This is a genomic window from Actinomadura spongiicola (genome assembly GCF_003432485.1).
In the GTDB taxonomy this organism is placed as follows: Bacteria; Actinomycetota; Actinomycetes; order Streptosporangiales; family Streptosporangiaceae; genus Spirillospora; species Spirillospora spongiicola.
The window spans coordinates 170,552-284,440 of the sequence record NZ_QVNQ01000001.1 but is presented as its reverse complement, the minus strand read 5'-3'; the positions used below and the strand labels follow the sequence as shown (position 1 = coordinate 284,440).

103 protein-coding genes, 2 tRNA genes, 1 other RNA gene and 6 pseudogenes (2 of these 112 only partly in view) are annotated in these 113,889 nt (G+C 69.4%); 63 read left to right on the top strand and 49 right to left on the bottom strand.

The features are described 5' to 3' along the window. Together D0T12_RS01380 and D0T12_RS01375 are read right to left on the bottom strand one after the other, a co-directional pair. Positions 1-1,156, bottom strand: the beginning of a protein-coding gene (locus D0T12_RS01380) for a DUF6049 family protein (protein WP_117397395.1). It extends 1,211 nt beyond the left edge of the window; only the first 1,156 of its 2,367 coding nucleotides appear in the window; the start codon lies at positions 1,154-1,156; the stop codon falls past the left edge of the window. A 174-nt stretch (positions 1,157-1,330) separates the two neighbouring features. Next, complete coding sequence (locus tag D0T12_RS01375; protein ID WP_117397394.1) at positions 1,331-1,864, bottom strand: YbaK/EbsC family protein; 534 nt, start codon at positions 1,862-1,864, stop codon at positions 1,331-1,333. A gap of 378 nt (positions 1,865-2,242) precedes the next feature. Here D0T12_RS01375 and D0T12_RS01370 point away from each other — a divergent pair, with 378 nt between their 5' ends. Then, positions 2,243-3,706: a CCA tRNA nucleotidyltransferase gene (locus D0T12_RS01370; protein ID WP_117397393.1), complete on the top strand. Its 1,464-nt coding sequence runs from the start codon at positions 2,243-2,245 to the stop codon at positions 3,704-3,706. Next, on the top strand, positions 3,703-5,016 hold the full coding sequence (locus D0T12_RS01365; protein ID WP_199487229.1) for an adenosylmethionine--8-amino-7-oxononanoate transaminase: 1,314 nt from the start codon (positions 3,703-3,705) through the stop codon (positions 5,014-5,016). The genes D0T12_RS01370 and D0T12_RS01365 overlap by 4 nt, the downstream gene beginning before the upstream one ends. Before the next feature lie 255 nt (positions 5,017-5,271). On the opposite strand, the gene D0T12_RS01360 is transcribed toward D0T12_RS01365, so the two are convergent. The 4 genes from D0T12_RS01360 to D0T12_RS01345 form a co-directional block, all read right to left on the bottom strand. Further along, positions 5,272-6,618, bottom strand: coding sequence for an MFS transporter (locus tag D0T12_RS01360; RefSeq protein WP_117397392.1), 1,347 nt, complete (start codon positions 6,616-6,618; stop codon positions 5,272-5,274). Between the two features lie 37 nt (positions 6,619-6,655). Further along, the gene (locus tag D0T12_RS01355) at positions 6,656-8,425 is read right to left on the bottom strand and encodes an ABC transporter substrate-binding protein (protein WP_233525788.1); all 1,770 of its coding nucleotides are present in this window, start codon (positions 8,423-8,425) and stop codon (positions 6,656-6,658) included. Positions 8,426-8,644: 219 nt separating this feature from the next. After that, complete coding sequence (locus tag D0T12_RS01350; RefSeq protein WP_117397391.1) at positions 8,645-9,724, bottom strand: inositol-3-phosphate synthase; 1,080 nt, start codon at positions 9,722-9,724, stop codon at positions 8,645-8,647. A 96-nt stretch (positions 9,725-9,820) separates the two neighbouring features. Beyond that, on the bottom strand, positions 9,821-10,441 hold the full coding sequence (locus D0T12_RS01345) for a PadR family transcriptional regulator (protein ID WP_117397390.1): 621 nt from the start codon (positions 10,439-10,441) through the stop codon (positions 9,821-9,823). Between the two features lie 48 nt (positions 10,442-10,489). Here D0T12_RS01345 and D0T12_RS37265 point away from each other — a divergent pair, with 48 nt between their 5' ends. From D0T12_RS37265 to D0T12_RS01320, 4 genes are all read left to right on the top strand, one after another. Continuing rightward, the gene (locus tag D0T12_RS37265) at positions 10,490-10,852 is read left to right on the top strand and encodes a DUF5318 family protein (RefSeq protein ID WP_117397389.1); all 363 of its coding nucleotides are present in this window, start codon (positions 10,490-10,492) and stop codon (positions 10,850-10,852) included. Between the two features lie 1,601 nt (positions 10,853-12,453). Continuing rightward, a complete protein-coding gene (locus D0T12_RS01335) occupies positions 12,454-15,027 on the top strand; it encodes a transglycosylase domain-containing protein (protein ID WP_117397388.1) in 2,574 nt (857 codons plus the stop codon). A gap of 811 nt (positions 15,028-15,838) precedes the next feature. Then, positions 15,839-18,037 (top strand): transglycosylase domain-containing protein, encoded by a 2,199-nt coding sequence (locus tag D0T12_RS01325; protein ID WP_233525787.1) that lies wholly within the window; start codon positions 15,839-15,841, stop codon positions 18,035-18,037. 261 nt (positions 18,038-18,298) lie between these two features. Then, positions 18,299-19,663: a glycosyltransferase family 87 protein gene (locus D0T12_RS01320; RefSeq protein ID WP_233525786.1), complete on the top strand. Its 1,365-nt coding sequence runs from the start codon at positions 18,299-18,301 to the stop codon at positions 19,661-19,663. Here D0T12_RS01320 and D0T12_RS01315 read toward each other — a convergent pair. The 4 genes from D0T12_RS01315 to D0T12_RS01300 form a co-directional block, all read right to left on the bottom strand. Next, complete coding sequence (locus D0T12_RS01315) at positions 19,660-20,598, bottom strand: MerR family transcriptional regulator (RefSeq protein ID WP_233525785.1); 939 nt, start codon at positions 20,596-20,598, stop codon at positions 19,660-19,662. The genes D0T12_RS01320 and D0T12_RS01315 overlap by 4 nt on opposite strands. A 111-nt stretch (positions 20,599-20,709) precedes the next feature. Continuing rightward, a complete protein-coding gene (locus tag D0T12_RS01310; protein WP_117397385.1) occupies positions 20,710-21,099 on the bottom strand; it encodes a DUF4190 domain-containing protein in 390 nt (129 codons plus the stop codon). Positions 21,100-21,267: 168 nt separating this feature from the next. Further along, complete coding sequence (locus tag D0T12_RS01305) at positions 21,268-22,035, bottom strand: deoxyribonuclease IV (RefSeq protein ID WP_117397384.1); 768 nt, start codon at positions 22,033-22,035, stop codon at positions 21,268-21,270. 83 nt (positions 22,036-22,118) lie between these two features. Further along, positions 22,119-22,418 carry a hypothetical protein gene (locus D0T12_RS01300; RefSeq protein ID WP_117397383.1) on the bottom strand — a complete coding sequence of 100 codons (300 nt, stop codon included), beginning with the start codon at positions 22,416-22,418 and terminating at the stop codon, positions 22,119-22,121. Between the two features lie 228 nt (positions 22,419-22,646). Here D0T12_RS01300 and D0T12_RS35735 point away from each other — a divergent pair, with 228 nt between their 5' ends. The 6 genes from D0T12_RS35735 (at position 22,647) to D0T12_RS01275 (ending at position 26,524) form a co-directional block, all read left to right on the top strand. Next, positions 22,647-22,811 carry a hypothetical protein gene (locus D0T12_RS35735; protein ID WP_199487228.1) on the top strand — a complete coding sequence of 55 codons (165 nt, stop codon included), beginning with the start codon at positions 22,647-22,649 and terminating at the stop codon, positions 22,809-22,811. Positions 22,812-23,655: 844 nt separating this feature from the next. Continuing rightward, positions 23,656-23,946 (top strand): 30S ribosomal protein S6, encoded by a 291-nt coding sequence (gene rpsF / locus D0T12_RS01295; protein WP_117397382.1) that lies wholly within the window; start codon positions 23,656-23,658, stop codon positions 23,944-23,946. Between the two features lie 37 nt (positions 23,947-23,983). Then, on the top strand, positions 23,984-24,574 hold the full coding sequence (locus D0T12_RS01290) for a single-stranded DNA-binding protein (RefSeq protein ID WP_117397381.1): 591 nt from the start codon (positions 23,984-23,986) through the stop codon (positions 24,572-24,574). Positions 24,575-24,697: 123 nt separating this feature from the next. Then, the gene (gene rpsR, locus D0T12_RS01285; RefSeq protein WP_019631633.1) at positions 24,698-24,934 is read left to right on the top strand and encodes a 30S ribosomal protein S18; all 237 of its coding nucleotides are present in this window, start codon (positions 24,698-24,700) and stop codon (positions 24,932-24,934) included. Between the two features lie 16 nt (positions 24,935-24,950). Next, positions 24,951-25,397 (top strand): 50S ribosomal protein L9, encoded by a 447-nt coding sequence (gene rplI, locus D0T12_RS01280; RefSeq protein ID WP_117397380.1) that lies wholly within the window; start codon positions 24,951-24,953, stop codon positions 25,395-25,397. A 287-nt stretch (positions 25,398-25,684) separates the two neighbouring features. Then, entirely contained in the window at positions 25,685-26,524 is an 840-nt protein-coding gene (locus D0T12_RS01275; RefSeq protein WP_233525784.1) for a peptidoglycan recognition protein family protein, read from the top strand. A 34-nt stretch (positions 26,525-26,558) separates the two neighbouring features. Here D0T12_RS01275 and D0T12_RS01270 read toward each other — a convergent pair whose 3' ends face one another. Both D0T12_RS01270 and D0T12_RS01265 read right to left on the bottom strand, forming a co-directional pair. Beyond that, the gene (locus tag D0T12_RS01270) at positions 26,559-26,747 is read right to left on the bottom strand and encodes a hypothetical protein (protein ID WP_117397984.1); all 189 of its coding nucleotides are present in this window, start codon (positions 26,745-26,747) and stop codon (positions 26,559-26,561) included. A 76-nt stretch (positions 26,748-26,823) separates the two neighbouring features. Then, on the bottom strand, positions 26,824-28,155 hold the full coding sequence (locus D0T12_RS01265; protein ID WP_117397379.1) for an MATE family efflux transporter: 1,332 nt from the start codon (positions 28,153-28,155) through the stop codon (positions 26,824-26,826). A gap of 339 nt (positions 28,156-28,494) precedes the next feature. Here D0T12_RS01265 and dnaB point away from each other — a divergent pair, with 339 nt between their 5' ends. The 4 genes from dnaB (at position 28,495) to D0T12_RS01245 (ending at position 37,015) form a co-directional block, all read left to right on the top strand. After that, positions 28,495-31,425 (top strand): replicative DNA helicase, encoded by a 2,931-nt coding sequence (dnaB, locus tag D0T12_RS01260; RefSeq protein ID WP_117397983.1) that lies wholly within the window; start codon positions 28,495-28,497, stop codon positions 31,423-31,425. Between the two features lie 37 nt (positions 31,426-31,462). Then, positions 31,463-31,891, top strand: a complete 429-nt coding sequence (locus D0T12_RS01255) for an MmcQ/YjbR family DNA-binding protein (RefSeq protein ID WP_117397378.1) — start codon at positions 31,463-31,465, stop codon at positions 31,889-31,891. 492 nt (positions 31,892-32,383) lie between these two features. After that, complete coding sequence (locus tag D0T12_RS01250) at positions 32,384-33,256, top strand: NmrA family NAD(P)-binding protein (protein WP_117397377.1); 873 nt, start codon at positions 32,384-32,386, stop codon at positions 33,254-33,256. Between the two features lie 1,134 nt (positions 33,257-34,390). Continuing rightward, a complete protein-coding gene (locus D0T12_RS01245; RefSeq protein WP_117397376.1) occupies positions 34,391-37,015 on the top strand; it encodes a M14 family metallopeptidase in 2,625 nt (874 codons plus the stop codon). Between the two features lie 84 nt (positions 37,016-37,099). Here the strand turns inward: D0T12_RS01245 and D0T12_RS01240 are convergent, their stop codons facing one another. Next, entirely contained in the window at positions 37,100-37,987 is an 888-nt protein-coding gene (locus D0T12_RS01240) for a metallophosphoesterase family protein (protein ID WP_117397375.1), read from the bottom strand. Between the two features lie 657 nt (positions 37,988-38,644). Here D0T12_RS01240 and rox point away from each other — a divergent pair. Further along, positions 38,645-40,111 carry a rifampin monooxygenase gene (gene rox, locus D0T12_RS01235; protein ID WP_117397374.1) on the top strand — a complete coding sequence of 489 codons (1,467 nt, stop codon included), beginning with the start codon at positions 38,645-38,647 and terminating at the stop codon, positions 40,109-40,111. A gap of 55 nt (positions 40,112-40,166) precedes the next feature. On the opposite strand, the pseudogene D0T12_RS37260 reads toward rox, so the two are convergent. Next, positions 40,167-40,268 (bottom strand): annotated as a pseudogene (locus D0T12_RS37260) (effector-associated constant component EACC1); the annotation flags it as partial. Positions 40,269-40,671: 403 nt separating this feature from the next. Here D0T12_RS37260 and D0T12_RS01230 point away from each other — a divergent pair. Further along, positions 40,672-41,841, top strand: coding sequence for a DUF418 domain-containing protein (locus D0T12_RS01230; RefSeq protein WP_199487227.1), 1,170 nt, complete (start codon positions 40,672-40,674; stop codon positions 41,839-41,841). An 18-nt stretch (positions 41,842-41,859) separates the two neighbouring features. Here D0T12_RS01230 and D0T12_RS01225 read toward each other — a convergent pair whose 3' ends face one another. Further along, positions 41,860-42,636 (bottom strand): alpha/beta fold hydrolase, encoded by a 777-nt coding sequence (locus tag D0T12_RS01225; protein WP_117397372.1) that lies wholly within the window; start codon positions 42,634-42,636, stop codon positions 41,860-41,862. Between the two features lie 103 nt (positions 42,637-42,739). Here D0T12_RS01225 and D0T12_RS01220 point away from each other — a divergent pair, with 103 nt between their 5' ends. After that, positions 42,740-43,594 (top strand): helix-turn-helix transcriptional regulator, encoded by an 855-nt coding sequence (locus D0T12_RS01220; protein ID WP_117397982.1) that lies wholly within the window; start codon positions 42,740-42,742, stop codon positions 43,592-43,594. 4 nt (positions 43,595-43,598) lie between these two features. On the opposite strand, the gene D0T12_RS01215 is transcribed toward D0T12_RS01220, so the two are convergent. The 3 genes from D0T12_RS01215 to D0T12_RS01205 are packed head-to-tail and all read right to left on the bottom strand — an operon-like array spanning position 43,599 to position 46,316. Next, positions 43,599-44,717: a methyltransferase gene (locus tag D0T12_RS01215; RefSeq protein WP_117397371.1), complete on the bottom strand. Its 1,119-nt coding sequence runs from the start codon at positions 44,715-44,717 to the stop codon at positions 43,599-43,601. 17 nt (positions 44,718-44,734) lie between these two features. Then, on the bottom strand, positions 44,735-45,616 hold the full coding sequence (locus D0T12_RS01210) for a helix-turn-helix transcriptional regulator (protein WP_117397370.1): 882 nt from the start codon (positions 45,614-45,616) through the stop codon (positions 44,735-44,737). Between the two features lie 10 nt (positions 45,617-45,626). After that, the gene (locus tag D0T12_RS01205; protein WP_199487226.1) at positions 45,627-46,316 is read right to left on the bottom strand and encodes a DUF4097 family beta strand repeat-containing protein; all 690 of its coding nucleotides are present in this window, start codon (positions 46,314-46,316) and stop codon (positions 45,627-45,629) included. A gap of 224 nt (positions 46,317-46,540) precedes the next feature. Here D0T12_RS01205 and D0T12_RS01200 point away from each other — a divergent pair, with 224 nt between their 5' ends. The 5 genes from D0T12_RS01200 (at position 46,541) to dnaN (ending at position 52,021) form a co-directional block, all read left to right on the top strand. Continuing rightward, the gene (locus D0T12_RS01200; RefSeq protein ID WP_117397368.1) at positions 46,541-47,935 is read left to right on the top strand and encodes an MFS transporter; all 1,395 of its coding nucleotides are present in this window, start codon (positions 46,541-46,543) and stop codon (positions 47,933-47,935) included. Positions 47,936-47,946: 11 nt separating this feature from the next. Then, positions 47,947-48,708: an SDR family NAD(P)-dependent oxidoreductase gene (locus D0T12_RS01195; RefSeq protein WP_117397367.1), complete on the top strand. Its 762-nt coding sequence runs from the start codon at positions 47,947-47,949 to the stop codon at positions 48,706-48,708. Between the two features lie 80 nt (positions 48,709-48,788). Continuing rightward, on the top strand, positions 48,789-50,261 hold the full coding sequence (locus D0T12_RS01190; RefSeq protein WP_117397981.1) for an AlkA N-terminal domain-containing protein: 1,473 nt from the start codon (positions 48,789-48,791) through the stop codon (positions 50,259-50,261). A gap of 19 nt (positions 50,262-50,280) precedes the next feature. Then, complete coding sequence (locus D0T12_RS01185) at positions 50,281-50,790, top strand: methylated-DNA--[protein]-cysteine S-methyltransferase (RefSeq protein WP_117397366.1); 510 nt, start codon at positions 50,281-50,283, stop codon at positions 50,788-50,790. An 82-nt stretch (positions 50,791-50,872) separates the two neighbouring features. After that, complete coding sequence (dnaN, locus tag D0T12_RS01180) at positions 50,873-52,021, top strand: DNA polymerase III subunit beta (protein ID WP_117397365.1); 1,149 nt, start codon at positions 50,873-50,875, stop codon at positions 52,019-52,021. Positions 52,022-52,420: 399 nt separating this feature from the next. On the opposite strand, the gene D0T12_RS01175 is transcribed toward dnaN, so the two are convergent. Next, a complete protein-coding gene (locus tag D0T12_RS01175; RefSeq protein WP_117397364.1) occupies positions 52,421-52,984 on the bottom strand; it encodes a helix-turn-helix domain-containing protein in 564 nt (187 codons plus the stop codon). 103 nt (positions 52,985-53,087) lie between these two features. Between D0T12_RS01175 and D0T12_RS01170 the strand changes: the two genes are divergently transcribed. Continuing rightward, entirely contained in the window at positions 53,088-53,753 is a 666-nt protein-coding gene (locus tag D0T12_RS01170; protein ID WP_117397363.1) for a B3/B4 domain-containing protein, read from the top strand. After that, the gene (locus tag D0T12_RS01165; RefSeq protein WP_233525783.1) at positions 53,750-54,634 is read left to right on the top strand and encodes a DMT family transporter; all 885 of its coding nucleotides are present in this window, start codon (positions 53,750-53,752) and stop codon (positions 54,632-54,634) included. The genes D0T12_RS01170 and D0T12_RS01165 overlap by 4 nt, the downstream gene beginning before the upstream one ends. Before the next feature lie 49 nt (positions 54,635-54,683). On the opposite strand, the gene D0T12_RS01160 is transcribed toward D0T12_RS01165, so the two are convergent. The 5 genes from D0T12_RS01160 to D0T12_RS01140 all read right to left on the bottom strand — a co-directional run bounded on the left by D0T12_RS01160 (position 54,684) and on the right by D0T12_RS01140 (position 56,990). After that, positions 54,684-54,768: transfer RNA gene (locus D0T12_RS01160), tRNA-Ser, on the bottom strand. Between the two features lie 10 nt (positions 54,769-54,778). After that, a complete protein-coding gene (gene tadA, locus D0T12_RS01155; protein WP_117397980.1) occupies positions 54,779-55,216 on the bottom strand; it encodes a tRNA adenosine(34) deaminase TadA in 438 nt (145 codons plus the stop codon). A gap of 64 nt (positions 55,217-55,280) precedes the next feature. Continuing rightward, positions 55,281-55,718, bottom strand: a complete 438-nt coding sequence (locus tag D0T12_RS01150; protein WP_117397361.1) for a tRNA adenosine deaminase-associated protein — start codon at positions 55,716-55,718, stop codon at positions 55,281-55,283. Between the two features lie 154 nt (positions 55,719-55,872). Further along, a complete protein-coding gene (locus tag D0T12_RS01145) occupies positions 55,873-56,358 on the bottom strand; it encodes a tRNA adenosine deaminase-associated protein (protein ID WP_117397360.1) in 486 nt (161 codons plus the stop codon). Positions 56,359-56,540: 182 nt separating this feature from the next. After that, positions 56,541-56,990: a hypothetical protein gene (locus D0T12_RS01140; RefSeq protein ID WP_147339332.1), complete on the bottom strand. Its 450-nt coding sequence runs from the start codon at positions 56,988-56,990 to the stop codon at positions 56,541-56,543. An 84-nt stretch (positions 56,991-57,074) separates the two neighbouring features. Here D0T12_RS01140 and upp point away from each other — a divergent pair, with 84 nt between their 5' ends. From upp to D0T12_RS01105, 7 genes and pseudogenes are all read left to right on the top strand, one after another. Next, positions 57,075-57,713: a uracil phosphoribosyltransferase gene (upp, locus tag D0T12_RS01135; RefSeq protein ID WP_117397358.1), complete on the top strand. Its 639-nt coding sequence runs from the start codon at positions 57,075-57,077 to the stop codon at positions 57,711-57,713. A 219-nt stretch (positions 57,714-57,932) separates the two neighbouring features. Then, positions 57,933-58,193, top strand: coding sequence for a hypothetical protein (locus D0T12_RS01130; RefSeq protein ID WP_117397357.1), 261 nt, complete (start codon positions 57,933-57,935; stop codon positions 58,191-58,193). Positions 58,194-58,265: 72 nt separating this feature from the next. Further along, positions 58,266-58,424: a hypothetical protein gene (locus tag D0T12_RS35730; RefSeq protein WP_199487295.1), complete on the top strand. Its 159-nt coding sequence runs from the start codon at positions 58,266-58,268 to the stop codon at positions 58,422-58,424. A gap of 7 nt (positions 58,425-58,431) precedes the next feature. Beyond that, positions 58,432-58,929: pseudogene (locus D0T12_RS01120) on the top strand (PH domain-containing protein); the annotation flags it as partial. A gap of 564 nt (positions 58,930-59,493) precedes the next feature. Beyond that, on the top strand, positions 59,494-60,936 hold the full coding sequence (locus D0T12_RS01115; RefSeq protein ID WP_117397354.1) for a helix-turn-helix transcriptional regulator: 1,443 nt from the start codon (positions 59,494-59,496) through the stop codon (positions 60,934-60,936). A 106-nt stretch (positions 60,937-61,042) separates the two neighbouring features. Continuing rightward, complete coding sequence (locus D0T12_RS01110) at positions 61,043-61,729, top strand: FadR/GntR family transcriptional regulator (protein WP_117397353.1); 687 nt, start codon at positions 61,043-61,045, stop codon at positions 61,727-61,729. 183 nt (positions 61,730-61,912) lie between these two features. Next, positions 61,913-63,178, top strand: coding sequence for a CynX/NimT family MFS transporter (locus D0T12_RS01105; RefSeq protein ID WP_233525782.1), 1,266 nt, complete (start codon positions 61,913-61,915; stop codon positions 63,176-63,178). A gap of 3 nt (positions 63,179-63,181) precedes the next feature. Here D0T12_RS01105 and D0T12_RS01100 read toward each other — a convergent pair whose 3' ends face one another. Together D0T12_RS01100 and D0T12_RS01095 are read right to left on the bottom strand one after the other, a co-directional pair. Beyond that, positions 63,182-63,490 (bottom strand): type II toxin-antitoxin system VapB family antitoxin, encoded by a 309-nt coding sequence (locus D0T12_RS01100; protein WP_117397351.1) that lies wholly within the window; start codon positions 63,488-63,490, stop codon positions 63,182-63,184. Positions 63,491-63,708: 218 nt separating this feature from the next. Next, entirely contained in the window at positions 63,709-64,515 is an 807-nt protein-coding gene (locus D0T12_RS01095) for a GntR family transcriptional regulator (protein WP_117397350.1), read from the bottom strand. Positions 64,516-65,330: 815 nt separating this feature from the next. On the opposite strand from D0T12_RS01095, the gene D0T12_RS01090 reads away from it, so the two are divergent. The 6 genes and pseudogenes from D0T12_RS01090 to D0T12_RS36295 all read left to right on the top strand — a co-directional run. Continuing rightward, positions 65,331-66,530, top strand: coding sequence for a WD40 repeat domain-containing protein (locus D0T12_RS01090; RefSeq protein ID WP_158581363.1), 1,200 nt, complete (start codon positions 65,331-65,333; stop codon positions 66,528-66,530). 19 nt (positions 66,531-66,549) lie between these two features. After that, positions 66,550-67,506, top strand: coding sequence for a hypothetical protein (locus D0T12_RS01085; protein ID WP_147339331.1), 957 nt, complete (start codon positions 66,550-66,552; stop codon positions 67,504-67,506). Between the two features lie 10 nt (positions 67,507-67,516). Continuing rightward, positions 67,517-68,050 (top strand): annotated as a pseudogene (locus D0T12_RS37255) (NERD domain-containing protein); the annotation flags it as partial. A 16-nt stretch (positions 68,051-68,066) separates the two neighbouring features. After that, positions 68,067-68,303, top strand: a complete 237-nt coding sequence (locus D0T12_RS36950; RefSeq protein ID WP_158581362.1) for a Rossmann-fold NAD(P)-binding domain-containing protein — start codon at positions 68,067-68,069, stop codon at positions 68,301-68,303. A 133-nt stretch (positions 68,304-68,436) separates the two neighbouring features. Next, the gene (locus D0T12_RS01070; RefSeq protein WP_158581361.1) at positions 68,437-69,132 is read left to right on the top strand and encodes a GAP family protein; all 696 of its coding nucleotides are present in this window, start codon (positions 68,437-68,439) and stop codon (positions 69,130-69,132) included. Positions 69,133-69,151: 19 nt separating this feature from the next. Beyond that, positions 69,152-69,376: pseudogene (locus D0T12_RS36295) on the top strand (SDR family NAD(P)-dependent oxidoreductase); the annotation flags it as partial. Positions 69,377-69,437: 61 nt separating this feature from the next. On the opposite strand, the pseudogene D0T12_RS36290 reads toward D0T12_RS36295, so the two are convergent. Next, positions 69,438-69,494: pseudogene (locus D0T12_RS36290) on the bottom strand (hypothetical protein); the annotation flags it as partial. On the opposite strand from D0T12_RS36290, the pseudogene D0T12_RS37250 reads away from it, so the two are divergent. Beyond that, positions 69,484-69,666: pseudogene (locus tag D0T12_RS37250) on the top strand (hypothetical protein); the annotation flags it as partial. The pseudogenes D0T12_RS36290 and D0T12_RS37250 sit on opposite strands and share 11 nt — an antisense overlap. A 100-nt stretch (positions 69,667-69,766) precedes the next feature. Here D0T12_RS37250 and D0T12_RS01055 read toward each other — a convergent pair. Further along, positions 69,767-69,851: transfer RNA gene (locus D0T12_RS01055), tRNA-Ser, on the bottom strand. Between the two features lie 10 nt (positions 69,852-69,861). Continuing rightward, on the bottom strand, positions 69,862-70,206 hold the full coding sequence (locus D0T12_RS01050; protein ID WP_117397344.1) for a DUF952 domain-containing protein: 345 nt from the start codon (positions 70,204-70,206) through the stop codon (positions 69,862-69,864). Between the two features lie 60 nt (positions 70,207-70,266). Between D0T12_RS01050 and ffs the strand changes: the two genes are divergently transcribed. Continuing rightward, positions 70,267-70,362, top strand: an RNA gene (ffs, locus tag D0T12_RS01045) — signal recognition particle sRNA small type. Between the two features lie 53 nt (positions 70,363-70,415). Next, positions 70,416-72,758: a DNA polymerase III subunit gamma and tau gene (locus D0T12_RS01040; protein WP_117397343.1), complete on the top strand. Its 2,343-nt coding sequence runs from the start codon at positions 70,416-70,418 to the stop codon at positions 72,756-72,758. Between the two features lie 309 nt (positions 72,759-73,067). On the opposite strand, the gene D0T12_RS01035 is transcribed toward D0T12_RS01040, so the two are convergent. The 3 genes from D0T12_RS01035 to D0T12_RS01025 are packed head-to-tail and all read right to left on the bottom strand — an operon-like array spanning position 73,068 to position 74,159. Continuing rightward, positions 73,068-73,430, bottom strand: a complete 363-nt coding sequence (locus D0T12_RS01035; RefSeq protein WP_147339330.1) for a hypothetical protein — start codon at positions 73,428-73,430, stop codon at positions 73,068-73,070. A 31-nt stretch (positions 73,431-73,461) separates the two neighbouring features. Then, the gene (locus D0T12_RS01030) at positions 73,462-73,920 is read right to left on the bottom strand and encodes an ATP-binding protein (RefSeq protein WP_117397341.1); all 459 of its coding nucleotides are present in this window, start codon (positions 73,918-73,920) and stop codon (positions 73,462-73,464) included. Next, entirely contained in the window at positions 73,920-74,159 is a 240-nt protein-coding gene (locus D0T12_RS01025) for a hypothetical protein (RefSeq protein WP_117397340.1), read from the bottom strand. Before D0T12_RS01025 ends, D0T12_RS01030 begins: the two co-directional genes overlap by 1 nt. A 643-nt stretch (positions 74,160-74,802) precedes the next feature. On the opposite strand from D0T12_RS01025, the gene D0T12_RS01015 reads away from it, so the two are divergent. Genes D0T12_RS01015 through D0T12_RS01005 form a run of 3 tightly spaced genes read left to right on the top strand, consistent with a single transcriptional unit; the run spans position 74,803 to position 76,029 of the window. After that, the gene (locus tag D0T12_RS01015) at positions 74,803-75,606 is read left to right on the top strand and encodes a DUF5753 domain-containing protein (RefSeq protein WP_147339329.1); all 804 of its coding nucleotides are present in this window, start codon (positions 74,803-74,805) and stop codon (positions 75,604-75,606) included. Next, the gene (locus tag D0T12_RS01010) at positions 75,603-75,800 is read left to right on the top strand and encodes a DUF397 domain-containing protein (protein WP_233525781.1); all 198 of its coding nucleotides are present in this window, start codon (positions 75,603-75,605) and stop codon (positions 75,798-75,800) included. Before D0T12_RS01015 ends, D0T12_RS01010 begins: the two co-directional genes overlap by 4 nt. A 28-nt stretch (positions 75,801-75,828) precedes the next feature. Continuing rightward, a complete protein-coding gene (locus tag D0T12_RS01005) occupies positions 75,829-76,029 on the top strand; it encodes a DUF397 domain-containing protein (protein WP_117397336.1) in 201 nt (66 codons plus the stop codon). Positions 76,030-77,346: 1,317 nt separating this feature from the next. On the opposite strand, the gene hisS is transcribed toward D0T12_RS01005, so the two are convergent. Then, positions 77,347-78,669, bottom strand: a complete 1,323-nt coding sequence (gene hisS, locus D0T12_RS00995) for a histidine--tRNA ligase (RefSeq protein ID WP_117397335.1) — start codon at positions 78,667-78,669, stop codon at positions 77,347-77,349. Positions 78,670-79,076: 407 nt separating this feature from the next. Here hisS and D0T12_RS00990 point away from each other — a divergent pair, with 407 nt between their 5' ends. Together D0T12_RS00990 and D0T12_RS00985 are read left to right on the top strand one after the other, a co-directional pair. Then, positions 79,077-79,370, top strand: coding sequence for a hypothetical protein (locus tag D0T12_RS00990; RefSeq protein WP_199487225.1), 294 nt, complete (start codon positions 79,077-79,079; stop codon positions 79,368-79,370). Positions 79,371-80,181: 811 nt separating this feature from the next. Continuing rightward, entirely contained in the window at positions 80,182-80,718 is a 537-nt protein-coding gene (locus D0T12_RS00985) for an RICIN domain-containing protein (protein ID WP_117397334.1), read from the top strand. Between the two features lie 416 nt (positions 80,719-81,134). On the opposite strand, the gene D0T12_RS00980 is transcribed toward D0T12_RS00985, so the two are convergent. Beyond that, complete coding sequence (locus D0T12_RS00980) at positions 81,135-82,034, bottom strand: hypothetical protein (protein ID WP_199487224.1); 900 nt, start codon at positions 82,032-82,034, stop codon at positions 81,135-81,137. Between the two features lie 475 nt (positions 82,035-82,509). Between D0T12_RS00980 and D0T12_RS00975 the strand changes: the two genes are divergently transcribed. From D0T12_RS00975 to D0T12_RS00965, 3 genes are read left to right on the top strand one after another with little or no spacing between them, the layout of a single operon-like run. Then, a complete protein-coding gene (locus tag D0T12_RS00975) occupies positions 82,510-82,911 on the top strand; it encodes a YbaB/EbfC family nucleoid-associated protein (protein WP_117397333.1) in 402 nt (133 codons plus the stop codon). A 30-nt stretch (positions 82,912-82,941) separates the two neighbouring features. Then, positions 82,942-83,541, top strand: coding sequence for a recombination mediator RecR (gene recR, locus D0T12_RS00970; RefSeq protein WP_117397332.1), 600 nt, complete (start codon positions 82,942-82,944; stop codon positions 83,539-83,541). Beyond that, a complete protein-coding gene (locus D0T12_RS00965; protein WP_117397331.1) occupies positions 83,534-84,082 on the top strand; it encodes a DUF5063 domain-containing protein in 549 nt (182 codons plus the stop codon). Before recR ends, D0T12_RS00965 begins: the two co-directional genes overlap by 8 nt. 142 nt (positions 84,083-84,224) lie before the next feature. On the opposite strand, the gene D0T12_RS00960 is transcribed toward D0T12_RS00965, so the two are convergent. Beyond that, positions 84,225-85,157 (bottom strand): pyridoxamine 5'-phosphate oxidase family protein, encoded by a 933-nt coding sequence (locus D0T12_RS00960; RefSeq protein ID WP_147339328.1) that lies wholly within the window; start codon positions 85,155-85,157, stop codon positions 84,225-84,227. A gap of 216 nt (positions 85,158-85,373) precedes the next feature. Here D0T12_RS00960 and D0T12_RS00955 point away from each other — a divergent pair, with 216 nt between their 5' ends. After that, complete coding sequence (locus D0T12_RS00955; RefSeq protein WP_117397329.1) at positions 85,374-86,180, top strand: transporter substrate-binding domain-containing protein; 807 nt, start codon at positions 85,374-85,376, stop codon at positions 86,178-86,180. Positions 86,181-86,541: 361 nt separating this feature from the next. On the opposite strand, the gene D0T12_RS35185 is transcribed toward D0T12_RS00955, so the two are convergent. After that, positions 86,542-87,261 carry a hypothetical protein gene (locus tag D0T12_RS35185; protein ID WP_158581360.1) on the bottom strand — a complete coding sequence of 240 codons (720 nt, stop codon included), beginning with the start codon at positions 87,259-87,261 and terminating at the stop codon, positions 86,542-86,544. Further along, a complete protein-coding gene (locus D0T12_RS00945) occupies positions 87,258-87,896 on the bottom strand; it encodes an RNA polymerase sigma factor (RefSeq protein WP_233525780.1) in 639 nt (212 codons plus the stop codon). The genes D0T12_RS35185 and D0T12_RS00945 overlap by 4 nt, the downstream gene beginning before the upstream one ends. A gap of 137 nt (positions 87,897-88,033) precedes the next feature. Between D0T12_RS00945 and D0T12_RS00940 the strand changes: the two genes are divergently transcribed. The 3 genes from D0T12_RS00940 to D0T12_RS00930 all read left to right on the top strand — a co-directional run bounded on the left by D0T12_RS00940 (position 88,034) and on the right by D0T12_RS00930 (position 91,562). Next, entirely contained in the window at positions 88,034-88,540 is a 507-nt protein-coding gene (locus D0T12_RS00940) for a hypothetical protein (RefSeq protein WP_147339327.1), read from the top strand. Beyond that, complete coding sequence (locus tag D0T12_RS00935) at positions 88,537-90,774, top strand: bifunctional polysaccharide deacetylase/glycosyltransferase family 2 protein (protein ID WP_233525779.1); 2,238 nt, start codon at positions 88,537-88,539, stop codon at positions 90,772-90,774. The genes D0T12_RS00940 and D0T12_RS00935 overlap by 4 nt, the downstream gene beginning before the upstream one ends. Before the next feature lie 182 nt (positions 90,775-90,956). Further along, complete coding sequence (locus D0T12_RS00930) at positions 90,957-91,562, top strand: TenA family protein (protein WP_117397325.1); 606 nt, start codon at positions 90,957-90,959, stop codon at positions 91,560-91,562. A 160-nt stretch (positions 91,563-91,722) separates the two neighbouring features. Here the strand turns inward: D0T12_RS00930 and D0T12_RS00925 are convergent, their stop codons facing one another. Further along, a complete protein-coding gene (locus tag D0T12_RS00925) occupies positions 91,723-92,877 on the bottom strand; it encodes an alkene reductase (protein WP_117397324.1) in 1,155 nt (384 codons plus the stop codon). Positions 92,878-92,969: 92 nt separating this feature from the next. Here D0T12_RS00925 and D0T12_RS00920 point away from each other — a divergent pair, with 92 nt between their 5' ends. Continuing rightward, positions 92,970-93,413 carry a MarR family winged helix-turn-helix transcriptional regulator gene (locus D0T12_RS00920; RefSeq protein ID WP_117397323.1) on the top strand — a complete coding sequence of 148 codons (444 nt, stop codon included), beginning with the start codon at positions 92,970-92,972 and terminating at the stop codon, positions 93,411-93,413. Between the two features lie 179 nt (positions 93,414-93,592). Here D0T12_RS00920 and D0T12_RS00915 read toward each other — a convergent pair whose 3' ends face one another. The 3 genes from D0T12_RS00915 to D0T12_RS00895 all read right to left on the bottom strand — a co-directional run bounded on the left by D0T12_RS00915 (position 93,593) and on the right by D0T12_RS00895 (position 97,172). Beyond that, the gene (locus tag D0T12_RS00915; protein WP_117397322.1) at positions 93,593-95,893 is read right to left on the bottom strand and encodes a heavy metal translocating P-type ATPase; all 2,301 of its coding nucleotides are present in this window, start codon (positions 95,891-95,893) and stop codon (positions 93,593-93,595) included. A gap of 23 nt (positions 95,894-95,916) precedes the next feature. Beyond that, a complete protein-coding gene (locus D0T12_RS35720) occupies positions 95,917-96,900 on the bottom strand; it encodes a hypothetical protein (RefSeq protein WP_199487221.1) in 984 nt (327 codons plus the stop codon). Positions 96,901-96,965: 65 nt separating this feature from the next. Beyond that, positions 96,966-97,172, bottom strand: coding sequence for a heavy-metal-associated domain-containing protein (locus D0T12_RS00895; RefSeq protein WP_117397319.1), 207 nt, complete (start codon positions 97,170-97,172; stop codon positions 96,966-96,968). 538 nt (positions 97,173-97,710) lie between these two features. Between D0T12_RS00895 and D0T12_RS00890 the strand changes: the two genes are divergently transcribed. Continuing rightward, positions 97,711-98,574 (top strand): Fpg/Nei family DNA glycosylase, encoded by an 864-nt coding sequence (locus D0T12_RS00890; protein WP_117397318.1) that lies wholly within the window; start codon positions 97,711-97,713, stop codon positions 98,572-98,574. A 354-nt stretch (positions 98,575-98,928) separates the two neighbouring features. On the opposite strand, the gene D0T12_RS00885 is transcribed toward D0T12_RS00890, so the two are convergent. Further along, positions 98,929-99,390, bottom strand: a complete 462-nt coding sequence (locus tag D0T12_RS00885; RefSeq protein WP_117397317.1) for an SSI family serine proteinase inhibitor — start codon at positions 99,388-99,390, stop codon at positions 98,929-98,931. Between the two features lie 49 nt (positions 99,391-99,439). Here D0T12_RS00885 and D0T12_RS00880 point away from each other — a divergent pair, with 49 nt between their 5' ends. The 4 genes from D0T12_RS00880 to D0T12_RS00865 all read left to right on the top strand — a co-directional run bounded on the left by D0T12_RS00880 (position 99,440) and on the right by D0T12_RS00865 (position 104,672). Next, entirely contained in the window at positions 99,440-99,772 is a 333-nt protein-coding gene (locus tag D0T12_RS00880; RefSeq protein ID WP_407642035.1) for a rhodanese-like domain-containing protein, read from the top strand. 504 nt (positions 99,773-100,276) lie between these two features. Next, positions 100,277-101,608, top strand: coding sequence for a purine-cytosine permease family protein (locus D0T12_RS00875; protein ID WP_117397316.1), 1,332 nt, complete (start codon positions 100,277-100,279; stop codon positions 101,606-101,608). A gap of 77 nt (positions 101,609-101,685) precedes the next feature. After that, positions 101,686-103,704 carry a sensor histidine kinase gene (locus tag D0T12_RS00870; protein ID WP_233525778.1) on the top strand — a complete coding sequence of 673 codons (2,019 nt, stop codon included), beginning with the start codon at positions 101,686-101,688 and terminating at the stop codon, positions 103,702-103,704. Positions 103,705-104,126: 422 nt separating this feature from the next. Continuing rightward, entirely contained in the window at positions 104,127-104,672 is a 546-nt protein-coding gene (locus D0T12_RS00865; RefSeq protein WP_199487220.1) for an ATP-binding protein, read from the top strand. Between the two features lie 711 nt (positions 104,673-105,383). On the opposite strand, the gene D0T12_RS00860 is transcribed toward D0T12_RS00865, so the two are convergent. Beyond that, complete coding sequence (locus D0T12_RS00860) at positions 105,384-105,839, bottom strand: MarR family winged helix-turn-helix transcriptional regulator (protein ID WP_117397315.1); 456 nt, start codon at positions 105,837-105,839, stop codon at positions 105,384-105,386. 87 nt (positions 105,840-105,926) lie between these two features. Between D0T12_RS00860 and D0T12_RS00855 the strand changes: the two genes are divergently transcribed. Together D0T12_RS00855 and D0T12_RS00850 are read left to right on the top strand one after the other, a co-directional pair. Further along, positions 105,927-106,787, top strand: coding sequence for an alpha/beta fold hydrolase (locus tag D0T12_RS00855; protein ID WP_117397314.1), 861 nt, complete (start codon positions 105,927-105,929; stop codon positions 106,785-106,787). 1 nt (position 106,788) lies between these two features. Beyond that, complete coding sequence (locus D0T12_RS00850) at positions 106,789-107,631, top strand: DMT family transporter (RefSeq protein WP_117397313.1); 843 nt, start codon at positions 106,789-106,791, stop codon at positions 107,629-107,631. Between the two features lie 5 nt (positions 107,632-107,636). On the opposite strand, the gene D0T12_RS00845 is transcribed toward D0T12_RS00850, so the two are convergent. The 6 genes from D0T12_RS00845 to D0T12_RS00820 form a co-directional block, all read right to left on the bottom strand. Then, positions 107,637-108,455, bottom strand: a complete 819-nt coding sequence (locus D0T12_RS00845) for a glycerophosphodiester phosphodiesterase family protein (RefSeq protein WP_233525777.1) — start codon at positions 108,453-108,455, stop codon at positions 107,637-107,639. A 2-nt stretch (positions 108,456-108,457) separates the two neighbouring features. After that, entirely contained in the window at positions 108,458-109,741 is a 1,284-nt protein-coding gene (locus D0T12_RS00840; protein WP_117397312.1) for an adenylosuccinate synthase, read from the bottom strand. 960 nt (positions 109,742-110,701) lie between these two features. After that, the gene (locus D0T12_RS00835) at positions 110,702-111,124 is read right to left on the bottom strand and encodes a DUF3151 domain-containing protein (RefSeq protein WP_117397311.1); all 423 of its coding nucleotides are present in this window, start codon (positions 111,122-111,124) and stop codon (positions 110,702-110,704) included. A gap of 47 nt (positions 111,125-111,171) precedes the next feature. Continuing rightward, on the bottom strand, positions 111,172-111,663 hold the full coding sequence (locus D0T12_RS00830) for a GNAT family N-acetyltransferase (RefSeq protein ID WP_117397310.1): 492 nt from the start codon (positions 111,661-111,663) through the stop codon (positions 111,172-111,174). Positions 111,664-111,710: 47 nt separating this feature from the next. Next, on the bottom strand, positions 111,711-112,160 hold the full coding sequence (locus D0T12_RS00825) for a winged helix-turn-helix transcriptional regulator (protein ID WP_117397309.1): 450 nt from the start codon (positions 112,158-112,160) through the stop codon (positions 111,711-111,713). Positions 112,161-112,200: 40 nt separating this feature from the next. Further along, the gene (locus D0T12_RS00820; protein ID WP_117397308.1) at positions 112,201-112,692 is read right to left on the bottom strand and encodes a SigE family RNA polymerase sigma factor; all 492 of its coding nucleotides are present in this window, start codon (positions 112,690-112,692) and stop codon (positions 112,201-112,203) included. Between the two features lie 261 nt (positions 112,693-112,953). On the opposite strand from D0T12_RS00820, the gene D0T12_RS00815 reads away from it, so the two are divergent. Then, positions 112,954-113,889: the 5' portion of a hypothetical protein gene (locus D0T12_RS00815; RefSeq protein ID WP_199487219.1), read on the top strand. The gene runs 153 nt beyond the window's last position; the window shows 936 of its 1,089 coding nt (coding positions 1-936); its start codon is at positions 112,954-112,956; its stop codon lies off the right edge, out of view.

The following is a 113,889-nucleotide window of genomic DNA, read 5'->3' as shown; positions in this document are numbered from 1 at the left end:
CGTTCGTCTGGACGGTCGTGGTGGCGTTCGGCATCTCCCCCGTCTGCGGGTTCTGGAACTGCGAGCTGCTCATCAGGAACGTCCCGCCGTCCTTGAGGGCGTGCTGGGCGAGTTGTCCGAGCGTTCCGCCGCCCGCCATGCCGTAGGGCGGCCACGCGACACGCACGTCCGGTGCCCGTCCGAGCGCCTTCGTCGCGACGTCGGTGTTCTTCTCGGCGAACGCGTCGGAGATGTCGCCCCACATCTTGTGCCGGACGAGGGCGACGACGTCGGGGTCGCCGTACGGGACGGTGAAGTAGGGGTCGTCCTTGGACGCGGTGTTCAGCGCCGCCAGCCAGGACGACGCGACCGTGCTCTTCTCCCTACCGGTGCGTTTTCCGTTGAACGGCTTCACGCTGTAGTCGCCGGACGCCATCGTCCGAACGTCGTCCAGGAGCGCCGGGTCGATCGCCCACGTGATCGGCGTGTCGCTCGCGCCGGCCGCGCGGACGAGCTTCGAGAGTCGCCCGCCCGGCGACATGTCCTTGGTGAGCTGGTCGTCGAAGAAGGTCTGGTCGCTGGTGCGGTGCATGCGGTCGATCAGCGGCCAGACCCAACCGACCGTCACCGGTTTGGAGAGGTTGTTCTTCGGCATGAACGTCAGGAAGGTCGTCATGCCGCCGACGACCTGTTGCGCGGAGTTGAGTACCTCCACGCCGACCGGGTAGACGCCGGGCGCGCCTCCCGGAGGTCGCAGCCGCAGGGCCTGGGTGCTGGTCCTGAACGTCCAACGCTGCTCCGCGCCGGGGTCCTTCGCGCCGGGGAGTTGCTGTTGCGGACCGATGTTGGGCAGCTGGCCTGGTTGGCCGGACGCGAGCTGGTCGAGCTGGCTGCGGCTGGTGACGGGTTGCGCGCTGTAGCGCAGCCGGAGGGTGAGGCCGGGGAGCTGTTCGTCCGTCCGGTTCCTGGCCAGCCCGGCGATCTCGATCCGGGAGTTCTCGCGGACGGGTTTCGGAGTGAGCCTGGTGAGCGCGAGCCCCACGGGCGTGCGCTCCCGCGCCTGCGCCGGAGCCTGCGCGGTCTTCGCGGCGGCGGGGGCGGCCAGAGTCGCGGGTGCCGCCATGGCGAGGCAGGACAGCAGGGCGGCCAGCGCGACCGCGCGCCTGACCCTCCTCACGCCGTATCCGACCGGCAGCCGCCCGAGGCCGTGCCCGCCCCGGAACGGCGGGCGTCGATGTCCCCCACCACGGCCCCGATGGTAGTCCGCCGCGGGGCTCTGTCAGACCGTCCGGTCCACCTGTGGCATGGATCGGTATCGCTCGACCGCCGCCCCACTGTGATCCCGGTGAGTTCAGACGACCGTGTGTCGTGGTTCGGTTCGTGTGGCGAGGGACGAGCCACGGAAGAGAACGGACGGTTCCGCGTGACAGAGCCCGTACAGGGTGCGCCCTCGAATGCCGAGTGCCGTCGACGCCTCGCCGGTGGCCGTGTAGACGACCTTGTCCGCTGGGTGACCGTCCACCAAGCGCTGGTCGATGAGGAGCGGCATGTCGTCCGGCAGGAGGAGAGGGCAGACGAGTCCGGCCGCGTATTCGGTGACGGCGTTGACGACGTCGGCGCGGGCCGGGTGGACGGCGTCGGCGCCGACAACCCGTCGCACCGCGTCCGTGGACGGTCGTTCGCCCGCCGGGACGATCACTCCGGTCAGGAACGCCCTGTCCCGACCGTCGCAGGCGTAGACGCGTGTCACCAGGCAACGGTCGGCGGGTAGGCCGAGCGCCTTGGGGAGCTCGTCGGCGTGAACCAGCGCGACGGGAAGTCGCACGATCTCGTGCAGCGCCTCCAGTTCGAGCAGCGCGCGGTGGATGGCGAGGGCGTCCTTCATGTTGGCTCCATCCCGCGGGGGTTCCTCCCGCTCACCCCCGGACCTGAGTTGTCCCGACACCCCGTGCTCCACAAGTCGTGGAATATCCCCATATGCCCGAGACGTCTGGCTTAACCCAGCGCGTGTAGTGCGTGAAGCCCTCCCGATGCGCCTGCGCCGCAGGTGCGGCGGACCGTGGCCCTTCGAGATCCCGCTACCGTTGTGCGTGCGGGGGGCTCATCGGAGGTCGCCCCGGCGTTCACCGCAGTGCCCAGAACGTAACTCGGGGATCGTCACATGTGAAGAGCCTCGGGCCTCGGCCCCGCAAGGACTCCCGTGCGGCATCCGCTGATCACCGGAAAGTCTTTTGTCAGCCCGTCTACCAAGGAAATACGCTCGATGGCCGTGCCCAACCAGAACGTGACCCCGGAGGCCTCGCGGCGCACCGCGATCGCCGAGCTGCTACGCCGTATCGCGCCCGTCGCCGACGACCTCGGCGTCAGGTTCGCGGCGGCCGGTCACGAACTGTCGCTGGTCGGCGGCCCCGTCCGGGACGCGTTGCTGCGCCGTCCGACCAAGGACGTCGACCTGACCACCGACGCGCCCCCCGAACGCACCCTGGAGCTCATTCGGGGCTGGGCGGACGCGCACTGGACGATCGGCATCGAGTTCGGCACGGTCGGCCTCCGCAAGGACGGCGTCGAGCTGGAGATCACGACGTATCGCAGCGAGTCCTACGACCCGAAGTCCCGCAAGCCCAGCGTGTCGTACGGGACGTCCCTGGTGGAGGACCTGCGCCGCCGCGACTTCGCGGTGAACGCGATGGCGGCGCGGCTGCCCGGCCACGAGTTCGTCGACCCGTTCGGCGGTCTCGTCGACCTGCAACGCAAGGTGCTCCGGACCCCCGGCCGCCCCGAGGACTCGTTCAACGACGACCCGCTGCGGATGCTGCGCGCCGCCCGGTTCGCGTCCCAGCTCGGCTTCACGGTCGCGCCGGACGTCGTCCAGGCGATGACGGACATGGCCGAACGCATCGAGATCGTCTCCGCGGAACGGGTCCGGGACGAGCTGTCAAAACTGATCTGCGGCCGGTACCCACGGGAGGGCCTCGCGCTGCTCGTCGACACGGGCCTCGCCGCGTACGTCCTGCCCGAACTGCCGAAGCTGCGGCTGGAGATCGACGAGCACCACCGGCACAAGGACGTGTACGAGCACTCGCTGATCGTCCTGGAACAGGCGATCGCCCAGGAGAAGGAGGGGCCCGACCTCGTCCTGCGGCTCGCGGCGCTCCTGCACGACATCGGCAAGCCGCGCACCCGCCGGTTCGAACCGGGCGGACGGGTGTCGTTCCACCACCACGAGGTCGTCGGCGCGAAGATGGCCAACAAGCGGCTGTCGGCGCTGCGCTACTCGAAGGACGTCATCGCCGACGTGTCCCGGCTGGTCGAGCTGCACCTGCGCTTCCACGGTTACGGCACCGGCGAATGGACGGACTCGGCCGTCCGCCGCTACGTCCGGGACGCGGGCCCGCTGCTGTCGCGGCTGCACAAGCTCACCCGCGCCGACTGCACGACCCGCAACAAGCGGAAGGCCGACCGCCTTCGCCGCACCTACGACGACCTCGAACGCCGGATCGAGCGGCTCGCGCAGGAAGAGGAACTGGCGTCCATCCGCCCGGAGATCGACGGGAACGAGATCCAGGAGATCCTCGGCATCACCCCGGGCCCGCTCGTCGGGAAGGCGTACCGCTTCCTCCTCGACCTGCGCCTCGACCGCGGCGTCATCGGCAAGGACGCGGCCGCGGACGAACTACGCCGCTGGGCCGCCAAGGAGGGCATCCTCCCCGGCGAGGCGGCCGAATGATCCCGTTGCAGCTCGGTCGGATGAGCCCCCGGGAGACCGAGCGGCTGCTGGAGTTCGACCGTGAGCATGTCTGGCATCCGTACTCGCCGATGCCCGCGTCCGCTCCCGTCCAGCCGGTGGTGTCGGCGGACGGGGTCAGGTTGACGCTCGCCGACGGCACCGAGCTGATCGACGGGATGTCGTCGTGGTGGGCGGCCGTGCACGGCTACAACCACCCGAAGCTGAACGCGGCCGTGACCGGGCAGCTCGGAAAGATGGCGCACGTCATGTTCGGCGGGCTCACCCACCCGCCCGCCGTCCGGCTCGCGGAGCGGCTGGTCGAGATCACGCCGGAGCCCCTGACGAAGGTGTTCTTCGCCGACTCCGGATCCGTCGCGGTCGAGGTCGCGATCAAGATGACGTTGCAGTACTGGCGGTCGCAGGGGAGGCCCGAGCGGCGGCGGCTGCTGACCGTCCGCGGCGGCTACCACGGTGACACGTTCGGTGACATGGCCGTGTGCGACCCGGTGAACGGCATGCATCACCTGTTCACCGACGTCCTCAGCCAGCACGTGTTCGCGCCCCAGCCGCCGCTCGGATACTCCGCCGAACCCGACACCGGGTACCTGGACGAGCTGTCGCGCCTCGCCGCCGAGCACGCGGACGAACTCGCCGGAATCATCGTCGAGCCGATCGTGCAGGGCGCCGGCGGCATGCGGTTCTACGCCCCGGAGTACCTGAGCGCGCTTCGCGACATCGCCGACGAGCACGGGCTTCTCCTGGTGCTGGACGAGATCGCCACCGGCTTCGGCCGGACGGGTGAGCTGTGGGGCTGCGACCACGCCGAGGTCGTCCCCGACATCATGTGCCTCGGCAAGGCCATGACCGGCGGCTACATGACCATGGCCGCCACGCTGTGCACGGACCGCGTCGCCCACGGCATCACCTCCGGCGAGGCCGGTGTCCTCATGCACGGCCCCACGTACATGGCCAACCCGCTGGCGGCGGCGGTCGCGTCGGCGTCCATCGACCTGCTGATGTCCCGCGACTGGCGGGACGAGGTGGACACCATCGAGGCGATCCTGACCACCGAGCTGCTCGGCGCCGCGGACCTGCCCGGGGTGGCGGACGTCCGCGTACTGGGCGCGATCGGCGTGGTCGAGGCGCGCGAACCGGTGGACGTCCCGTCCGTCCAGGAGATCGCCATGGCGCACGGGGTATGGCTCCGCCCCTTCGGCAAGCTGATCTACACCATGCCCCCGTACATCTGCACGGACGACGAAGTCCACCACATCGCCACCGCCGTCACCGCCATAGCCGAATCCCTCTGACCCAGAGCGCCCGCCACAGTGCGAGCGCGTTACCTGGTTGAGGAGGCGACGCCGAAGGCGAGCCTCCTCAACCAGATCGCGAAGCGATGCCGCGCTCGCCGATCACGGTCAGGGTTGCGAGCCGTCAGGCGAGTGGCCCTGAGCGGGATTTCGTCAGCACAGCCGCGCTCGCCGATCACGGTCAGGGTTGCGAGCCGTCAGGCGAGTGGCCCTGAGCGGGATTTCGTCAGCACAGCCGCGCTCGCCCGATCACGGTCAGGGTTGCGAGCCGTCAGGCGAGTGGCCCTGAGCGGGATTGAAGGAGTACAGCCGGGCGCGGGAGGTCGCGGTTCGGTAGGCGACGGCGCCTGCGGCGTAGGCGGCGGTTACGGCGAGGAGGGTGATCTCGGCGCGGCCGTCTGAGGGGAGCCAGGTCGCGGCGGCTGCCGCCGCGGCGGCGAACATGGCGTTGAACAGCATGTCGTAGACGGCGAAGACCCGGCCCCGGTAGGCGTCGTCGATGGTTTCCTGCAATGTCGTGTCGACGCACAGTTTCACGCCCTGCGACGCGACACCCAGGACGAATCCGGCGGCGGCCCAGGAGCGTTCGGTGAACGGCAGTCCGAGGCCGAGCAGGCTCAACGCCGCCGCGGTGAGCAGCCACGAGACCCACGCCTGCTTGCTGATCCGCCGCACCACCGGCGGAGTGATGAGCGCGGCGGTGAAGTAGCCGGCGCCGGTCAGGCCGAGCATGACCGCGAACGTTTCCAGGCCCGCGTCGGGGTCGTCCGCGAAGTGGTTGCGGCACAGCAGCAACGTCATGATCAGGATGACGCCGTACAGGAACCGGTGGAACGCGATCGCGCCGAGTGCCAGGGCGGCCTGCGGTCGCTGCGCGAGGTGCCGGGCTCCGTCGACCAGGCCGTCCACGACGCCGCCCAGGGCCTCCGTGATCCGCGGCGCGTTCGGGCGGGTGTCGGGGACGACGGCGTCCTCGGACGGGTGCGGGCCCAACAGTTGCCGGGGCAGTCTCGTCGCGATGATTCCGGCGACGAGGAACATCCCGGCCGCCGACACGAGGATCAGCGCCGTGCCGCCGTCGCCGGCGCCGAAGACGCGGCGCAGGAGGTAACCGATGCCGCCGCCGACGAACGCGATGACCGTCCCGGACGTCACCGAGAACGCGTTCGCCGTCACCAGATGGTCGCGCCGCACCACATGCGGGAGCGCCGCGGAGAGCGCGGCGAGGAAGAAGCGGTTCACGCCGAGGACGACGAGTACGCCGACGAAGAGGGCCGGTCCGTCCCGCCCGGCCGCCGCCACCCCCGCGACGAGCAGGACGAGGACGGCCCGCAGCACGGGTGTCCACACCAGGATCTGCCGCCGCCGCCACCGGTCGATGAACACCCCGGCGAACGGGCCGAGCGCCGAGTACGGCAGCAACGTCACGGCGAACGCGGCCGCGGCCTTCGCAGCCGTCGTCTGCCGTTCGGGCGAGAAGAAGACGTACCCCGCCAGCGCCACCTGGAAGACGCCGTCGGTCAGCTGCGAGGCCAGCCGTGTCCCGTAAAGCCGCCGGAAGTCCCGACCGCGCAGGATCGCCGGCAGTTCAGCTGCCTTCACCTGATCACTTTATGCGCTCCGGCGACGGGCGCTCCGATCAGTCCAGCCAGAGGCGGGTGTAGTCGTAGCCGGCGGTGGTGGGGAGGAAGTGGGTGCCGTGGACGCGGGCCGAGCGGTACAGCGTGTGGGATCGGTTGAGCAGCGGCACGATCGCGGCGTCCTGCATGATCTTCTGGTCGGCCCGCTGCCAGTGGACGGCGGCGCGGGACGGGTCGGGCGCGGTCAGGGCCGCGTCGATCAGGGCGTTGACCTGGGGGTTGTTGTAGCCGCCGTAGTTGGTGGAGTTCTGGCCGTAGCCGCGTCCGTCAAAGAGCGGCTGGATGATGGAGCGGCCGTTGTTGCCGTACCAGTCGGGCGTCCAGCCGGGGGCGGCGATGTCCCATTCGCCCGCGCGGGCCTTCGCGGGGGTGGCGATGGTGTCGGCGTAGAAGGAGCCGCTGGAGTCGGCCGTGAGCACGGTCTTCACACCGCAGGAGTCCAGATTCTCCGCGATGGACTGGGCGATCAGCTTGTGGACGCTGTTGGTGCGGTACGGGAACTTCAGCGTGAGACTCGGATGCCCCGTCCGGCCCAGTAGCTGGCGACACTTCGTGGAATTGCCGGATTCGGCGGGCGTCGGGTAGTGGTCGGCGGGCGCGTATCCGGAGTTGCCCGGTGGGATGACCGTGTGCAGGGGCCTCGCCACCGACGGGCCGCCGACGATCTTGACGAGGGCGCTGCGGTCGATGGCGTACTCCAGCGCCTGTCTGACCTCGCGTCTGCCGAGGGCGCCGCCGTTGTTGGGGCTGCGCGTGTTGAACACCAGGTAGGGGCTGTTGTTCGGCGTCTCCATGATCGCGAAGCGGGGGTCGTCGCGCAGGCCCGGGATCGCGGACGTCGGAACGGGCTGGTCCCAGGCGAGGTCGGCGACGCCCTGCTCGATCTGTTGCTGGACGGTCTCCGGCGAGTCCTGCCCGAGGGTGATCCGGATCTTCTCGACATGCCGTTCGCGGAGCGGGTCGCCGTCGGGCCGCCAGGCGGGGTTGCGGGTGAGCAGGTACGACAGGCCCGGCCGGTAGTCGGTGATCTGGTACGGGCCGTTGGAGATCGTGTGCCGCCGGAACTCCGGCCCGTCCGGTATGTACCGGTCGTACTCCTGGGGCGCGGCGGCGGTGGACGGCAGCGAGAGCAGATGGAGGAAGTCGCTGGCGGGACGCTTCAACGCGAACACGAGCGTCGTGTCGTTCTCGGCGCGGACCCCTTCGATGTCGTGGTCGCGCTGGTAGGCGGCCATCGCCGCGGCGTCGCGGGGGTTGACCGTGCCGAAGCCGCGGCAGAACTCGTCCATGCCCCTGAGTGTGGAGATGAAGTACCCCTTGCCGGCGGACGGCGACGCCGGGTTGCACAGCCGTTCGAAGCCGCGGACGAAGTCGTGCGCGGTCACCGGCCGGGGCGGCTTCGTGTTCCACCGGACGCCATCGCGCAACGTCACCGTGTAGACGCGGTGGTCCTTGCTGACGTCGCCGTTCTCCCGCGTCGGGATCCGGGCGGCCACGTCGGGCCGTACGGGGATCGTCTCCTGGAGGTCGTTGGCGGCACGCGTCCCGAACAGTGTCCGCGCGAACGTGCGGACGAGCCCGTACGCGCCGACGCTGGCGGCCGACGTGGGGTCGAGGTGTTCGACGTCGGACGAGCCGACGATCCGCAGCATGCCGCCGTCGCGGGGCCGTCCGGCGGCGGACGCGTCGTCGCCTCCCCCGGCGCACGCGGCCAGCCCGAACGCGAGACCGGTCAGCCCCAGCATCACCTTGATCATCTCGCGTGCCATCACGCTCTCACCTCACGACTTCGGGACGTGGCGAGCAGTAACCCGTGGTGTCACAGTAGGGCCAGAGCGTGACAAAGGACTGGTACATCACCGTTTCTCTGCGCAAGTAAGGACGCCCTGACAGTGGTTGTCCACTGCCAGGGCGTCCCTTGAGAACTCCGTGACGAGGCTTACGGCGCGCCTCGGTTGCGCGCGCCGACCTCCCGCTCGGCGTCCGGTCTAGCGGTCGATCTCGCCGCGGATGAACTTCTCCACGGCCTCCTGCGCCTGGTCGTCGTTGTACTGCTCCGGCGGCGACTTCATGAAGTAGGAGGACGCCGACAGGATCGGTCCGCCGATACCCCGGTCCTTGGCGATCTTCGCGGCGCGCACCGCGTCGATGATCACACCGGCGGAGTTCGGGGAGTCCCAGACCTCCAGCTTGTACTCCAGGTTGAGGGGCGTGTCGCCGAACGACTTGCCCTCCAGCCGGACGTAGGCCCACTTGCGGTCGTCCAGCCACGGCACGTGGTCGGACGGGCCGATGTGCACGTCCGCCTTCGCCATCTCGTGCGGGATCTGCGACGTCACCGACTGCGTCTTGGAGATCTTCTTCGACTGGAGGCGCTTGCGCTCCAGCATGTTCATGAAGTCCATGTTGCCGCCGAAGTTGAGCTGGTACGTGCGCAGCAGCTCAACGCCGCGGTCCTCGAACAGCCGGGCCATCACCCGGTGCGTGATGGTCGCGCCGACCTGCGACTTGATGTCGTCGCCGACGATCGGGACGCCCGCGTCGGTGAACTTCCGGGCCCACTCGGGGTCGCTGGCGATGAACACCGGCAGCGCGTTCACGAACGCGACCTTGGCGTCGAGGGCGCACTGGGCGTAGAAGCGGTCGGCCTCCTCCGAGCCCACCGGCAGGTACGACACGAGGACGTCCACCTCGGCGTCCTTCAGCGCCTGCACCACGTCGACCGGCTCGGCGTCGGACTCGTCGACCATGTTCAGGTAGTACTCGCCGAGGCCGTCGAACGTGTGGCCGCGCTGGACGGTCACGCCGGTCGGCGGGACGTCGGCGAACTTGATCGTGTTGTTCTCGCTGGCGTGGATGGCCTCGGACAGGTCCATCCCGACCTTCTTGGCGTCCACGTCGAACGCCGCGACGAACTCGACGTCGCCCACGTGGTAGTCGCCGAACTGCACGTGCATCAGGCCGGGGACTCGCGTATCGGGGGCCGCGTCCTTGTAGAACTCGACACCCTGGACGAGCGAAGAGGCGCAGTTGCCCACACCCACGATGGCCACGCGCACCGAACCCATCCGGTTGCTCCTTCTCTTTGCGATTGCGATCCTCGCCCGCCCGGAGGGCGACCGCCACCTTCGCGGTGGGGTTCGCCTGTCCGGGGTGGGCCGCCCTCAGCGGCCTCTGTCCCGAGGCTTGTCCTGTTTGCTTTGGTCGTTTCTGGCTTGCTGTTCCTGCTCGGCCCGCTCACGCCCGATGAGCTCGTTGAGCCATCTGACCTCGCGTTCGACCGACTCCAGCCCGTGGTTCTGCAGTTCCAGCGTGTAGGAGTCGACTCGCTCGCGGGTCCGCGCCAGGGCGGCGCGGACGCTCTCCAGGCGTTCCTCCAGCCGGCTGCGCCGACCTTCGAGGATTCGCAGCCGGACGTCGGCGCGGGTGTAGGAGAAGAAGGCGAAGTGCACGCCGAACCCCTCGTCCTCCCACGCCGCCGGACCGGCCTCGGTGAGGAGCTGCTGGAGGCGCTCCTTGCCGTCCGCGGTGAGCTTGTAAACGATCTTCGACCGGCGGCTCTGCAGTGCCAGCGCCGTGTTCGGCTCCTCCGGCCGGTCCTCGATGATCAGCCCGTTGGCGAGGAGCTGCTTGAGGCACGGGTAGAGGGATCCGTACGAGAAGGCGCGGAACATGCCCAGCAGGGTGTTGAGTCGCTTGCGCAGCTCGTACCCGTGCATCGGGGACTCGTGCAGCAGGCCGAGCACGGCGAGCTCCAGCACGCCCGCGCCCTTCCTGGCCGCCATCGTCCCACCCCCGTAGAGCCGGATGTCTCGATCCGATGTATCGAGTGAATGTATCGACTCGATACATCGCCAAGATACGTAGTCCGGCCCGCCCTGGCAAGTGGCGATCTGTTCGTCCGGCCGTCCGGGGGCTCACCCTGCGGGTATGCGGGCGTCGGGCGACCTTCGGATCGAAGCTGGTCGCCGAGTACGCGCTCGCGAAGCGCGGACGCGTGTCGAGTCGCCGGGGTCTACGGGGACGAGCCGGACCGCCGCGCCGGACGCGGGGAGGCCACCGCCGAACTCGCCTGGTCGGACCGCAAAAACGGAGAATTCAGGGTGTATGTGACGGAAGTATGCCAAAGTTGCGCATGGAAGCATCTGGCCAAGTCGTATGTCCTCGGCTGCGGGGTGCAGGACCCCGAGCGGTAGACCAGTGAGGAGGAACCACCGGCCGTAGCGTCCGGCCGGGGCGTTGACCAGCCGGTACACACCTTCGCCGTGCACATGCTCCCCCCGCTCACCAGCCCGCACAGTACGCTCTTCGGACGGCGCACGAGCCGCCCTGAGCCGGTGGGTGACCCCGGCCCTCGGCAGCAACCGTTGTCCCCTGTTGATGAGGTCGCGTGAGTAATCCAAGCCAGCCCCGACCGGAACCCGGGTCGCAGAGGCCGGGCGGGCAGCACAACCCCCGTCCCGGCGATTCTGGCGAGCCCGGACAGCCGGATGCCCCCCGCGAGCACAGTGCGCCCGGGCAGCAGGACCAGCCACCGAACTTCATGGGCGACCCCGGCTCCCCTCCGACGGCCCCCACCCCCGCCGTCCCGCCCGCGCCACCGAACTCTCCGATGGGCGCGACCCCGCCGCCGGGGACGCCCCTTCCCCCCGGACCGCCGAGCGGCCACGGCATCCCGAGCGCGCTGAACTCCTCCTCGCCGGGCGGAGCACCAAACTCCCCGGACGAGCCGGACCCGGCCGACGTACTGGGCATGCCCAGATTCTCGAACCAGCCGAGCGGCACGAACACACCGACCGGCCCCACCGAACCTGGCGCCGAAGCGCCAATGAGCGCGACCCCGCCGAGCACCGGCAGCACACCGTCTTTCGGTACGCCGAACGTTTCTCCCAACGGGCCGGGCGCCACCGAAGCGCCGATGGGTTCTGTTCCGCCGAGCGGCAGCACGCCGTCTTTTGGTACGCCGGGTGTGCCTCCCACTGGGCCGGGTGCTGGCGAAGCGCCGATGGGCTCGGTCCCGGCGGGCAGTAGCAGCACGCCGGGTTTCGGAACGCCGGGTGTGTCTCCCAGCGGACCGAGTGGTCCCAGCCTTGGCCCCGCCGAACCGGGCGCCGCCGACGCGCCGATGGGCGCGATGCCGCCGAGCGGCGGCAGCACGCCGTCTTTTGGTACGCCGGGTGTGCCTCCCACTGGGCCGGGTGCTGGCGAAGCGCCGATGGGCTCGGTCCCGCCGGGCAGTAGCAGTACGCCGGGTTTCGGTATGCCGAACGTTTCTCCCAACGGGCCGGGCGCCGCCGAAGCGCCGCCGAGCGGCGGCAGCACGCCGGGTTTCGGAACGCCGGGTGTGCCTCCCAGCGCACCGAGCGGCCCCGCCGAAGCGCCGATGGGCTCGGTTCCACCGGGGAGTGGTAACACGCCGACTTTCGGTACACCGGCTTTCGGTACGCCGAGTGTGCCTGCCGGGCCGGGTGGACCCGGTGCCTTCGATGCGCCCCAACCGCCACTGTCTCCCAGTGTGTCCGGTGGAGGCGGCACGCCGCAGGGGCCCATGGGACCAGGTGGTTTTGAGTCCGGTGGGGCTTATCCGCCGGGCGGGCCGATGGGCTCGCCTCCGCTCGGCGGCCCTGGCCTGCCGAACGGCGGTACGCCTGGCCCCGGCGCGCCCTTTGGCTCCGCGTTGGGCAACGCCTCCGGACCCGCCGGGCCCGGGGCGCCTCCCCAGGGTGTCGGTCCTGGTCCTGGGGTCCCGGGTGGGCCGGGGGCGCCAGTGCCCGGTGGGACGCCGGGTGCGTTCGGTATGGGTCGAGCGGTCGGCGGGACGGGGCGGCACGCCGCCGGTGGCGCGGCATTCGGGACGGCCGGGAACGGCGTCCGCGAGAAGCTCGGCGGGCTCGGGAAGGTCGGGCAGGATCTCGGATCGAAGGTCACCGCCAGATTCCGTGGCCGTGGCACCCGCGCCGCCAATCGCTCCGGCGGTCCCGGAGTGCCCGGAGGCCCCGGAGGCCCCGGCGGGCCTGGAGGTCCCGGAGGGCCTGGAGGGACGCCGCCCGGGACGGGTAAGCGCCCGCCGAAGACGTTCATCGATCACCTGCGTTCCCGGGGGACGGGATGGCGCAAGTACCTGCCGTCCTGGAAGGTCGTGGCCGGTGTCTGCGGCCTCGGGATCGCGGCGTTCGTCACGCTGATCTGGGTCGCCTACGCCAACACGCCGACACCCGCCGAACCCACGGTGGCCGGCGTCGAGGACCAGGCCTCGATCTTCTACTACACCGACGGCAGCGAGATCGGACGGATCGGCAAGAAACGGCAGAGCGTCGAGCTGAACAAGGTGCCGCCGATCGTCCAGGACGCCGTGCTGGCCGCGGAGAACCGCAGCTTCCGCACCGACCCCGGCTTCTCGGTCAAGGGAACGACACGGGCCGTGTGGAAGAACCTGACCGGCGGGTCGGGCGGTGGGTCCACGATCACGCAGCAGCTCGCGAAGAACTACTACTCCGACCCGAACAACCGGACCGTCAACCGGAAGTTCAAGGAACTGTTCATCTCGCTGAAGCTGGAAGAGCGTTACACCAAGGACGAGATCCTCAAGCTGTACCTGAACACCATCTACTTCGGTCGCGACACGTACGGCATCCAGGCGGCGTCCCGCGAGTACTTCGGGACGGACGTGTGGAAGCTCAAGCCCGACCAGGCCGCGTTCCTCGGCGGCATCATCCAGAATCCCAACCGTGACCCGGGTGACAAGGAAAACCAGGCGTGGGTGACCGGGAGGTACCAGTACACGCTCAAGGGCATGGTCTCGATGGGCAAGCTAAGCCAGGCCGAGGCCGACAAGTACATGAACAAGCTGCCCGCGATCAAGGAGGCGGGCACCGGTAACCAGCTTTACGGCGGGCAGCGCGGCTACATGTTGATGCGGGCCAAGGAGGAGCTTCGCAGGCAGGGCATCGACAACAAGGAGCTGACGACCAAGGGCCTGCGCGTCTACACGACGTTCGACCGCAAGCGGATGGCGATGGCCAAGCGGGCGGCGGAGAAGACCGTCCCGCAGGTCAATCCGAAGAAGCTGGCGCAGAAGAAGATCCGCGTCGGGCTGGTCTCGGTGAACAGCGCGAACGGTGAGGTCATCGCGTTCTACGGCGGCCCCGACTACCTGGACCAGGCGTTCGACAACGTGTGGCAGGGGAGGGCGCAGGCCGGGTCGGCGATGAAGCCGTACGTGCTGGCGACGGCTCTGAAGCAGAACTACAGCCTCAAGAGCATGGTGGAGGGCCGGTCGAGGATCCCGATCAACTCCGAGGGCAACGTCGTCCCGGAGGGCGACGCGTCGGGGGTGAGGGTGCCGAACAGCCATGAGGTGGCCCCGGCGGTCAACCTCATCACGGCGACGGAGGAGTCGGTGAACACCGCGTTCATCCAGCTGATGGGCAAGGTGGGCATCGAGGAGGTCATCAAGACCGAGACCGACGCCGGCATCGCGGCCGATCTCCTGAAGCCGCACGCCTGCTGCCTGAACCTGGCGCTGGGCGTCAACGACATCCGTCCGATCGAGCAGGCGGCGGGCTACGCCGTGTTCGCGAACGGCGGCATGTACCACCAGCCGCACGTGATCCGGCTGGTCAAGCAGACCGACAACAAGACGGTGCGGCTCAAGCCGAAGTACGTCAAGCGCAAGGTGTTCAGCCCGCGGGTCGCGGCGGACGCCACCTACGCGATGCGCCAGGTCGTCCTGGGCGGCACCGCGACGGCGGCGCGGCTACCGGACGGACGCCAGGCCGCCGGCAAGACCGGGACGACCGACCGCAACGTCGCGACATGGTTCGTCGGGTACGTGCCGCAGGTCTCCACCGCGGTGACGCTGTACAACGACGCGGTGGGGCCGGACAAGAAGAAGAAGTCGGTGATCCTGCCGGGGATCGGACAGGTCGAGGGCGGCACGATTCCCGCCCGCATCTGGCGGTCCTACATGTCCGACGCGTTGCGCGGCATCGACGCCAAGCAGTTCCCGCCGCCCGTGTGGGGCGGAATCACCCAGACGTGGGCGAAGCCCCCGGAGGAGAAGAAGCCGAAGAAGCCGCCGTGGTGCGACGGGCCGCTGGGTCAGTACGACCCGCGCTGCCGGGACGACGGCGACGGACCCGGCCCCGGCGGTCCCGGCGGGGGCGGCAGGCCGCCGTGCCAGTCGCCGTTCCCCGACCCCACCTGCGACCCGAACCGGCCGCCGAGCAACCCGCCGCCGCGGTGGTGGTGCAACATGCACCAGGGCCACCCCGCCTGCCGGTTCCGGCGGGACGGAGACGGCCGCGGTCTCAACCGGCCGAACGCCGCGAACGTCATTCCATTGATGCCGCCGGGAAGGCCCCCGGAATGAACCGGGGGGCCGTCCCGTCCGAACAATTCCACCGACTCGCCTCGTGCCGACGAGGCGAGACGAATACAACACATGTCCGAACACCCGTACGACTTAATGCGTGGCCGCACGTCAGCGGGCGAGACCATGCCCGCGAGGTGGCCGGAAGCCCTACCAGGCTTGCATCCCCGGCCCCCGCGCCGCCGGGCGCGCAGTACTCTCTGACGACGCACAGCCGTACCCCAGTTGATGAGGACGCGTGAGTAACCGAAGCCCATACGGACCGGAATTCGGAGATGGCCCCGACCGGAGGGGGGCCCGCCGCTCCGGCGGTGGGGGATCACCGTCCGGTGCGCCGCGGGGCGGAGCGTCCGGCGACCCCGGCCGGACCCCGCGCCCCGGCGGCGGTAGGTCGGGCGGACGTGGCGGGCCCGCACGGATGGGCGGCGGCGGCCGGCGTCGCGGCACGCCCGCGGCGATGCGTCAGGGGCCGAGCGCTCCGCCGGCCCGTCCGGGACGTCCGGGCCGCCCGCAAGGCGCACCCGGCGGACCTCCCGGCCCGCCCATGGGCCCCGGTGGACCCGGTGGACCCGGTGGACCCGGTGGACCCGGTGGACCCGGTGGACCCGGCGGGCCCGGTGGCCCCAGGGGTCCCGGCGGTCCGGGTGGACCTGGTGGTCCGGGTGGTCCGGGTGGGCCGGGTGGGCCGCATGGTCCCGGCGGTCCGGGGCGACGCGGCGGTCCCGGGGAGGGCGGAGACCCCGGCTTCTGGGGCGAGAGCGACCGGCGCCCGGACGGCGGCAAGGAGAAGAAGACCGGCTGGCGGCGGTACGTGCCGTCCTGGAAGGTCGTCGTCGCCGTCATCAGCGTGCTGATCCTCGGCATGGCGGCGCTGGTCATCGTCGCGTACGCGAACACCCCGATCCCGACGGAGAAGCAGCAGGACGCCCTCCGGCAGGAGTCGGTGATCACGTTCTCGGACGGGTCGCCGCTCGCCCGCATCGGCACCCACCGCGAGGACATTCCGCTCAGCAAGGTCCCGAAGCACGTGCAGGACGCGGTCCTGGCCGCGGAGCACCGCGGCTTCTGGCATGAGCCGGGCATCTCCCCGACCGGTATCGCGGGCGCGTTCTACCGGGCGGTCGTCGGCGGTGAGGTCGCGGGCGCCTCGACGATCACCCAGCAGATGGCGCGGAACTACTACGCGGGCCTCAGCCGTGACCGGACGGCCAGCCGTAAGATCAAGGAGATCCTGATCTCCATCCGCCTCGGCCGGGAGATGGACAAGGCGAAGATCCTTGAGCTGTACCTGAACACGGTCCCGTTCGGGCGCCGGTCGTACGGCATCCAGGCGGCGTCCCGCGCCTACTTCCACAAGCCCATCACCGAGGTCAACGTGTCCGAGGCGGCGATGCTCGCCGCGCTGATCCAGCGGCCGTCGTACTTCAAGACCTTCGGCCCGGCGTCCCACCCGGCCAAGCAGGCGCTGATCAACCGCTGGAACTACGTCCTCGACGGCATGGTCGAGGAGGGCTGGCTCGACTCGGGCAAGCGCGCCGCGGCGCAGTTCCCGCAGACCCAGGAGAACTGGAGCGACGTCCCCGAGGACCCGAACACCGGCTACCTGCAGGACCGCGTGATCGCCGAGCTGAACAGGCTCGGCATCGACGACCAGATGCTGGAAACCGGCGGGCTGCGGATCAAGACGACGTTCAACAAGGATCTGCAGAACTACATGAACAAGGCCGTCAAGCAGATCCACAAGGAGAACGGGCTCAACTCGGAGATCAAGTTCGGGCTCGCCGCGATCGACCCGAAGACGGGCGGGGTCATCGCGGCGTACGGCGGCCCCGACTACCGCAGGCAGCAGTTCGACAACTCCTTCCAGGGAGAGGTGCAGCCCGGTTCGTCGTTCAAGCCGATCGTGCTGGCCACCGCGCTCGACCAGGGCATCAGCCTCCAGACGATGATGGACGGCTCCTACAAGCGGACGATCAACGGCGCGACGTTCACCAACGACAACCGGTCGGAGAACGGCGTCTACTCGCTCAAGCAGATGACGGCGATGTCCATCAACACGTCGTACGTCGAGTTGGGGCAGCGGGTCCAGCTCACCAAGGTCATCGAGATGGCCAAGAAGATGGGCATCCCGGAGAAGACGGAGAACCTCGACCCCTCGTACACCTCGCTGCCGCTCGGTGTCATCGACGCGAGCCCCGTCACCATGGCGTCCGTCTACTCGACGTTCGCCGCGGAGGGCAAGCACCGGGACGCGCACGTCATCGCCGAGATCAGCACCAACAAGGGCGGCCCGGTCACGAACAAGGAGGGCAAGCTTCTGGAGAAGCTGCCCTGGGAGAAGCCCCGGGCGGTCTTCTCGGCGGGTGTCGCCCGGGACGCCACGTCCGCGATGCGGGCGGTCGTCACCTCCGGTACCGGCCAGCGCGCGAGCCTCGGCGCCCGCCCGGTGGCGGGCAAGACCGGTACGACGGACGAGAACAAGTCCGCCTGGTTCGTCGGCTACACCCCGGAGCTCGTGACGGCGTCGGCGATGTGGCGGCAGGACAAGGCCGGAAACCGCAAGTCGCTGATCGGAGTCGGTAACTACGACCAGGTTTACGGTGGTACCGTCCCGGCCGACCTGTTCAAGCGGTTCATGCTGAAGGCCCTGGAGGGCAAGCAGATCACGCAGTTCGGTCCGCCCGCCAATGTCGGCCAGCTCGCCCCATGGTCGAAGGCGGAGCCGAAGCCGACCACGACCGCGTCGCCGAAGCCGACGGAGACGCCGAGGTGTGAGCGGGACAGGCCGGGGCCGGGATGTCAGTCGCAGACGCCGACTCCGCCGACCTCGCCGACGCCGCCGTCGCCGGGTGAGGTGCCGTGCGACCGGTTCGGCATGCCGCTCGGCTGCAATCCGGACCTTCCCCCGAAGGGCGACAAGAGCTGGTGGTGCGCGCAACCGGCCCACCAGAACCATCCCGAGTGCCGCGACACGGAACCGCCGGACCCGAACGACCCGAACGGCAACTAGCACGGCCGGGACATCTCGTCCCGACGTGCCAGTGCGGAACGGCCCGGAGCCTGTGGCAGGCTCCGGGCCGTTCCGTGTGGTCCGTCCGAGGAGGCCTACGTGCCCGGTACGGTTCGTGGGCGTGCGGGCGGGGGTGGGTGTGATGGACCAATAGTCTTGCTGTCCATGGCGTCGCCTTCTAAGAGGCTCAGGAAGTCCGTTGCCGGAAACGACAGTGACGACGGGAACGATCGTCCGGGCAGGTTCGCTCGGCTGATTCCGGTGCTGACCGGTCTCACGGCCCTGGTGGGTTTGCTGGGCTGGCTGCAGAAGCAGCCGTGCGCGTCATCGAACTTCGACTTCATCAAGACGACGACGAACGGCTGCTACACCGACATCTATCCGCTGTACTACGTGCGCGGGTTGAACGACGGCAAAGTCCCGTACTTCGACTCGTTCAGCGGTTCCGACACCATCCACTACGTCGAATACCCGGTCCTCAGCGGTGGCTTCATGCAGCTGGTGGCGTGGCTGGTGAAACCGTTCGGTGTGGACGGGCGCGGCATGGCGTTCTTCAACGTGACCGTGCTGTTCCTGATCGTCCTCGCGATCGGGGCCGTCCTCGCCACCGCGTACGCGGCGGGACGGCGTTCGCTGCGGACCGGTCTGATGGTGGCGCTGTCACCGGCCTTGCTCCTCACCGCGTACATCAACTGGGACTTGCTGGCGGTGGCGTTGACCGCGCTCGCCCTGGCGGCGTGGTCGGCGCGCCGTCCGACGCTCGCGGGTGCGCTGCTGGGGTTCGCGATCGCGGCGAAGTTCTATCCACTGCTGTTCCTCGGACCACTGGTTCTGCTGTGCGTGCGCGCCGGGCAATGGCGTGCCATGGGACGGATGCTCGGCGGTACCGCTGCCGCGTGGCTGCTCGTCAACCTGCCCGTGATGATTTTCGCGTGGGACGGTTGGAGGGAGTTCTACTCCTTCAGCCAGAAACGCGGCGTCGACTGGGGCTCCATCTTCTTCTACCTGCAAGACCATGGGCTGGAGAAGGCCACGTCCGACACCGAAACGCTCAATCTGCTCGGCACGGGGACTTTCCTCGTCCTGGCGGCCGGTATCGCGGTTCTCGCGTTCGTGGCACCGACTCGGCCTCGGCTGCCACAACTGATGTTCCTTGTGCTGGTCGCGTTCATGCTGCCGAACAAGGTCTGGTCGCCGCAGTACGTGTTGTGGCTGCTGCCGCTCGCGGTCCTGGCCCGTCCGAAGCTTCCCGCGTTCGTGGTGTGGCAGGTCGGCGAGATCGCCTACTTCTTCGGAATCTGGTGGTTCCTGCTGTCGGTGTCCGCGCAGACACCGGGCCAGGACCTCTCGGGCACGATGTCGGCGGTGCTGAGCCTGGACGCCCCGGACGGTGGGATCAGCGAGGACGTCTACCATCTGGCGCTGTTCGCGCGGTTCGTGACCGTCCTGGCGCTGGCCGCGCTGGTGGTGTGGGACGTGCTGCGTCCGTCCGGCGACCTCGTTCGGGCGGACGGAGCGGACGACCCGTCCGGCGGCGTCCTCGACGGGGCGGACGACGTGATCGCGCTGAGCCGGTGGAGACGTCGGCGCGGCTTCCACCACGCCGACGTCCCGTTGGCGACCTAGCGGCGCAACGCGTCGATGAACCACTCGAACATCGGTGTGACCGGCGGCTGCGCGGGCCAGCCGTTGATGGTGGCGAGAAGGTGCCAGTAGCGTTCCGCCCGCACGTCGGTGCCGACGTCCAGACGTTCCAGCAGCTCCCGCCTGAACTCGGCGGTGTCGCTGCTCCCGGACGAGGCCGCGTAGGCCGCGACCAGCTCGTCGACGATGGGCCGCGCCGCCTCCGAGTCGGGCGCGATGCCGTCCGCGATGGCGGCGCCCACCTTCTCCGCCGTCAACTCCGCGAGGACGTGCGCGTCGTTCGGGCCGGTGCCCCGGGCGCGGTCCGCCGCCTGGAACTCGGCCATCCGCCGCACCGACGCGCGGAAATCGGGGTCGCCGACCAGTTCGGCGAGCTCCACCCACGCGTCGACCTGCTCCGGCTCGGGATCGTCGGGCAGCTCCGGCAGCCCGGACCGCATCCTCGCCACGAACTCGGGGTCGACGTCGAGCCCGGCGAACGACTCGTCGATGAAGTCGGTGATGATGCGCCGGCGCTCCTCGTCGGACAGCCGGGCCAGCTTGTTCATCAGTTCGATCTCCTCTGGACTGGATCCGCGTTTGGCGATCGCCCGCAGCACGGCCCGGCGCAGCCTGAGCGTCCGGATCTGCACGTCCATGGCCTCCGCGTGCGTCGCCGCGACCTCCCCGACGCCGATCTCGCGGTCCAGCACACGCCGGACCGTTCCGAGATCGATGCCGAGGTCGCGCAGCGTCCGCACCAGGTCGAGGCGCGCGACGGCAGCCGCGTCGTACAGCCGGTAACCGGCCGCGGTACGGCAGGCCGGCGGCACCACGCCCTCGTCGGAGTAGAACCGGATCGTCCGCACCGAGAGGCCGGTGCGGCGTGCCAGATCCCCGATCGTGTAAAGGGTGTCGCCGTCCATGCCGTCCACCATGAGGGCTCCAGTGACTAGAGACTCAACTGCTCAGAGGCTCAACCCACGGCACCATCATGAAACGGCGGCGGAAATGTCCAGAAGAAGAAGAGCCCGCCCGACGAGGGCGGTCTAGTAGGTGGGGTCCTGAGAGAGGCTCCACCACGCCGCCCCGTAGATCCCCACGATGACGATCCAGTAGAGCAGTCCGATCACGAAGAAGAGGTAACCGAGGATCAGTCCGGTCACGGCCATGCCGTTGCCGCCCTCGCCCGTCCGCTTGATCTGGCTCTGCGCGACGTGCCCGAAGATGACGGCGCCGATCGAGAAGACCAGCACACCGCAGGACAGCACACCCACGATGCCCAGCACCATCGAGGCGATGGCCATGCCGTTGTTGCGCGGGGGGACCGGCGGGCCCGAACCGTAGTAGTGGTGCTGGACGGACTGGGGCTGGGAGTACTGCTGGGCGTACGGATCCTGCGACCCGTAACCGTAGGGGTCGTACGGAGGCTGTGCCATAAAGTTCCCGATCGGTTCGCGCGCCCGCCGCCGAAGAGAACGCGCGTGCGCTGAGAGACTGGGTTCCGAATTATGTCAGTGTGAGGCGACCTTCGGCTTGTGTCGTCTTCATGGTGTTACGTGGCATTAGATGTTCTGTCGCACGCGCGGGTTCCCGTCGCACCGCCATTAGAGCCGCGAACGCAGCCACGCGATGTCGTCGGCCTGGCCGTCGGCGGGCGTCTCCACCACGACCGGAGCGTCGGCGGCCCTGACCACGGCCAGGATCGCCTCCGGGTCGATGGTGCCACTGCCCAGATTGGCGTGCCGGTCGGCGCCCGACCCGAACGAGTCCCGACTGTCGTTGCAGTGCACCAGATCGATACGGCCGGTGATCGCCTTGATCCGGTCGACGGCGTCCACGAGTTCCTCCCCCGCCGCGTGCGCGTGACAGGTGTCCAGACAGAATCCGAGCTTGGACTCCAGCCCCGCGACCCCGGACAGCACCTCCCACAGCCGAGCGATCCGGTCGAACTTGCGCGCCATCGCGTTCCCGCCGCCCGCCGTGTTCTCGATATAGACCGGCACCGGGCATTCGACCCGCTCGAACACTTTGCGCCAGTTCTCGAACCCCAACTCGGGATCGTCGTCCTTCAGCACGTGCCCACCATGGACGATCAGCGCCTTCGCGCCGATCGACGCGGCCGCCTCCAACTGCTGGGTGAGGTTCTTGCGACTCGGAATGCGAATCCTGTTGTTGGACGTCGCCACGTTGATCGTGTACGGGGCGTGGATGTAGACGTCCACGCCGGAACCCGCCAGTGCCTCGACACCCTCCGGCAGGACGGGCTTCTTCCAGCCCTGCGGGTCGCCGAGGAAGAACTGGACGACGTCGGCGCCGACCGCGCGGCCGTTGTCCAGCGGGTTGGTCTGATCGACGTGGGCTCCGATGCGCATGACCCGAGCCTAACCCCGTCCTCCGACAACACCGGGCCCTCTCACCGCACCGGTGAAGCGTCGACGGGACGCGGGCACGTGAATCAGATCGAGAAGCCGCCGTTGCTCAGCGCGAAGGCGGTCCCCATGAACGAGGCCACCATGCCGATGACGTTCAGCCAGCGCTCGTTCGTCGTCGCGGAGATCATCTGCGAGTACAGGGCGAGCGGAAGCCCGATCACCCCCGCCACCGCACCGGGGAGGTGGGTCGCCGGGATCCAGCCCATGATCAGTGCGGCGAGCCCGATCGTGACCGCGGCGACGGCGAGGACGTCCTGGTAACGGTGGGGCTCGGCCTCGGGGACGGCCGCCTGCCGCTCCGTGCGTGTTGCCTCCTGTGGCATCGGGATCCTCCTCCAGGTCAGGTCTCCCGCGCGAGGGGGCGCACAGCGCACGCGGGGACCGGACGGACCATGCCAGTTAAGGGGTTCCCAACCGGGCCGGGGATCAACCGGCGGGGGCGGGCGGAAAATGTCGGCGGCAGGCGGTACTGTCGAACATGGATTCGAAAAACGCCGGCTCGGTTCGGACCTCCCGAGGGGAAGCGGGAGGGGAGCAGGAGGTGCACCATCGTGACGAACGCGCAGTTGGGGCTGATCGGTGACGCGGAGCTCGTGGAGGAGTTGTCGCTGCTGACGACCCAGACCGCCCGTATGCGCGCCCGCATGGCCGACATCATGGCGGAGCTGGAACGGCGACGCTGCGCGCGTCCCGTCCAGCCCAAGGCGAGGCGGTGACGGCGCCCCCCGCCCGACACGGCCACGTCGATGACGGCACCCGCCCACCCCGATGAGGCGCCACCGGCCGACGCTCCGCCCTTACCGATCGCGCCCGTGGGCGGAAGCGTCGCCGGAGGTCGGCGCGGCGCCCGGTCCAGGCTGGTCGCGCCGCGGTCGCGGGCCCCGTGCGACGCGGCCTGGGAAGCCGCCGCCCGGCATGGCCGCACCTGACGACACCGCGCGATCGGGCGGCACCCTGCGCCCGCAACCGGCGTCGGTAAGCGGCGTCCTCCATGTGCGGGCGTGGACGGTGCCGTAGTAGACGGTGGCCGTCGAGCCGGAGGACGGTCCCTGCGTGAGGGTGCGGGCGGCAACCGCAATAGTCGAGGCAGGCGAGGAAGGGAGACTGAGGAAGGGAGACTGTCGCCTTGTGCGGGCGAGCGCGAACGGGAGGTGCGAGTCGTCGATCGCGGCGGCCCGGATCTCGGCGAACGCCGCGACCGCTCGCAGGCCGCGGAGGACCGGCTCGAGCGGCCGACCGGTCGGCGGCGATGGGACGACCGCGGCCGGTCGGCGTGACCGTCCCCTGTGTGCGGGCACAGGGGGTGCCGGAGGTGGGGAAGTCGGTTGGGGCGTTCGGCGTCGTGGGGGTGCCGGGGAGGGTGCGGGGGGTCGGGTTTCGGTTCGTTTGGCCGCTGAGCTTTGGGAACCGGCTCGTATGGTGCCGACAGTTGGTAGCCTGTATCGGTCTCGTGGCCGGTGCGTCCGGCGATCCGGAGTCCGGTGCCGCCGCGAGGGACGCAACAGCCCTCCTGTCACGGAGAGACCGTGACCGCATCAGTCCAGAGGAGGTAGGGACAGCATGCGTCGTTACGAACTCATGACCATTCTCGACCCCGCCATCGACGAGCGCACGGCCACCACCGCGCTCGACCCGTTCCTTAAGGTCGTCAAGGACGGCGGCGGCAGCGTCGAGAAGGTCGACGTCTGGGGCCGCAGGCGCCTGGCGTACGACATCCAGAAGAAGTCCGAAGGCATCTACGCGGTGATCGACCTGTCGGCCGAGCCTGCCACGGTCAAGGAGCTCGACCGGCAGCTCAACCTGAGCGAGTCGATCCTCCGCACGAAGGTCATCCGCCCCGAGGTCCACTGAGCCAGGCTCAGCCCTCACAGCAGCCGGAGCGAGCCCCATGGCAGGCGACACCGTAATCACGATCGTCGGGAACCTCGTCGAGGACCCGAATCTGCGTTTCACCTCGAGCGGCCAGGCGGTCGCGTCCTTCCGCATCGCCTCGACCCCGCGGTTCTTCGACCGCCAGTCGGGTGACTGGAAGGACGGCGAGGCCCTGTTCCTGACCTGCAACGTCTGGCGGCAGGCCGCCGAGAACGTGGCGGAGAGCCTGCAGCGCGGCATGCGGGTGATCGTGCAGGGCCGACTCAAGCAGCGGTCGTACGAGACCCGCGAAGGTGAGAAGCGCACCGTCTTCGAGGTGGAGGTCGACGAGGTCGGCCCCTCGCTGCGCAGCGCCACCGCCAAGGTCAACAAGACCCAGCGGCAGGGCGGCGGCGGTGGCGGCTTCGGCGGCGGTGGCGGCGGAGGCCAGGGCGGTGGCGGCGGCTTCGGCGGCGGCGGCCAGCAGGGCGGCGGTTTCGGCGGCGGAGGCGGCGGCCAGCAAGGCGGCGGCTTCGGTCAGCAGGGCGGGGGCGGTGCCCCCGCCGACGACCCCTGGGCCACCAGCGGCAGCGGCGGCGGAGGCTTCTCCGACGACCCGCCGTTCTAGCCGCGTCCGGCCTTCGGCCGATCGACCGCCCGGATCGTCGAATCTCGTCGTTCCGGCGTGACCAGCAAGACCATGTACACGTCCATTCCCGCGTGAGCGGGGCTCTCCCAAAGGAGCACCACGATGGCGAAGCCACCTCCCCGCAAACCGAAGAAGAAGGTTTGCGTTTTCTGCCAGGAGAAGATCTCCTACGTCGACTACAAGGACACCGGGCTGCTGCGGAAGTTCATCTCCGACCGCGGCAAGATCCGCGCCCGGCGGGTGACCGGTAACTGCACCCAGCACCAGCGGGACGTCGCCACGGCGATCAAGAACGCCCGCGAGATGGCGCTGCTGCCGTACACCAGCACCGCGCGCTGAGGCGGGAGGGAAGATCATGAAGCTCATCCTGACCCAGCAGGTCTCCGGGCTCGGCGAGCCCGGTGACGTCATCGACGTCCGCAACGGCTACGGCCGCAACTACCTCGTCCCCCGCGGGTTCGCCATCCGGTGGACCAGGGGCGCCGAGAAGGAGATCGAGTCGATCAAGAAGGCGCGTTCGGCCCGCGAGATCGCGACGGTCGAGCACGCCAAGGAGGTCGCCGAGCAGCTCAAGGCCGTGCGGGTGCGGCTGCGCACCCGGACCGGCAGCGGAGGCCGCCTGTTCGGTGCCGTGACGGCCGCCGACATCGCCGAGGCGGTCCGCGCGGCGGGCGGCCCCGACCTGGACCGTCGCCGCATCGAGATCGGCAACCCGATCAAGACCGTCGGCGACCACCGGGTCAGTGTGCGCCTGCACACCGAGGTCACCGCCACGATCGACATCAACGTCAGCGAGGCCTGACCGGCATAGCACGAAGAACGGCCCCCGCGCCCGGGGTTCCTTTTCGGCGATCGGCCCTTCCGGGATCGTCGCAACGCCATCGTCCCGACGAGGTGCGACAGGCGTTCGTGATCACGGTTCGTCCGAATTCGTCCAGGGGTCCCACGCCTTTCATGGCGGCGCGGGGGGCCGTTGTGCTTTCTCGGTGTTTCATGTGAAACGTCCCTGAACCGCCCGGTGTTTGAAGTGTCGGTAACTGTCTAACTACGTTCCGTAACTAGTTCATCGCGGGATGAAGGGGGACGGTGTTGAACGCGCATTCGGAGGAGGACACGGACGGCCGGGGACGCAACGGCTCATCGGTGACGCGCCGAGCGATGATCGGCGGTGTGGTAGGGGCGGGGCTGCTGGAGATGCTGTCCATAGCGGCCCCCGGCCACAATGGGGCCATGGCGGATGATCTTCCGGGGGGCGGCCCGAACGAGCATTCCGGAGCGGGCGACATCGCCCCGTTCACGGCGGACGCCCCGCGCGTGTACACCCGCGCGCAATGGCAGGCGCGCCCACCGCGCCGTCCCGCCCGGGTGATCAACCGTCGTCCCGACCGCATCATCGTCCACCACACGGCCACGCCGAACGCCAAAGACCGTTCGCTCACCCACGCCTTCGCGCTGTCCCGGTACATCCAGGACTTCCACATGAACAAGAACGGCTGGGACGACACCGGTCAGCAGCTCACCATCAGCCGCGGCGGCATCGTGATGGAGGGCCGCAACAAGAGCCTCCAGGCCGTCGAGGCCGGTGACCTCGCCGTCGGCGCGCAGGTGCTGCACCACAACGAGCACACCATCGGGATCGAGAACGAGGGCACCTACATGAAGAACGGGGTGCCGCGGGGCCTGTGGACGTCCCTGGTGGAGGTGTGCGTCTGGCTGTGCCAGGCGTACTCGTTGGAACCGGCCGGTGCCATCGTCGGGCACCGCGACTACAACAACACCAGCTGCCCGGGTGACGTCCTGTACGCCCGCCTGCCCGAACTCCGACGGACGGTGGCGGAGCGCCTGAACTCGTCCCCGGCAGCCGGTAACGCCCTCGCGGCTCCCGGCCCCGTCCTGCCCATCCTTCCGCGACTGGACGGCTTTCCCTGAGCGCGCCGGTGGGGTCGGGCGCGCGTGTGGCCGATCAGGTCTCGGGGGTCGTGTAGCGGGTGCGGCGGCGGGCGATCTCCGGGTCGATGCCCTCGACGAGCGACCAGATGCCCGCGACCCGCTCCACCAGCGTTTCCGGGGGCAGACCGGTCAGGCCCTCCGCCGCCAGGTCGTCGATCGCCTGGGTCAGCCGGGCCATCCGCTCGCCGTGTGTGGAACACATGTTCGAATAGTAGCGAGTGTGACGGCCGGTGCGGGTGCGCATCGCGGAAATCGACGCAGATCGGCGCGGGTGTCGGTCAGCGGACGGCGCCCGTGACCAACCAGCGGTCGCCACGTGCGCGGAGTCCCAGTGTGAGCATCCGGGTGAGCATCCAGAGCCCGATCGCCGCCCACAGCCCGATCAGGCCCGTGTCCGCCCGGTGGAGGACGATGGCCGCGGGCAGGAACACGATCGTCGCGAGCAACGACGTCACCGCGAGGTACGCGCCGTCGCCCGCGCCGATCAGGATCCCGTCCAGGACGAAGACCACTCCGGCGACCGGTTGCTGCAACGCCACCAGGAGCAGCGAGGCCAGGAGCAGGTCGCGGACGCCGCCGTCCGTGGTGAACAGGCCGGGCAGCCACGGCCGCACGGCGAGGATCGCCAGGCCGAACACCACGCCGCAGCCGACGCCCCACCACACCATCCGGCGCGTGACGGCGCGGGTGCCCGGAACGTCGGACGCGCCCAGATAGCGTCCGGTGATCGCCTGCCCGGCGATGGCGATGGCGTCGAGGGCGAACGCCAGCAGCGTCCACACCTGGAACCCGACCTGGTAGGCGGCGATCTCCTCGTCCCCCATGCGGGCCGCGATCGACGTCCCGACGAGAAGGACGACGCGGAGCGCCGCCGTCCGGACCACCAGCGCCAAGCCCGCCGTGGCCGACGTCCGTATCCCCGCCAGATCGGGACGAACCAGGGAGCCGTGCCGCCGCGCCGCCCGCAGCACCACGGCGACGTAGACGGCGGCGCTGCCGGTCTGGGCGAGCACCGTGCCCCACGCAGAGCCCGCGATCCCCCAGTCCAGGACGAGCACGAACACCACGTTGAGCAGCAGGTTCAGGGAGAAGCCCCCGATAGAGACGGCGAGGGGAGTGCGGGTGTCCTGGAGTCCGCGCAGCACACCCGTCCCGGCGAGGACCACGAGCATGGACGGGATCCCGAAGAGACTCACCCGCAGGTAGGTCTCGGCGTACGGGGCGACGGCGGCGGACGCGCCGAACGCGTCGACGATCGTGGGAACGAGCGGCCAGCCGACCACGATCAGCGCGGTCCCGAGGGCGAGCGCGAGCCACATGCCGTCGATGCCCTGCCGGACTGCCGCCCGCATGTCCCCGGCGCCGACCTGCCGGGCGACCCCGGCCGTCGTTCCGTACGCGAGGAAGACGCACAGGTAGACGAGCGTGCTGAGGGCCTGGCCCGCGACGCCGAGCCCGCCGAGCGGCGCGGTGCCGAGCCGCCCGACGATCGCCGCGTCCGACAGCAGGAACAGGGGCTCGGCGACGAGCGCGCCGAAGGCGGGCACGGCGAGACGCAGGATCTCGCGGTCATGTGCGGTCGCGAGCCGCCGCCGGGGGGTCGTCGTCACCGCGCCGAGGCTACCAGCCTGTAATTTTCCTAATAATTTCAGGCCTTACATGGCGCCGGATCGCCGACTTTTCTTCACACACACCCGGTGGACGAAGTTCCCGCAGGTCATCCAGGGTGGCGCAAGGACTTTCCGCAGAACGTCCACAGAGTTGTCCACAGGTCGTGCACAACCCGACCGGCGTGTCTGCACAGGCTGTCCACAGCGTTGTCCACAGGCTGCTTTGCTCGGGGCCGCGTCGGCTCGGGAGAATGTCGGACGCTTCCGGTAGACGTGTGATGGACGGTCGGCGAGGGGCGGACGGGGCCGCCGGCGACCGAGACGAAGGGGGTGCGGACGGTGAGCGTGGCCGAGATTGGACCTCCCGATGCCGAGTTCGAGCGCACCCCACCGCACGACATCTCCGCGGAACAGGGCGTCCTCGGCGGCATGCTGCTCTCCCAGGACGCCATCGCCGAAGTCGTCGAGATGCTGCGCACCCCCGACTTCTACCGTCCGGCGCACCAGATCGTCTACGACACGATCCTCGACCTGTACGGCCGCGGCGACCCGGCGGACGCCGTCACCGTCGCCGGCGAACTGACCAAGAACGGCGAGATCGGCCGCATCGGCGGCGCCCCCTACCTGCACACCCTGATCTCCCTGGTGCCCACCGCGGCCAACGCCGGGTACTACGCCAAGATCGTCCATGAGCGGGCGATCCTGCGGCGGCTGGTGGAGACCGGCACCCGCATCGTCCAGATGGGCTACGCCGCCGACGGGGCGGACGCCGACGAGGTCCTCGACCGCGCCCAGGCCGAGGTCTTCGCGATCGCCGAGAAGCGCGCCGGAGAGGACTACGTCGCCCTCAGCGAGATCATGCCCGGCGCCCTGGACGAGATCGAGGCCATCGGCAGCCGCGGCGGCCAGATGGTCGGCTGCCCCACCGGCTTCGCCGACCTCGACGCCCTCACCAACGGCCTCCACCCCGGCCAGATGATCGTGGTCGCCGCCCGACCCGCCATGGGAAAGGCGACAAGTCTGGACACGCCCCTTCCCACCCCGTCCGGGTGGACCACCATGGGCGAGGTCTCCGTCGGCGACTACCTGATCGGAGCCGACGGCAGACCGACCCGTGTCGTCGCCGCGACCGAGGTCATGCACGGCCGTCCCTGCTACGAGATCGAATTCTCGGACGGCGAGGTGATCGTCGCCGACGCCCAGCACCAGTGGCGCACCACGACCCGCGCCGACCGTCGCCAACACGCCGAAACCCGGGCGACCCCCACCACGATCAACCGTGTCCGATCGGCCATGGGCGCCGACGACCCCCCTCATTCGCCTCGCCAGGCGATGGCCGAGGCCGGCTCGGAGTTGGGAGACGCTTCACACGCGGTCAACCGGCACCTCGGCAATGGCGCCAAGGTCGACGCGGTCACCAAAACAAGAGCGACCCATGGCCGGTTCGTAGCCGCGATCGACCGCGGCCAATGGGCGAACGATACTGACGGGCAGTCTCAAGGGGTCGTCTCGTATCGCCAGGCGGGGGCCGAGGTCGGCTCGGAGTTGAGACACGCTTCGCCCGCGGTCACCCAGCACCTCGGCGATGGCATCGAGATCGACGCGAGTACCAAGACCGGGGCGAGCCATGGCCGGTCCGTCACCGCGATCGACCGTGGCCTGTGGGCGGCTCCAGAGGTCGTCTTGTATCGCCAGGCGGCGTCCGGGGCCGGTTCGGAGCTCGGAAGCGCATCGCACGCGGTCACCTGGCGATCGGGCGCTCGCGGTCTGGCGAGCATCGCGCCGCGCCAGGTTCGCCACGAACGCACGAGTCCCTACCGAGCGGCGCGTCCGAAGAACTCCGCGACCCCGGCGCGGCACCGGCCGATCAAGACCACCGAAGAGATCGCCGCGACCGTACGTTGCGACGATCGCCCGAACCATGCCGTTGAGGTGGCCGCCCCCTTCCAGCTTCCGAAAGCAGACCTTCCCATCGAGCCCTACGTGCTCGGAGCATGGCTCGGGAACGGCCGCAGCTGCGAAGACGGCGTCACATGCTTCGACGAGGAGATCCTGCAAGAGATCAAGGCGGCCGGACAACCCGTCAGGCGGCACCCCACTTCAGGCCGGTTCGACCTCCCAGGGCTCCCGCACAAGATCCAAAAAGCGGGCCTGTGGCAGAACAAGCACATCCCGGTTCCGTATCTGCGGGCGTCCGAAGAGCAGCGGCGGGCGTTGCTGGCGGGAATGCTCGACACCGCCGGACACGTGTCAGAGACCGGGCAGGTGCAGCTCGCGTTGGTCGACAAGCGGCTGGCCGAGGGCGCCCACGAGCTGATTCTGAGCCTCGGCCACCGCGCGACGATCGAGAAGGTCGACGGACAGACGCCCGAGACCTCGACCCTCCACCGGATCGATTTCACACCCGCCGAGACGGTGTTCCGGTTGCCGCGCAAGGCGGCGCGGCAGCGCAAGAGCGTCCACCCCACGACGCGGGTGCGGTACATCGTTGGCGTCCGGCCGGTCGAGAGCGTGCCGGTCCGGTGCGTCCAGGTCGACAACGCCGACCACATGTATCTGGCCGGACGTTCCTGCATCCCGACGCACAACTCCACCCTCGCGCTCGACTTCGCCCGCGCCGCGTCCATCAAACACGGTCTGACCTCGGCGTTCTTCAGCCTGGAGATGGGGCGCAACGAGATCACCATGCGGCTGCTGTCCGCGGAGGCGCGGGTGGCACTGCACGCGATGAGGTCCGGCACCATGCAGGACGAGGACTGGACGCGCCTCGCCCGGCGGATGAGCGAGGTCGCCGAGGCCCCGCTGTTCATCGACGATTCGCCGAACATGTCGATGATGGAGATCCGCGCCAAGTGCCGAAGGCTCAAACAACAGCACGACCTGCGCCTCGTCATCGTCGACTATCTGCAACTGATGACCTCGGGCAAGCGGGTCGAAAGCCGTCAGGTCGAGGTGTCGGAGTTCTCCCGCTCGCTGAAACTTCTCGCGAAGGAGCTGGGCGTTCCGGTCATCGCTTTGTCGCAGCTCAACCGAGGTCCCGAGCAGCGGACGGACAAGAAACCCATGGTCTCCGACCTCCGCGAGTCGGGATCGATCGAGCAGGACGCGGACATGGTGATCCTCCTGCATCGCGAGGACGCCTACGAGAAGGAGTCGCCACGCGCCGGGGAGGCCGACCTGATCGTGGCCAAGCACCGTAACGGCCCCACCGCGACCGTCACCGTCGCCTTCCAGGGTCACTACAGCCGCTTCGTCGACATGGCCCAGTAGCCGAATCGCCCCGACGACAGGACGTTACGCTGGGGGAATGGTGGCAGGGAAGCGCCGCGCCAAAGTCGAGGACGTACACGCCCTGGCCATGGGGATGCCTCATGTCACCGTCGAGCACGGCAAGAGCGGCAACCCCGTCTACCAGGTCGGCGGGAAGTCTTTCGTGTTCTTCCGCACTCCTCGTCCCGACGCGGTGGATCCCGACACCGGTGAGCGCTACCCCGACGTGATCGTGTTCTGGGTGCCCTCCGAGTCGGACAAACTGGCGCTCGTCCAAGACGAGAAATCACCGTTCTTCACGACACCCCACTTCGACGGCCACCGCTCGGTACTCCTCCGGGCAAGCCGCATCGGCGAACTCACACTGGAAGAGCTGACCGAGGTCGTCCAGGACGCATGGCTATCCCAGGCGTCGCGGAGACGAACAGACGCCTGGCTCCAAGAGCACCCGATCTCAACGCCCTGACAGGCGTCATCATGCGCGGGGAAGCTCCAACGGTGGCTGCCCAAGGCGTGATGCGAAGCGAGGGCGGCAACTGTCAACGCCGATCCTTAGGGCGCGAGGCACCCAACCTGAAGACACTGACGGCGGCCGTCCAGAACGCGAGCAGACGCTTCGAAAGCATCCGGTTTCAAGTTCCATACGGATCCTCCGCAGCATGCGAAGCCTTCTCTCCTGGCTGCGCCGGAGCCGTGCTGTGGAGTGAAGGTGGGCACTTGTCAATGCCGATCCAGGGTGCGAGGCGCCGACCTGGGAGAGCTGCCGGAGATCGTCCAGAACGCCTGGTGGCCGCAGGCGAGTTGAGGCGTGGTTTCGCGGGCCCGACGGTGGCGTCGTTGTGGGACGGGGATGCTCCGGGGTGGGCGTGGCGGAGCCGTGGTGCGGAGCGCGGACGAAAAGTGTCGGTGCCGGTTTCTAGGGTGCGAGGTGACTGGCACTGAGACAGGGGGCACTGAGATGACCATTGTGGTCACCACACCGACCGGACACGTGGGGTCGCGGGTGGTTCGGTTGTTGTTGCAGGCGGGTGTTCGTCCGCGGGTACTGGTCCGCGACCCGGCGCGGCTGGACGCGGCCACCCGTGAGCGCGTGGACGTTTGGCGCGGCGACATGACCGATGCCGCGTTCGTTCGGAAGGCGACGTCCGGCGCGCGGACGGTCTTCTGGGTCGACCCGACCCCGCACACGTCCGAGGACCCGATCGGAACCTCGGAGCGGACGGCCTCCGCCCTGGTCGACGCCGCCCGAGCAGGGGACGTCCCCCGCGTGGTCCTCTTGAGCAGCGTAGGGGCCGAGAAGCGTCACGGCGTCGGCCACATCGACGGGCTGGCGCGGATCGAGGAGCGGCTCGACGCTACCGGCGCCGACACGCTTCACTTGCGTTGCGGCTATTTCTTCACCAACCTCCTCATGGACTTGGACGGCCTGGCCGCGGGCATGTTGACCACGTCCTTCCGGCCCGACAGACCGATGGCGTGGGTCGATCCACGTGACGTCGGTGACGTCGTCGCCGCGCGGCTGCTCAACGACTCGTGGACGGGCCGTGTCGTGCAGGGCGTCCACGGGCCCGAGGACCTCACGTTCGAGCAGGTGGCGGAAACGCTGACCGAGGTACTGGGCAAGCCGATCCGGCTGAACGTCGTCAGCGACGACGATGTTCGTACCGCGCTGCGTTCGGCCGGGCTGCCGCCGGGCGCCGTGGAGGGCATCGCCGGGATGGCCGCCGGTACGCGCGACCTGGTCCCCGAGCAGCCGCGCGACGTGGTCACCACGACCCCCACTCCGCTCGCGGCCTGGGCCTACACCCACCTACGTCCACTGCTTGCTTAGGACGTGCCTCATAATGCCGCCAGCGAGCTCGACGCGTTGCCCTCCCAACGTCCGCATCCCATCGTCGGATCGGAGGTAGTCGGGCGCCGGCACGTCGCTGAAGCCACTTGAAACGGCCTAGGATCCCGCTGGGTTCGCCTGACGTGATTGACGGCTATGGCGTGCCGGCTACGCGCCACCCGGTCTTTGAGCAGCTGCGCGATGTGGTGACCACGACCCCCACCCCGTTCGCGGCCTGGGGTTCACCCATCTTCTGCCGCTTGCCGGGGGCATGTCTCATGTGCCGTCAGAGCGCTCGTCGCCGGACGGCTCATGTTGCAAACCGCCCGCGCCCTGTCTTTGGACTTGATGTACCTGGATGTCCGCGCGGGGTTCAGGGCCACCTGTGACACGGCTTGGGGATCCTGGTGTGTTCGCCGAGCGCACCGGATGGCAGGGTGTGCCGGTTACCTGCGACCTGGTTCTTGAGCAGCTGCGCGATGTGGTGACCACGCCCCTACTCCGTTCGCGGCCTGGGGTTCATCCGCCTTCGTCCGCTGCTGGTTTGGGTGTGCCTCAGGCGCGGTCGGAGCGCTCGCATGGACCGCTTGCCGTAGCTAGGCGGTTAGCGAGCTCGATGTCGCTTCGCAATCGTCCGCGTGCCGTTGTCGGATCGGGGGAGTCGGACGCCTGCGCGTGGCTGAGGACCAGTTCAGACACGGTCTGGAATCCTGTTTCCTTCGTCGGGCGTGGCGGATGGCAGGGCGTGCCGGTTACGGGCGGCCTGGTCTTGAGTAGTTGGAGTGGCGACCAAGGCGCCGATGGCTACAACACGCCTTCATCTGCGCGGCTAGAGCCTCTTGTGGGCGGCGAGGGTTGCCCATGCCTCGCCGCTGCCGCGGGGTGGACGCCCTGCTTTCGCTGAGCGGTTGGCGGCCGGGGCCTCGGCGGGGAGGGTCGTTCGGGCGGTTGAGCATGGTGTGGAGGGCTTGGGTGGGGCCGACAGGTGGGGGGCGGGGTCCGGACATTGGTGGTCGAAGTGCGGAATGGTCGCGGTCAGGAGTGATCAAGGTCTTGACTGATCGACAAAGCCGATTCACGCTTGGCGCAACTGACCGGTCAGTGTCCCCTCCCCCACGTTCATCAGGAGACCGGATGCTGTCGCGGGTTTCATCCCGCGCGGCGGCCGCCCTGGTGGCCCTCGTCGTGCTCGTCGGCGTGCCTGTGCACGCCGACGCGTTCGGCGCGGGCGCCTCGGTGAGACGTACCGCGCAGGCCAAGAACATCCCAGCGCCCGAGAACTTCTTCGGGTTCGCCATGGGCACGACCGGAAAACTCGCCGGATTCGACAAGATCAAGCAGTATCTCCGATTGATCGCAGACAAGTCCGACCGGGTGAACTACCAGGTCGTCGACAGAACAACGATGGGCAACGACTACCCGGTGTTGTTCGTGAGCTCGCCTCGGAACCTGCGCAACCTCAAGCAGATCGTCCGGGACAACCAGCGGCTCGCGGACCCGCGCGGGATCTCCGAGCAGGAGGCCCGCCGACTGTCCGAGCGGAGCAAGCCCGTCTACCTCATCGAGGGCACGCTGCACTCCACGGAGGTGGGTAACACGCAGGCGCTGATGGACATCGTCCACCGGTTCGCCACCGAGGACTCCGACTACACCGAGACCGTGCTCGACAACGCGGTTCTGCTGGTAATCCCATCCGCTAACCCGGACGGTCAGCATCTCGTTGTCGACCACTTCAACAAGACCGCGGGCACCGCTTACAACCGCGTCTACCCGGACCTGTACCACCGGTATGTCGGGCACGACAACAACCGTGACTGGTTCATGTTCACGCAGCGGGAGTCCCGCACTCGTGTGTTGTTGGAGCAGACGTACCGTCCGGTCGTCGCGCATTACATGCACCAGGCCGGTACTACGGGGCCACGGTTGTGGACGCCTCCGTACGATGAGCCGCTCGGCAGTGGCGTCGACCCGATCACCCTCCAGTCGGCGACCTTGCAGGGTCAGCATGCGGCGCGTGCGTTGACCGCCGAGGGTAAGAAGGGTGTCGGCACCGACGACGCGTACGGCATCTTCTGGAACGCCGACGTGATGGGGTTCTCCACGTTCCTCGGCACGTCGCTGTTCCTGACCGAGATCGCCAGCGCCAGGGACCTCGCGTACCCGTTCACCTCGTCCGACGGCAAGCCGCTCGGTTCGCAGAACCGGACGATGCGGATGCTCCAGCCGTACGACAAGGACACCTGGACGCTGGAGCAGATCGTCGCGTATGGCAAGACGGCCGCCTACGCGGGGATCGAGAATGTCGCGAAGAACCCTGAGTCTTGGTTGTTCAACAATCTCTACCAGACCGCCCGTAATGGGGTGGCTCTCCCGGACGTCGAGCCGGGCACCCCGCAGGCGTATGTGGTTCCGGCCGGGCAGCGCGACCCGTTCGCGGTGCTGGAGATGATGCGGATCTTCGAGTTCGGGCGTGTGGAGATCGATCAGGCCACGGCCCCGTTCACGGCGGGCGGCAAGACCTATGCGGCGGGTTCGTACGTGCTGCGCACCCGGCAGCCGCTCGGTCGCTGGATCAACCAGCTCCTCGAAATCGACAAATATCCGGAAACTGCGGCACGTAAGTGCGGGCAATGTCCGCTGATCATGCCGTACAGCGAGACGACCGACAACGTCGCGTTGCTGCTCGGCGTGGACGTCGACCCGATCAAGGAGCAGGTCAAGGCGTCGGTGCGGCGCGTCCAGCAGGTGCGGCCGGAGCAGGTGCGGATGCCGGAGTCGCCGCGCGGCGCCTACCTGGTCGGGCCGGAGTCGTACGGCGTCGCGCACGTGCTGTCCCGGCTCCAGAGGGCGAACGTGCCGACGTTCCGGTCGTCCGAGGAGTTCAAGGCCGCCGACCGGACGTTCGCGCCGGGGACGGTCGTGGTCCCGGCGACCTCGCAGGCCCGGCAGGTGCTCCAGCGCGTCTCGGCGGACACCGGCCTGCAGGTCTACGGGACGGACAAGGCACCCGAGGTCGACGGCTTCACCCTCAAGCCCGGCACCAAGGTCGGGTTGATCCGCGGGGCGAACAACATGCCCGGAGGCTGGATGACGTGGATGTTGGACCACTACGGCATCGACTACAAGGTGGTCTCCGCCGATGACTACGCCGATCTGGCCGGGAAGTACGACACGATCGTTCTGGCCGACGGGGTGTCCAAGAACACCATCGTGACCGGCCTGGACCCGGCGAAGAACCCGCCGGAGTTCCGGTGGGCGCGCGGGGTCGGCGAGGAGGGCTGGGGCAGGCTTGCTGACTACGTCTCCGCGGGCGGCAACCTCGTCGCGATCGGCAGCGCGTCGGAGACCGCGCGGCAACTTCTCGATCTGCCGGTCGAGAACGCGGCTTCGTCCCAGCTCAGCGCGCCGGGTTCGCTGCTGCGCGCGTCGTACGACCCGGAGGTCCCGGCGGCCTGGGGGATGCCGAAGTCGGGCGCGGTCTGGTTCAACCGGGACGCGGCTTACAAGGTCACCGGCGACGCGCGGGTCGCGTCCCGGTACCCCGGTGACGGTGACCTGCTGGTCAGCGGCTACGCGCAGGGGACGGCGACGCTGCACGGGCTGGCCAATGTGGTGTCGTTCGAGGTCGGGAAGGGGCACGCGACCATCGCGGGCAGCGAGATCACGTTCCGGAGTTGGCCGCGGCAGACCTGGCCGATCGTCGTCAACTCGATCTATCAGGGTCCGTCCAAGCCGACGAAGTCCGGTGTGACGGAGTAAGGAAGGTAGGGCTGCGTCGATCGCGGCCGGTGACCCTTCCGGGGGCGCCGGCCGCGATCCACGACGGGCCTGGCGCGTGCCCGCTCAGGATGGTGCGTCGGGTATCGCGTCGATCAGCGCGGTCAGGTCGGGGTGGTCGCCCTGGACGTCGGTGAGCCAGGGGTCGTGGATGTACTCGAAGTCGTAGGTTCCGGTGTCGAGGAGGCCGATGCTGCCCGCCGCGACCTGTTGCCGGGGGTTGATCGGCTCGGGGTGCCTCCGGTGGGCCTTGGGCGGGACGAGTTGGGCGAGGGCGTAGGAGGTCGTCGTTCCGTACCGGCGTGGCCCGTTCTCATGGTGGTAGTGGCCACCGACGTGCAGGCGGGGTCGCAGGTGTTCGATGAGGCGGGTCAACCTCGCTGATCCCTGGACGGTGTCGCGGTAGGTCGACATGCCGTAGGGGCCGTCATGGGTGACCAAAATGTCCACGCTGCCGGGTTCGGTGTGGAGGAGGCGGTTGTAGGCGGAGTCTTCGTAGTCCGTGGGGCCCGGGAGTTCGATCTTTCCGAGGAACGCCGTGCGCTGCCCCGCGACCTCGGTGACGTGTCCGCAGGCGACATGGTGGTAGGCGCCCAACGGGTCGACCGGTGTCACTGGGACGGCACGGGTCTGGTGGAGGTCGGCGAGCCATTCGTGATCCTCGTGGTTGCCGCTGAGGAACAGGATCGGGGGGATGTTCGCGAGCGCCAGCTGGACGCCCTCGGCCAGGCCGGGTGAGGGGTCGAGGAGGTCGAAGAAGGCGCCCTGAGCCGGATGGTCGACTCGGAATCGGCGGCTCGCGTCGTCCCACCGGTCGGGGCTGGGAAACGCGCCGAGATCTCCGACCTGAATGACGGCGTCAAGCCGGATTCCCCGATGGCGGGACAGTGCAACGGCGGCGCCCAATGCGTGCAGCACGCACCCATGGACATCGCCGACGAACGCTATTTTCATTGTTTCCTTGCTCGATTCTGTTGAAGGTCTTCAAGTGGTTCAGGTGGGCCGATCCAGGGGACGAGCCGTCCGACGCGGCGTTTCCCGGTCTGGTCGCCGGTGAACCGCGGGCACGCCCGCAGGAGAAGCCTGGACCGGCGTCGGCGCTGGTCGGATGCCGAGCGGCCAGGGTCGGCAGAGGCGCCGCGGCGATCGTGGCTTGCCCGGGACAGGTGCCAGGACGCGCGGTGATTCGGCGCGGGTGATCAGCGGCCATGGTCTTGTGCGCTTGTCGGTGGGCGGCGGCCGGAGTGACACGAAAGCACAATCGGGCCGCTGGTGGGCTCGCACCGAAATCTTTGAGGGTTGCTTGGGGACGATAGGCGCAGACTAATCGCTGCGAGTCTCTGCGTCGTCTCATGTCCCTCAAATGTCCGGTCGAAGTCCGCTTGGTGGTGGGGCGCAGGCACGGAGTAGGGCGGTGGGCCGCTCTCTCACAAGTCACCGACCCCCCAGAGACGACGATGGCAAGGACGCGATTCACGCTCCTTGCCATTTTCAATATATAGCGCACCGGGGGACTTGTGGCAAGACCCTGGTGGTGATGCAGAATCGTCGGCCGACGCCCGAAAGGCCCGCGGAAATCAGGGTCCGCGGAGGGCTCGTTTGGGGGGTTTCATGATCGACGTCATCGTCATCGGGGGCGGACCGACCGGCATGATGCTGGCGGCCGAACTGCGGCTGCACGGCGTGCACGTGGTCGTCCTGGAGAAGGACGCCGAGCCGACCGGAATAGCTCGCTCACTCGGCCTGCACGTGCGCAGCATCGAGGTCATGGACCAGCGTGGTCTCCTGGACCGCTTCCTCGCGCACGGCCAGAAGTATCCGCTTCACGGTCACTTCGCCGGTATCGACAAGCCGCGGCCCGACCGGATGGACACCGCGCATTCCTACATCCTCGGCATCCCGCAGCCCGTCACCGACCGGTTGCTGGCCGAGCGCGCGTCCGAGCTGGGCGCCGATGTCCGGCGCGGTCGCGAACTGGTCGGGCTGAGCCAGGAGGACGACGGGGTGACCGCCGAACTGGCGGACGGCACGCGGCTGCGCGCCCGCCACCTCGTCGGCTGCGACGGTGGCCGCAGCACGGTGCGCAGACTTCTCGGCGTCGCGTTTCCGGGCGAGTCCGCCGGCACCGAGTGGCTGGTCGGCGAGATGGAGGTGACCGAGGATCCGGCGACGATCGCCGCCGTCGTCGCGGACGTCCGTAAGACCCACCGTGGGTTCGGCGCCGGACCGCTCGGCGACGGGGCCTTCCGCGTCGTCGTGCCCGCCGCCGGGGTGACCGACGATCCCGCCGTCCCGCCGACTCTTGAGGAGCTGAAACGGCAGCTCCGGGTGTTCGCCGACACCGACTTCGGTGCGCACTCCCCGCGCTGGCTGTCCCGCTTCGGTGACGCGACCCGGCTGGCCGAGCGTTACCGGGTCGGCCGGGTGCTGCTGGCCGGTGACGCGGCGCACGTCCACCCGCCGCTCGGCGGGCAGGGGCTCAACCTCGGCGTCCAGGACGCGTTCAACCTCGGCTGGAAACTGGCCGCCGAGGTCGCCGGGTGGGCTCCCGAAGGGCTGCTGGACAGCTACCACATCGAACGGCACCCGGTGGCCGCCGACGTGCTGAACAACACCCGCGCGCAGTCGGAGCTGCTGTCTCTGAGGCCGGGCGCCCAGGCCGTGCGCGGGCTGATCGCCGAGCTGATGGACTTCGAGGACGTGAACCGGTACCTCATCGAGAAGATCACCGCGATCGGTGTCCGCTACGACTTCGGCGACGGCCACGAACTGCTCGGACGACGCCTGCGGGACGTGGAACTGAAACGCGCCCGCCTCTACGACCTGACGCGCGAAGGCCGGGGCCTGCTCCTCGACCAGACCGGCCGCCTCTCCGTCGCCGGTTGGACGGACCGCGTCGACCACGTCCACGACGTGAGCGAGGAACTGGACGTCCCCGCCGTGCTCCTCCGCCCGGACGGCCACGTGGCGTGGGTCGGCGACGACCAGCAGGACCTCCTCGACCACCTGCCCAGATGGTTCGGCCACCCCGCCGCTGACCAGGTGCCCGCGTCCGGTCAGGTACCTCCCAAGCGGTAGTGCTGGGCCGGCAGGTGCCGACGACCAGCGCCCGCGAACCCGGGGAGTCGAGTGCGACATGGCCGCGCAGCTCGTCCTCCGCCACCAGCCACGCCCGCAATGAACGGAGTTCGTCAGCGCCGTTTCCGGCCTCTGCGATTGATACGGTCACTTCCATTCGTCCGCACTCCCGAAATGAAAGGTGTGGCGTTGCCCGTCCGATCGGATGGGCTGCTGCGGCGAACTGATCACGGAATAGGTTCAGGAAGACCTTGGCCCCTCCTGGTTCACGTGCCCCGAGGGAGCGTTATTCGGGCGGTCCTCTGTTTGGGAAACGGTCGGCCGGACGTCCGGATACGATCGCGGGTGGGCAGTTCCCCGCTCGTCGAGCCATGGAGGGGAAATGAAACCGAGTCGCCCAGGACGGTTATCGCACCTTGCGACTGCGGCTCAACGGCGCGGCGCTGGTTTGGGCGCGTCCTCGACGCTGCGGGCGGACGCCTGACATGGAAGCCGTCGGGCCCGAGGCGGAGCGGAGTGGTGGGAGTGGGGCGCCCGTTCGGACGAAGCCGTCCGCGGGCGTGTCTCAGGCCACGGCGCACCGCGAAAGGCTGATCGGGCTGGATCTGGCCCGAGGGGTCGCAGTGCTCGGGATGTTCACCGCCCACATCGGCCCGGAACCGGAGGACGGCGGCGCGGTGCTCCAGGTCGCGCACGGCCGGTCCGCCGCGCTGTTCGCGCTGCTGGCCGGGGTGGCACTGGTGATCATCAGTGGTCGGCGGCGACCCAGGACCGGGCGCGAAGGTCGGCAGGCGGCGGTGAAGGTGGCGATCCGCGCGGTGGTGCTGCTCGTCCTGGGGACGGCGGTGGCGATGATCCCGTCACCGGTGGACGTGATTCTCGCCTACTACGGGCTCTACTTTCTGCTGGCGCTGCCCTTGCTGCGGTTGTCCGCCACGATGCTGGCGGTCCTGGCCGCCGGGCTGGCCGTGGTGGGCCCGCTGGTTTCGTTCGGTGTGCGAGGTCTCTTGGACGACGGCTCCTGGGTCGTCTCCAGGGGACGAGCCGTCAACGCTCACGACCCCATCGAATGGTTGAGCCACGAGGGAGTGATCGATCTCCTCCTCACCGGGGCCTACCCGGCGATGACCTGGATGCCGTACGTGCTCGCCGGGATGGCCCTGGGACGGCTGGACCTGAAGGCCGCCCGGGTCCGCCGCCGGTTGGCCGTCCTCGGCCCGGCCCTCGCCCTGGTCGGGTACGGGTCGTCCTGGCTGGTTCTGCGCGTGTTCGCGGGGATCCGCGCGGACATCGAGGGCTCCGGTTGGTACGACGCGGACCCATCGGCCTGGTGGGCGGGGCCGGAGACCGGCACCGTCGACCCGCACACGCCCGCGTTGCTGCTGGTCGCCGCGCCGCACAGCGGGACTCCCTTCGAGGTCGTCGCCAACATCGGCGTGGCGATCACCGTCGTGGTGTGCGCCGTGACGGTCGCCGACCTCCGTCCGCGGGCGCCCCGGCCGCTGCGTCCGGTGATCGCCGTGGGGACCATGTCGCTGTCGTGCTACGTCGGCCACATCCTCGCGCTCGCGGCCCTGGACACCGAGGCGACTCCGTCCCGACTGTCCGACCTGGTCGTCTTCGTCGTCGCGGCCCTGGCACTGGCCGTGATGTGGACCCGTCGCTTCCGCCGCGGCCCCCTGGAGTTTCTGCTCAACACCGCTACGAAACCCGCCCGACACGTTAGATGAAGCCGCCGGAAATCCGTGTTACGGACGGGCGAGGAAGTCGTGGACGAGTTTCAGGAAGTCGGCGGGGCGTTCCGCCATCGTGACGTGGCCGGTGTCGAGTTCGGTGTATTCGCTGCCCGTGATGGCGCCGGCGAATTCGCGGTGGTTCTCCACGGGGATCAACTGGTCGCGGGTGCAGCCGATGACCAGCGTGGGCGCCTCGATCCGCGGGAGCAGTGACCGGACGTCCACCCGCCGGACGAGGTCGAGCTGCCGCAACCGGCCGTGGACGGGACTCATGAACCAGCGCGTCTGCTCGGCCAGGTCGTGCCCGATCTCGTTGAGGTACCGGGGGGTGAACGAGGTGAGGGTTCCGAGACGTCCGAAACCCTCAGGGTTGTCGGTGAGGGCCAACCAGGCGGTGATCAACTGCTGGAGGTACTCGTCCTCGGCATGGACGAACCCGGCGACGGGGAGCAGCCGCCGGACGAGGTCCGGCCGCAGGGCCGCGACGGCGGCGGCCGTGGGGGCGCCGAGCGAGAAGCCGACCACGTCGGCGGGACCGGCCCCGGCGTGTTCGATCACGGCGATGACCTGCTCGGCGAGAGTCTCGATGGTGAGCGGCGCGCCGTCGTCCTCGGCCGCGTCGCTGCCGGACAGGTCGGGCAGGAGCACCGTGTTGCGGTCGGTGAGCTGGGGAAGGAGCTCGTCCCACATGGCCGCGCCGGAGCCCACGCCGTGGACCAGGACGAGGGCGGGTCCCGAACCCTCCGCACGGTAGGTGATCTGGGCGTTTCCAACGGTAAGTTGCGTCATGTCCCCAACGGTGCCGGGCCGGGTCGGTGATGAGGAGCGGACCGTTTTGGCTAGGACAAACGATCCCAGGCTGAGCCGCCGCGTATCGCCGACCATGGGAGGCATGGAGATGGACCGCCGCGAACTCGCCGATTTCCTCCGCCGCTCCCGGGAGCGGCTACGGCCGCACGAGGTCGGGTTGGCGGCGGGGCCGCGGCGCCGTACGCCCGGGTTGCGCCGCGAGGAGGTGTCGCAGCTCGCGGGCATGTCCGCCGACTACTACATGCGCCTTGAGCAGGCGCGGAGCCCGCAGCCGTCCGTCCAGATGCTCGGTGCCCTGGCCCGCGCGCTCCGGTTGACCTCGGACGAGCGCGATCATCTGTACGTGCTCGCCGGGCATCGTCCGCCCGCCGGGCCGTTCGCGGGGGAACACGTCCGGCCGAGTCTGCTGTACCTGCTCGACCGGCTGGACGAGACACCGGCCCAGATCATCGGTGACCTCGGTGACGTGCTGGCGCAGAACGCCATGTCCAATTCTCTTTTCGGCTGCATCTGCTCGACCGAGCCGGGGGAACGGAACATCATCTGGCGGTGGTTCACCGACCCGACCATCCGGGCGGCCTATCCGGTCGAGGAGCACGAGTACCACAGCCGCGTCCATGTCGCCGATCTGCGCGCCGCGGTGGCCCGCCGGGGCAACGACGCCGCAGCGTCCGCCCTGGTCGAGCGGCTCCGCCAGGCGAGTGAGGAGTTCAGCGGGCTCTGGGCGCGGCACGAGGTGGCCGTGCGCCGCACCGCCCGCCTGCGGGTCCTGCATCCGGAGATCGGGTTGATCGAGTTCGACGCGGAGACCCTGCTCACCCCGGCGGAGGACCAGCGGCTGTTCGTCTTCACGCCGCCGCCCGGCAGCCCGACCATGGAGGCCCTGGAGCTTCTTCGCGCGGTGGGCCCCGAGACCGCCCACCGCAGCCACGTGTGACCGGTCAGGTCGTGAGGCGCCAGAGGGTGGTGGTCTCGGCGGCGCGGGCGGCGTGCAGCGGGTCGTCGGCGTCGTCGACGCGCGGGTGACGCGGCTTGGTGTCGAGCCGTCCCGCGACCCGTAGACCGGACGACGTGATCAGCGTGGGCAGTTCGTCGTGTGTGCGCAGACCGAGGTGTTCGGCGAGATCGGACAGGATCAGCCAGCCCTCGCCGCCCGGTTCGAGGTGCTCGGCGAGGCCGGTCAGGAAGCCGCGAAGCATCCGGCCGCCCGGGTCGTAGACGGCGTGGTCGAGCGGGGACGACGGTTTCGCGGGCAGCCAGGGCGGGTTGCAGACGACCAGCCCGGCTCGTCCCTCAGGAAACAGGTCTGCCTGGACGACATCGACCCGGGACGACAAATTCAACCGGTTGACGTTCTCCTCGGCACAGGCGAGGGCGCGTGGATCGTTGTCGGTGGCGACGACCCGTTCCACGCCGCGTCGGGCAAGGACGGCGGCCAGGACGCCGGTGCCGGTTCCTATGTCGAACGCCGTCTTCGTCGGTGGCAACGGCGCTTCGCCGACGAGATCCACGTATTCGCCGCGGATCGGCGAGAAGACCCCGTAATGCGGGTACACGTGGTCGCCGTCCAGTGCGGGGATCGGTACGCCCTTCTCCCGCCATTCGTGCGCGCCGATGAGTCCGAGGAGTTCGCGCAAGGACGTCACATAGGGCGCGTCGTCGGCTCCGTACACCTCGGTACAGGCGTCCCGGACGTCAGGGGCGCGGCGTAGCGGAATCACGTGCCCCGGCTCGAACGGTATGAGGAGCATGCCGAGTGTCCGTGCGCGCTGGGCACGAGCCTGCCGGTACAGGTGGAACGCCGGTACTTCCGGTGAAGGCCGTCGCCTGCGCCGTCGTGGTGGACGGTCGATCCGGCGCGCCATCGCCCGGAGGAGCTGGCGCGCGTTCTGGAAGTCGCCGCGCCACAGCAGCGCGGTGCCTTCGCAGGCCAACCGGTAGGCGTCGTCCGCGCGTGTCGCGTCGTCGGCGACCACGACGCGCCGGGGCGCCGGGGCGCCGCTCTGCGACCGCCATCGGACGCGATGGTCCCGGCCGTCCCGCCAGGAGATCTCGTCCACACCGACACCGTACCGAGCTACGGCCGTGGAGCGGACGCCCCGGCGGTCAGGTCGGCGGAGGAAAGGCAGGTGGACGTTTCCGACAGTTCCCGCAGCGCCTTCTCCGACGGCGATCCCGGTTCCGCCGCGTACAGCATGAGTCGGCTGAGGTCGGGGTCGCCGGGCAGGTGCAGGGTCTCGAACGGCAGGACGAGCCTCCCCACCCGCGGATGGTCGATGCGGGCCTCGCCGTGCGTCAGGTCGGTCACATGGTGCGCGGACCACATCTCCCGGAAGTCGGGGCTCCGGGCCCGCAACGTGTCGATCAGTGCCTGGAGGCGTGGATCGTCCGGGGCCTGCCCCGATCGGAACCGTAGATGGGCGACGTTCCGCCGGGCGACGGACGTCCAGTTGTCGCCGAGGCGGGTCTTGTAGTCGTCGTTCAAATGGATCTGGTGCGACCAGGTCCGTTCGTCCGGTGGAACGGCGGCGAGGTCGACGAACACGGCGGCGGTGAGACGGTTCCACGCGACGACGTTCGTGTACGGCCCGACGATGTAGGCGGGCGCGTGGGTGATCGCGTCGAGCAGGTGCTGGAGCGGGGCGCGCAGGCGGGGCGGGTCCGTGGCGGGCGTCCGGCGCGGCGGGTGGGCGAGCCGGTGCAGGTGGGCGTGTTCGTCGCCGTCCAGGCGCAACGCCCGTGCGATCGCGTCGAGGACCTCGGTGGACACGCCGTCGGCCGTGCCCTGTTCGAGCCGGATGTAGTAGGCCACGCTGACGCCCGCGAGCTGCGCCAACTCCTCCCGCCGGAGGCCGGGCACACGGCGCCGCGTCCCGTACGAGGGGACGCCGACGTCCTCGGGCCGTAGCCGTGCCCGCCTCGACCTGAGGAACTCGCCGAGTTCGCCGTTGCGCGCCATGACGCCGAGGTTATCGCCCGGAATTCACGGTGATGTCGCCGTTGTCGGTGATCAGATCGAGGTGGTACGGGGCGGACGCGTCGTGCCGGATCCCGATCTTCCGGTCGCCGCTGTCGGCGCGGGCGGACACCCGGTACCGCCCCGACGGCACGGTGACCGTGATCGAACCGTTGGACGTCTCCGCGCGGATACTCTGCGATTTCGCCGGAGTAAGAATGATCTTGCCGTTGTCGGTGCGCACGTCGACGCGGTCGCCCTTGAGGCCGCGGCCCTCGATCTTTCCGTTGTCGGTCCTTGCCCTGACCGGGCCGGTGACGTCGTCCAGGCGGACGGCGCCGTTGTCGGTCGACACGTTCACGGCGCCCACCTTGGAAAGGGTGATCGCGCCGTTGTCCGTCCTGCCGGTCACGGGCAGGCCCGCCGGAAGTTCGAGCGTGTAGTTCACCGAGCAGTTCGACCCGCAGTCGCTGAGCTTCAGGACACCGTTCTCGATCCGGTGCGTGGCCCCCTCCGGCCGGTCGCCCCGATACTCGACCGTGCGGTGAAGCGACGCCTTGGACGCCCCACCGCGCAGCGTCACACGACCGGAGTCGATGGCGTCCAGGTGCACGGCGGTGATGTCGCCCTTGAGCGCGGCATCGTCCTCGAACGTCGAGGCGAAGGCCATGCCGCAGGCACTCAGCGCACTCGCGCCGACCACGATGGCGACGATTGCAGACAGTTGGCGACGCACGAGTTCCTCCCGCTGACCTTGGCTCTTTGCCTGACGCTGTCGAGCGTAGGAAGAAGCGGTACGAACGGCCGTCACGCTAGGGAGCGAGGTTCTCCCTGGCTCCCAGGTGCCGATTTCACTGCCTGCCACTGCCAGTAGTACGAACGAGCGGTGGCTGGGTAGGCGCGCCCTACGGAACGACAGTCATCTCCATGACCGCACTGACTACGGACGTGTCGGCTCCTTCCGGAGCGATGACGTCACGGCACAAGCTGGTATTGACCCTTCTGCTCGGCGCGCAGTTCATGCTCGCCATCGACTTCTCCATCCTCAACGTGGCGTTGCCGGTCGTCGGCCGGGGACTGGGCTTCGGCCTGGACGAGTTGCAGTGGATCGCGACCGCGTTCGCGCTTCCCGCCGCCGGGTTCACGCTCCTGTTCGGCCGCGTCGCCGATCTGTTCGGACGGCGCCGGATGCTGCTCGCGGGCATGGTCCTCCTGGCCGGAGGCTCCCTGATCGGCGGGCTGGCCACGTCCCCGACGATGCTGCTGACCGGGCGTGTCCTCCAGGGGCTGGCCACGGCGGTCGCGACCCCGGCCGCGCTGTCGTTGCTCACCACGTCCTTCCCGGAGGGGCCGCTGCGGACGCGGGCGCTCGGGCTCAGCGGCGCGCTGATGTCGGCCGGTTTCACGGTGGGCGCGATCCTCGGCGGCGTGCTCACGGACCTGCTGAGCTGGCGCTGGGCCTTCCTGATCAACGTGCCGGTCGCGGTGGTCATCGTCGCCGTGGTTCCGGTGGTGGTCGCCGAAAGCCGCACCCGCGACCGGGCGAGGCTGGACGTTCCCGGCGCGGTGACCGTGACCGGCGGGCTCCTCGCCCTCGTGTACGGCATCACCTTCGCCGGTGAGCACGGCCTGGGATCCGCAGGGGCGCTCGTCCCGCTGGCCGCCGCGGCCGTGCTGCTCAGCGCGTTCGTGCTGGTGGAGCGGCGTTCACCGGCCCCGCTCGCGCCGCTGAGCGTCCTCACCCGGCGAACCGTCACCTGGGGCAACGTCGGCGGGTTCGTCGCGTTCGCCACGGAGACGTCGCTGGTGTTCCTGATGACCCTCTACCTCCAGAAGGTTCTGGGTTTCTCGCCGCTGGCCACGGGCCTCGCGCTCGGCGTCCTCGGCGCCGGGACGTTCGCGGGCGGTGTCGCCGCGCCCCGGATCATGGGACGTTTCGGCGGCCGTACGACCCTCGTCGCCGGGCTCGTCCTCCAGGCGGCGGCGACGGCGGCGCTGCTGGGCATCGGCGAGTCGCGGGACTCGCTCGCGCTGATGCTCGCCGCGACCGCGATCGGCGGCTTCGGGAACCTCGTCGCGATCGTGGCGTTCATGGGGACGGCGACGTCCGGGCTGCCCAACGCGGAGCAGGGCCTCGCGACCGGGCTCGCCACCATGACGCAGCAGATCGCCATCACGCTCGGCATCCCCGTGATGAGCGCGGTGGCGACCGCGAACACCGGCGGGTCCGTCCTCGGTGGCGTCCACACGGCCACGGCCGTGAACGTCGCGATCGTTCTGGCGGGAGCGGCCCTCGTGGGTTCGTTCCTGCGTCGCTCTTGAGAGGCTCAGCCATGGATCTCGAACTCGACGGCAAGGTGTTCATCGTCACCGGCGCGTCCGCCGGTATCGGCGAGGCTACCGCGACGCTCCTCACCGACGAGGGCGCCCACGTCATCGGTGTCGCCCGCAAGCCACCGAAAGGTGGCGTCGCCGCGGACCTGACCGACCCCGCCGCCGCGCAGCACATCGTGGACACCGCCCTGGAACGGCACGGACGCCTCGACGGCCTGGTCAACAACGCGGGCGCCCTCGAATCCCGGATCGGGTTCCTCGACGTGACCGATAACCAGTGGCACGCCACCTTCGAACTGAACTTCCACGCGGCCGTCCGGATGGCGCGGGCCGCGCTGCCCGCGCTGATCGACCAGGGCGCGGGAAGCATCGTGCACGTGTCCAGCGAGGCCGGACGGTTCCCCGACACGCCACTGGTCGACTACGCGGCGTCCAAGACGGCGTTGTTGTCGGTGTCCAAGACGCTGGCGGGGGAGTTCGGCCGCTGCGGCGTCCGCTCCAACGTCGTCACGCCCGGACCCACGCGGACCCGGCTGTGGGACGAGCCCGGTGGATTCGCCGACCAACTCGCCGCCCAGTTCGGACTCCCTGTCGAGGAGGCCATAGAACGGTTTGTCCGCGAGGAACGACGCCTACCGGTCGGACGTCTGGGCACACCGCTGGACGTCGCACGCGTCATCGTCTACCTGCTGTCCCCACTGGCGGCCCAGGTCACCGGCGCCGAATGGACCGTGGACGGCGGCGCCCTCCGCCAACTCTGAGCGCCCTCCCGTAGGCGGTCTGACGATAATGTCGGATTTCCGCTAGTGGAACCGTCTGACCATCGGTGATCCTGGAGGACATGCACGAGGACGCGGAAAGATGCGTACGGGCTGTTCAGGCGAAGGACGCTCGCTTCGACGGCTGGTTCTTCGTCGCGGTCGTCACCACCGGAATCTACTGCCGTCCGAGCTGCCCGGTGGTGGCGCCCAAGCCCGAGAACATGCGGTTCCATCCGAGCGCCGCGTCAGCGCAGCAGGCCGGTTTCCGGGCGTGCAAACGCTGCCGCCCCGACACCTCCCCCGGCTCACCCGAATGGAACCACCGGGCGGACGTCGTCGCCCGCGCGATGCGCCTCATCGCGGACGGCGTGGTCGACCGGGAAGGAGTTCCAGGCCTGGCACGGCGGCTCGGTTACAGCACACGCCAGATCGAACGCCAACTCAACGCCGAACTGGGTGCGGGTCCGCTTGCTCTGGCGCGGGCACAGCGTGCTCAGACGGCGAGGCTCCTCATCGAAACGACGTCCCTTCCCATGGGTGATGTCGCGTTCGCGGCGGGCTTCGCCAGTATCCGGGCCTTCAACGAGACCGTCCGGAGCGTGTTCGCGTTGACGCCGACCGCCCTCCGCGACCGTGTCGCCAAGGGACATCCGCCCGCAGGTTCCGGGGCACTGTCACTTCGGCTGCCGTTCCGGGCGCCACTCTGCCCCGACAACCTGTTCGGGCATCTCGCCGCCACCGCCGTCCCCGGTGTCGAGGAATGGCGGGACGGCGCGTACCGCCGCACCATGCGTTTGCCCCACGGGCACGGCATCGTCGCACTGCGACCCCGGCCCGATCATGTCGCCTGCACGCTCAGCCTCAGCGACCTGCGGGACCTCACCATCGCGATCAGCCGGTGCCGTTGGATGCTCGACCTCGACGCCGACCCCGTCGCCGTGGACGACCTCCTGCGCGCAGACCCCGTCCTCGCCCCGCTGGTCGACAAGGCCCCAGGACGGCGCGTCCCGCGTACTGTGGACGCCCCCGAGTTCGCGGTACGCGCCGTCCTGGGACAGCAGGTGTCTACGGCGGCGGCCCGCACCCATGCCGGACGACTCGTCACTGCCTACGGCGACCCCGTGGACGACCCGGGCGGCGGTCTGACCAACCTCTTCCCGACCCCGTCCGCCCTGGCGGAACTCGACCCGAAACTCCTCGCGTTCCCGAGAACCCGCCGCACCACCATCACGACCCTCGTCGACGTGCTCGCGAGTGGTGAGATAGACCTCGGGGTGGGGAGCGACTGGGACGAGGCCCGCTCCCGCTTGTCCGCCCTCCCCGGCATCGGTCCGTGGACCATTGAGACGATCGCGATGCGCGCCCTCGGCGACCCCGACGCGTTCATTCCGAGCGACCTTGGGATCCGCGCCGCCGCCAAGTCACTCGACCTTCCCTCTACGCCTGCGGCTCTGACGCGCCGTGCCGCACAGTGGCGTCCATGGCGCGCCTACGCCGTCCAGTACCTGTGGGCCACCGGCGACCACGCCATCAACCTGCTTCCCGCGTCCTGACACTCCGGAAAGGAACGACATGGAACCGACGCATGTCGTCGTGGACAGCCCCGTAGGACCACTCACACTGGTGGCTCGGGACGGCGCCCTGTCAGCCCTCTACATGGAGGAGCAACGGCACCGTCCGCTCCAGGAAACCTTCGGCGCCCCGGACGACGTCACCGCCGAACCGTTCGCGGGCGTCGTCGAACAACTCTCCGCCTACTTCGCGGGTGAGCTGACCGAGTTCGACCTCCCCCTCACCCTTCGCGGGACCGAGTTCCAGAAACGCGTCTGGTCGGCGCTCCAGGAAATCCCCTACGGCGAGACCATCACCTACGGTCAGATCGCCGTCGAACTCGGCAGGCCTTCCGCGTCCCGCGCCGTCGGCCTCGCCAACGGTCGCAACCCCATCAGCGTCATCGTCCCCTGCCACCGCGTCGTCGGCTCCACCGGCGACCTCACCGGCTACGGCGGCGGCCTCGACCGCAAGCGCTACCTCCTCGACTTCGAACGCAAGACCAAGATCACCCAGGACGCGCTGTTCTGAGTTTGTCGGCGCCGGGGGATACCGTGCATGTCATGGCCGGTGTCCCCGGCCGGTCAGGCGGTTCGCGGAAAGGCAGATCAAGGTGGAGTTCCGAGTCGACCGGCAGACGCTCGCCGACGCCGTGGCCTGGGCGGCGCGGACGCTACCGGCGCGCCCCGCGCTCCCCGTCCTCGCGGGCATGCTCATCGACGTCAACGAGCAGGGAGAACTCACCCTCGCGGGCTTCGACTACGAGGTGTCCGCCCGCGCCAGGGAGGACGCGGACGTCACCGAGCCGGGCCGCGCGCTCGTCCCCGGGCGGCTCCTCGCGGACATCGTCCGCAACCTCCCCCCGCACCCCGTGGAGATCTTCACGAAGGGCTCGGAGGTGGTCGTCCGCTGCGGCCCGGCCGAGTTCGGCCTGCTGACGCTGCCCGTCGAGGACTACCCGACCCTCCCCGAACCGCCCGCCCGCGCGGGCACCGTCCCCGCCGACCTCTTCGCCGCCGCCGTCGCCCAGGTCACCCCGGCCGCCGGACGCGACGACACCCTCCCGATGCTCACCGGCGTCCGCGTCGACCTCGACGGCGACACGATGTGGCTCGCCTGCACCGACCGCTACCGCATCGCCGCCCGCGAGCTGACCTGGTCCCCCGCCGACCCCGACTTCACCGCCGGTGTCGTCGTCCCCGCCCGCACGCTCGCCGACACGGCCAAGGCCATCAAACGCGGCGCCGAGGTCGCCATCGACCTCGGCGGCGGCGCCGACACCCTCATCGGCGTCTCCGGCGGCGGACGCAGCATGACCAGCCGCCTCCTGGACGACCAGTACATCAACTACCGATCCCGCCTCACCGGCACCTGGTCGTCCGTCGCCGAGATCCCCGTCGCCCCGTTCGTCGAGGCGATCAAGCGCGCCGCCCTCGTCACCGAACGCGGCACCCCCGTCCAACTGGCCTTCACGTCCGGCGAGGTCCGCATCCGCGCCGCCACCGGCGACTCCGCCCGCGCCAACGAGAGCCTCGCCGTCGAACTCACCGGCGACGACATCGACATCGCCTTCGCCCCCCAATACCTCCTGGACGGCCTGGCGGGCATCGACACCGAGTACGCCCGCCTCGAATGCGCGGGCCCCACCAAGGCCGCCCTCCTCACCGGCATCCCCGACAAGAAAGACTCCGACGACACCAAGGACGACGCCACCGACACCGGCTTCCGCTACCTCGCCATGCCCGTCCGCCTCACCCCCTGACCCACGTCATCAAGGACTTACGGGACCGCGCGACCGTGCCCGCCGTTGGGCCACGCCCGTCCGAGCGTCCCCGCGAAACCGGACCCTTCGATTCCTTTCCGCGCGTCCGTGTCGAACGGCTCCGTCGCTTCGGCGGACGACGAGGCCCAGGGCGGTGGCCTCAGATCATGGCCTGTGCCGGTGCGAGGCGTCCGGCGGTGCCCGGTACGGCCTGCGGGCCTCGACGCAGGGATCCCGGGCGGGTACGCCGGGTGGTAGGCACTGCCCCACTCCTGGGCGGTGATCGCGCCGCAGGCCAGCGCGCACAGCGAGGGCAGGGGGTCGCTCGGCAGGTCGATCGGTGGTCGGAAACGGCCCTCATCGGCCACCGCCCGGTGGTTCGGGCTCGGTAAGTGTTGGTCAGAGGTCGAGGACGGCCAGGATGAAATGGACTTCGTTGTCCGTGGTGTTGGCGTAGGAGTGGGGGCGGTCGCCGACGAAGACGGCCGCGGTTCCTTCTCCGACGAGGTCTGTTCGGCCGTCCACGCCCAGGGTGAGCGTGCCCTGGTCGACGTAGACGATCTCCTTGGTGCCGGGTACGTGGGCGTCGCTGTCGCGGGCCTCGCCGGGTTGGAGTTCCCAGCGCCACAGCTCCAGTGAGGGGCGTGGGTCGCTTCCGGCGAGGAGCGTCCCCGTGCCGCCGTGCTCGCCCTGCCAGAGGACCACGTGTCGTTCCGGGCGGAAGAGTCTCACCGGTGGTTCCTCCTCCACCTGGACGAGTCGTGTCAGCGGAACTCCGAGCGCGTCGGAGATGCGGATGAGCGTGCCCAGGTTCGGGTTGCCGCGTCCCTGTTCGAGGCCGACCAGGACGCCCTTGCTCACTCCGGCGCGTCCGGCCAGTTCGTCCAGGCTCCAGCCGTGGCTCGCGCGGAGCGCCCGGACGGTCCGCGCCACGGCCTCGCCGATGGCCTCCTGCTCGCTCACATGACCTCCCCGATCACCGCCCTCACGATCTCACGATGCCGGGTCACCGGTCATGGTCGGTATAATGACATGTCGAGTTCGTTAAAATGACCGGGAGTGAGCGATGCTGGACCGGGTTTCGGTGGACGAGGCCGTACGGGAACTGCGGCCTGATTTCGCCGTGCTCGTCGTGGTCGCCGAGGGGCTGGCGAACGGGCCCGGCGATCACGTTTCGGAGGGCTGGCTGGCCGACGCGGCGGCGAAGGCCGACGCGGACGATCCGCATGTGGGCGCCTGGCACGACGCCTACCGGGCGTTCGGCGCCAAACCGAAGCGAACCCGGCCGTCGGTGGACGCGCTGCTCCGGCGGGCCGGTTCGCTCCCGTCCATCAACCGGGTCGTGGACGCCTACAACGCGGTGAGCGTGGAGTACGCCCTGCCGATCGGCGGTGAGGACCTCGACGCCTACCAGGGCGCGGCGCGGCTGGTGCGCGCCACCGGGGACGAGCCGTTCGACGTGGTCGTCGAAGGGGAACCGGCCGTGGACCACCCCGACCCGGGCGAGGTCGTCTGGCGGGACGACGCGGGCGTGACCTGCCGCCGATGGAACTGGCGCCAGTGCGTCCGCACCCGGCTGACCGAGACCACGAAGAACGGCTTCTTCCTGCTCGAACGCCTTGAGCCGTACCCGATGGAGCGGCTGGCGGAGGCCGGGGAGCGCCTGACGGAACGGCTCCGCGAGATCGCACCCGACGTCCGGGTCACGAGCCGGCTCGTCGGCGGGCCATGATGGTCATGGTCCTCGCGCTGGGCGCGGCGCTCGCCTACGGAGTGGCGGACTTTCTCGGCGGCGCGGTCGCCCGGAAGTCGACGGTGCTCAGGGCATTGATCTGTTGTGTTCCGGCCGGACTCGTGGTCGTCCTGGTGTCCGCGCTGTTCACCGGCGGCCGTATCGGGGCCGCGCCGATGGCCTTGGGGTTCCTGGGCGGTCTCAGCGGCGGAACGGGTCTGATCGCCTTCTATCGGGCGCTCGCCCGGGGCCCGATGAGCGTCGTGGCGCCCGTGTCCGCCCTGGCCGGGGCCGTGCTCCCGGTCGCGGTGGGCGTGGTGGGCGGCGAGCGGCTCGAACGTTCCGTGGTGGTCGGCGTGCTGCTGTGCCTCGTCGCGATCGGGCTGGTCAGCATGGAGGCCGGAACCGGCGGGGAGTCCGGCGACGCGGCCGTGGGCGGCCGGCGGCGCCTGCTGGACTCGGGTCCGTTGATGGCGGCGGCGTCCGGAACCTGCTTCGGAGTCTTCTTCGTGGTGCTGAAGGAGGCCGGGGACGACAGTGGGCTCTGGCCGATCGTCGGCGCACGTGCCGGCACCCTCACCGTGGTGGCGGCGGCGCTGCTGGTCATGGCGCTCCGCGGCCGCGACCTCGGCCCGCCGGTGCCGGGCCGGACGCTGCTGGGCCTGGCGCTGCTGTCCGGCATTCTGGACACGGGCGCGAACGTGCTCTACTTCCTGGCCGCGCACGAAGGGATGCTCAGCCTCGCCGCGGTCCTGACGTCCCTCTACCCGGCGATCACCGTCCTGCTGGCCAGAATCGCCTACAGCGAGCGACTCCGCACCGTCCAACGCGTCGGCCTGGCAGTCGCCGTGGCCGGCGTAGCACTCGTGACAGCGGGCTGAAACGTCTGAAGGCCGTCGTCCCGGTAATGGGGCGGCGGCCTTCGCGCTGCGGTGGTGGTGGGATTCGAACCCACGGAAGCTTGCACTTCACACGCTTTCGAGGCGTGCGCCCTCGTCCACTAGGCGACACCACCGCGGGAGAGCCTACCCGACTCTGCGGCGGGCGAAGAACTCGGTGAGCAGGGCGCCGCACTCGTCCGCCATGACTCCGGCGACCACCTCCGGGCGGTGGTTGAGGCGGCGGTCGCGGACGACGTCCCACAGAGATCCGACCGCGCCCGCCTTCGGGTCGACGGCGCCGTACACGACCCGTGCGAGCCGCGCCTGGACGGACGCCCCCGCGCACATCGTGCACGGCTCCAGCGTGACGACCAGCGTGCACCCGGACAGCCGCCAGGTTCCGAGGGACGCCGCCGCGGCCCGCATCGCGACGATCTCCGCGTGGCCGGTGGGGTCGGCGCTCCGTTCGCGGTCGTTGTGACCCGTTCCGAGGACGTCGCCCGACTCGTCCAGGACGACCGCGCCGACCGGAATCTCACCGTTCTCGAAGGCCGTGCGTGCTTCGCGCAAAGCGTGCCGCATGGCCGGTTGGAACCCGTCCAGGACGGTGTCGGCCCCCGGCTCGGGACGGTGCGGTGCGTGTGGGTCAGTCACGGAGGCGGTCGAACTCCTCGCCGAAACCGGCGTGTTCGGCGACGGTGAGGAGCGCGTCGCCGGGCAGGGCGCGTTCGCCTAGGTCGCTGAGCTGCTTGGAGTCGAGGCCGAGATCGTCGAGCAGCGCCGGGTCGCCGCCCGGGTCGCCGTCCGGGACGTCCCCGACGAGCTGCTGGAACAGGGAGCCGAGCCCGTCCTCGCGGACGGTGGAGACGTAGGCGCGCGGCTCCTGCTCGTCGTCCAGCCGGACGACCGCGAACCAGTCGTCGTCCTGCTCGACGAGGAGCACCACCGGGTCGCCGTAGGACTCGACGGCCGCCTCCCGCATCAGGTCGGCGACGTCGTCGACGTGTTCGGCCTCGGCGAGGAGGGCCTCGGTTCCGACCCAGCCCTGCGGGGTCCGCGCGAACACGGCGGCGAAATAGGACACCTGCTCATTGTGACCCAGGAGGTCGCCGCGGTCACACCCCTTACCTCCGCTTACCTGGGCGGGAGGCTCCCGACGCCGTGGATCCGTCCGCGGCCGACCGGCCGTCGCGCTGTTCGCGGTGCTGACGCCGGGTCTCGCGCACCGGCGGGACGGCTCAGGAGATGGTGTCCAGGGCGCGTTCGAAGGCGGCCGCGAAACCGATGCGACCGGCGATGCTGAGGAGCATCTCGTCCGGATACAGCTCCAGGTCGCCCGAGATGGCGCCGAGATCCATCTCGTCCAACCCGAGATCGGCGAAGATCGACATGTCGCCGACCGGGAGGACCTGGTCGAGCTCCTCGTCCTCGGGGATCGGGATGTCCAGATAGTCGAGGACCTGTCCCGCGAGCGGCCAGTCGACGGAGGCCGTGACGTCCGACAGGAAGACCATGACCTCGTCGCCGAGCAGCCGGATCGCGACGAAGAAGTCGTCGCCGACCGAGACCAGACCAACCGTGCCGCCGAGGCTCGGCTGCTGGCGCAGGGCGTGGACGAGTCCCGCGAGGTCCTCGGTCAACGCCACCGGGAGGATCTCGGCCTCCCAGCCCTCATCTTCCCGGTACACCACGACGGCGAAGTCCGTCGCGTCCACATCTGTCATTTCCACCCCACCGGCCCGTCTCCTGCCAGGGCATGGTCCCAGATGCGGCCCGCGTGCGTGCGCCCGACCGCCAAACTGGGTGCCGCACCCGCCCGTGAGGCTCGGAGTCAGCGCCACGAAATCCCGGGCCGCACTACGCGATTCAGGGCCACGCGGAGCAATTCCACCGACCGAACCGGTGCTCAGTTGATGCGGAACGTGCGGCGGCGCAGCGCCGCGTGGATCCGCGCACGGCGGGAGCGATGCGGCGTGACCCGGCGGCGCAGTTCGCGGGCCTCTGCCAGTTCCCGCAGGAAGATCGCCCGGCGGCGGAGATGCTCGCGCACCTCCTCGGGGGAGAGTTCGCCCTGCGGGCCCGGGCCCGGGCGCGGCGCGGCGTCCCGTCCTGTGACTTCGGTCACCTCCGCCTCGGCGGCGGTGGCGGGGCCGGCGTCGGCCGTCCGCTCGGCGACGGAGTTTTCGGGAGCGGTCGCCGCGGTGTTGGCAGGAGCCTCGGCCTCGGGGGGCGGCACGGCGGTCTCTGGTGGAGGGATCATCGCCTTGGCGGGGGGCGTCACCTGGGCGGGTGGGTCGGGCGCGGACTCGCGCGCCCGCGTCGGACCTCCCGGTCGTTGATCGCTTTCGCTGCTCATATCGCCATACTGCCCAGCTCAACGGCGTCCTATCCAAACTCCGCGACGACGGGCGGATCGGCCGGGGTGGGCTACCGTGAGCGAATGCAGACCCTGGCCGTCGATCATCCGCTCGTCGCGCACAAGCTCACTACATTGCGGGATATCCGCACTGATTCCCCGACGTTTCGCCGTCTGACCGACGAGCTGGTCACCCTGCTCGCCTACGAGGCCACCCGCGATGTCCGGGTGGCGGAGGCCACCGTCCAGACCCCTCTCGTGCCCGCCCAGGGCGTCCAGCTGGCGAGCCCGAAACCGCTCGTCGTGCCGATCCTGCGCGCCGGGCTCGGGATGTTGGACGGGATGACGCGGCTGCTGCCGACCGCCGAGGTCGGCTTCCTCGGGATGGTCCGGGACGAGGGGACGCTCCAGGCTGAGACGTACGCGACCCGGCTGCCCGACGACCTGTCCGGGCGGCAGTGCTACGTCCTGGATCCGATGCTCGCGACCGGCGGGACGCTCGCCGCCGCGATCCGGCTGCTGTTCGACCGCGGCGCCGACGACGTCACCGCGATCTGCCTGCTCGCCGCACCCGAGGGGCTGAAGCAGGTGGAGCAGACGTTCGCGGACGACGCGGCGCCCGTCCGGGTCGTGACGGCCGCGATCGACTCCCACCTCAACGAGCAGGGCTTCATCGAGCCCGGCCTCGGAGACGCCGGAGACCGCCTCTACGGCGTCGTCTGACCCCGTCCCGTGGCCCACGCCGGAAGGTCCTTTTCGTCCGCTCTCGTGCTTTTCAGGCGGCTCCGTCCCGATTCGGGTGGGTGTGCAGCCGGTGATGTTCGTTCCCGGCGGCAGAGGGTACGGGTGTCCTACGGAACGCCAGTGTGCGTTCCCCTCCGCCGTCCCGGCACAGGGGGACCGTAACGGACCGGGCGGCGCGAGCGACCGCAGGGACACGTGATGGCTCACCCAGGGGAAGGCGACCTGCCGCGTTACGCCGTGATCGGGGAGCGGCTCACCGAGGAGTTCGAGGGCGTGCACGCCGCCGAGACAGTGGACCGGTGCGTGTCCGCCGCGCGCTACGGTGCCGAGGAGGTCACCGGATCGGCGCCGCCCGACCTGGTGGAACGGATCGCGCGCAGGCACCTGGAGGTGCTCGCCGCCGTCGCCGCGGAGAAACGCCGCAAGACACGCCGTTCGTCACTCGACAACGCGCCATAGCGCGTGCTTTGCGGGTCGTACGGGCTGTGCGAAACTGAACCGGGGTCTGTGTCGATGCTCCGGGAGGCAGCAGTGCCCGCCAAGAAGTACATGACATGGGTCGCCGTCGCCTTCGTGGCGTTCTACGTGATCAGACAGCCGGACGGCGCGGCACAGTCGGTGGAGAACGCGGCCAACGGCCTCGCCTCCGCCGCCGGATCCCTCGCCACCTTCGTCAACGCGCTCGCCTGAGGCCGCCATGAGGCTAGTGACCCCCGGAGACTCCGCACCGGCGTCGGTGAACAAGTACCTCCTCCCGCACGAAACCCAGGTGATCACGGTACGGCGGCATCCCGCCGTGCTGATGGTCCCCGTCGCGCTCGTCCTCGGCGGGCTCATCCTCGCGGGCGTGCTCAGCAACACCGTCACCGCGGCCATCACCTGGGTGTGGTGGGGCTGGCTGGCTCTGCTCGGCTGGTTCGTGTGGCGTGTCGCGGAGTGGTCCGTCGACTACTTCGTCATCACCAACCAGCGCATGCTGCTGACCACGGGCCTGATCACCCGTAAGGTCGCGATGATGCCGCTGGCCAAGGTCACCGACATGAGCTTCAAGCGGACGATCGCGGGCCGCATGCTCGGCTACGGAGAGTTCATCCTGGAGTCCGCCGGTCAGGACCAGGCGCTCACCAACGTGGACTTCCTGCCCTACCCCGAGCAGCTCTACCTCGAAGTCTGCGAGATGATCTTCCCGAACAAGAACCCGGCCCCCGAGGAGCCGCTGCCCCCGCCTCCACCGCCGCGCAGGCCGCCGAGGGAGCCGGTCGAGGCGGAGGACGTCCCCACCGCCACCGGCCCGGACGACCCGGCCTAGAGCTTCTCCCGACGTGGACTCAGCCCCGCGCGAACGCGTGACCCGCCCGGTGCAGCGACGCCGGAGGCGAGCGGAGGCGGGCGGATCGCGTAGCGATGTCGCGTTCGCCCCAGGGACGTCACGTAGCGAGCCGTCAGGCGAGCGGAGTGGGCCGGGCCTGGAGTAAACACAGCCCGGAAGCGTGGCATGCTGGTCAATATCGGCGGTTTTCGCAATCTTTTGTGGGTGGTCGGATACCGTCCGAGTGTGAAGGCGCCGCGCCCGCCGGAGTGTCCACCGGCCCCCACCGGGCCGTCGTGGCGGCGTGGCGGTGTGCGAGCGGAGGCCCGTCGGGCCCCTGTCGGATGGCCACTTCTCGCGCCGCTTCATTACTCTCGATGTGCGATAACCCGCAATGTGCAATCATGTCGGCACCCCAGCCGCCTGTTTACTTCCGCTAAGTGAGTCCACATGCCGGGTCCAGGCAACGTCGGCGAACGTGTCCGCAACCTGCGGCTGACCAGACGCTTGTCGCAGGCACAGCTCGCCGGTCACGACCTCTCCGACAGCTATATCTCGTTGATCGAGTCGGGTAAGCGCACCCCGACTCCGACCGTCCTGCGCATGCTGGCCGAGCGCCTCGGCTGCACGCCCGAATACCTCGCCGAGGGCGTCGAGCCGGAGCAGCGCGCCCACCTTGAGGTACGGGAACGCCACGCGCATCTGGCGCTGCTCCGCGGCGACCCCGTCACCGCCGAGGCGGGCTTCGACGAGGTCATCGCCCGCAGCGACGACCCCGACCTCACCTCCCGCGCACGGTGGGGACGCGCCCGCGCCCTGGAAGAGCTCGGACGCGTCGACGAGGCGATCGCGCTGTTCGAGGAGCTGCGCGAACAGGCCGAACGCGACCCGGGACGGGCCAGCTGGCTACCGCCGGTCATCGCGCTGGCGCGCTGCTACCACGCCGTCGGCGACCTGGGTCAGGCCATCGCGCTCGGCGAACGCGCCATCGACCGGCTCACCCAGCTCGGCATCGCCATCGGCGAGGAGTACACGGAGGTCGGACGGATTCTGCTCCTGGCCTACGTGGATCGCTCCGATCCCCTCCGGGCCCACCAGCTCGGACAGCGCCTTCTCAACCCGGAGGGCGCCGGCGACGAACCGGTGAGCGTCCACTACCAGCGCGCCAGCGTCCGCGCACTCGACGAAGGCACGATCGGCGACTCGCTGTACTTCGCCGATCAGGCCCTCGCGGCCCGGAGCGACGCGGGCCCGACCCAGTCGCGCGCACGGCTCTCCCTCGCGGCCGCCAAGGCGCTGCTCAGGGGCGTCATGCCGTTCTCGACCGCCGTGCAGCCCGGCGCCGCGCCAGCCGGCGGGTACGGGTTCGAGCGCCCGCGTCCCGAGGGTTCCCCGGAGGCCGCGCAGGAGGCGCTGGAGCTTCTCCAGGGCGCGACGTGCCTCGACGGCGCGGAGTCCACCGAGAGCACCATCGCTCGTGCACGCGCGCTCGTCCTGATCGGTGAACTGGACGAGGCCATCGCCACCCTGGAGCAGTTCCTCGACACCGGCTCCGCGCTGGCGCCGCCGGAGGCTCCGCGTTCCGTGACCCCGCCGCCGGGCACCGACCTCGCGGCACGTACCCAGAAGACCGTCCTGGCCCGTCTCGTCCTGGCTCGCGCCCGCGTCGCCCAGGGGGACCCGCGCGCCGCTCACGTCGTTCTGCGGGCCGCGTCCGAGCAACTGTCGACCATGCCGTCCGGACGTCCGGCGGCGCATCTGTTCCGTGAGCTGGGTGAGCTGTTCGAACTCGTCCAGGATTCGGACGCGGCGGCGACCGCGTACCGTCAGGCGCTGGAGGCCGCGGGCCTGTCGGCGTCGTCCTCGCCGTCCAACGACAGGGCTCCCGTCTGACCCACCGCCCCGGGGCGACGGGACGAAACGGCAGGGGCGGAATAAAACCGGATAGACGAGTGTCCTATCATCGAAACATGGGATGACTGGTTGACCGGAGGTAAAGGTGACCCTGCGCACGGCACAGCGTTCGTCGCTGGTCGATCAGGTGATCGACCAGCTGAGGAGCGAGATCGCCGGCGGCGGATGGCCGGTCGGCGCGAAGATCCCACCGGAGCCGGTGCTGTCGGAGACCCTCGGGGTGGGCCGCAACACCGTCCGCGAAGCGGTTCGCGCGCTCACACACGCGGGCCTCCTCGAAAGCCGGCAGGGCGACGGCACCTACGTGCGGGCCACGAGCGAGCTGTCCGGGGCCGTGCGGCGCCGGCTGGCGACCGCGGAGCTCATCGACATCCTTGAGGTCCGGCGCGGCCTGGAGGTCGAGGCGGCCCGCCTCGCCGCCGCCCGCCGCACCGACGCCGACGTCGCCGCCATCGCGGTGGCCCTCGCGCGCCGGGACGCGGCCTTGGCCGACGGCGACCACGCCACGTTCGTCGAGGCCGACCTGTCCTTCCACACCGCCGTGGTCGAGGCCACCCACAACCGGGTACTGACGGACCTCTACCACGACTTCAGCGCCGCGCTCCGGGCCAGCATCGGCGCGGCCCAAACCCTCCTCCGGCACGCGGACGTCCCGCACGGCCCCATCGCCGCCGCGATCGAGGCGGGCGACGCCGAAGCCGCCACGCTGGCCACTCACGCGTGTCTGGACCAGATCCTCGCCTCGACCGGGCATCCCGAACCGACCGCGTAACCAACCCCGAACAACGAGCCACACGCCACACCGCCCGCTGGGACGACCACGCGTCGCCGCACCGGCCACGGGACACGGCCGCATTCCATGACGTGCCGACCATCGCCTCCCAGCGGGTCACGTATCCGGTTTGTCGTGCGCCGATTGATGCGCGCGCCTTCCCCGCAGATGACGAAGGAAGAGATGAGAACCCCCCTTTCCCGCGCCACGGCCCTCTGGTCGCTCATCGGCCTGGTGCTGTTGACGATCAACCTGCGGGCCGCCATCACCGGCATCGCGCCGGTGCTCGGCGACCTGCGGGACGTGTTCGGCCTGTCCGGCGCCGAGATCGGCGTCCTCACCACCCTTCCGGTGCTCAGCCTGGGCGTCTTCGCCTCCGTCGCCCCGGTCGTCGCGCGGCGGTTCGGCGCCGAGACCGCCATCGCCGGCTCACTCGTCATGATCACGATGGGGATCCTGCTGCGGGTCGTGCAGTCGCCGATCTCGCTCTTCGCCGGAACGGTCCTGGTCGGGGCGGGAATCGCGATGGGCAACGTGCTCGCGCCCGCCGTCATCAAGCGCGCGTTCCCGTCCAGTGTCGGCTCGCTCACCGGCCTCACCATGATGCTCATGGCGACCAGCGGAGCCGTCGCCGCCGGGCTCGCGGTGCCGCTGAACGAGGCCGGGGGCTGGCGGCTCGCCCTCGCCGTCTGGGCCGTCCCGTCCATGATCGCGTTGCTGGTGTGGGGGCCGCTCGCCGTCCGTCGCCGCCGTGCTCCGGAGCCGTCCGACGCGCCGCGATCCCCGGTCGCCGCCTCGGCGGGGTCACTGCTGCGCTCACCGACCGCCTGGTACGTCGCGGTCTTCATGGGCCTGGCGTCACTGATGTTCTACGTGCTGATGTCATGGCTTCCGGAGATCATGCGGGACGCCGGGTTCACGCCCGCCACCGCCGGGATGATGATGTCCGCCATGTTGATCGTCGGTGTTCCGCTGGGCTTCCTCGTCCCCGTGTTCGCCGCCCGCCTCCGCGATCAGCGTCCGCTCGTCGTCGCCGTCGCCGTCGCCATGGTCACGGGCCTCGGTGGGCTGCTGCTCGCCCCGTCCGCCGGGTGGGCCTGGGTCCTGGTTCTCGGCCTCGCCACCGGCAGCGCGTTCCCGCTCGCCTACACGCTGCTCAGCCTGCGCTCCTCCAGCCCGGTGATCGCCGCGGGCCTGTCCGGGATGGCGCAGACCGGCGGATACCTCCTCGCCGGGTTCGGTCCGCTCGCGATGGGCGTCCTGCACGACGTCACCGACGGTTGGACCGTTCCTCTTGTGTTGCTGCTCGTGCTGGTGGTGCCGGAGGTGCTGTTCGGGCTGCTGGCGGCGCGGCCGGGGCTGGTCCGTCCCGCCGATCCGCGAAGCGTGCGCACGCCCTCGGCGGCCAAGACGCGCGAGCGCGCGCCGGAACCGGCCGGGGTCCGCTGAGGGTCAGGACATGTCGACGGAGTCGAGGTCCAGGACGCGGGCGTGCAGGACGAGCCGCTGGTGGAGCGCGGCCCGCAGCGCCCGGTGGAGCCCGTCCTCCAGGTAAAGCTCGCCCTGCCACTGGACCACGTGGGGGAACAGGTCGCCGTAGAACGTGGAGTCCTTGGCGAGCAGGGATTGCAGGTCCATCTCCCGCTTGGTGCTCACGAGCTGGTCGAGGCGAACCTGGCGAGGCGGAATCTTGGCCCAGTCCCGGGAGGAGAGACCGTGCTCCGGATAGGGCCTTCCATCGCCCACCGCCTTGAAGATCACCCTCCGAGTCTACGGTGTCGACCTGACCCCGAGAAGGCGACTCAACAACATGAGTCACATGACTTACCGCATACGGTAAACCGTTACCTGCCAGCTCAATGGCTTCGTTAGTAAGTAACGTCCGGAACTCGCCCGGTTTACCTACGGTGCCGTGGGGGGCCGGTCCAGGTGCGGCCAGTCCCCGTGCGAATCGGACCGGTGCCCACGGAATGCGATGATCACCATTCCGGTGCCGGTGAAAGGAATTGTTCAACACTGGGAGCGCCCGGTGACGGCTCCGCGGAGAGGGTGCCGGGGGCTGCGGTGCGGTAGGCGGCGAGGAGTTGCCGCTCGGCGCGGGCGAGATAGGCGGCGAGCGCCGTCTCGGCCGCCTCGGTGTCGCCCACCAGGATCAGTTCGGTGATCTGACGGTTCCAGGCCAGGTAGGGCCGGTGGAACCGCTCCTGCTCGGTGGACGAGCCGTACGCGGCGAACGCCAGACGCAGTTCCGCCAGCACCCGCGTCATCGTCTCCTGGAGGCGGCGACTACCGGTGAGCTGGGTGATCGCCTGGTGCCACCGGATGTCGGCGGTCGCGACGTCCGTCCAGCGCCGGTCGGCGACGGCACGGTCCGCGTCATCGAGAATGTCGGTGAGCGGCGTGATCAACACCCGGGGCGCGCCGTTGGCGCGGCGTACCGCGTCGAGTTCGACGAGCCTGCGCACCCGGAAGATGTCGGCGATGTCGCCCGCGGTGATCCGGCGAATGAAGACACCGCGGTTGAGCCGATGGACCACCAGTTCCTCGTGGGCCAGAAGTCGAAACGCCTCCCGCAACGTGTTGCGGGAAACACCCAGGGCCTCGGCCAATTCCCTTTCGCGGAGGTGGTGACCAGGACGGGCGCCGCCCCCGGCGACCATCTCCCGGAACCGTCTGACAGTGCGAATCACCGCACTGTCACCGTCGCTCTCGTCGGCGGGCCGTGGGGGGTGGTCGCGGAACCATGTGATGACCGGGTCGGCGGGCATGGCTTCTGCCTTGTCCATGTCAGAGGACACACTGCGTTCGTAAACCTGGTGACCGACTTGGGTCAGGTCTCAAGTCTGGAAGATTGTTGAACAATACCCTACGGTCGGCGGTATCGAGATCGTCTGGTCCGGCCGAGCCGTTCAGGACCCCCGAAGACAGGGATGGTCACATGACCTCGAACCTCCCCCCGCCATCCCCACCGCCTGACGGAACGGGCGAGGGACCCACAGACCCACCCGCCGATGACGCCGCGCCCACGGCCGTTCCCGTGGACCCGCCCGCGACCGTCCCGGAGGCTCCGCCGGTGGGCGGTTCCGAGGGCCCGTCGGCGGGCATCGCCGACGGCCCGTCCGGGGGTGTTTCTGAGGGAGCGCCCGCGAGTGTTCCCGACGGCCCGTCTGCGGGTGTTGCTGGCGGTCCGCCGGTTGAGGTTCCTGAGAGCCCGCCGGTGGGCGTCGCGGAGAGGCCGCCCGTCGGTGTTCCCCAGGGATCGCCTGGCGTTTCCGACGATCCGCCCGTAGAAGCTCTTGGTGGCCCGCCTGCGGGCGTCCCTGATGATCCGTCCGTGGGTCTTCCCGACGGTCCGTCTGCGGGTGTCTCTGGAGGTCCGCCGGTTGAAGTTCCCGGCCCACCGGTAGGCGTTCCCCAGGGCCCGCCCGGGGGCGTTGCCGGTGGTCCGCCCGGGGGTGTTCCTCAGGGCCCGCCGGTGGGTGTTCCGCCTGGGGGTGTCCCCGGCGGGCAGGCCTTCGCGGGGAGCGTACCTCCGGGGTTCGTCCCGGTTCCGGGTCCACCGGTCGCGTCCGGTCCCACGATCCCGGGAGGACGCCGCACGGTGCTCATCGCCGGGGGCGCGGCGGCCCTGGTGATCGTGATCGTGCTCACGGTGGTGGTGGCCAGGGCGTTAGGCCCGCACCGCTACCTCGGGCCGCTGAAGCCGCTCGACGGTGCGGTGTCGGCGGTGGCGTTCAGTCCGGACGGGAAACTCGTGGCCACGGCCTCGGCTGTGGGAACGGACACGGGACAGGTGAAGCTATGGGACGCGGAGAACGGGCGTCCGAAGCCCCGCAAGAATTCCGACTCTCAAGGCCGTATCGACGTCCCTGCCCAGGTGATGTCGTTGGCGTTCAGTTCTGACGGCGACACCCTCGCGGCGGGCCTGGCGAACGGGAGCGCGCACGTGTGGTCCCTGGAAGAGGGCCGGAGCCAGGTGATCGGAACACCGTCCTCGCCCGCCACCCCCACGTCTCCGGTCGATCCGTACCCTTCGTACCCTCTGCCCTATCCGAGCATTCCGCTTCCCACCCCGAGCATTCCGCTCCCCTTCCCGAGCGGTCTCGTGCCGACTGACCTGGAGCCCGACTTCGAGCGCAGCGCCGACCGTCCGTCCAAGGCGGGAGCACCGGCGCCGCTTCCGCCCAAGGCACCGGAGGGGTCCGCGTTCGTGGCGTTCGTCGGCGACGGCGAACAACTCGCCGTGGCGGCCGGAGAGAAAGTCGAGGTCTACGAGGTCGCCAGCGGCAAGCCCCGGCAGTCTCTCGACAGTTCGGGGACGCAGGTGCGGTCGGTCAGCGTCGCCGACGACGGGAAGCTCCTGGCGGCGGGACGCGCCGACGGAAGCATCCAGGTGTGGGACCTGGCGTCGGGCCGCGCGACCGTCACGCTCAAGGGGCACCTGGACGACGTCGGCGCAGTCGCCTTCCACCCGGACGACGAACTCCTCGCGAGCGGATCCGCGGACGGGACGACCCGGCTGTGGAAACTGCCCGCCGGAACGGAGACGGCGATGCTGACCGGGCACAACCAGGAGGTCCGGTCGCTGGCGTTCAGCCCGAACGGCAAGGCCCTCGTCACCGGCGGGTCGAAGTCCCCGGTACGGCTGTGGGACGTCGGCCGCCGCACCGCCTCGGCACGCCTCGACGGCCACGACCAGGGTGTCACCTCGGTCGCCTACAGTCCCGACGGCCGGACCGTGATCGCCGGGGGCACGACCGCCCACGCATGGCTGTCGGACGTCTCCAGTCTCCCCTCATGACACCAGGGCAGGATCTTTCATGACCCCTCAGAAACAATGCCGCGCGGATCGTCGCGCACTGCTCCGGCGGTTAACGGTGGCCGCGGGCGCGGTGCTGACGGTGACGTCCTGCGCCGTCGATTCAGGCCCCGGCGGGCTGAAACTGGTGGACGCCAGCGACCCGCTCTCGACCGACGCCTACACGCGCAAACTCACCGAGTCGGCGCAGTCGCTCAGCAACGCGCTCCAGGTGATCGGGGGAGCGGTGAAGTACTCCGATGTCTCCGCACGCCTCAGCGAAGCACGCAACGCCGCCGACCGGACCAAACAAGCCCTGAACGACCTCACCCCGCCGAAGGACGCCCGCACCGCGCATTCCCAACTCGTCGTCGCCCTGTTCCAGTTCAGCCGGGACATGGACGGCATCGACCAGGACGTTCAGGGGCAACGACTGTGCACTGTTCCCGCCGTCCAGCATCGCGTGGGTTCGGCGACCGGAGCCCGGTTGCTGCGTGAGGCCGCCGCCCGACTGCAAGCGGCCCCGGGCGGCCACGCCTTCCCTGCCACCATCGCCGACCCGGGCCCGCGGACCGAGCATCGCGAACCGAACGGCCGCCTCCTGAAGAAGGGAGCCCGCGGCGGCAGAGGCGACCTGATCGTCGAGAACAACGGCGAGCGCGACGCCGTCGTCAGCCTGACCCGCAGCGGCAAGGCCGTGTTCACGGTCTACGTGCGCAGGAAGGGAAAGACGACGATCAAGGACATCGCCGACGGGACCTACCGGATCATGTACACCACGGGCAGCGACTGGGACACCAAGGCCAAACGCTTCTCCCGAGACTGCGACGTCCAGCAGAGCGTGGACGACACCACCTTCTCCACCACGATCAGCGGCGGCTATATCCGCTGGCAGAACTGGAGGTACATCATCAGTCCGGGCAGCGGCGGCAACAGCGTCACCACCCGTGGCAAACCAGACGACTTCCCCGTGGACTGACCGGAGATCCATGCGCGCGGCGACCAACCGCGCAGGTGGCGGCCATAGGGGCGCCCCCGAACGTGAGTCCGCGCGGATGCTCCGACAGTTGGAAACGCGCGGGTTCGTCGCCCTGCACGACCGCGCGATACCCGGGTTCCACGCCGACCTTCCCCACCTGGTCATCACGCCGAACGGCCACGTGGTCGTCGTCGACTCCAAGAGATGGTCGTCCCGGCGAACGTCCAAGAAGATGTTGGAGGACGGCGACCTCAGGTGGGCCCGGGGCGGTCTGCTGCGCCGTGAAGTAGTCCTGACGTCGGCCATCGCAGAAATGCAACACCTGTCCGCCGAGGGCGTCCAGGTGGTGGGCGTCGCAGATGAGCGGGGCCTGGTCTTCAACTCCGCCGGGCTCAACGTGCGGCGGCTTCTCCGCGACAGGTCCGCGTCCGGAGTCATGGCTCGCTTCGCGCTGGGCCCGGGAGACGTGGAGTTGTCCCGGGAGGCGTGGCTGGACGTCCCGGTGGATGTCCTGGTCACTGCGGCGACCTCCTACGCCGTTAACGAGGACAACAACGCGCGTGACGGCCCGCTTACTTGTCGAGGGGGCCAACGCCTCGGTCACGCCCGAAGCAGAACGCAGGCTGCTGTCCCGGGGCGTGGTCGTCATCCCAGACTTCGTGGCCAACAGCGGGGCCAACCGCTGGTGGTGGTGGACCCTCTTCGGGGACATCGAGCCCACTGCCGACGCCGCCTTCGGGCGTATCCGGACGAGGCTCTGCGAACTGGCGGCGCATGCCATCAGACGCGGCGAATAGGGAGGTCAGCCCACGCCGGGCGGCCGAGGACCTCGCCGGCCGTCGTCTCGCTGCGCTGCTCGGCGAAAGGGGGAGGACCCGCCTCAAGGCCGCGACGCTCCTTCCTGATCGTGAGCCTACGAACGGAGTATGTGTGCTCGGGTTGTTCGCAAGTGTCTTTGGACTCGCGTTGGTTGACAGCATTAACCCTTCCGCATTCGCTGTCACCATCTATCTGCTGTTGTCCGTGCGGAGACCGACGTCGTCGGTTCTTACCTATATTTCGGGGATATTCGCTGCCTACTTCTCGGTCGGTCTGGCGCTCATCCTTGGGTTGGATGCCCTGACGACGCGGTTCGACTCATTGTTCAGCGGATCGTCCGCCTATGTGCTGTCAGGGATCGTGGGAGGGGTACTGCTCTACATCAGCTTCTTTCCACCTGGCGGCAGAAAGGTGAGGGACCGTACGCCGAGGTCGCTGAACCACACGACCATCTTCGGCCTCGGTCTGGGGATTTCGCTGGTGGAATTCAGCACGGCGTTTCCCTACATCGGGGCCATCGGCATGATCGGCTCCTCGAGTCTGCCCATGAGCCAGTGGCTGCCGGTGCTGGTGGCCTACAACCTGATCATGATCGTCCCGCCCGTCCTCATGCTGGCCGCCCACCGGTTGTTCGGCGAGCGGATCCAGCCGCGGCTGGAGCGCGCACGGCACAAGATCCTGGAAGGTGGCCGGGAGACCACGCTCTGGATCACCGGGATCGTGGGGTTCATCCTCCTGGCAAACTTCCTCAACCACTTCGAGTTCTTCGGACTGATCGAATTGGCGAACACCGGCGGGCAACAGTGAGAGGAAGTGTTTCCACGTCATGTCGCGAGTGGTGCTGGTGACCGGCGGCAACCGTGGAATCGGCCTCGCCGTCGCGTGTCGGTTCGCTGCGTAGGGCGACAGGGTCGCGGTGACGTTCAGGGGCACTGCGCCGGGCGGGCCGTTCTTTTCCGTGAAGTGCGATGTGACCGACACACGCCAGGTGGACGCCGCGTACCGGGACATCGAGGCTGAGCTGGGGCCGGTCGAGGTCCTGGTCGCCAACCGCCGCTGAGCCCAGCTGTCGACGAGACGATGACGATGCGGCCCCGGCGCTTTCGCACCATTCCGCGCATGGCGCGCTGCGTGGCGCGGAAGACACCGGTCAGGTTGGTGTCAACCACGACGCCGAAGTCCTCCTCAACTAGGAGAGGCAGGAGACCGTCCCGGACGATCCCGGCGTCGGGTGCCGCCCTGGAGGACACAGTGCAGGCTCAGCCCGCCTTGTTCGCGGTGCAGGCGGGGCTTGCCGCCCTGCTGCTCGCACGGGGAGTCATGCCGGCTGCGGTGGTGGGGCACAGTTCTGGGTGCGGGCGCGGACACCCGACAGTCCGCCGGCCGGTGCTCGTTCGAGTACCGGCCGGGCGTCTTACCTGGTCAGGCGGTTGTTCAAGGGCGGAGGATAGGAGATTCGAACTCCTGAGGGGTTGCCCCCAACACGCTTTCCAAGCGTGCGCCCTAGGCCACTAGGCGAATCCTCCACGGGGCAGCTTACCGGTTCTGGGGCAGTGACCTGACATCAATTACGGAGGCCACGGGGATCGGTCCGTAGACGTGGGGGAAGACCTCGTCCCCGACCGGCTCATAGCGGACGGGGGCGTCCAGCCGGGACACGTCGATGACCAACAGGACCAGGTCTGAGCGGGGGACGGCGCTGTAGAACCGGTCCAGGACGCCGTCCACCTGGGTCATATCGGACGAGCAGTGAATGAAGCCCTCGTCGTCGAGCGTTCTACCCAGGGTGGACATCCTGTATGGCCGTCCCGTGTCCTGAGCGGCCTCCCAGTAGGACCGTTCGGCGATGTGCAGGAGCGTGTCGCGTGTCGAGGGAGGCATGCGGCGGAGACTACGCGCGTGAAGCGTGGCAATCCTGGGCGGGGGATGCCATAGACTGAGGTGGACCCCTCGCACGGCGTCACCCTGTGAACCTCCCCAGGGCCGGAAGGCAGCAAGGATAAGCAGGCTCTGGCGGGTGTGCGGGGGGTCCCTTGGTTTGACGGCGCACCGCACTTCGACGCTCTGCTTCCCGAGGAGGGCGGCCCCCGATGAGTCTGGCTCTGTACCGCAAGTACCGGCCAGCGACGTTCGCCGAGCTGAAAGGGCAGGAGCACGTCGCCGAGCCCCTCCAGCAGGCGCTGCGCAACGGTCGGATCAACCACGCGTACCTGTTCAGCGGTCCGCGTGGCTGCGGCAAGACGTCCAGCGCCCGTATCCTCGCCCGTTCGCTGAACTGCGAACAGGGGCCGACCCCCGACCCGTGCGGCAAGTGTGAGTCATGTGTGGCTCTCGGCCCGGGCGGGCTCGGCCACATCGACGTGATCGAGATCGACGCCGCGTCCCACGGCGGTGTCGACGACGCCCGTGACCTGCGAGAACGAGCCTTCTTCACCCCGGTCTCGGCGCGCTTCAAGGTGTACATCATCGACGAGGCGCACATGGTCACCAGCGGCGGCTTCAACGCGCTGCTGAAGCTTGTCGAGGAGCCTCCGCCGCACCTGAAGTTCGTGTTCGCGACCACCGAGCCCGAGAAGGTCATCGGCACCATCAGGTCGCGCACCCACCACTACCCGTTCCGGTTGATCCCGCCGGGCGTCCTGCAGGAACTCGTCGAGGAGATCCTCCAGGCCGAGGACGTGCCCTACGAGCCGTCCGCGCTGCCGCTGGCCGTCCGGGCGGGCGCGGGTTCCGCCCGCGACACGCTCTCGATCCTCGACCAGCTCCTCGCCGGTTCGGACGAGAACGGCATCACCTACGCCCGCGCCGTCTCGCTGCTCGGATACACCGACTCTGCGCTGCTGGACGAGGTCATCGCCGCCTTCGCGGGACGGGACGGCGCCGCCGTCTTCGCCGCGATCGACCGGGTCATCGAAAGCGGCCAGGACCCACGCCGGTTCGCCGCCGACCTGCTGGAACGCTTCCGCGACCTGGTGATTCTGGCGAACGTCCCGGAGGCGGCCGAATCGGGGCTGCTGAACGTCCCGCCGGACCAAATGGACCAGATGCGCCGCCAGGCGTCCTCGCTCGGCCCGGGCGAACTGACCCGCGCGGCCGACCTGCTGCACACCGGCCTCACCGAGATGCGCGGCGCCACGTCCCCGAGACTGTTGCTCGAACTGATCTGCGCCCGCATCCTCCTCCCGGCCGCCTACGAGGACGAGTCGTCCGTCTTCGCCCGCCTGGACCACTTGGAACGCCAGGCCAGCCAGGGTGGCTTCGCCGCCGCCGCAGGCGCCCAGGGCCTCCCCCCGCAGACGTTCCAGCCCACCCCACCGCCAGCACCCCAAGGCATCCCGTCGCATGGTGCCCCTTCCCAAGACAGCGCACCTCATGGGGACGCGTCCCAGGGGGACGCGTCCCATGGGAGCGGGCCTCAAGGCGGCGCGTCCCAAGGAGGCGTGTCCCATAGCGGCCCCTCCCAAGAAGGCGCATCTCAAGGTGGCGGACCCCAAGGTGGCGGGCCTCACGGCAGTGCGTCCCAAGGGGACGTGCCCCGTAGCGGCGCATCTCAAGGCGGCCCGCCCCAAGGGGGCGCTTCCCCCCGGAGCGGCCAATCCCAAAGCAGCCCGCCCCCTGGAACCTCACCCCATGGAGGATCACCCCAGGGCAACCCACCCCGAGGTAATCCACCCCAGGGCAATCCACCCGAAGGCTCCACTGGTATCCACAACGGCGGAGAGCAGCCCCCACCCACCCAGGGGGGCCACCCCACTTCCAGTGTCAACCCCCGCCCCGCAGCGGCACCACCAAGACACGAATCTGTGGATAACCGCCGCGCGACACACAGCGGCGGCTCCCCCACCAGCGCAGGTGCACCGTCCGGTGGGGTGGACATCACCGCCGTCCAGCGGCTTTGGCCGGACGTTGTCGAGGCCGTGAAGCAGAAGAGCCGCGCGACCTGGATGGTCATCATGTCCGGCGTGCAGCCGGTGTCTCTGGACGGCAGGGTCCTGACGCTCGGGTTCGACGCGGAAGGACGCCGCCTGGGCTTCGTCAACGGTGGCCGTGACGCCGTCCTGCGCGAGGTTTTCAAGGAACGGATGGGGGTCGACTGGCGGATCGAGACCGTGGTCGGCGCGGCACCTCCACCTGGCCGCTCAAGCCCTAGCGCCGGGTTCGGTGCGGCGGCGGCACCGAACCCGGCACCGCAGCCGCGGCCGTCCGTCCAGTCGGGCCCGTCCAGGCTCGAGCGGGCTCAGGAACCGCCGCCTCCGCCGCCGGACGAGCCTCCGCCGCCACCCGAACCGGTGGACGAGAGCGACGAGGTCGACCCGGAGGGCGACGCGGACGCCGACGGCGCCGAGGCCGAGACCAGCGGCATGGCCCTGCTCCAACGCGAACTCGGCGGCCAGATCATCCGAGAGTTCGACACCTCAACCACCCAGCCCTAGCCCGGCGGCGACAACCACAACCGCCCGCGTCGCTGGGTAAAAACGGTCGTGGCCCGCCTACTTCGACGATCCAGACGCACCGCCCTCCGAACGCCGTAGCCATGGTGGCCTAGGGCCGTGGTCACCGACGAGCGCGTGCAGGTGCTGTTGAAACGACGCGCGGACTCGCGGCGCTGGGCGTTGCTCACCGAACAAGCCAATCAAGCATCGCCCCCCGAGCGGGCCACATCGCGGGGACGTCCTCCACAGTGCGCCGGCCCGGCCGCTCCCTGGACGGCCAGGCCCCTCGAATGCCGACAGCGACCGCGATCAGGCCCATCTCCTCCACGGGGTCATGCGGTGCCGTAAAAGGAGATCGAGCGCCTCGGCTGCCAGTTTCACGTCCCCGCAGGGGGATACGAACCCGTCACGTCCGTCCCCAGCCTCGAAGTAGCCCCACTCCTGACCAGGCATCGCCCGGACGGTCACTGCGGACCCCGCAGTATCTGCCGCTCCGCCCGCGTACACCCACAGCAGCGGCACAGGGAACCGGAACTCCCGCTTGTCGTACAAGCCGACGCAACGCCACCCCAGAGGCAACAGCGCCACCCGGAGCAGTTCCAGTCGCTGTACTGCCGCGTCGTGGCCCGCGAACGTCCGCCACTCCAGCACGACCCGCGAACGACCGATCACCTGCCGCAGATTTCGCATCACCTCCGACGCGTCACGCCGACACACGTGCCCACGTCCATTTCCCGTGTGGCTGTGTCAGGGACACACCGAACCGGGTCGCCAGCGCTTCCACGATCGGCAGCCCACGGCCGCTCGTCTCGTCTTCTTGTCCTGCCTCCAGCGGCACAGCGTCTGGACCCGCCGTATTGGACGCCGTCTCCGCGGCTCGTCCGCGCACGGGCAACACGTCCGAGCCGTCCCACACCCCGAGCAGGACGCCGTGCGGCTCGCGCGTGAACCTCACCCGAACCTGGGGGCCGAACGTGTGCTGCACAGCGTTCGTGACGAGTTCGCTGGCGATCAGCGTCACATCATCGACGAGTTGGGTGAGACCCCACTCGATGAGCCGCAGCTCCACCAACACTCGAACCTGCCCCGGAACTGTCAGAGCGGGTCGGAACATCACGTCCAGCACGTGGACGTCCAAGGCGTCCACGCCGGTGCCCGCCATCACGTCCCCCGCGCGATCTGCCGGAGGACCAGGACCGCCCGTTCCGCCACCGCCGACTCGGCCCCGACGTCACCGATGACGTGGCCGCGCGCACCGCCCCACCGGAACCGCCGCGCGTCGCACACGATGACCCGCCCACGCCGGGTAACCAGCGTCTCTCCGTCCACCGCGGCGGGGTATCCCCGCCGTTGGAACTGGACCGCCAACCTCTCTAGCGGCCTGCCCGTAACATCGTCCATCAGTCCGGCTCCTTCCAGTCGGGCTGCTTGGGGTCGGTCCTCAGGACGTAGTGCTGGTAACACCTTCCTGAGGACCGGCTTCTTCTCTTGTGTCGGCTGCGCAGCGCAGCGCCTGTCGGTGGGCGATGCGAAACCGCGCCCCCGCGCCGGTGGTCGTCACCGGCGTGCGACAGCTCCCCGCGTCTCCTGCACCTGGCGTGGACGCTTCTCCGTTGAGCCCGCGGCAGAATGAGCCCGGACCGGCGCCGAACCCCGTGAGGCGCTCGTGGCCCCCTTCCTGTGGACGCCGGTCGGACGCAGGACCAAGCAGGGGTACAGCAGGAACCCGATCAGACCGGCCCCGACGAGGAGTGCCGACTGCGACATGACCTGGATGAGCATCTCGTTCACCCCACGTCCCGGGACGCGTTCTGCCATCGAGCTCGGATCAGCGACGGGGCCGGTAGAAAGCGGACAATAACTGACCATACGCTTTCGTTCCACATAAAGGGTTCCATCTACCATTCTTCGGGCTTTCGATAGCGGGGGAAGAGAACACTTGCCTGAATTGGCTCCCGCCTGCGCGATCCGAGGGATAGGATGCTCACCAGAAGAGGACGCGCGCTAGTTGTACGGGCATTTTTACTACCCCCCGGAGTGCCGCATGAGTGCCGCCGACGATCTTCGCCCAGAGGACTCGTTCTGGAATCTGATCGCCATCTACCTGCGAACAGAGCGTCTGCGACGTGGGCTGTCGCAGTCCCAGGTCGCCGAGATCATTCAGGCCGACAAGCAGCGAGTAGCAAACACGGAGGCCGGACGCCTCCACATGACCTCCGTCCAAGCCGAGCAGCTTGACGAGGCTTGGGGTACTTTATTCCGAGTCCTCCGCAAGTACGCCGTCGCCCTCGGCCGCGACCAGGAGTGGTGGAAGCAACTCATCGACTTCGAGACCGGCGCCTTGATTGTCAAGGTCTACGTCTCGCAGTTCATTCCGATCCCGTTTCAGACGGAGGCGTATGCGAGGCATCAGCTCATCGCTGGTCGGGTCATTCGTGACATCGACGCCGCTGTCCAGGGACGGATGGAAAGGACGAAGCTTCTGCTGGGCCAGCTCCCCAAGCTAGAGATTTGGGTCCTGATCGATGAGGAAGCTCTGGACCCACCGATCCCTGTGGAAGACAAGCGGGAGCAGCTTCAGGTCCTCCTGGACCTAACGGAACGAACCAGTGTGAGGGTCGTCCCAGAAAGAACCTGGCACATCGGGTCGGACGGCGACTTCGAGCTGATCACCACATCATTCGGGGCAAACCTGGCTTACATGTGGGCCCAACTTGGAGGCAGACTGGTCCATGACGCCGTGGAGGTCAGAGAAATGGCGCTACGGTTCGACCGAATAGGGGCTAAAGCCCTGACCGAAGACAGCTCACGAGAGCTGATACGCCAGAGATTGGAGCGTCTTCAGTGAGCAGCGAGTGGCGTAAGAGCAGCAAGTCGGGCACAGGTGGCGGGACGGCTGGCGACTGTGTCGAACTGGCTTCCTTGAACGACAAGATCGGTATCCGCGACAGCAAGAATCCTCACGAGGGCCACCTGATGGTTGGCCGCGTCGCCCTGCGTGATCTTGTCAACGAAATCAAGGCCGGCGACCTGGACCTGTAGCCCTCCTAGTAAGGATGGAGCGTCCTCAGTGAACGTCGAGTGGCGCAAGAGCAGCGAGTCAGGCACCACCGGCGGGACGTCCGGCGACTGCGTGGAACTGGCCTTGCTGGACGGCGTGATCGGTATTCGTGACAGCAAGAAGCCGGATGGGCCGAAGTTGGCTTTCTCGGTGCCTGACGCGCGTGCGTTCCTGACCTGGATCAAGTGCGGGGACCTGGACAAGGTCTAATCCGCAGCTCATGGCCCCGTCCTGACCCTGTTCTGGGGCGGGGCCTCGCCTAGTCTGTCGGGTCGCAAATGTTCTCTGTCGTGATGGCCTAAGGCAGCGGCTTACTTTCTGCGCTGGCCCGGCGCGCCGGTCGATGTCGAGGCCCTCCATAGGGAGGTAGCTGGCGCGCGTTTCGGCAGTTCCGTCTCAAGCGTTGCTCGGGCTGGAGGCCTCTGCCTGGCCCCATCACGACTGATCTTTGCGCGGGCCCTGACCTCAGCTCGCGCGGTGCTGTACGTGCGGACCGTCTCCTACGGACGGGGCTGGGCCGAGGCCGCGCTGCGGACGGTCCCAAGGCCGCACGCGTAAAGCGTGATGGCCGTCCATGGGCTCCGGCCTGCGATGGGCGGGCACAGCTACGCGCCCGACTCCGCGTCCCACTGCTGAAGACGGGGTACTCAAGCATCAATGGCCTGCACGTTGAGCTGGACGGTTCCGGACTTGCGCCAGTGCGGGGCCGCTTGCCTGCTGGCGCGCGAGCTGGCTTCTTGCCTACTCGCAATGGCCCGAGGGCGGCCCGCGAGGGGTTCCCGCGCAAGCCAGGAATTGGCCAGCGGCACCCGACCCGGCCCGTGCCTGCGGCCCGGTAGGGTCGCCCTGACCTCAGCCGCAGTAGGTTTCGAGCCCTTCGCTGAGACAGCGAAAGGCTCGGAGCTGGCGAGTTACTCGTCCAAGTAGAGCAGTGTGGTGATGGTCTTCTTGCAGATGTCGCATGCATGGGAGCCTCCTCAGAGGCGAGGTCGCATTCGACGGTGGTGACCCGGTCGATGACTCCGGATGCCGACTCGGTGGCCCAGGCCTCAGCCCAGCGGCGGGAGTTGGCGGCGAGGTCATCCACGTAACGTGCGGTCATCTCGCAGAAGGCTCGGACGCCGTGTTCCTTCATGTAGCGCCAGTTGAACTGGAGCGACAGCAGCGCGATGGGGAAGGGGTGCTCGACCAGGCCCCGGGCCCAGCGTTCGGAGACGTCGTCGATGTCCAGGCGCGCGGCGTGCTGGTCCAGGATCTGCCACATGCCGTTCTTGTCGTACTCGATGAGCACGTCGTCGAGGCGCTTGCGGGTGTTACTGAGGTTGTGGTCTTGTCGTCGAACAGCCCGGAGACAGTCCGGCTGATCTGCTCGTCGGGGTCCGTACGCGCCTGGTCGATGGCCTGCTTGAGTTGGACGGCGTAGGCCGCTTCCCACGACAGGCATTCCTCGAAGGCCGACCAGGGGTCGGGGAATTTCTTTGCTGGATCGCCGCGAAAATGCGATCGCCTTGCACACCCATCCTGGAGCTATCTCGACGGCGCGCACTTCTCGGTGAGGTATGCGGCAAGCTCGTTGGTCGGAACCTGGCCCTGTTCACCGGTGTCCATGTCCCGCACCGTGATGAGGCCCGCGTTTTTGTCGGCTGCTCCGTAGATCAACGTGAAGCGCGCCTTGCGCTCAGCCGCCCACTTGAGTTGCTTGGCCAGCTTGCGACTGGCGGCCAGATACACCTCGGTCCGCAGCCCGACGTCCCGCAGGCGTGCGACGAAGCCCATGACTTCGGACGCGGTGTCCTCGGCGATCAACGTGGCGGCGACATCGATTAGGTGCTCGTCGCCGTCGTCGGCGCTGAGCAGACCTATGATGCGCTCCACTCCGAGTGAGCCGCCGCAGGCCGGAACGTCCGGGCCCCCAAGCGCGGAGATCAGCCCGTCATAGCGACCGCCGCTGGCGATCGATCCCGGCATGCCCTCGGCGACCACCTCAAAGATCACGCCAGTGTAGTAGTCAAGGCCCCGGACGAGACTCGGGACGAACGCGATCCGCTCGGCTCCGATCCTCGGCGTAGCCAACTCCAGCAACTGACCGATCTCGTCCAGTCCCGCGCGTCCGACCTCGCTGTCCTTCAACACGGTCTGCATTCGTTCCACGGCATCAGCGGCTGTCAGGTCGCCCACCAGCGCAGTTGCGATGTCCGGGTCCAGCGACCGCGCCTCCACCAACTCAGCCGACACCTTCTCCGGCGTCAGCTTGTCGAGCTTGTCCAAGGTGATGAGGACGCCACCGCCGAGATCCGCTGGTATGCCATAGGCCTCCAGCAGCCCCGACAACGCCTGCCGCGAGTTCACCAAGACTCGATACTCGCGCACGCCCACCGCGTCCAGCGCATCGGTGAGCGCGCACACCACCTCAGCATCGGCGAGCGGCGACCCCGACCCGACCACGTCCACATCGCACTGCGTGAACTCCCGGAACCGGCCCTTGCCCGGACGGTCGGCCCGCCACACCGGCCCCATCGCGTATCGCTTGTACGGTGTCGGGAGCTGTGACCCGTAACCGGCGACGACCCGCGCAAGCGGAACGGTCATGTCGTAGCGCAACGCCAGGTCGGTCTCCCCCGTGGCCTCATGCTCCCCACGGCGCAGGATCTTGAAGATCAACTTGTCGCCTTCGTCGCCGTACTTGCCGGTCAAGGTTTCCAGTCGTTCGAAGGCGGGTGTCTGCAACGGCTCGAACCCATACCGCTCGAAGACCTCGCGGATTTGTGCGAACACTCGCTCGCGGGTGCGCAGCGCACCGGCGAGGAAGTCGCGGGTACCCGACGGGGGCTCGAACTGTCGTGGCGCCAAGGCAACTCCTGAAAGATGACCGACTAACGCGACAAGACAAGTGCTGGGAACCGTCCACAGCCGAGCGCTCAACGGACCCGGGGACCAATGCCATCCAATGCTATCGGCCACCGCTTCGCTACGGATCGTTCCAGGGAAGGTACGCCACGTTGGCCGGGAGGTCCGTCACTGAACCTGCTTGCAGTGTCTTCTCCTCGCGCTACGCCCACGGGCGCAGTACGTCCTCGACATACCTGGCGCCGGTGACAGCGTCCTCATCGCAGGGCAAGGCACTTCATGTAGATGACAGATCACTGCTGGCACCTCGGGCGGAGAAGGGGTGCGTCGGCCGGGCGGCTTCCACTCGGCCCGCTGGCGTCGAGTGTTTCGCCCGTATCAGTCCGCGTCCACGAGAAAGGTGGTTCGCCATGTTCGTCGACGCCGGGTTCGGTGCGGCGGCGGCATCGAACCCGGCGCCGCAACCGCGGTCGCCCGTCCAGTCGGGCCCGTCCAGGCCCGAGCGGGCTCAGGAACCGCCGCCTCCGCCGCCGGACGAGCCTCCGCCGCCACCCGAACCGGTGGACGAGAGCGACGAGGTCGACCCGGAGGGCGACGCGGACGCCGACGGCGCCGAGGCCGAGACCAGCGGCATGGCCCTGCTCCAACGCGAACTCGGCGGCCAGATCATCCGAGAGTTCGACACCTCAACCACCCAGCCCTAGCCCCGACCCCTACTACTCGCGGGACTGGAGAGCCGCTCGTCCGGGGAAGGCGGTGCGGTAGGTGATCGTCTTGCAGAGGTGCAGTGCATGGGCGCCGTCTCAGAGGTGAAACCTCCTTCGACGATGTTGGCCCGCTTGCGGTCGTTCGGGTCTTGGGCAGAGGCGGGGCAGGTGCCGTAGGGCGGCGCGGGTGTGGTTCCCGCTGCTGGTGGCGCGGTGATGTTGGTAGCGCGCCTGCAATCCGTACACGAAGTGCGGTGCCTCCGAGGTTTCGGTGGCGGTGCCCGGGTGGACCTCGACGATCCGGCGGGACGGTCAGGGATTCGGCGTCGCGGTGCTACGGAGTTTCGGTCCTGGCGGTTGGGGCCGGAGGTCCGGCGGCGTTGGTGGGTTCCATGTCAGCGCAATTCGTTGTGTTCCGCTCCAAGGCGAGGATTCGTCGCGGAAAGCGCTGGAAACTCGCGGACGACTTCTTGTGTCGCCGGGCGGGTGTGCCTGTCCGAAGCGGTTGGCGCGCTTGTTTAATAAACAGCCTCTCGCCGTTTTGGGTGATAAGGATTTCCGGATTGGGTGTCGCTGTGGCCTTGGCGGGTCGCAATATGGATTTATGGTCGTGATGGGAATGCGCGGCTTGGCCAGGTCAGGTCAACAGGATGACGGGTGACCGACAAGCGAGCATTATCAAAACATCCTGACTGATCTTCGAACCTTCTTATGGAGAATCTCCGTCCCGTCTTCATGGGCGGTGGGGAATGGTCGAAGAGTGCGCCAATGTCACGGGCTGGACGCCGTGGCCGGAAAGAGGTTCAGCATGAAGTCGCGTACGCGCCGCACGTCCCTGTTCTTGACCTGTGCGCTCGGAGCCGGTCTGGTCGCCCTCAACGCGGCGCCAGCCTCAGCGGCGCCGCAGGCGGCGCCCGAGCCGGGCGTGTACAACCTGCTGAACGAGGAGCGCGGGCTTCAGTGCCTGGCCGGACGTTCCAACAACACGGTGACCATCTTCAACTGCATCGACTCCTACACCGACCAGTACTGGAGGCTGGAGCCGCTTCCGCTCGCCGGATATTTCCGGTTCCGCAACGTGCACACCGGCAAGTGCCTGGCTATGTCCGGCTGGGGCAACGGTGACCGGGCTTCTGGTTATGAATGCATCGACAGTTACAACGACCAGTGGTGGAAGCCCGAGCCGACACTCGCGAGCAACGCCTACCAGCTCCGCAATCACAAGACCGGCAAGTGCCTTGTGGCCCGAGAAAAGAACGGGCGGGCGACGCAGTACGACTGCGTGCTCAATTACAAGGACCAGTGGTGGAACTTCTTCCACCGTGGCTCGTCTTCCCGGGCTTGACCTCAGCGTTCGCGGCAACGCATAGGGTTCTTTTGACGATGGTGTGCACACCAAGACGGAGACTGCCTGCGAAGCAAGAGTTCGCAGGCAGTCTGCGGCTTGAGCGACTGGTGTGTGCCCACGTGAGCGCCGCGTCCATGGCCCGTCTCTAGTGCTTCTCCGATCATGCGCCGGTATCGGCAGGGCAAGAGCGCTTTCACCGCTTCGCGGCGAACCGTTGAACCCGCGCGACATGCCTCGGTTCCCGTCCACGGCTCCGTCCCCCCACTGCCCCGATCAACCGGTGGCCGCGAACCATCCGACCGCACCGTCATTGCGCCAGAACCGCCGGAACATTCTCGGGCTTCTCTCGGCGCTTCGAGGTCTCCGCAGTGTTGGTGGTGGTTGAGCGTGGCTATGGGCGGGCGGGAGTTGGTTCAGGTTGTGCAGTGTTTGTCGGTGTCGCGGCGGACGGTGGCGCCGGTGAACTCCTCGACGATGGCGATGTTCGCGGCGGAGTAGTTCGACGCGGTGATCTTGTCGGCGTCGGGGCTGCCGAGTTTGTCGGCGTAGGGGGCGGACTTGTCCAGCCAGTACGCCGTCCGCAGGAACTGGGTCAGGACGAGTTCGCGCAGCTTCGGCTCGTTCTTGATCTTGGCCCAGTAGTCGGGGTGCTTGTCCTTGGCGATCCGCAGGTAGAGCAGCAGGTAGCGGAGGTTGGTGGCCGCGATGTCGCGGGCGTTGCTCGCGCCGACCCCCTTGATGTGCTCCTGCACCACGGTGGCGGCGGGCAGCCCCATCAGTCCGGCGTTCAGCTCCGCCAGGACGCCCTGCAACTTGTAGGTGCCCTGCTGGGAGTCCCGCAGGTAGATGCCGTCCATGCTGTCGCTCAGCTTGTCGGTGATCAGCGGCAGGATCTCCCGGCGGGCGAAGCCGCCGTGCAACGGCACGGTGGTCGCCTGTTGGGAGGCGTTGATCCAGGACGCGGTGTGCACGTCCCACCTCGTCCGGGCCGGGTCCAGGTCCCACATGTGGGTCTCCTCGTGGATCGCGACCATCATCGACTCGGCGAAGCCCTCGAAGTTCCGCTTGTTGACGAATTGGTCCCAGTACTTGTCCTTCTCCTGGGCGATGGCGAGTTTCTCCCCGCTGGGCCAGCGGCGCCGGTACATCTCCTGCAGGGTCGGCATCCAGTTCGTGGCACTGAAGCGTGCTTTGAGGTCGCTGATGTCGGCGGCCGGGGTCGAGGGTTCTCCGTAGCAGAAGGGGGCGTGCGGCGCGGGTGCGGCGGCGGCCGCGTGGACGGGGATCAGGGACAGGGCGACGGTGGCGGTCAACAGAGTCAGACGGCCGGTACGTTTCACGGGGACCTCGCTTCGGCGGCGGCCGTGCCGGTCGCGACCCGACATGGCGCTATCTGTGTCTGGTTCGGGGATGCTATTTGGCTTCTACCTTTGCCGCCTCCGTCGTCCGCCATGAATAACAGTTGAATGGTCCCGAAACCGCAGCTCAGGCCCTGCCCTACTTAGTACGGAACACTAGAATTTCGATTTCCCGAGAAGATCGTCTTTGCGTGTCCGGGATCTGGAATCGGGTCCTTGGGGTGGGGTTCGGTGGCACCGATTCGCGGCCGGGGGGCCACTGCGCCGGGCCGTCGTGATGGAGCGGAGGGATGTTCCGGTGAGTCGGCTCACCGGTGGGCGCCCTTACCCCAGGCTAGTGCGAACCCGTAGTCTCGGGGGACGGACATCCGGTGGCTGGCGGAGCGCCAGAGAAAGGTCCGTGCGGGCGGCCGGAAGAGGGAGGTGCACCGTGGAACCCGGTGGTCAGTTGAACATGCAGGAACTGCTCCAGCAGGCGCAGGCCATGCAGGAGCAGCTCTTCAGCGCGCAGCGCGAACTCGCGGAGGCGGAGGTGACGGGCACCGCGGGCGGCGGGCTCGTCACCGCCACGGTCAACGGGCAGGGCGAGATCACCGGCCTGTCGATCGACCCGAAGGCCATCGACGTCGATGATCCGGCGGACACGGCGGAGACCATCGCCGACCTCGTCCTGGCCGCCGTCCGCGACGCGGGACGCGCGGTACAGGAGTTGCAGCAGGAGAAGATGGGGCCGCTCGCCCAGGGGCTGGGCGGCGGGATTCCCGGCCTCGGTGGGCCCGGCGGCGGGTTGCCCGGTGGTTTTCCGGGGCTCGGCGGCGGTTCCGGGGCCTGAGCGGACGAACAGACAGAAGGGAGGGGTCCGTTGTACGAAGGGGTGGTTCAGAACCTCATCGACGAGCTGGGCAGGTTGCCGGGCGTCGGCCCCAAGAGCGCGCAGCGGATCGCCTTCCACCTTCTCGCCGCCGACCCGGCCGACGTGGAGCGTCTCGGCAAGGCGCTCAAGGAGGTCAAGGACAAGGTCCGCTTCTGCAAGACGTGCGGGAACGTCGCGGAAGAAGAGGAATGCCGGATCTGTCGTGACGCGCGCCGCGATCCCCAGGTGATCTGCGTCGTGGAGGAGTCCAAGGACGTCGTCGCGATCGAGAAGACCCGCGAGTTCCGTGGCCGCTACCACGTCCTCGGCGGCGCGATCAGCCCGATCGAGGGCGTCGGCCCGGACGATCTGCGCATCCGCGAGCTGATGCAGCGCCTCGCCGACGGGACGGTGACCGAGTTGATCCTCGCCACCGATCCCAATCTGGAAGGCGAGGCGACGGCGACGTATCTCGCCCGGCTCGTCAAGCCCATGGGGCTCACCGTCACCCGACTGGCCAGCGGCCTGCCGGTGGGTGGCGACCTGGAGTACGCCGACGAGGTGACGCTGGGCCGCGCATTCGAAGGACGGAGGCTGCTCGATGTCTGAAGCCAACAGCCCGCAGGAGTGGAACACGCTGGCAGAGCGCGTGGCACGCCATGTCGACAACTACCTGAACGGTCTGGAGGCGGTCGCGCGGGGGGACGGTGGTCCGCACACCATCCCGTTGCTCCTCCTCGAGGTGTCGCAGGTGATCCTGGCGGGGGCGCAGCTCGGCGCCAGCGCCGACGTGATCCTTCCGGACAACTGGGAGCCCGAGGTCGGCGACGATCCCGACCTCGACGCCGTCCGGCAGGGCCTGGCCGAGCGGCTGAGCGTGATGGACGAGTACATCGAGGTCTTCGACCCGTACAAGGACACGGAGGCGACGGCGTACCGGCTCTCGGACGACCTGGTGGACGTCGCGAGCGACCTCGTCCACGGGCTGCGCCACTACAACCAGGACCGGCCCCTGGAGGCGCTGTGGTGGTGGCAGTACTCGTACTTCAACCACTGGGGCAACCACGCCGGTGCGGCGCTGCGCGCCCTGCACGCCCTCGTCGCCAACGCCCGCTTGGACGTCGCTCCCGAGGTCGCCGCCACCCCGTAGCGGCCCGCCGGGGCGTCCGGCTGACCCGTTCCGGCGACGGGACGCGGGCATGAGGGGCGCGCTGTGAAGCGATGACGAGCCCATTGGCGGCACACGTTCGAGCGTCGGCGTGCTTCCGGCTCGCTCCGGAGGAGCTTGTGTCTCAGGGGTTTGTGTAGCTGGTCAGGGTGTTCCAGTCGATGTCCGGGGGTGTGATGCCGTGCGCGGCGAAGTAGGTGTGGGTGCGTCTCCATCCGTCCTCGATCCATTCGTCGAAGGACGACGGCTCGCGGCGGCCTGAAGGCAGCAGGCCCGGTATGCGCGCCGGGGTCATCGTCCACTCGCCTTCAGTATCGGAAGCCTCACCGGTGACGAGCAGCGCCGTCCTGTCGTCGACGAGCCCGTTGTGCCGGTGCCACAGCAGGTTGGCCGGTCCCGGTATCCCATGGAACGGCCGGGACGGGCGCAGCCGAAGCGTTCCGGGCGCCGAGGCCGACCATGAGACTCGCGCCCGTGTTGAGTAGGGAAACCCCTGTTCGTCGCGTGCCGCCAGTACAGCCGTGGGGTATCGGGTCAGAGCGTCTTTGATCTGCTCGTTCATGGGGGCGCCGTCCGGTGGCGGCGGCTTTCCCGCGCCGCCGGTGGTGACGGGTTCCCCGACGTCCACGCGCAGCGGCGTCACGAAGATCGGCAGTCGCCAGAAGAACCAGCCCATCGCGCGCCGGTAGGCGGGAGCGGCGATCCCGTCGGCCAGCGGGAAACGCCTGCGGAAGAGGGTGCGCCAGTATTCCTCCAGGTCCTGCGGTGGCGCCACGATCTCAGGGGCGGTGGCCATGCCCTGGATCAGCACCGTGGGCATGTCCGGCAAGCCGCTTCCGGCGGGGTCCGAGTACAGGAGGGCGACGCGGCCGTCGCGGCGGACGTTGCGCGCCCTCTGCGGATAGGCCACCGGTGTCGTGAGGACGATCTTCCCCCGATCGCGAAGCCACGTCCCCGACATCGGTCTGGTGTTCAGCCCCCCGGACCCGGTGAGGGTGGTGAACTCCAGGACACGAGTCTCGGACAGGACATTCGCCGTGATGGCATCCAAATCCACGCGTTCCTCCGAAATCGATTCGACCCGGAGGAACCTAGGACCTCGACCACACCCAAGATCCGGTTCTCGGACTCGGGACCCCGATCGGCGGTGTGCTCAGCGCGGGGAGCGGTTTCCGACGTGGTCATGGTATGGCTGTGTTGATCAGTATTTGAGACCTTGGTCACGGAGCCCGATACCAGGGAGCGTGTTGTGTCACGGGTTGGGAGTCCGCGGATGCGGCGACGGCTGCTCGCGCTGGGGTTGGCAGGGTGCTGTGCGGTGAGCGGGTGCGGCGGCGCCGAGGAGCCGTCCATCGTCGGGAAGCAGACACTGGTCGCGGGCGTGCGGCCGGACCTGCCCGGGATCGGGTTCCAGCGGCCGGACGGGAGCTTCGAAGGCCTGGACGTGGACGTGTCGCGGTACCTGGCCGCGCGGATTGGGAAGAAGGTCCGGTTCGCCCCGGCGCTGGCGGCGGACCGGGAGCGGCTGCTGCGGGACGGGAAGGTCGACATGGTCCTGACCTTCTGGCTGGAGCCCGAATGGAAACAGCGGCTGGCGTTCGCGGGCCCGTACCTGCTGTCGTACCAGGACATCCTCGTCCGGGACGGTGAGCGCGAGGTACGGGGAGTGCGCGATCTGGAAGGGCGCCGGATCTGCGCCGTCACGGGGTCGGGTGCAGCGGAGGCGGTGACGCGGGAACGGCAGGTGGCGGCGTTGCCCGTGGCGGCGAGGTCCTACGCCGAGTGCATGACGATGCTCGCCGACCGGCGAATCGACGCCATCACGACCAACGACACGATCCTCGCCGGGCTGAAGACCCGGCAGGGCACCGGTTTCCGCCTGCTGAACTCCCGGTTCGGGGAGCGGCGCACGGGCATCGCGATCCGCAAGGGCGACCCCGACGGATGCGAGGCCCTCAACAAGGCCATCACCCAGATGTACCAGGACGGAACCATGGCCAAATTCATGAGCAAATGGTTCGGCTCGTCGGGCCTGAAGCTGTCGGACGTCGACGTCCCCCAGTTCGAGGGCTGCCTGTAACCCCGCCCCGACCCTTGGCCGCTTCGCCCCGGCCTCTGGCCGTCCCGAGCCTTGGCCGTTCCGGCCGTGTGGCTTGCTCTGCTGTGGCTTGCTTGGCCGTGTGTCCACGAACTGCTCGAACGCTTCGGCCTCACCGGCCGATGTGTCGTTGGGCTCGATGTTGGACGTGGTGCGCTGGAGATGAGGTCCTGCGTCACCGACGTGCCGGCCATGCCGACCAGCGAGCGGGCGTGTCCGGGTTCCAGGGGGGAGACCGGCGTGCCCGGCCAGCCAGCGCCCTCACCGCCCGGCCGCGGCGAGGGCCGCTCTGTCGTGGCCGCTTCGCCTCGGCTGGTGGTCGGTCCGCCTGGTCTGTGGTCGCTTAGTCCTGGTTGCCGCTGCCGGATGTGGTCGGGGGGTCGGTGCCCTCGCCGCCGCCCGTGCCGCCGCCGACGGCGCCGCCGCCCATGCCGCCGCCCGGTGCGCCGCCCAGGCCTCCGCCGCTGGTCGTGGTGTGGCCTGTACCGGCGTCGGGTGGCTTGCCGTTGTCGCCGGGGCCGCGTGGAGGTGACTGGGGCAGCCGCGTAGGCCGCAACTTCGGGCCCTTGGTCTTCTTCTGCTGGCCGGGCGCGCCGTCCCGGCCGTTCCGCTTCGTCGAATGCGTCGGTGACGGCTTCCGTGACTCCGTGGGCACCGGCGCGGGCGGCTCCAGGCGGGTGGCCGGGGTCGCGTCGCCGCGGGTCCCCTCCCGCTTGTTGATCGTCGGGCTGGGGGACGGCGCCGTGTCCCGGCCGCCGCCGGGAAGCTGGCCGGTGATCGTGGCGAAGGCGGCGCCCCCGGTCAGGATGAGCGAGCCGCCCACGACCGCCAGGGCCTTGATCGTCAGGAAGCGGCGCAGGGCGGCCGCGCGGGAGCGGCGCGCCGGACGCGGCGCGGCCAGGAAAGCGGCGACCGCGGCGTCCTCACCCGCGAGTTCCCCCGGACGCGCGGGCGCGGCGGCCGCCGTGAGAAGAGCGCGCAGCCGGACGTCGCCGCCCGCGCCGTCGAGGAGACGCTCGGCGGCGCGTTCGTCGAAGCCTCCGGCCTGGTGCTGGTCGCTCATGTCACCTCTTCAGCGCCGGTACCACCGCTTTTGTCACTCTGGGCGAAGGGCGGGACCCCTGGTGTCGCGTCCTCGCCGGGCGCGCAGGGGGGCGTCAGCCGCTCGGCGAGGCGCTTGAGCCCACGGTAGGAAGCGGTCCGGACGGCGCCCGGCCGCTTGCCGAGGACTTTGCCGGCCGACTTGGCGTCCAGGCCGACGACGACGCGCAGCAGCACCGCCTCGGCCTGGTCGCGGGGGAGTTCGGCGATCAGCCGCAGCGCGTCCCGGGTGGCGATGCCGTCCAGCGCGTCCAGTTCGGTGTCGCCGTCGGCGGCCATCGTGACCAGTTCCTCGACGGGCAGGTCGGAGCCGGGACGCCGCGACCTGCGACGCAGATGGTCCAGGGCCCGGTGCCGGGTGATCGTCGCCGTCCAGCCGCGGAAGCCGTCGAGGTCGCCGCGGAACGAGGGGAGGTCACGCGCGATCTGGAGCCAGGCCTCGGAGGTGACGTCCTCGGCGTCCCCGCCGACGATCGTCCCGGCGAAGCGGATGAGCCGGGGCTGGACGTCGCGATAGAGCATGCGGAAGGACTCCTCGTCGCCGTCCTGCGCCGCCCGCAGGGCACGACCGAGTATCTCCTCGTCGGCCCGATCCACCTCCACCATTGTGCAGGGATTCAGGTGATCGTGTGACATGTACGCGGTGGTTCGGCGCTGAAGCAGTGAGCGCCCACGGCATCCGGTGCCCGAGCGTTCCCCCCTCCCCTGTGAAGCATGACGAGATGTGGACGGACATGACCCGCGATCCGTTGGTCGGCGGCACCGCACGCGACCGGGATGACCTGTACGTCGGCGATGGTTCGTCGGGCACGAGACCGCTGTCTCCGGTCGCGGAGGCCGAACCGGTCTTCGTCGACGCGACCGGCGGGCGCGCCCGGCTCGGACGGCGCCTCGGCCTCGCCGCCGGGGCGGTTCTCCTGGTGTTCACGGGCGCGCTCGGCATCGGCATGGCGACCCAACCGAACGTGCCGCTGACGCCGTGGAGCGATCCGTCCCCGCGGCCGAGTGTGAAGCCGAGCCGTCCGGACGTCCCGACGGTCGGGGCGGACGAGCGGTGGGCCGCCGAGGGGCCCGGCCCGGTCGGACGTCCCGGACGGGTGACCCCCGTGGCGCCCGGATCGTCCGCGGCGGGTTCCGTCCCCCCGACGCGGCGGGCACCGGCCGTGTCGACGTCGACGAGCCGTCCGGGCAAGTCCAACGTGACCCCGCCCGCGTGGGGACGTAAGAAGAAGAACCGTTGACCCCACGACGCGCCGAGCCCAGGGGGCACTGGGTTCTGCTGATGCTCGGCGGACTCGTACTGGCGGTGCTTCTGCTGCTCGACGGGTTCGCGAACAACATCGTCGGTGAGGCGCCCCGGGACGCACGTCCGGTCGGGTCTCCGGGGACCGTTCCGGCCGCGGTCGCGTCCGGCGGGCCGGTCGTCAGCCTCGCGGACGGTGCCCCGCGCAGCCGCCGCATGCCGCCGAAGACGATCGCGTTGACGTTCGACGACGGCCCCGACCCGGAATGGACCCCGCGGCTCCTGGACGTCCTGCGCCGCCACGGCGCCCGCGCGACCTTCTTCACCGTCGGCGCACGCGTGGCCGAGCATCCGGAGCTGACCCGGCGGGTGCTGCGGGAGGGCCACGAGATCGGCTCCCACACGTACACGCACGTGGATCTCGCCGCGGTGCCCCGTTGGCGGGCGCGGCTGGAGCTCGATCTCACGCAGCGGGCGTTGGCGGGGGCGGCGGGCGTCCACACGAGGTTGATGCGGATGCCGTACTCGTCCCGCCCGGACGGCCTGACCGGTCCGGAGTGGGGGGCGGCGCGGCGGGCGGGCGAGGACGGCTACGTCGTCGTCCTCACCGACCGCGACACCGAGGACTGGGCACGTCCCGGCACCACCGGGATCGTCCGTGCCGCGCTCGCCGGGGAGCGGCGGGACGAGGGCGCGGTGGTGATGCTGCACGACTCCGGCGGTGACCGGGCCGGGACGGTAGCGGCCGTCGAACAGATCATCCGGCGGCTCCGGCCGCAGGGGTACCGCTTCACGACGCTCACCGAGGCGCTGGACCTGCCTGCGGCGCAGGTTCGGGTGTCCGCGCCGGAGAGGGCCTTCGGCTGGACGCTCATCACGGCACAGCGCGCCGCGTCCACCCTCACCGGGACCATGGGGCTGCTTCTGGCGCTGGCCGGGATCGCGTACGTGCTGCGGCTCCTGGCGCTGGTGCTGCTCGCGCACGTCCACGTACGCCGGGTCAGGGGCCGGGAGAGGCGGCGGGGTCGAAGACAGAGACGGCGGGGCGGCGCCCACCGGCCTTGGCCGGACGGTGATCCGTTCGTCGGCGGCCACGAACCCGGGGAGATGCCGCCCGATCCGTTCCCGCCCGTGTCCGTGATCGTCCCCGCGTACAACGAGGAGGCGAACATCGCGGCGACGGTCGCCTCGCTCCTGGACACCGACTATCCGGGCACCGTCGAGGTGATCGTGGTGGACGACGGGTCCACCGACCGCACCGCGTTGATCGTCGAGTCGATCGCGCTGCCGACCGTCCACCTGATCCGCAGGCGCAACGGCGGCAAGCCCAGCGCGCTGAACACGGGCATCGGCGTCGCCCGCGCCGAGATCCTCGTGCTCGTGGACGGCGACACCGTCTTCCAGCGCGACACCGTCCGGCACCTCGTCGCGCCGTTCGCCGACCCGCGGGTCGCGGCGGTCAGCGGGAACACCAAGGTCGCCAACCGGGGCGGCATCCTCGGCCGCTGGCAGCACATCGAGTACGTGATCGGTTTCAACCTCGACCGGCGCATGTTCGACATCCTGCGGTGCATGCCGACCGTCCCGGGCGCGATCGGCGCGTTCCGCCGGTCGGTGCTGGCTCAGGTGGGCGGCGTCCCGGACGACACCCTCGCCGAGGACACCGACCTCACCATGGCGGTCTGCCGCACCGGGCTGCGCGTCGTCTACGAGGAGAAGGCCCTGGCGTGGACGGAGACGCCGTCGTCGCTGCGGCAACTGTGGAGGCAGCGCTACCGCTGGTGCTACGGCACGATGCAGGCGATGTGGAAGCACCGCCGTTCCGTGATCGAACACGGCGGCTCGGGACGCTTCGGACGCCGATGCCTCCCCTACATGATGGTCTTCCAGGTACTACTGCCCCTGTTCGCACCCGCCATCGACCTGTTCGCACTGTACGGACTGCTGTTCCTCGATCCGACCGTGCCCGTTCTCATGTGGACGGCGTTCGTCGCCGCCCAGGCCGCCGCCGGTGCCTACGCGTTGTGGTTGGACGGCGAACCGATCCGCCCGCTGTGGACGTTGCCGCTCCAACAGTTCGTGTACCGGCAGTTGATGTATCTGGTGGTCGTCCAGTCCGTCGTCACCGCGCTGCTGGGTGCGCGGTTGGGCTGGCACACCATCCGGCGGACGGGCACGCTGGCGGACTTCAGGGGCCGGGAACAATCCGAGGGACCGGTCGGTTACACCTGACAGCCGGTGTGCCTGGTGTCCCCGGGCCTCACCTTTCGCCTTCACGGAATACCGTCCGGCTGGAGCCGTGTCGTGCCTTTCGCCGAGAGGCGACCCACACACCGGTGCAAGATCGGGCCCCCGCCGGGTCGTATGACCCGGCGGGGTCTGGTCGTTTCGGGGTGGATGCCAGACTTGCGGGCATGAGTCTCGCGGCGCATCTGGAGGAACTCGGCCGTCCGCTGGTCGACGAACAGCTCAAGCACCCCACCGTGCGGGGCATCGCCCAAGGGAACCTGGACGACACGGTCTTCCGCTCCTGGTTGGAACAGGACTACCTCTTCCTGCACGACTACGTCCGCGTGTTCTCCCGGCTCGCCTGGCAGGCCCCGTCCGCCCATCTCGGTGACCTCGTCGACCTCGCCTACGCGACGTTCCACGAGGAACTCGATTTGCACCGTTCGCTCTCCGCGAGCTTCGCGGCCGACCTGGAGGGCGCGAAGAAGGGGCCGGCGTGCGCCGCGTACACGTCCTTCCTGCTGGACAGCGCCGCAGACTACGCCGATGGTCTCGCCGCCCTCTACCCCTGCATGTGGGGCTATTCGACGCTCGGACGGCGCCTCGCCGAGAACCCGCCCTCGGAGCCGCGCTACCGCCGCTGGGTCGACACCTACGCCGACCCCGGTTTCGCGGAGTTGACCGGCCGCGTCGCCGAGATGATCGACGAGTCCGGAGCCGACCGTGAAACCGCGGAACGCCTGTTCCTGGAAGGCATGCGCCACGAAATCGCCTTCTGGGACGTCCCCTGACTCTTGAGGCTCTCAGCCTGGCTCACAGCGCGGGTTGGATTCCCGCCACCCGTTCCCACGATGAAGGCCCAGGTCACTGACATGTCAGTGACTCTGGGCCTTGTTCGTTCATCAGCCGCCGTGCCCGTTGGAGCGGACGATCACGGGCGTGAACGGGTCGTCAGCGGGGCTGAGGGCGCAGGTCAGCCGTTCGGCTGGTAATCGTCGATCCAGAGAAGCGACTTCCCAAGGAGGGAACTTCAGCGGAGGCGGCCGGATAGTCGACGTAGCCTGCCGCGTCGCCGCCATGGACGAGTCCGGGGACGTAGGAGGCGAGCGGCGCGCCCGTCGCGAACCGGTGCGGCAGGTCGGGGTTCGCGATGAACAGGCGGCCGAAGGAGAAGACGTCGGCCAGGCCCGCCGCGATGGCCTCCTCCGCGGCCCGCCGCGAGGTCGGTTCGGGACCGTTGAAGTTCCCGATCAGGGTGCTCGACCAGCGGGGACGCAGGTCGGCGAGCGCCTCGTACGCGCCGCGCTCGATGATGTGCAGGTAGGCCAGGCCGAGCGGGTCGAGGGCGTCCACGAGCGCCCTGTAGGTGCCCTGCGGGTCCTGCTCGGCGATCTCGTTCTCCGGGTTGTCCGGGGAGATGCGCAGGCCGACCCGTTCGGGCCCGACCTCGGCGGCGACGGCCTCGACCACCTCGACGGCGAGACGGATCCGGCCCTCCCGCGAGCCGCCGAACCGGTCGGTGCGCCGGTTGGTGTTCTCGGCGAGGAACTGCTGGATGAGATAGCCGTTCGCGCCGTGCACCTCGACCCCGTCGAACCCGGCCCGGATCGCGTTACGGGCCTCGGCGGCGAAGTCGGCGATCGTCGCCTCGACCTCGGCGGTCGTCATGGCGCGTGGGGTGACGTGCTCGACGCGGCCCTCGGCGGTGTAGATGCGTTCGGACTCGATGCGGACGGCGGACGGCGCGAGGGGCGTCGCGCCGCCCGGCAGGTTGAGGGGATGCGTCATCCGTCCCACATGCCAGAGCTGGGCGAAGATCGTCCCACCGGCGGCGTGGACGGCCTCGGTCACCTCGGACCACCCGGCGACCTGCGCGTCCGTGACGAGGCCGGGAATGCCGGGCCCGGCCTTGCCGAGGATGTTCGGCCAGATCCCCTCGGTGATGATCAGTCCGGCGGTGGCGCGCTGCGCGTAGTACACCTTCGCCAACGGGTGCGGGACGCCGGTCGCGTCGTCCGCGCGGGCCCGGGTCAGCGGCGCCATCGCGATCCGGTTGGGAAGCCTCAGGTGCGGCCCGTCGTACGGCAGCAGCAGCGGACTGGTCATCTCTAACCCTTCTCTATGTATGTACATGCATCTCTTGTACATGCAGATGTTCGCATCGCATGTAAGCTGATGTCAAGAGAGGGAGGCGCGAGATGGGCGCTGGCGCGACGACGGCGGGCACGATCACCGCGGACGCAATGCTTTGGGACGGTGTCGTGACCCTGCACGGACGGGTCGAGAATCAGCTGGCCAAGGCCCTGCAACGCCGCCATGGCATCGGCCTGTCGGAGTATCGGGCGCTGTGCCGCCTCGCCCGCGCCGACGACGGTGAACTGCGGATGCAGGAGCTGGCCGACCTGATCGGCCTCAACCAGAGCTCCGTCAGCCGCCTCGTGGCCCGCCTGGAGAGCGCCGGTTTCACTCGCCGCGCCATGTGTCCGAAGGACCGTCGCGGCGTCTACACCGTCATCACGGACGAGGGACGGATCGTCCAGGAGAAGGCCGCCCCGACCTACTCCGAGACCCTCACCGAGGCCCTCGACGCCGCCGCCACCGACCCGTCCCTCGCCCCCCTGATCGCCACCCTCCGGCCATAACCCCCACCCAACGCACACGCCGCGGCCCTCTCTCGGGGGCCGCGCCTCGACGCGCTCAGCGGATCACCGGACCCCCTGCCGGGTGGGCCCGGCGGTTGCCGCGACCGCACTCGCCGCCGTCCGTCCCGGGCGACACCTGAGCACGCGCGGCCCCGATCGGGGCCGCGCGTTGACGTCGCTCAGCGGGTTGCGGGTGTCTTGTGTCGACTGGGCTTCGTGGTCGCTGGGCCGGGGATCGTGTTCAGGCTTTCGAAGCGGCGGAGGCGGAGGCTGTTGCCGACGACGAAGACCGACGAGAACGCCATCGCACCGCCCGCGATCATCGGGACCAGCAGGCCCGACGCGGCCAGCGGGAGGGCCAGCACGTTGTAGGCGAACGCCCAGAACAGGTTGCCCTTGATGGTGCGGAGCGTGCGGCGCGACAGCCGGATCGCGTCGGCCGCGGCCCGCAGGTCCCCGCGGACGAGGGTCAGGTCGGACGCCTCGATCGCCACGTCCGTGCCGGTGCCCATCGCGAGCCCCAGATCGGCCTGCGCGAGCGCGGCGGCGTCGTTGACCCCGTCGCCGACCATCGCGACCGTCCGGCCCTCGGACTGGAGCCGCTTGACGACGTCGACCTTGTCCTGTGGCAGGACCTCGGCGATGACCTCCTCGATCCCGACCGTGTCGGCGACCGTCCGGGCCACGGTCTCGTGGTCGCCGGTCAGCAGGACCGGGCGGAGCCCGAGGGCCCTGAACTGGTCGATCGCCTCCCGCGACGTAGGCTTCACCTGGTCGGCGACGGTGAGCACGGCGCGGGCCTGGCCGTCCCAGCCGACCGCGACGGCGGTGTGACCGGCCGCCTGGGCCTGCTCCATCGCGCGTTCGAGGTCGGGCGTGAGGTGCTGCGCCCACTCGGCGAGCAACTGGGGGCGGCCCGCCAGGACACCGTGACCGTCCACGATCCCCTGGACGCCGAGGCCCTCGACGTTGGCGAAGTCCTCGACCGTGCCGAGGTCACCGACGCGTTCCGTGGCCCCCTTCGCGATGGCCTGCGCGATGGGGTGCTCGGACGCGTTCTCCAGCGCGCCCGCCAGCCGCAGGACGTCGGCCTCGTCGACCCCGTCGGCGGTGATGACGTCGACCAGGGCCATCCGTCCCGTGGTGACGGTGCCCGTCTTGTCCAGGACGACCGTGTCGATCCGGCGGGTGGACTCCAACACCTCCGGACCCTTGATCAGGATGCCGAGCTGCGCGCCGCGTCCCGTCCCGACCATGAGGGCGGTGGGGGTGGCGAGGCCGAGCGCGCACGGGCACGCGATGATCAGGACGGCGACCGCGGCGGTGAAGGCGCCCGCGAGGGGCTCGCCGGTGCCGATCCAGAACCCCAGCGTGCCCAGCGCCAGCGCGATCACGATCGGGACGAAGATGCCGGAGATCCGGTCGGCGAGCCGCTGGACCTGCGCCTTTCCCGTCTGGGCGTCCTCCACGAGCCGCGCCATCTGGGCGAGCTGCGTGTCGGAGCCGATGCGGGTGGCCCGCACCAGCAGCCGCCCGCCCGCGTTCACGGTCGCGCCGACCACGGTGTCGCCGGGCCCGACCTCCACCGGAACCGACTCGCCGGTCAGCATGGACGCGTCCACGGCGGACGAGCCCTCCTCGACCGTGCCGTCCGTGGCGATCTTCTCGCCGGGACGGACGACGAACAGGTCCCCGACCGCGAGCCGGTCCACCGGAACCCGCTCCTCACGGCCGTCCCGGATGACCGAGACCTCCTTCGCGCCCAGTTCGAGCAGTGCCCGGAGCGCGGCGCCCGCGCGGCGCTTGGACCGCGTCTCGAAGTACCGGCCCGCGAGAATGAACATGGTCACGCCCGCCGCGGCCTCAAGGTAGATGTTCATGGACCCGTCCGCGCGGGTCATCGAGAACTCGAAACCGTGCTTGATCCCGATCTCCCCGGCCGTGCCGAAGAACAGCGCCCACAGCGACCAGGCGAACGCCGCCAGGGTCCCCAGCGAGATCAGCGTGTCCATGGTCGCCGCGCCGTGCCGCAGGTTGATCGCCGCGGCCTTGTGGAACGGCCAGCCCGCGTACACCACGACCGGGGCGGCCAGGGTCAACGACATCCACTGCCACGCGTCGAACTGCAACGCCGGGACCATCGCCATCGCGATGACCGGGACCGACAGCACGACCGCGGTGATCAGCCGCTGCCGCAGCGGGCGCAGCCCGTCGTCCGGTTCGGGCTCCTCGACCTCCCCGGACGGCTTCGGCGGCGCGGGCAGCTCGGCGCTGTACCCGGCCTTCTCGACCGTGGCGATCAACTCGTCCGGGGACACCCCGGCGGTGAACTCGACCTTCGCCTTCTCGGTGGCGTAGTTGACCGTGGCGGTCACACCGTCCAGCTTGTTGAGCTTGCGTTCGATGCGATTGGCGCAGGACGCGCACGTCATGCCGCCGATCGCCAGCTCGATACGCTCGGACGCCGCGTCCGTGCTCATCGCTCTCCTCCTTCGCCTGCTCGTCAGTGGGTGTGGGGCCGGTCGTCGTGGCCGCCGGTCCGGACGGGCACCCGCGCGTCCCCGGCGTGCACGGTGAACTCGGCCGTGCGGACCTTGCCGCCGTGCTTGAAGTCCAGGTAGAGGCGGTAGGCGCCGGTGCTGGGCGCCTCGGCGAAGAACGTGATGCCGGGGCCCGCCGGGGTCTTCCCGTCGCCCGGCTCACCGTCCGGGTGGACGTGCAGGTAGGCGAGGTCGCCCTGGCGCAGCGCCACCAGGTGGCCGTACGCCTCCAGGTACGGTTCCAGGTCCGTGACCGGCTTGCCGTCCTTGCTCACCGAGAGCGTGAGTTCGGTGGACTTGCCGGGCGTGAGGCCGCCCGTCAGCGTGACCTCGTACCCGTCGACCTTCGCGACCCGCTCGGGCTTCGGCAGCGGAGCCGTCCGCAGGTCGCCCTCGGCGAACACGTCGGTCCCCAGCGTGAGCTGCCGCTTCGCGCCGTCCGGCTGAACGTCGGTGAAGAACCGGTACACGCCGGCCTTCGGCAGCGTGATCGGCACCGTCCAGAGGCCGCCGCCCGCCTCCGTCGGGTGCAGGTGCTGGAAGCCCGACAGGTCGCGGCGCGCGATGATGAGGTGCAGCCGCTTGCCGTGCAGGGGCTTGAACCCGGTGACGGGCTTGCCGTCGGGTCCGTTGATGGTGAACCGGAAGTCGGTCCGCTTGCCCGGCGTCAGCGTCGTGCTGCGCGGGACGAGCGTGTAGCCGTCCTCGGAGACCTGAAGGCCGCCCGGCGCGTGTGCCGCCGCGGCGGTACCGCCCTCGCCGTGGCCGCCCCCGCCGCCGTGCCCCCCGCCGCCGTTGCCTCCGCCGCCACCGTGGCCACCTCCGTCATGGGAGGCCGTCTCGGCGGACGCGCCGACGGGACCGACGACCTTGCCGACGCCCGCCGCGCCGCCGAAGACGACCGCCAGTCCCACAGCGTAGGCTCCGAGCCTGGTCGCGTTGTTCATTCCGATCCACTCCACTCACGTGTGTTCGGGGAGCGCGCCCCGCGTCGCCGCGGGGTTCGCTCCGGTCATGCCTTGAGTTCGTAACCGGCTTCTTCGACGGCGTCCTTGACCTGGGCGACGTCGAGGGGCGCGTCGCTCGTCACGGTGACCCGGCCGGTCTGGAGGTCGACGTCGACGCCGGTCACGCCCGCGATCTGCTCGACCTCCTCCGTGACGGAGCTGACGCAGTGGCCGCAGGTCATTCCGGCGACGGTGTAGGTGGCGGTGCTCATCGGTCTGCTCCTTCGCTTCATTACCCCTGGGGGGTATCTCTCGCTCCTCATGGTGCCATAACGGCACGCACCCGACAACCCGTACCCCCTAGGGGTTATTTCGAGATCCGGGTCACATCCCCTGAAATCCGTCGTGCGCCCCCCGTGGCGATTACTGACAGGTCGTTATCCGGAAGTTATCCACACCCTGTGTGACCGGCCGTCCCCATCGGCACCCGTCGCTTTGCCCGGATACGCTGAGGTATCGCCCCTGGAAACCCCGCATTCCACGCCGCGCCCAGAGTTATGCACAACCTTATCCACAGGCTTCCACGCCCCTGTGGACATCGCGCTCACTGCCGTGCAGACGACGCCGAAGGTGCTCCGACCCGATTGTTCCGCACGGACTCCGGCCCGCGTGGGCGACATGGACTTCGGCCCGGCGGACGCCCCTGCGCGGACCGCCGCCGGATGCCGGAGCGGGTACCTTGCAAACGGACGCGAAGCAGGGGGTGACCTGCGTTCTCGGTGGTCTACCGCGCGGAAGGATCGAGGGACCATGCCTGAGTTGCCCGAGGTGGAGGCGTTGGCCGGGTTTCTACGGGAGCGTGTCGTCGGGCACGTCGTCGCTCGTGTCGACGTCCTCGCCATCTCCGCGTTGAAGACGTACGACCCGCCGGTGACCTCGCTGGGCGGACTGACCGTCACCGGGGCCACGCGGCACGGGAAATTCCTCGATCTGGACGTCGACGGGCCGCACCTGGTGATCCATCTGGCGCGGGCCGGGTGGCTGCGGTGGCGGGACGAGATCCCGTCCAGGCCCGTCCGGCCCGGAGGGAAGAACCCGCTGGCGATGCGCGTCCACCTGGACGACGGTTCCGGATTCGACCTGACGGAGCCCGGGACCAAGAAGGGCCTCGCCGTGTACGTCGTACGCGACCCCGCCGACGTCCCCGGCGTGGCCTCGCTGGGGCCCGACCCGCTGGACGACACGTTCACCCCCGGGGCGCTGGGCGCGATCGTCGAAGGGAAACGCACCCAGATCAAGGGGCTGCTACGCGACCAAAAGGTGATCGCCGGGATCGGCAACGCCTACTCCGACGAGGTCCTGCACGTGGCGAAGATGTCCCCGTTCAAGATCGCCGCATCGTTGACCGGCGAGGACGTCGAGATACTGCACGACGCCATCGTCACCACCCTGCGGGACGCGGTGGAGCGATCCCGTGGGCTGGAGGCGCAGGACCTCAAGGGTGAGAAGAAGACCGGGCTGCGCGTCCACGGCAGGACCGGACAGAAATGCCCGATATGCGGCGACACGGTCCGCGAGGTGTCGTTCGCCGACTCGTCCCTCCAGTACTGCCCGACCTGCCAGACAGGCGGCAAACCGCTCGCCGACCGCCGCATGTCACGCCTGCTGAAGTGAACGGCGAAGGCATGTCTCGAAGCGCCGCCAGAGCACTCCCGAGACGGCCCACGCCGCCGCTAGCCCGCAGCAAGCTCGACATCGCTTCATAGAGCGCCCCTTGAGTCGCAGGAACGGGCCAACCAGACGCCCGCGCAGGTCCACGGCGGCTGACCACTGATGTACAGCGTCCGCGTCGCGCCGCGGACCAATGCGGGTTTGACTCGGGCAGGTCGGCGGGGTCGACCGGATCGATCGAGAGGGGCTCGCTCTCCGTGTCGACGACGAGCGAAACCATGAGCGCAAACAGGAGCCCCGCCCGGTAGGCCGGGCGGGGCCGAGGGTGAAAGCGAGCCGGAACGGGGATGGCTCGTTTCAGCGGACCTTCGGCACGTTGCCGAAAAGCGGGCCGATCTTCGACCAGCGGTCCAGTTGGCAACCGTCGTCACGGTAGAACTCGGTGTCGATCTCCTTGCCCTGCCAGGTGCCCTTGACCGTGGCGATCTCCGGACCGCCGTAGATCATGGTGCATGGTTGGTCCTTGGGAACGGGTGCGAACGGGTCCTTGACCTTGGTGAGCGCCGCGCAGGCGTTGGCAGCCTCGGGATGGTTGCCGCCCGGCGGCTCGCAGGTCAGGGTCCAGGTCTTCGCGGGTGCCTCCTTGGAGGCCTTGACGTTGACGGTCAGTGTGTTCGCCGGTGATCCGGAGGGCTTCACGGAGGTCGTGCCCGAAGGCGCGCCGGCGGGGTTTCCGTTTGCCTGTTCGTCGCCGCAGGCGGCCAGGGATAGGAGCATGGCCAGCCCGGGTGCGGCGTACAGGAGCGTCCGATACCGCATGCATGATTCGACGCGGGGGTACTTCGCGCGGTTCCATGGGGGTGTGATGATTTTCTGGGACGACGTGCCGGCCGTGAGAGCCGCTGACGTTCCGCAGGACGGTTACCTGCTGGACATCCGGGAGCAGGCCGAGTGGGACGCGGGTCACGCGCCCTCGGCGGTCCACATCCCGATGGGCCAGCTCGGCGACCGTGCCGGGGAGGTCCCGCGCGACCGGGAGGTCTTCGTGATCTGCCGGTCGGGGGCGCGGTCCGCGCAGGTGACGGTGGCGCTGAACCAGGCGGGCTGGCTGGCCAGGAACGTCGACGGTGGAATGAAGGACTGGGCCGAGGTAGGACGTCCGATGGAGAGGGACGGCGACGGTCCCCCCTACGTAGCCTGAACCAGACGCGACCTGAACAAGGACCTGACGTGAGCAAGGACCTGACCTGAACAAGGACCCGGCCTGAGCTAGGACGTGACCTGAACGAGGACCTCACGCCAGCAAATATCGATGTGGGCAACGACCTGACATGAGCAAGGACGCGGCCCGAGCGGCGACCTGGCCAGGACTAGGACCTGGCTCGAGCAACGACGTGACCTGAACGAGGACCTCACGCCGGCGAGCATCGACGTGCGCAACGACCTGACGTGAGCGGCGACCTGGTCTGAGGCGAGTGATCGGCGTGGGGTGGGGCGGCCCGGGGGAAGCGGTGACTGTGATTAGTTGCGGTTTGGGTGATCTGCGCCATTTTTAGGACGGTCTGGCGGTTGTACTATCGCTCGCGACCGTTGTCCGCGGGAGCTCGGGCCGCATCGCGCAAGCCGGGCTGAGAGGGCGGCCTTTCGTAGGCGTCGCCGACCGCATGAACCTGTCCGGGTAATGCCGGCGTAGGGAGTGTGTCCGGTGTCGTCCGAGGTCGAGCGGCGCTCCGAAGAGCGCGCGGAAGCCCCTCTCACGCTTGATGAGCCCGCGCCCAAGGTGCTCGGGTTCTGGGATCAGAGCGCGTTCTGGGCCAATCTCGGGGTCAGTCTGCTGGCGTTCTCGGGCGCCTACACCGTCCTCGCGCCTGACGCCGACGGCTCGCCGACCCTGTCGATCATCGCGGGCATCGTCGCGATGGCCGTTGGAACGATCCTGGGCGGGTTGATGCTCGGGCTCGCGGCGGTTCCGGGGGCGCGCACCGGGCAACCGGCGATGGTGCTGCTGCGCGGGCTGTTCGGCGCGCGGCTGTCGTACGCGCCGACCGTGCTGAACATCGCGCAGCTCGTCGGCTGGGGCACGTTCGAGCTGATCGTCATCGCGGACGCGGCCCGGGAGCTGTGGGACGGCGTGCCGCGCTGGACGTACGTGGTCGCCGCCGGGGCCATCACGACGGTGCTGACCGTCTGGCCGCTGGGGTCGGTGCGGTTGCTGCGCCGTTACGTCACGGTCGCCGTGGCGATCGCGCTGGTGTACTTCTACGTCCAGCTTCTGCGGGAGCCGCTGCCCGACCTGACGGAGGGGTCGTGGGGCGGGTTCTGGCTCGGGGCGGACGCGGCGCTGGCGGTGTCGATCTCGTGGGTCCCGGTCGCCGCCGACTACACCCGGCATTCCCGGACGGAACGGGCCGCGTTCGGTGCGGCGGCCGTCGGTTACTCGGTCACGCAGATCGTCGCCTACGTCCTCGGCCTCCTGGCGCTGGCGCTCGTCGCGGGCGACACGACGAAGGTGTTCGACCCGTTCCTGAACGTCACGCTCGGCGTGGTGTTCTTCGCGGTGTTCGTGCTGCGTGAGGCGGACCAGTCGTTCGCCGACACCTACTCCACGGCCGTGTCGATCCAGAACCTCGTGCCGCGCGCCGACCGGCGGGTGCTGAGCGTGGGGCTCGGCGTGATCGTCACGGTGCTGGCACTTGCGCTGGACATCGGCGACTACGCGAGCTTCCTGTCACTGATCGGTTCGGTGTTCGTGCCCATGCTGGGCGTGCTGGCCGCCGACTTCTTCCTTGGTCGGCGCCGCGGCTGGGACGTGTCGCGGACGGCGCCGTCCCGCTGGGGCATGATCGTCGCCTGGGCGGTGGGGTTCGTCGTATACCAGCTCATCAACCCCGGAACGGTCAGCCGGTGGGCCGGTTTCTGGCAGGACGTCCGGGATGTTCTGCACTTCGTCCCGCAGAGCTGGATGAGCGCGTCGCTGCTGTCGTTCCTCGTCGCGGGAGCCGCCGCGCTCCTTCTCGGCAGACTTACTAGTAAGTAAGGTTTCTCTATCGGGAGCCCAGAGAGAGAAAGTTTCGGCGTAAGTTGCCCGGCGCCGTGGCGAGGTCCGATGGCACGATGACAGACGTGCACCACCACGTCCATGATCCGATAGCGCGGGCCGTCATCGAGAGCGCCGCCGACGCCATCGTGGCCGTGGACCAGACGCACCAGGTCACCGTGTGGAACCCGGCCGCCGAGCGGATGTTCGGCTGGACGGCCGAAGAGATGGTCGGACGCGTGCCCCCGATCGTCCCGGACGAGCTGAAGGCCGAGCACAACGCCGTCCAGGAACGGCTCCTCACCCGGCGCGGCGACGACGGCGACGGCGAGGCCGAGGGCGGGCAGATCTCCTTCGCGACCCGCCGGTTCCACCGCGACGGCCGCCTCATCGACGTCCGGATCGACACGAGCCTGCTGAAGGACCCGTCCGGGACGCCGCTCGGCTGGGTCGGCGTGTACCACCCGGTCGACGAGAACGAGATCGTCCAGCATCACATGACGGAGCGGGCCCGGCTCGTCCGGCGGCTGAACGACATCGTCGCCGACCTGAACGCCGAACTGGACCTCGCCGTCGTCCTCGACCGGATCACCGAGGCGCTGATCGAGCTGACCGGCGCGGACGCCGGCGGTTTCGTCCGCATCGAGGGTGACCGGCTGCGGCTGGTGAGCATGTCCGGGCTGCCGGAGCGGATGCGCGGCACGTCCGCCGACCTGCGCTCCAGCCTCGTCGGGGAGCTGCTGCGGTCGGGGAAGACCGTGAAGCTCGCGACGGGCGAGCGGCGTCTCGGCGACCTGATCTGGTCGGAGCTTCCCGGGCTGCACACGATCGCGCTCGGCCTGTCGTACCTCCAGAACCGTCCGTACGGCGCGCTGTACGCCCTGTTCTCCGGCCGCAAGATCGGCCACACCGAACTCGAACTGCTGGAACTGCTCGCCGGACACGCCGGGGTCGCGGTCGGCAACGCGGTCGCGTACGCGGAGGTCGTCCGGCAGCGGGCGCACGAACGCGCCGTGATCGACTCCAGCGCGGACGGGATCGCCGTGCTCGACCACGATCTCGTCGTCCGGCAGTGGAATCCCGCCGCGCACGCCCTCACCGGCATCGCGCCGGAGCACGCCCTCGGGCGGCCGCTGCCGTTCGACATGCCCGCGCTCGGCGAGATGCTGACATTCCGGTTGGAGTCGGGCAGGTGGCTGAACGTCCTGGCCGCCGAGATCGAGGAGACCGGCGAGCTGGTCGTCGACTTCCGCGACGTGTCGGAGGCCAAGGCGCTGGAGGAGGCCAAGGACCTGTTCCTCGCCACCACCAGCCATGAGCTCCGCACGCCGATCACGGTCGTGCAGGGGTTCGCGTCCACGCTGGTCAACCGGTGGGACGAGATGGCGGACGGCGACCGCCGCGCCGCCGTCGCCACGATCGCCGAACGCGCCCAGTCACTCGGACGGCTCGTCGAGCACCTGCTGCTCGGCTCACGCGCGGGCGCGGACGAGCTGACCGTGACGATCGAGCCGTTCGACCTGACGCGGGTGCTGGAGGGCGTGGTGGCCGGTTTCCGGTCGCTGTCGCCGCTGCACCGGGTGGAGCTGGAGATCGCGCCGGGCCTGCCGCCCTGCCGCGGGGACGCGATGGCGACCGACATCATCCTCGGGCAGCTCCTGGAGAACGCGTTCAAGTACTCGCCGGACGGCGGGACGGTGTCCGTCCGGGCCGTCCGTGAGGGCTCCGGGATCGTGGTGACGGTGACGGACGAGGGAATCGGCATCCCAGAGGGCGACCATGAGCGGATCTTCGAGCGGTTCGTCCAGGGGGAGACCGGCGATCGCCGCAGGTTCGGCGGCATCGGGCTCGGGCTGTACATCGTCAAACGGCTCACCGAGGAGCAGGGCGGAACGATCTCCGCACATCCGGCCGAGATGGGCAAGAGTGACGGATCTCACATCAAGTCGTCGCGACCGGACGGGACCCACCGGATCGGGTCGACGGGAGGCCGCCCGGACGTCCTTCTGCGCGAGGCGGAGAAGCGTGGACGCGCAGGTGGTACGGACATGCGGCGCGGAACCTGCATGCGGCTCGTCCTCCGCGCGGCGTCCTGACAGGCCGTTGGGCACCCCCACCGCGGTGCCGCATGGCGATTACTCACCGTAAGGAAAGACCATCCGCTACGGTGCGGTGAGACCGCTATGACCAGGCCGTTCGGCGAGTTCAGAGGGTGGCAGGGTGGGGTTCCGAGGGAGGTCAAGCTTGACTTCTGCCGGAAAGTACGGTGTCTACGGGGTGTGACGGACGAAACGTGCGCGTGAGGAGTAAATCCACCGTTGGCTGGATAGATCCATGGATGGTTGCCGTTGGTGACCGGATTCCGATCCAGAGGTGATCACCGTGACCGGATGGCCGGTGACTCGTTGTACAGGCGGCGGAGTGACCCGTTCTGGTTTCCGGTCGTGCCCATCAGGGCATTTCGGACGTACGGGAACAGCGGTGACGGGACTCGCCCAACGACAGGAAACACGGGGAGGTGAGGACGTCGAGCGTCGTACTGCTCCCACACGCCGCGTCCAGCGTCGCGGTCGCCCGTAAACGCCTCAGCTCCGAGCTGGTCGACTCGGGTGTCTACGAATCAATCGTGGACGACGCCAGCGTCATCGTCAGCGAACTCCTCAGCAACGCCCTCCGCCACGCGCGCCCACTACCGTCCGGCCAGGTCAGAGTCTGCTGGCTGCGCCGCGGAGACATCCTCGAACTCGAAGTCAGCGACGGCGGGGCCATGACCGAACCCCGCCGCGGCCCCGGCACCCTCTCCTCCCTCGGCGGACGCGGACTCGGCATCGTCGAGGCCCTCGCCGACGGCTGGGGCGTCCGCCACGAAGACGGCGCGACCACGGTTTGGGCCGTCCTCCGCGCACCAAGATCAGCGACCGGAAACGGCGCCACCGCGCCGGCCGGAGCGCCCGCGGTCGTCCCTGACCTGGCCGACTTCCCCGACCTCATGGACGAACCCGGCGACGAACGCCGCGAAGAGGCGAGAAACGGAACCGCGCGGAGCCGCGCATACCCGGCCTAAACGGGACGCCGCCTGGAAGAACCGGCACGGACCTTGTAAAGTCCTCACCAAGCTCGGGCGATGTCGTGCCCCCGTCGACACCGCCCGAGCTGTATTTATTGTATTTTTCTCCTCCTTCGGCCCTGGCGGGCCTCCATCGTCGAAAAACACGGTGCGATCGCTGGCATCGCTCCGGCTCGCCTTGCGGCTCGCTGCGCGATCAGGTTCTCGCAGGCTCGAACCTGCCTTCGGACGCGATCGCAAACCCTGAGGTTGTTGCGGGTTGCTGTGCGGGCTGAGGCTGTTGGTCAGGCAAGTCCCGCGCGGGCTTTCAGGCCCGGCGTGCCTCCTACACCGTGGGCTGCGGCGCGCTCGCCTGTGTCGCTTCGACTCGCCTGGCGGCTCGCTGCGCGATCAGGTTCTCGCTCCGCTTGAACCTGCCTTCGGACGCGATCGCAGACCCTGAGGTTGTTGTGGGCCTTCGTCCGTAATGGCTGCGGTGCGATCGCTGGCTCGCTTCGCTTGCGCCTGCTTCGGCAGCGATCGAATATTTTCAGGCCGGCGAGCACCTTTGCCCAGACGACCCCGGCCAGCGCAACCCGCAACCGCTCGCCTGGGGGTGGGCTTCGCGAACTGGTTTTCGCAGGCTCGAACCTGCCTCGGGCAGGTCGGCCGAGGCCGGGGGTGTGGTGGTGGGCTGGGGCAATGGATGGCTTCTGGGTGGAAGCGGGATCACCGGTGGTTGGTGATGGTCTGTTCGATGCTGGTGAGGGTGTTGAGTTGGTCTCGGGTTAGCAGGCCGGTGAGGTGGCGCTGGACGGACGCCAGGTGCGTTGGAGCGGCCTTCTCGTAGGCGTGGCGGCCCGAGTCGGTGAGCAGGACGTCGTCGCCGCGGCCGTCGAGTTCGCAGGGTTCGCGGGCGATGAGGCCGCGGCGTTCCATCCGGCCGAGCTGGCGGGACAGGCGGCTGTGGGCCCAGCCCATCCGGGCGGTCAGCTGACCGACACGGATGCAGTGCTCGCCGCTCGACATCGCCGCCACGGTGGACAGCACCTCGAAGTCGGGCAGCGACAGGCCTGCCTCGCGCTCCAGGTCGCGTGCGACCTCGGCGTCCACGAGCAGTTGGAGGCGGCGGTAGGCGCGCCAGGCGTCCTGTGCGGCGATCTCCGGCCGGGAGCGTTGGGACATGTCAGGGAGTCTACGAGATTTTCTTTACATGTAACCGATTTCGGGTCTAGCTTGTTCGTTACATGTAACGAGATTAGGGAGCGTGGGATGTCGACCGGTGAGCGGATCATCAAGGTCAACGGCGTGGAGCTGTGCGTGGAGGTGTTCGGCGACCCGGAAGACTCGGCCGTCCTGCTGATTCATGGGGCGGGGCATTCGCTGTCGGCGTGGGACGAGGAGTTCGTGAAACGGCTGGTGGCTGGGGGCAGGCGGGTCATCCGGTACGACGGCAGGGACGCGGGGCGTTCGACCGCCTACCCGGCGGGATCACCCGGGTATGGGCTCCGCGATCTGGTCGCGGACGCCGCCGCGCTGCTCGACGCGCTCGGCGTCACCTCCGCCCATGTGGTCGGCATGTCGCAGGGCGCGGCGGTCGCCCAGCTCTTGGCCCTCGACCATGCCGACCGGGTGGCCTCGCTCATCCTCGCCTCCGGCACGCCCGGCGGACCAGGCCACCACTACCCCGATCTGCCGGAGATGTCGCGGGAGCTGTTCGCGGACGAGCCCGTTGAGCCCGACTGGTCCGATCGGGCCGCGGTCATCGATTATCTGGTCGAGGCCGAACGGCCCTTCGCCGCGCGCTCGCGTCCCTTCGACGAGGAGGGTATGCGGGCCGCGGCCGAACGCGTCGTGGACCGGACCGTCGACGTGGCCGCGCAGCTCACCAACCCCTTCATGATTGATGCGGGTGAGCCATGGCGTGGGCGGCTCGGTCAGGTCGGCGCTCAGACGCTGGTGTTCCATGGGGCTGAGGACCCGTTCTTCCCGGTCGGCCACGGCCGCGCGCTCGCGGCGGAGATTCCGGGCGCCCGCTTCGTCCCGCTGGAAGGCACCGGTCACGAGGTCTTTCCCCGGCACCAGTGGGACGTCGTCGTCCCGGCGATTCTCGACCACACGGCGGGACGCTGAAGTGATCGCCATCGCCCTCGCGTTGGGCGCCGCCCTCGGCTGGGGAGCCTCCGACTTCCTCGGTGGGTTGAAGAGCCGCGCGGCGCCGCTGCTCACGGTCTTGCTGATTTCGCAAGCGACGGCCCTGGTGCTGGTCACGGTACTGGTTACCGTGCGCGGTGCGAGCCCGCCGGGTATGGGGTCGCTCGGCCAGGCCGCGGCGGCCGGGGTCGCCGAGACGGTCGGGGTCGCCGCGCTCTACCGTGGCCTCGCCGTCGGCAGGATGAGCATCGTCGCGCCCGTCGCCGCGACCGCGCCGGTCGTCCCGCTCCTGGCGGGCCTGGCGACCGGGGAGGTTCCCGGGACGGTCCAGTTCGGCGGGCTGGTGCTGGCGCTCCTCGGGCTCGTCATCACCTCGCGGCGAGCCGGGGGTGAGCAGGACACGACCACGCGGGCTCTGCCCAGCGTCCTGTACGGGCTGTTGGCGGCCCTCGGGTTCGGCACGTTCTTCTTCGCCATGGACGGCGCGAGCAAGGGCGACGTGGGCTGGGCGCTGCTGACCGCTCGCCTCACCGCCACCGTGGTCGTCGCGGCGGTCGTCGTCCTCAGCAGCCATCGCGTCGCGGTCTCGCGGACGGATCTTCGCGCGGTTGTGGCGATCGGCGTCCTCATCGTCACCGCCGACACCCTCTACGCGACCGCCTCGACTTACGGGCTGGTGGGCGTCGTCGCGGTTCTCGGCTCACTCCACACCGTCGTCACGATGGTCCTGGCACGGGTGTTCTTGAAGGAACGGCTGGCGCGTCCGCAGCATGTCGGGATCGCGACCTCGCTGTTGGGCGTCCTGGCCATCTCCGTGGCGTGAGCGCCTCAGTTCGTGATGCGGTCGGGGTAGTCGGTGACGACGGCGTCCGCGCCGTAGGCGGTGAAGCGGGACAGGTCTTCGAGGGTGTTGACCGTCCAGACGATGACCGGGAGGTCGGCGGCGTGGGCCTGGTCCACCAGGGCGGGGGTGGTGAGCGCCGCTTCGGGGGAGATGGCGGTCGCGCCGATGGACGCGGCCGCGGCGACCGGGTCGTTCGGTGGGTGGTCCGCCAGCCAGGCGGTGTTCGCCGCGAGGGTCTTGCGTTCGAACAGGGCCACGCGGCCGAAGTCGGGGTGGTGCTTTCGAGCCGTGGTCAGGACGCGCCAGTCGAAGGCGAGGAGGCGGGTCCGGTGCGTGAGGTCGTGGGACGTCAGGATGTCCGCCGTGGCGGCGGTGAAGTGTTCGATCTCGGCGAGCGGCCAGGTCGGGTCGGTCTTCAGTTCGACGGACAGGGTCACGTCCGTCGCGTCCAGCAGGGCGCACGCCTCGGTGAGGGTGGGGATGCGGGCGCCCGGTACGGGCACCTGCGTGAACGCCTCATGGGGCCGGGTGCCCGCGTCGATGGTGCGGAGCTGGGCGAGGGTGAGTGACCGGATCCGCTTGCCCACGTAGGGGAAGGCGGGGTCGCCGGGCCACGCGGGTGCGGTGTCGGTGAGGTTGGCCGGTGAGAGGGCCTGGTCGTGGTTGAGGACGACCACGTCGTCCGCGGACAGGCCGACGTCGAGTTCGATGGCGTCCACGCCGAGGGCGACCGCGTGGGCGAAGCCGGGGAGGGTGTTCTCCGGCCGGACGCCCCGGGCGCCTCGATGCCCGTGGATCTCCACTCTCAGACGAGCGGGCGCAGGGAGAGGGTCTGGTCGCGGCCCGGTCCGACACCGATCGCGGAGATGCGGCAGCCGGACATCTCCTCCACGGCGCGGACGTACGCCTGCGCGTTCTTGGGCAGGTCCTCGAACTTCTTGGCGCCGCTGATGTCCTCCTGCCAGCCGTCCAGGTACTCCAGGATCGGCTTGGCGTGGTGGAACTCGGTCTGGGTCGTGGGCAGTTCGTCGACGCGGACGCCGTCCACCTCGTAGGCGACGCACACCGGGACCCGTTCCAGACCGGACAGGACGTCCAGCTTGGTGAGGAAGTAGTCGGTGATGCCGTTGACGCGGGTCGCGTAGCGGGCGATGACGGCGTCGAACCAGCCGCAGCGGCGGTCGCGTCCGGTGGTGACGCCGTACTCGCCGCCGGTCTTGCGCAGGTACTCGCCCTGCTCGTCCAGCAGCTCCGTGGGGAAGGGCCCCGAGCCCACGCGGGTCGTGTACGCCTTGATGATGCCGATCACGCGGCTGATCTTCGTGGGACCGATGCCGGAGCCCGCGCACGCGCCGCCCGCCGTGGGGCTGGACGACGTCACGAACGGGTACGTGCCGTGGTCGAGGTCGAGGAGCGTGCCCTGGGCGCCCTCCAGCAGGACGACCTTGTCGTCGTCCAGGGCCTGGTTGAGGATCAGCGTGGTGTCGGCGACGAACGGCTTCAACCGCTCCCCGTACGCCACGTACTCCTGGACGATCGGGCCCGTCTCGATGCGGCGCCGGTTGTAGACCTTCGTCAGGACCTGGTTCTTCTCGCGCAGCGCCAGATCGAGCTTCTGGGTGAGGATGTTCGGGTCGAAGAGGTCCTGCACCCGGATGCCCATGCGATTGATCTTGTCGGCGTAGGTGGGGCCGATGCCGCGTCCGGTGGTGCCGATCCTGGCCTTGCCGAGGTAGCGTTCGGTGACCTTGTCGAGGGCCCGGTGGTGCGGCATGATCAGGTGCGCGTTCGCCGAGATCAGGAGGCGTTCGCAGCTCACGCCGCGGTCGCGCAGGCCGTCGATCTCCTGGAGCAGCACGGCCGGGTCGATCACCACGCCGTTGCCGATCACCGGTACGACGTCGGGGGACAGCACCCCGGACGGCAGCAGGTGCAGCGCGTAGCTCTGGTCGCCGATGACCACGGTGTGCCCGGCGTTGTTGCCACCCTGGTAGCGGACGACGTAGTCGACGTCCCCGCCGAGCAGGTCTGTGGCCTTGCCCTTGCCCTCATCTCCCCACTGGGCCCCGACAAGAACGATGGCAGGCATGCCACATTTCCTTCCCACGACGAAGGCCCCGGTCGCCGCAAGCGCGAAGGGGCCTCTTGCGATCAAAGCGTACCCGGACCTGGGCGGCAAAGAAACCGGACGCCGACTCCCCCGCCGGTCACGCCGGGTTCGAGCACCACGAAAGTGGTCCGTCCATTAGCGGCCCCGTCGTCCTCGCACCGAGACCCCTTACGGGCCGACGCGCCCAAGACCGTCGGCCGCTCGCGCCGCATCGCGGAGCAAGCCCCTGCAGCGCCCAGCCTTGCCGCCTGCATCCACCCGCGCCGTGCCGTTCCTTACGGGACGATGTGCCTCAGGACGCGGCCAGAACGTTGGCGGTCGCGTTGCGACGCGGGGCAGCCCCTGCCGACCGGGTCTACACGAGCGAAGCGACAACCAGATCGCGCAGGAAGCCAAAGCGATGCCAGCGATCGGGCACCGCAGCGCGGTCCACGACGTCGTGGGCGCCAGACCCGCGCCCCCTTGCCTAGGGAGCCCATCACCAAGGCATTGGACGACCTCAGTGCGCACAGGGACCCCACAACGAACCGAGGTCGGTCACCTTGCCGGACAGGTTTCGAGCCTGCGAGAACAGCGCTCGGTCTCGCCGCCCGTCCATTCGCGCCGGTCCTCTCCTTACAGGACGGCGCGCCTAAAGACGTTCGGTCGCTCGCGCCGCATCGCGGCGCAAGCCCTTGCAGGGCTCAGCTCGCCGCCTGCACCCACCCGCGCCGTGCCCCTCACGCGTCGATGCGCCTCAGGACGCAGCCAACGTCGGCGGTCGCATTGCAGCGCGGAGGAGGCCTCTGCAGCTCTCGGTCTCGCCGCTTGCACCATCCGCGCCGACCTCCTCACGGGACGGCGCGCCTCGGGACGCGGCTATGACCTCGGCGCGGTCGGGCTGTCGGCGCGAAGAATGATTCTTCGGTGATCGGCACCGGCGTCCTGGCGACTCGTGTCTCAGGACGCGTTGAGGGTGTCGGCGGCGGTCGGGCTGCTGTCGCGGAGGAAGGTTCTGCAGCGTTCGGCCTCGTCGTCCTCGCCGATGGCGGCGGCGGCCCGGCCCAGGGCGTGCAAGGCGCGGAGGAAGCCGCGGTTGGGCTCGTGCTCCCACGGGACGGGTCCCTGCCCCCGCCAGCCGGCGCGGCGGAGTTGGTCGAGGCCGCGGTGGTAGCCGGTGCGGGCGAACGCGTACGAGTCGATGACGCTGCCGGTCGCGAAGGCGCGGTCGGCCAGTTCGGCCCAGGCGGCCGGGTAGTCGGGGTGGCGCGCGGCGACCTCGAACGGGTCGAGGCCGCCCTCCAGGGCCTTGCGGGCCCCGGGGTGGTCCGGGAGTTCGGTCGGAGGCAGGCCGCCGAGCAGGTTCTGGGTCATGCGGGTCATCGTAAGCAGGCCCGGCGTGATCGGTTCAACCGGGCCGGGCGGCGCGTTCACCCGGGTAGGGGGAGGTGGAAGTGCGTGAGACCGCCTTCGCGGGTGGAGCGCGCGGCGGGCCAGCCGCGCCGGATGAGCCGGACGGCGCCGGTGTTGGTGGGGACGACGTCCGCGTCGAACTCGACGATGCCGCGCCGTGCGGCGAGTTCGGCGAGGTAGGCGACGAGGACGGTGCCGATGCCGAGACGCTGCCACGGGTCGGTGACGAGGACGGCGATGTCCGCGCGGCGGGGGCGCTTCCGGTGGCGGACGTACTCGGCGATCGCGACGATCTCGTCGGCGTCCAGCGCCACCAGGGCGTCGCGGTCCCAGTGGTCGAGGCCGTCGAGAAGGGCGAGGTAGTGGCGGGGGAGACGGGGGGTGCCGGAGGAGAAGCGGGTGTAGAGGCTGTCGGAGGACAGCCGGTCCGACATCCGCAGGACGCGGGGACGGTCGGCGATGCCGTACGGCCGGATCCGCACGTCCGGCGGCACGGTGAGTTGTTTCATACAACTCATTGGACCGCAGGAGGTTGCGTGAAGCAACGAGGTTTCGGTCAGGCGCTCGGGCCGGGGCGCGGTTCCACGTCGCCCGGTCCGAGGAACGCGCCACAGACGTCGCAGGTGAAGCGCGGGGTCAGGACGCCGGCACAGCCGTGGTGGCCGATGATCAGGGGTGGTCCGTCGGGGGCGTAGTGCCGGTCGCCCCACATCATCAGCGTCATCATCGCGGGCCACAGTTCGACGCCCTTGCGGGTCAGCCGGTACTCGTGCCGCTCCGGCCGCCGCTGATACGGGACGCGGCGCAGGACGCCCTCGTCGCAGAGCCGGTTGAGCCGGTCGGTCAGGACGTTCCGCGCCACGCCGAGCGCGTCCTGGAAGTCGTCGAAGCGCCGCACGCCCTGGAAGGCGCTGCGGATCACCAGCATCGTCCACCGGTCGCCGACGATCTCCAGCGAGCGCGCGAGCGAACAGTGCTGTGAGTCGTAGGTGCGGGGTAGTGCCATTCTCTCGACCCTACCCAGGTTTCGTCACACAACGCACTGGTCAGGACGCGGTCATGAGCTCGCGAAGTCTGGTCATGCCGCGGGACACGGTGGACTTGACCGTTCCGACGCTGACGCCGAGGGTCTCGGCGATCTCCCGTTCCGACATGTCCTCGTAGTAGCGGAGCATGACGGCGATGCGTTGCCGTTCCGGGAGGCGGCGGAGCGCGCGGCTCAGCACGTCGCGCATCTCGCTGCGGCCGGCGTGGTCGTCGTCCACGGGACGGTCGGGCAGCCGGTCGGTCGGGTACACGTCGAGTTTGCGGCGGCGCCACCAGGAGATCTGTGTGTTGACCATGGCGCGGCGGACGTATCCGTCGACGGCGGACGGGTCCTCGATGCGGTCCCAGGCGAGGTAGGTCTTGGCGAGGGCCGCCTGGAGGAGGTCCTCGGCCTCGCCGCGGTCGCTGGTGAGCTGGGTCGCGGCGCGGAGCAGCACGGTCCCGCGTTCCGCCACGTACGCGCGGAACTCCTCGTGCCGCGTCCCGTTCACCTCACCACCGGACCAGGGGTTGCGGAGCCGCCGCCGACTCCCCGTACGACGACGATCGCATGGAGATCGTAATTTCGGGCATACGAAAAATACATATCCGGGTCAACCGGAGAATAATCTTTCTCCCAGGTAGATCGAACGTCCTCCACTCGCTGACTAATCGCGACAAATCCGTCGACAGCGAGAGTCACCGCGCGTGACTCTTGACTCACTGTTCTCACAGCAGTGAGCCAGAGTGATGATGGACGCCGGAGCCCCGTGATGCCCCCACCCCCACCCCGTGGTGCCAGCCGTCGCCGACGCCGGGCGGCCGTCCTCGGCACACCCCCGGGCGACGACCGACCGGAGCGGGCGCGGCGACCGCTGGACGTGGTGACCGGCCTCGTCCTGGACGCGAGCCCGCACCTGCTGGTGGTGGGCACGGCCGGCGGGGAGGCGCGCCTCGCGATCAGCGAGGCCACGACGGTCTGGCATGGCGGTCGCGGAGGCACCGCCCTGCTCCGGCCGGGCCGCCGAGTGGTCGTCCGGCCGCGGGACGCCGGGCCCGGCACCGCCGATGACGGGTGGACGGCCGCCCGCGTCCCGGGCGGTGCCCGCGCCGCCGACCGGATATGGGTCGACATCGCCCGGGTCACCGGCACGATCCTGGCGTGCGGGAAGGGCGCCGTGGACGTGGACATGGGCCCGCACCGGGGCCGGACCCGGGTGGAGATCCCGCCGCGGTCACTCGAACGGGTGCTGGTCCGGCATCCGCGGCTGGAACCCGGTTACCTGATCGACGTGATCTGCGTGCGGTCACCGGACGGTCCGCGGGCGGTGCTTCCGGGCACGTCCCAGCCGGGTCACCGGGCGGACGATCTCGCCGCGCCGGAGCACAGCGCCCCCGTGCCCGCCGTGCTGCGCGGGACGGCGACCTGGTTCGGCGGGCTCGATGACCGGGGGGACGCGGGGGACGTGGCGGACGGGGCGGCTTACCCGGCGGTCGATGCCGAGGGGGACGCCGGGGGATGCGGGAACGCCCCGTCCGGCTGCGTCGCCTTCCCGTTCCTGTCGCTGGGCAGCGAGATCACCGTCCACAACGAGTGCGACGGGCGCGGCGCGCGGGTGCCGGTCGTCGAATGCGGTTGTGTCGCGGCCCGCTACTGCGACCGGTGCGTGGAGTGCGACGCGTCGCCGCGCGGGCGGATCGTGGAGTTG

What these genes read in the sequence shown, in the direction of transcription:
- D0T12_RS01375 (WP_117397394.1), bottom strand. Translation starts at nt 1,864, where the DNA reads ATGAAGGACGCCCTCGCCATCCACCGCGCGCTGCTCGAACTGGAGGCG.
- D0T12_RS01370 (WP_117397393.1), top strand. Translation starts at nt 2,243, where the DNA reads ATGGCCGTGCCCAACCAGAACGTGACCCCGGAGGCCTCGCGGCGCACC.
- D0T12_RS01365 (WP_199487229.1), top strand. Translation starts at nt 3,703, where the DNA reads ATGATCCCGTTGCAGCTCGGTCGGATGAGCCCCCGGGAGACCGAGCGG.
- D0T12_RS01355 (WP_233525788.1), bottom strand. Translation starts at nt 8,425, where the DNA reads ATGGCACGCGAGATGATCAAGGTGATGCTGGGGCTGACCGGTCTCGCG.
- D0T12_RS01350 (WP_117397391.1), bottom strand. Translation starts at nt 9,724, where the DNA reads ATGGGTTCGGTGCGCGTGGCCATCGTGGGTGTGGGCAACTGCGCCTCT.
- D0T12_RS01345 (WP_117397390.1), bottom strand. Translation starts at nt 10,441, where the DNA reads ATGGCGGCCAGGAAGGGCGCGGGCGTGCTGGAGCTCGCCGTGCTCGGC.
- D0T12_RS37265 (WP_117397389.1), top strand. Translation starts at nt 10,490, where the DNA reads ATGTATCGACTCGATACATCGCCAAGATACGTAGTCCGGCCCGCCCTG.
- D0T12_RS01335 (WP_117397388.1), top strand. Translation starts at nt 12,454, where the DNA reads ATGGGTCGAGCGGTCGGCGGGACGGGGCGGCACGCCGCCGGTGGCGCG.
- D0T12_RS01315 (WP_233525785.1), bottom strand. Translation starts at nt 20,598, where the DNA reads ATGGTGGACGGCATGGACGGCGACACCCTTTACACGATCGGGGATCTG.
- D0T12_RS01310 (WP_117397385.1), bottom strand. Translation starts at nt 21,099, where the DNA reads ATGGCACAGCCTCCGTACGACCCCTACGGTTACGGGTCGCAGGATCCG.
- D0T12_RS01305 (WP_117397384.1), bottom strand. Translation starts at nt 22,035, where the DNA reads ATGCGCATCGGAGCCCACGTCGATCAGACCAACCCGCTGGACAACGGC.
- D0T12_RS01300 (WP_117397383.1), bottom strand. Translation starts at nt 22,418, where the DNA reads ATGCCACAGGAGGCAACACGCACGGAGCGGCAGGCGGCCGTCCCCGAG.
- rpsF (WP_117397382.1), top strand. Translation starts at nt 23,656, where the DNA reads ATGCGTCGTTACGAACTCATGACCATTCTCGACCCCGCCATCGACGAG.
- D0T12_RS01290 (WP_117397381.1), top strand. Translation starts at nt 23,984, where the DNA reads ATGGCAGGCGACACCGTAATCACGATCGTCGGGAACCTCGTCGAGGAC.
- rpsR (WP_019631633.1), top strand. Translation starts at nt 24,698, where the DNA reads ATGGCGAAGCCACCTCCCCGCAAACCGAAGAAGAAGGTTTGCGTTTTC.
- rplI (WP_117397380.1), top strand. Translation starts at nt 24,951, where the DNA reads ATGAAGCTCATCCTGACCCAGCAGGTCTCCGGGCTCGGCGAGCCCGGT.
- D0T12_RS01270 (WP_117397984.1), bottom strand. Translation starts at nt 26,747, where the DNA reads ATGTGTTCCACACACGGCGAGCGGATGGCCCGGCTGACCCAGGCGATC.
- D0T12_RS01255 (WP_117397378.1), top strand. Translation starts at nt 31,463, where the DNA reads ATGGTGGCAGGGAAGCGCCGCGCCAAAGTCGAGGACGTACACGCCCTG.
- D0T12_RS01250 (WP_117397377.1), top strand. Translation starts at nt 32,384, where the DNA reads ATGACCATTGTGGTCACCACACCGACCGGACACGTGGGGTCGCGGGTG.
- D0T12_RS01245 (WP_117397376.1), top strand. Translation starts at nt 34,391, where the DNA reads ATGCTGTCGCGGGTTTCATCCCGCGCGGCGGCCGCCCTGGTGGCCCTC.
- D0T12_RS01240 (WP_117397375.1), bottom strand. Translation starts at nt 37,987, where the DNA reads ATGAAAATAGCGTTCGTCGGCGATGTCCATGGGTGCGTGCTGCACGCA.
- rox (WP_117397374.1), top strand. Translation starts at nt 38,645, where the DNA reads ATGATCGACGTCATCGTCATCGGGGGCGGACCGACCGGCATGATGCTG.
- D0T12_RS01225 (WP_117397372.1), bottom strand. Translation starts at nt 42,636, where the DNA reads ATGACGCAACTTACCGTTGGAAACGCCCAGATCACCTACCGTGCGGAG.
- D0T12_RS01220 (WP_117397982.1), top strand. Translation starts at nt 42,740, where the DNA reads ATGGAGATGGACCGCCGCGAACTCGCCGATTTCCTCCGCCGCTCCCGG.
- D0T12_RS01210 (WP_117397370.1), bottom strand. Translation starts at nt 45,616, where the DNA reads ATGGCGCGCAACGGCGAACTCGGCGAGTTCCTCAGGTCGAGGCGGGCA.
- D0T12_RS01200 (WP_117397368.1), top strand. Translation starts at nt 46,541, where the DNA reads ATGACCGCACTGACTACGGACGTGTCGGCTCCTTCCGGAGCGATGACG.
- D0T12_RS01195 (WP_117397367.1), top strand. Translation starts at nt 47,947, where the DNA reads ATGGATCTCGAACTCGACGGCAAGGTGTTCATCGTCACCGGCGCGTCC.
- D0T12_RS01190 (WP_117397981.1), top strand. Translation starts at nt 48,789, where the DNA reads ATGCACGAGGACGCGGAAAGATGCGTACGGGCTGTTCAGGCGAAGGAC.
- D0T12_RS01185 (WP_117397366.1), top strand. Translation starts at nt 50,281, where the DNA reads ATGGAACCGACGCATGTCGTCGTGGACAGCCCCGTAGGACCACTCACA.
- D0T12_RS01170 (WP_117397363.1), top strand. Translation starts at nt 53,088, where the DNA reads ATGCTGGACCGGGTTTCGGTGGACGAGGCCGTACGGGAACTGCGGCCT.
- D0T12_RS01165 (WP_233525783.1), top strand. Translation starts at nt 53,750, where the DNA reads ATGATGGTCATGGTCCTCGCGCTGGGCGCGGCGCTCGCCTACGGAGTG.
- tadA (WP_117397980.1), bottom strand. Translation starts at nt 55,216, where the DNA reads ATGCGGCACGCTTTGCGCGAAGCACGCACGGCCTTCGAGAACGGTGAG.
- D0T12_RS01145 (WP_117397360.1), bottom strand. Translation starts at nt 56,358, where the DNA reads ATGACAGATGTGGACGCGACGGACTTCGCCGTCGTGGTGTACCGGGAA.
- D0T12_RS01140 (WP_147339332.1), bottom strand. Translation starts at nt 56,990, where the DNA reads ATGAGCAGCGAAAGCGATCAACGACCGGGAGGTCCGACGCGGGCGCGC.
- upp (WP_117397358.1), top strand. Translation starts at nt 57,075, where the DNA reads ATGCAGACCCTGGCCGTCGATCATCCGCTCGTCGCGCACAAGCTCACT.
- D0T12_RS01130 (WP_117397357.1), top strand. Translation starts at nt 57,933, where the DNA reads ATGGCTCACCCAGGGGAAGGCGACCTGCCGCGTTACGCCGTGATCGGG.
- D0T12_RS01115 (WP_117397354.1), top strand. Translation starts at nt 59,494, where the DNA reads ATGCCGGGTCCAGGCAACGTCGGCGAACGTGTCCGCAACCTGCGGCTG.
- D0T12_RS01105 (WP_233525782.1), top strand. Translation starts at nt 61,913, where the DNA reads ATGAGAACCCCCCTTTCCCGCGCCACGGCCCTCTGGTCGCTCATCGGC.
- D0T12_RS01095 (WP_117397350.1), bottom strand. Translation starts at nt 64,515, where the DNA reads ATGGACAAGGCAGAAGCCATGCCCGCCGACCCGGTCATCACATGGTTC.
- D0T12_RS01085 (WP_147339331.1), top strand. Translation starts at nt 66,550, where the DNA reads ATGACCCCTCAGAAACAATGCCGCGCGGATCGTCGCGCACTGCTCCGG.
- D0T12_RS01050 (WP_117397344.1), bottom strand. Translation starts at nt 70,206, where the DNA reads ATGCCTCCCTCGACACGCGACACGCTCCTGCACATCGCCGAACGGTCC.
- D0T12_RS01040 (WP_117397343.1), top strand. Translation starts at nt 70,416, where the DNA reads ATGAGTCTGGCTCTGTACCGCAAGTACCGGCCAGCGACGTTCGCCGAG.
- D0T12_RS01030 (WP_117397341.1), bottom strand. Translation starts at nt 73,920, where the DNA reads ATGGCGGGCACCGGCGTGGACGCCTTGGACGTCCACGTGCTGGACGTG.
- D0T12_RS01025 (WP_117397340.1), bottom strand. Translation starts at nt 74,159, where the DNA reads ATGGACGATGTTACGGGCAGGCCGCTAGAGAGGTTGGCGGTCCAGTTC.
- D0T12_RS01015 (WP_147339329.1), top strand. Translation starts at nt 74,803, where the DNA reads ATGAGTGCCGCCGACGATCTTCGCCCAGAGGACTCGTTCTGGAATCTG.
- D0T12_RS00990 (WP_199487225.1), top strand. Translation starts at nt 79,077, where the DNA reads ATGTTCGTCGACGCCGGGTTCGGTGCGGCGGCGGCATCGAACCCGGCG.
- D0T12_RS00985 (WP_117397334.1), top strand. Translation starts at nt 80,182, where the DNA reads ATGAAGTCGCGTACGCGCCGCACGTCCCTGTTCTTGACCTGTGCGCTC.
- D0T12_RS00965 (WP_117397331.1), top strand. Translation starts at nt 83,534, where the DNA reads ATGTCTGAAGCCAACAGCCCGCAGGAGTGGAACACGCTGGCAGAGCGC.
- D0T12_RS00955 (WP_117397329.1), top strand. Translation starts at nt 85,374, where the DNA reads ATGCGGCGACGGCTGCTCGCGCTGGGGTTGGCAGGGTGCTGTGCGGTG.
- D0T12_RS35185 (WP_158581360.1), bottom strand. Translation starts at nt 87,261, where the DNA reads ATGAGCGACCAGCACCAGGCCGGAGGCTTCGACGAACGCGCCGCCGAG.
- D0T12_RS00940 (WP_147339327.1), top strand. Translation starts at nt 88,034, where the DNA reads ATGACCCGCGATCCGTTGGTCGGCGGCACCGCACGCGACCGGGATGAC.
- D0T12_RS00930 (WP_117397325.1), top strand. Translation starts at nt 90,957, where the DNA reads ATGAGTCTCGCGGCGCATCTGGAGGAACTCGGCCGTCCGCTGGTCGAC.
- D0T12_RS00925 (WP_117397324.1), bottom strand. Translation starts at nt 92,877, where the DNA reads ATGACCAGTCCGCTGCTGCTGCCGTACGACGGGCCGCACCTGAGGCTT.
- D0T12_RS00920 (WP_117397323.1), top strand. Translation starts at nt 92,970, where the DNA reads ATGGGCGCTGGCGCGACGACGGCGGGCACGATCACCGCGGACGCAATG.
- D0T12_RS00915 (WP_117397322.1), bottom strand. Translation starts at nt 95,893, where the DNA reads ATGAGCACGGACGCGGCGTCCGAGCGTATCGAGCTGGCGATCGGCGGC.
- D0T12_RS35720 (WP_199487221.1), bottom strand. Translation starts at nt 96,900, where the DNA reads ATGAACAACGCGACCAGGCTCGGAGCCTACGCTGTGGGACTGGCGGTC.
- D0T12_RS00895 (WP_117397319.1), bottom strand. Translation starts at nt 97,172, where the DNA reads ATGAGCACCGCCACCTACACCGTCGCCGGAATGACCTGCGGCCACTGC.
- D0T12_RS00890 (WP_117397318.1), top strand. Translation starts at nt 97,711, where the DNA reads ATGCCTGAGTTGCCCGAGGTGGAGGCGTTGGCCGGGTTTCTACGGGAG.
- D0T12_RS00885 (WP_117397317.1), bottom strand. Translation starts at nt 99,390, where the DNA reads ATGCGGTATCGGACGCTCCTGTACGCCGCACCCGGGCTGGCCATGCTC.
- D0T12_RS00870 (WP_233525778.1), top strand. Translation starts at nt 101,686, where the DNA reads ATGACAGACGTGCACCACCACGTCCATGATCCGATAGCGCGGGCCGTC.
- D0T12_RS00860 (WP_117397315.1), bottom strand. Translation starts at nt 105,839, where the DNA reads ATGTCCCAACGCTCCCGGCCGGAGATCGCCGCACAGGACGCCTGGCGC.
- D0T12_RS00855 (WP_117397314.1), top strand. Translation starts at nt 105,927, where the DNA reads ATGTCGACCGGTGAGCGGATCATCAAGGTCAACGGCGTGGAGCTGTGC.
- D0T12_RS00840 (WP_117397312.1), bottom strand. Translation starts at nt 109,741, where the DNA reads ATGCCTGCCATCGTTCTTGTCGGGGCCCAGTGGGGAGATGAGGGCAAG.
- D0T12_RS00835 (WP_117397311.1), bottom strand. Translation starts at nt 111,124, where the DNA reads ATGACCCGCATGACCCAGAACCTGCTCGGCGGCCTGCCTCCGACCGAA.
- D0T12_RS00830 (WP_117397310.1), bottom strand. Translation starts at nt 111,663, where the DNA reads ATGAAACAACTCACCGTGCCGCCGGACGTGCGGATCCGGCCGTACGGC.
- D0T12_RS00825 (WP_117397309.1), bottom strand. Translation starts at nt 112,160, where the DNA reads ATGGCACTACCCCGCACCTACGACTCACAGCACTGTTCGCTCGCGCGC.